Genomic DNA, 113,655 nt, shown 5'->3' on the forward strand with positions numbered 1-113,655 from the left:
GGGGGAGTCAGAACACCCGAAACCACTGGGGCATAAACGGGGGCATTTCTCGGAGGGTTTAGCCCCAAGTGCCTAGTCTCGTTCCATGTTCCGATGAACTGGCTGGGGTGGTAGGATTCGAACCTACGATACACGGTACCAAAAACCGCTGCCTTACCACTTGGCTACACCCCAACGGTGAGCGGCTGTCTACGATTGTTGGTGGCGGTGTTCAAGGGCTTTCCTGCAAAAATCTCGGTTGCCCCAGAAATTTTTTCAAGCCGTCATTTTGTTTCAATCAAGACCGCCCCGGTACGATGTCCGGTCGCGACCAATTCGTGCGCCGCCGGGCACTCGTCCATAGAAAATACCTGTTGGATTGGGCAATTTAAGGCACCTGCCTCAAGTGCGGTATGGAGTTTTTCGACTGCAGCAGAACGGGAGGCCATGGGTAATAGATAAACCAGGATGGTCTCCAGCGTAACCGCTTTGAACATCAGGGGGTAGAAGGGCAGAACGGGAAGCATTTCCTTGGCGGACCCAAAAGTGTTGATCCGTCCGTTTTCAGCGATGACTGCCGTGTTCGTCTCGACGTTCCGGCCAAACTCGACATCGACGATTCGGGCGATCGGGCGCCCGTTGTTGGCTTGCAGAATTTGATCCGCGAGGTCCGGGGCATTGTAGTCCAGAACCGCATCTGCTCCGGCCTGCAAAACCCTTTCGAAACTGCCCGGACCGGACGTGGCGATGACATGGGCGCCGCCCCACTTTGCCAGTTGAACGGCCAGATAGCCGACCGTGCCAGCGCCGCCGTGAATCAGCAGGCTTTGCCCTGCGATGTCACCGCCAGAGAATACGGCGTGGCATGCTGTCAGGCCCGGAATGCCCAGTACGGCTCCGGTTTCGAAAGACACGGAATCGGGCAGAGGCACGGCTTGCTCGGCCGGCAGCGTGATCTCAGTGGCGGCTGTGCCGAACGGCCGCTGCCACTGGCCGTTCCAGAGCCAGACGCGTTGACCAATCCTTGAGGTTGGGACTCCTTCGCCAACCGCTGCGATAACACCGGACCCGTCGCTGTGCGGGATGATCACCGGGAACGGCGGCTTGGTCACGCCGGGTCTGCTTCCGTCGCGTGCTTTGACATCCGAAGGATTGACGGCTGAAAAAGCCAGATCGACTGTGACTTCTCCGACCCCCGGAGCGGTTGAGGGCACATCATGTACTTTCAGAACGTCGCCTGCGGAACCAAAGGCGCTATAAGTCACGGCTTTCATGGTCTTCCCTTCTTGTTTTGCCGCAACAGTAGCCGGGACGGCGTGAATTGCCAGCCCCAGTAAAGGATTGGGAGCGACAGCTACGGTGGATTCCTTGTTTTGCCGCAGGCCAGTTGCAATTGAATTTCAGTTGCACGAATTGTCAATTAAGGTAATGAAATATCTAATAAAAAATGGGAATCGCATTGAAATTGGGGATTTCAGAGATTAGCTGTCGGACATCCGCAAGACACGTGCCAAGGAGGCTCAGAAATGCAATTGAATTCCAAAGTTTCAGACGCCCTGAACCGTCAGATCAACAATGAGCTTCACGCCTCGTATTCCTATCTTGCGATGGCCGCTTATTTCGAATCCCAGGATCTGCCGGGCTTTGCACAGTGGTTCAAAAGCCAGTCGGCAGAGGAAAACGCACACGCTATGCGTATCTTCGAGTTTCTGGCCAAGCGCGGGGGGCGGATAGAGATTGACGGGATTGCCAAACCCAAGGTGGATTTTGGCTCGCCGGTTGATGTGTTGGAAGCGGCGCTGGCGCAGGAGAAGACTGTAACAGGTCAGATCAATGCGTTGTTCGAACTGGCGCAGGAAGTCAGGGAATTCAGCACCCAGAACATGTTGAACTGGTTTCTGGACGAACAGATCGAGGAAGAGGATCTGATAGGTCAGGTGCTGGACAAGGCAAAGGCAGCCAACGGTGATCGCTGGCACCTTTTGATGCTGGATCAGGAGCTTGGCGCTCGCGGCGTTGGCGACTCGGAATAGAAATCGGAGAAAGGGCTATTCCCGGATTTCTGCAGGATCGACGCCCCACAGGTTGCCTTTCAGCGTCCAGCCGCGATAGCCACCGGCTGAGACGCGGCACCAGTCAACCGTGCAGGTTCCAAGACGGGCCACGACGCCCGCTTCGAAATGAGCGCTGACCTGTGAGGCTGGGTCGGGACTGGAATAGACCGGCAGCATTTCGCTTTCGATCAGAACGGTCCGTACGCCTGACAACAGGGCGTAGTGGACCCAACCTCCGGCGCCGTCGCGATCCTGAACCTTGCGCCAGTTTCCGTATTCGGCAGTGATCTGCAACGGCATCCCGCGCCGTTTGAACACCCAATCGATTCGATGGGTCAGCGATGGCCCGCGGCGCACATTCCCTTCAGCGGCTTTCATCGACACATAACGTGGCAACGGCAGGTTGGTGACGGGGCCGCGTTTGTCCTGCGCGCTGGCCGCCAATGTGCCGAACACGATCAGAAATACAAACAGGATCGCCAGAACCGGGCGTTTTACCGATAGAAAACCACTCACCGAATGCCTGCTCTTATACCTGTTCAACGGGTTTCGAAAAAAGGTCGACTCAATGGCCGTGGGGTTCTTGTGCCCCGCCTTATCCTGCGCCACGATGACATGGCGCGCGCACGTTTGCAAAGCAGTGGGAGGGCGAAAGTGCCAAGAGAACGTCTGAGTGTTGTCGTTACGCGACGGTTGCCAGAGGCAGTGGAAACCCGATTGAGCGAGCTGTTCGATGTGCGCCTGCGGGACGATGATACACCAATGACCCGCGACGAGCTTGTCGCGGCCGTGAAAGAGGCGGATGTCCTTGTCCCGACGGTCACGGATACCATTGACGGCGGACTGCTGGGGCAGGCGGGTGAAAACCTGCGGCTGATCGCAAATTATGGCGCCGGCGTCGATAATATCGATGTCGCGACGGCGCGGCAGCGTGGGATACTGGTCTCGAACACCCCCGGTGTTCTGACCGATGATACCGCGGACATGACAATGGCGCTGATATTGGCCGTCACACGCCGTATCCCCGAGGGGCTGGCGATCATGCAAAAGGGCGATTGGACGGGATGGGCGCCCACGGCATTCCTTGGAGGGCGGATCGGCGGTCGCCGGCTTGGCATCCTCGGCATGGGCCGGATCGGTCAGGCTGTCGCGCGCCGTGCCGCCGCGTTCGGAATGCAGGTGCATTACCACAACCGCCGCAGGCTGCGCCCCGAGATCGAAGAAGAACTTGAAGCGACCTATTGGGAGAGCCTGGACCAGATGGTGTCGCGGATGGATGTCATCTCGGTCAACTGCCCGTCGACCCCGTCAAGTTTTCATCTGATGAACGCACGTCGTCTGAAACTGATGAAACCGTCGGCCGTTCTTGTGAACACGTCGCGGGGTGAAGTGGTCGATGAAAATGCGCTGACCCGCATGATCCGGTCAGGCGAAATCGCGGGGGCAGGGTTGGATGTCTATGAACACGGTACCGACGTCAACCCGCGCCTGAGGCAGCTGCCCAACGTTGTCCTGTTGCCGCACATGGGGTCCGCCACGCTGGAGGGGCGGATTGAGATGGGCGAGAAGGTTATCATCAATATCAAAACCTTCGAGGACGGGCATCGCCCACCGGATCAGGTGGTGCCATCAATGCTTTGACAAAATGACGCCCCGGTCGGAAATGCCGGGGCGATCGTGTATTTCATCATTATTAGGTTGAGAGGACACTATGAAACGTGGAATGATTTCAGGACTGCTTCTGTCTGTGGCTGTCTCGACCACTTCGGTATTCGCTCAGGAAACTGCGGACGCGGTGTCGCCCGAGGCGGCGACCGAAGGTGAGGCGCAGGCGCTGACCGCTGAGGTGATCGCAGCGCTTGAAGCGAAGATGGCCGGGGCCCCGGTTGAAGCGCAAGACTGGATGGTGGCCGCCGCCAACCCGCTTGCGGTCGAGGCGGGCGCGCGGGTGCTGCGCGACGGGGGCACGGCGGCGGACGCGATGGTTGCCGTTCAGGTTGTTCTGGGATTGGTCGAGCCGCAATCGTCAGGTCTGGGCGGTGGCGCGTTTCTGGTCTGGTACGATGCGGCCAGCGGTCAGCTGACCACTCTGGACGGGCGTGAAACTGCACCGCTCGCGGCAAGACCCACGCTGTTTCAGGACGAAAACGGAGAGCCGCTGAAGTTCTTCGATGCCGTTGTCAGCGGCCTTTCTGTGGGAACGCCCGGTACGCCTGCCTTGCTCGAAGAAGCGCATCGGCGCTGGGGGCGCAGCTCATGGCCCTCGTTGTTCAAGGACGGCATCGCGCTGGCCGATGACGGATTTCTGGTGTCGCCTCGACTGGCGGCTTTGGTCGCGAACGACGCCGAGCGTCTGGCGCGTTTTCCTGCTACGGCCGAATATTTCCTGCCCGGTGGGGCACCTTTGGAACAGGGGCAGCGGCTGACAAACCCGGAATATGCCGAAACGCTTCGCACCTTGGCAGGTGAAGGCTCAGCCGGGTTCTACGGTGGCGATATTGCTGCGGGCATCGTGAACACAGTTCGCTCGGCGCCGGGCAATCCGGGTGTGTTGTCCGGGATCGACCTCGCGCTCTATCAGGTGGTAGAGCGCGCGCCGGTTTGCGCGGCCTACCGGGCCTATGAGGTCTGCGGCATGGGCCCGCCATCATCAGGTGCCCTGACGGTCGGGCAAATTCTGGGAATGCTGGACGGCTACGATCTGGCTGGCCTCGGGCCGGAAAATCCCGAAGCGTGGCGATTGATCGGTGACGCCTCAAGACTGGCATTTGCCGATCGCGGTCGCTACATGGCTGACAGCGATTTCGTCCCGGTGCCGACCGCCGGTCTGGTGGACCCGGACTATCTTTCCCAGCGCGGTTCGCTGCTGAACCAGGAAGGTACCCTGACCGAGGCAACACCCGGCAAGCCCGAGTTCGACCACGCCCTGAACCTGGCGGATGATGTTTCTCTGGAGCTGCCGTCGACGTCGCATATCTCGATCGTTGACCGGTATGGGAATGTGCTGTCGATGACGACGACAATCGAAAACGGCTTTGGCTCGCGGCTGATGACAAGCGGCTTCCTGCTGAACAATGAACTGACGGATTTCTCGTTCCGAACGCACAAGGACGGCGTCCCGATTGCCAACCGGCTTGAACCCGGCAAACGCCCCCGCTCGTCGATGAGCCCGACCATCGTCATGCAGGACGGCGCTCCGGTGCTGGCCATAGGTTCACCCGGCGGCAGCCGCATCATCGGGTATGTCGCCAAATCGATCATCGCCTGGGCCGATTGGGGCATGGATGTGCAGCAGGCCGTTTCCCTGCCGCATCTGGTCAACCGCTTTGGGACATATGATGTCGAGTTGGGCACCGGTGCAGAAGGTTTCCTGGATGCCCTGACCGAGCTGGGTTTCGAAGTGAATGCCCGGGATCTGACCTCGGGCCTGCATGCTATCGAAATCGGAGAGGTTCTGAGCGGTGGCGCAGACCCGCGTCGTGAAGGTATCGCGCTGGGTGAATAACCGGGCGACAGAAAGGAAAGACCATGGTGCAGGCAAACGCTTTGCCCCGGAATGAGGACGGGATTGCAACCGCAATCGGTATCCTGAAACAGACATTCGGGGACCGGCTGCAAACGGGTGATGCCATCCGCGAGCAGCATGGGCATACAACGACCTGGATAGAAAACCAGCCGCCGGACGCGGTGGTCTTTCCACACTCAACCGCAGAAGTCTCGGATATCGTCAGCACCTGTGCCCTTCACAAAGTGCCGGTGATTGCATTTGGAACCGGCACTTCGCTGGAAGGGCACGTGAACGCGCCCGCAGGTGGGGTTTGCGTTGATCTGAGCCAGATGAACAAGATACTGGCCGTCAATGCCGGTGATCTGGACTGTCTTGTGCAACCCGGTGTCACGCGTGAGGATCTGAATACGTATCTGCGGGATCAGGGCCTGTTTTTTCCCATCGACCCGGGGGCGAATGCCTCGCTGGGCGGGATGGCTGCGACCCGCGCGTCAGGCACAAATGCCGTCCGCTACGGCACGATGAAGGACAATATACTCAGCCTCGAGGCCGTGATGCCGGATGGGCGGATCATTCGCACTGGTCACAGGGCCAAAAAATCCTCGGCCGGATATGACCTGACCCGACTGCTGATCGGGGCCGAGGGCACCTTGGGCATCATCACCGAACTGACGCTGCGCCTTCAGGGCATCCCCGAGGCGATCAGTTCAGCCCGGTGTTCCTTTCCCTCCGTCGATGCGGCCTGTCAGGCCGTCATGATGACCATCCAATACGGCATCCCCGTGGCCAGGATCGAATTGCTGGATGAGTTGTCGGTCAAGGCGGCCAATGCCTATTCCGGCCTGGCTCTCCCTGAAACACCGCTCTTGCTGCTCGAGTTTCACGGGTCCGAATCCGGTGCCATCGAACAGGCCGAAACCTTCGGACACATCGCGGATGAGTTTGGCGGTACCGATTTCGCCGCAACCTCGACCACGGAAGAACGTAACAGGCTTTGGCAGGCCCGCCACGACATGTACTGGGCGTGTCTGCAGTTACGACCCGGCACAAGTGGTATTTCGACCGATGTCTGCGTCCCGATCTCGCGTCTCTCCGAATGTGTGACTGCCACGCAGGCCAAAGCGGCCGAGCTGGGCCTGGTCGCGCCGATGGTAGGGCATGTCGGGGACGGCAACTTCCACACTCTGTTGTTGATCGACATGGACAATGCAGCCGAGGTGTCCAATGCTGAACAATTCGTCGGCTGGCTGAATGATCTGGCCATCTCTATGGACGGAACTTGCACGGGTGAACATGGCATCGGGCAAGGCAAGCGACCCTACCTTCATCGAGAGCTCGGGCCTGCGTTGGATTACATGGCCGCAATCAAATCTGCTTTGGATCCGGACAATATCATGAACCCGGGCAAGATATTGTGAGCGGCCCTGCCGCTTCATCTTTTCCCAAATACTCAAATTCAACGATCTTCAGCTGACCGAACTTCTGTTGTTCGTGCACTAAGGTCGGTTTTGTCCGTTTTTGCGTCGGATGGACTTTGCGGTCAGATGCGCCATTCGTCATAAACCATGCCAAACAGATTCATTCCGGAGAGCGGGCACATGAAAACCCAAGTCAAAGCACTGGTCGTTGGCGGCGGCGCCGTCGGCACCTCGATTGCGTATCATCTGGCCAAGGCGGGCTGGGACGATGTGATGCTGATCGAGCGGGACGAATTGACGTCCGGATCGACCTGGCACGCCGCCGGTCTGCTGCCGCTGTTCAACATGTCCTATGCGACAACTCACATCCACAAATACTCGGTCGATTTCTACAAGACGCTCGAGGAGGAAACCGGCCTGAACGCAGGTTTCGCCGTGGTCGGCAACCTGCGCATGGCGCAAACGCAAGAGCGTATGGACGAATACATGCTCTATGCGTCCACAGCCGAAACCTGCGACGTCGCCTACGAGTGGCTGACACCCGAGCAGATCAAGGAACGCTGGCCGCTGATCGAGACCTCGGACCTGAAGGGTGCGATCTACCACACCGAAGACGGCTACATAAACCCTGCGGACGTAACACAGGCGATGGCCAAGGGGGCCCGTCAGCGTGGCGTAGACATCGTGCGCAAGATGCAGGCCGACGCGTTCCACTGGAACGGCACCCATTGGGAAGTCACCTGCACCAAAATGGTGGAAAAGGGTGGCAACCTTGTCGAAAGCGACGAGAAGGTCGTGATCACAGCCGAGCATGTCGTGACCGCATCGGGCAACCACGCACAGCGCACTGCCAAGATGCTGGGCATCAAGATGCCTGCCATCCCGGTTGAGCACACCTTCATCGTCATGGACAAGGACCCCGAACTGGTCAAGTGGCGTGAAGCGGGCAACCCCGAGCATCCCGTTGTGCGTGACGCCGACAACGAATCTTATGCGCGTGAAGAGCGTGGCGGCTGGATTCTGGGGATCTATGAACATGGTGCCCCTGCGCGCTTTGAACATGGCGTGCCGGACAGCTTCCGTGCCGACCTTTTCCCGCTGGATCTGGACCGGATCGCGGATCAGTACATGGCGATGGCCGAGCGTGTGCCGTCCTGCGCCGAGTCCGGCCTGAAAGACGATTTCAACGGCCCAATCTGCTATACGCCTGACGGCAACCCGCTGGTTGGTCCGGCACCAGGCCTGCGCAACATGTGGCTGGCCGAAGGGTTCTCGTTCGGTATCACCGCCGCGGGCGGCACCGGCTATTATCTGGCTCAGATGATGGTCGATGGCGAAGCTGAGATCGACATGGCCTCGCTGGACCCGAAACGCTATTCGTCGAACTGGATGACCACAGAGTTCGCGGCGCGCAAGAACGAAGAGTGTTATGAGCACGTCTACATCCTGCACCACCCGGATGAAGAGCGTGAAGCCTGCCGTCCGCTGCGTACCGTTCCGGCCTATGATCGGCAGAAAGCACGTGGCGCACAGTTCGGATGGGTCAACGGGTGGGAACGTCCGAACTATTTTGGCCCCATCGATGCACCTGACAACTTCGACAAAGAAAGCCGCAGCTTCCGCCGCGGTGGCTGGTGGCAGTATGCTGTCGAAGAAGCCAAAGCGATCCGCGAAGGCGTTGGCCTGATCGACGCGTCGGCCTTCACCAAACATGTCGTCAAAGGCCCCGGTGCGACTCAGTTCCTGGACTGGTTCACCTGCAACAAGCTGCCCAAGGTCGGTCGTATCAACCTGACCTACGCGCTGACCTCGCACGGGACCACCCGCACCGAATACACCATCGTCCGCAACGGCGAGAACAACTACTACATCGTCTCGGCCGGTGCCTGGACCGAGTACGATGCCGACTATCTGCGCAAGGCGGCTGAGGACAAGATGGAGGAGTTCGGTTACATCGAGATACAGGACGTGACCACCCAGTGGGGCGTCTTCGCCATCGCCGGACCCAAGTCGCGTGACGTTCTGAAAGAGGTCATCAAGGACGCCGATCCGGAAACTGCGCTGTCCAACAAGCGCTTCCCGTGGCTGTCGGCGCGTCAGATCGAACTAGGCATGTGCCCGGTCAACGCAATCCGTGTGGCCTATACCGGTGAGCTGGGTTGGGAATTGCACCATCCGATCGAGATGCAGAACTACCTGTTCGACCTGCTGGAAAAAGCCGGTGAGAAACATGGTATGAAGCTGGTCGGAGCCCGCGCTCAGAACTGGCTGCGTCAGGAGAAATCCTATCGCGCCTTCGGCACTGAGCTGGGCCGCGACGCGACCCCGCTGGAAGCTGACCTGCCGCGCTTTGTCGACCTGTCGAAAGACTTTTACGGCAAGGCCAAGCTGGAAGAGACCGGCGTGCGCGTGAAGTGCTGCACGCTGCTGATCGACGGACCGGACGATGCCGATCCATGGGGTCGCGAGGCGCTCTATACTCCGGAAGGTGAGCGCGTGGGTCGTCTGACCTCGGGCGGGTATTCGGTGGCCTTCGAGAAATCCATCGGCATGGGCTATGTGAAGCCCGAGCTGGCGGTCGAAGGCACCAAGCTGCAGGTCAAGATGCAGGACAAGCTGTGGGATGCGGTCGTGACCTGCGACAGCCCCTACGATCCGAAAAACGAAACCATCCGCAAGGACGGCTAAGTAAGAACCACGGGCGGTGCACCTGAAGTGCGCCGCCTTTTGCGCTGGGCTTATAGGGTAACTTATTGTTACTTATTGGAAAGTTCGTCGAAACATTCCAATGCCTTGGCCGCGTACATCATGGATGGTCCGCCGCCCATCTGGATGGCCATTGAAAGCACGTCCGAGACTTCGTCGCGTGAAGCCCCGGCTTTCACAAGGGCTTCTGTGTGCAATGAGATGCAGGGTTCACAGCGCACGGCGATCGACATCCCAAGCGCGATGAATTCCTTGATCTTGTAGTCCAACGCACCGCCTTCTTTGACGGACTTTCCCAACGCGCCGAAGGCGCGCGCCGTGTCGGGAATCGCCCCATTCAGGTTGCGCAAACCGCTTCGGGTTTCAGACATTTTTGTCGTCCAGGTCATTGACGTTCTCCGTTATATACAAAAAACGGAATATATCGAAGGTCACCATCAGACTTTGATCTTGATCAGTTGCCGCGTTTATCCGCTATGAAGGCAAGATTATTTGCAGGCAACTCCACTCTTTCGACAACACTCAATCCTTGCCCTTCCATGAATTCGGCGATGTCATCATCGTTTTTGTACCCGATTTCAGGGTCTTGCTGGAAAAGGGCGTCATGAAAGCGTTGGTCACCGTCGCTGGTCAGGGTACCGGAACGCTTGAACGGGCCATAAAGGACAAAACGCCCATTTACGCACAGCGCCCGGGCGACTTCCGTCAGAAGCGTCATTGTTTCGTCCCAACTGATAAGGTGAAGCAGGTTGATCAGGACCACAAGGTCGAACTCTGCAAACTGCTTGTGCCAGCCCTCGGTTGTGGCATCCAGATGCGCGGCCTTCGATACGTTGGCCAGGGCCGTTGTATAGGCGTCGATGCTGGCGCGGCGAACAGGATCAATTTCGGTCGGTTGCCAATTGACTTCGGGCAGGACGGTCGCAATGGCACTGACATGCTGGCCTGTGCCGCTGGCAATCTCAAGCGCGGAACCTGAACGCGGTGCCCATTGCAGCAACAGGTCGCAAAGAACACTGCTGTTCCGGCTCGCGGCCGGAGCAACCAATTTGCCGCCGGCCTCCGGCGTCGCAACGCTCGCGTTCGAGGGCAACTTTCGGCGGGTCATGCGTTAAACCTCGCCGGGCTCAAAGCGGCGACTGTTTCCTGGTCCAGTTCGGGGGCGGCGCCTGTTGTCAGATCCGCGACAAGCTGTGATGCAGCGGGTGCGGTCTGAAACCCGTAACCGCCCTGACCGACGGACCAGACGAACGAGTGGTCGCCGGGATCAGGCCCCAGAACCAGAGTTCCGTCCGGGGCAAAGCTGCGCAATCCCGCCCAGTTCGCCAAAACCCGGTTGACAGGTTCCGTGACCATCGCTTCATACCGGGCCAACCCTTCAGCCAAAACCATGTCGTCGGCATAGGCATCGTGGGGGGCGACGGGATCAGCCTCGCTCGGGGACACGATAAGGTTTCCCGCGTCCGGCTTGGCATACCAGCTGTCGCCGGCACCCAGCATCATGGGCCAGCCGCGCACGTCATATCCGCCCGGCGCAGGAATGCGGGCCATCGATCTGCGATACGGCGTGATGCCGAGCGGTGCGATCCCGGCCAGTTCCGCGATTTCATCAGCCCAAGCGCCAGCGGCATTGACCAGCATCCGGGCTTGATAAACCTGATCTGCCTTTATTTCCCAGTGCCGGGGTTTGCTGATTGCATTGACCTTGTGCCTGGTCAGAATTTGGCCGCCGTTCTTTCGTATGGTTCGGGCAAAATCCTGCAACAACCGGTCCGTGTCGATGTCAAACGCGGCATGACCAACTGCCGCGAATGCCAGCGTGTCCGGGTCCAGGATCGGGACACGGGCCAAGGCGTCTTCCGTGGAAATTGGCGCCACGCTAAGGTTTTCGGCATCTTTCCTGAATTCTTCGGCCTGATGGGGTGCCGCAACCAGCATGATCCCCCGAGGTGTCAGATAACCGCCGTTGTCAGATTGCAGGAACTGCGCACCGGCCCTGTTCAACGCGACCACCGACGGTGGCCCATAGCTTTCTTCGAACAGGGCAGCCGACCGACCCGAAGCGTGATACCCCAGCGCGTCTTCTGCTTCCAGCACGGTGACAGAGCCAAATTGCGACAGGCGTGCGCCCGCGCTCAGACCGGCGATGCCGCCGCCAATGATCAGAAAATCAATCAACTCGTTTTACCCGTCTGAATCGATGTTTATGGAACACAACCCGTGAAGCGGGGTCAGGTCATTCAAGCAGGCTTGAATTTGCGCTTCAACCCATTCAAACAGTGGGCAATCAGATAAAGGGAGGGCAGGGTGAACGCCGCAGATTTACACCCGATGGCCACGGGACATATTCCGTCCTACGTGACACAGGCAGACGGAAGCGATTTTCTTTTCACTTTCATGCTGGTTTTTACTGTTGTCGTGATTGTTTTGCTTGGGGTTGCATATTTCACCCTGCATTCGATCCCCGAGAAAATTGCACACCAGTCCAACCATCCGCAATTTCAGCTGGTGGGTATTCTGGCGCTGCTGGCGTTGTTCACTCATAACGGTCTGTTCTGGGTCGCGGCGATCCTTGTGGCCGGGTTTCAGTTCCCGGATTTTGCTGCACCCCTGCGTGGAATTGCCGATGCCATCCGGTCCCTGGCGCCGCAGCGCGCGCCGGAACCACCCGCGCCACAACCGGCACAAGAACCGCAGCAGGAGCACTAATTCATGCTTGAGACATTGATGTGTGCGCTGGTCACGGTACTGCCGGATTATCTGTTTCGACGCTATGTTCAGGGCAAGCGGATCGGACATGAGATCACACTGTTCACCATGTGGTACGAACTGCGCTGGGGTCTGACCACCTGTGCCATTCTGGCGCTGACCGTGATCACCACCCTGTTTTATTTTCATCCCGCCAGCAGCACGGCGGCGTCCTATTTCCGCACTGTCACCATCCTGCCGCAACTGGGCGGGCGTGTGTCCGAGGTTTACGTTCGTAACAACGAACAGGTCACGGCCGGGCAACCGATCTTCCGGATCGAGGATCTGACCCAGACCGCGCAGGTCGAGGCGGCGCATGCTGAAATCGCGCAGGTTCAGGCCTCGCTGAAAGTCGCACAAACCGATCTGGCCGAGGCGGAAGCCGGGATTGCCGGCGCAAAGGCCGCACTTGATCAGGCGCTGGAGGATCTTGAGCGCAACACGACCTTGCGCGACGAAGGATCAAGCGCTGTGCGTCTGGCCGAAATCGACCGCCTGGAAAACCTGGTGGCCGAGCGTGAAGCCCAAGTGACAGCAGCCCAATCCCGGCGCGCTGCGGTCGTGCAACAGATCGAAGAGTTGATTCCCGCGCAACTGGCCAGCGCCAATGCACAATTGGACGCGGCACTGACCGAGCTGGACAAAACCGTCATCAATGCCGGGGTCACGGGCCGGGTCGAACAGTTTGGATTGCAGGTCGGCGACTATGTCAGTCCGCTGCTGCGCCCGGCTGGTATTCTGGTTCCGTCCTCGTCCGGTCATGATCGGTTCCAGGCGGCCTTCAATCAGCTGTCCGCACAGGTCATCAAGCCCGGCATGATCGGAGAGCTTGGCTGCATGACCAAGCCATTTACGGTGATCCCGATGGTCGTGGTCGAGGTGCAGGACGTGATCCCCTCGGGTCAGATCCGCCCCTCGGACGAATTGCGTGATGTGCAGACCAATACGGTGCCGGGGTCGATCCTTGTCTATCTCGAACCGCTGTACAAAGGCATGGCGGACGACATTCCGGCGGGCAGCAACTGTCTGGCAAATGTGTACACGGACAACCACGAGCGGCTCGAGCATGAAGACCTGGGTTTCTGGCAGGCTGCGTTCCTGCATGTCGTCGACACGATCGGTGTCGTCCACGCGGCTGGCCTGCGCCTGCGCCTGATCCTGATGCCGGTCAACACGCTGGTTCTGAGCGGGCATTGATCAATCTGCTTGCCGGTTAACACGCAACGGCCGGTCTTGCGGCAGCGGTTCGCAAGCACGCTGGCGAACGACAGCCAGTATGGATAGGGCTTTGCTTGGGGCGATGGGGAACAGTCGCCAACTGAAATCAGGTCCTGCTGTATTCTGGCGATCTGCCGTGCCGTAGCTGCCACGGAAACAAAAAAGGGTTGGCCCGAGGGCCAACCCTAATGTTTCAATCTTACAGTGTTTACTGCGGAATCTCGCCTTCCAGACCTTCGACATAGAAGTTCATACCGGCCAGAGTACCGTCATCGGCAACTTCACCTTCGGCCAGCCAGTCGCTGCCGTCCTGCTTTTTCAGCGGGCCGGTGAACGGGTGGTAGCTGCCGTCAGCAATGGCTGCCTTCATGGCCAGCGCTTCCTCTTTCACGTCGGCAGGCACTGCGTCCGAGATTTCGCCAATCTCAACCATACCTTCTTTGATGCCATCCCAGGTGTTCACGGTTTCCCACGATCCATCCATAACGGCCTGGGTGCGCGCGATGTAGTAAGGCGCCCAGTTGTCGATGATCGAGGATACGCGCGGCTTCGGGGCGTATTCGCTCATGTCCGAGGCCTGACCGAACGTGATGACATTGCCTGCCTCTTGCGCGGCCGCCTGTGGCGCGGTCGAGTCGGTATGCTGCAGGATCACGTCCGCACCCTGTTCGATCAGAACAGTGGCCGCGTCGGCCTCTTTCGCCGGGTCGAACCAAGTGTAGGCCCAGACGATTTTGAAATCGACATCCGGGTTCACCTTCTTGGCGTGGATGTAGGCTGAGTTGATGCCGCGGATCACTTCGGGGATTGGGTACGAGCCGATGTAACCGACGATGTTCGACTGGGTCATTTTCCCTGCGATGTGGCCCTGAACGGCGCGGCCTTCATAAAAGCGTGCCGAATAGACCGAGACGTTGTCGGCAGTCTTGTAGCCGGTTGCGTGCTCGAACTTCACGTTCGGGAATTTCTTGGCCACGTTGATGGTCGGGTCCATGTAGCCGAACGAGGTGGTAAAGATCAGGTCAGCACCTTCCAGCGCCATCTGAGTCATCACACGCTCGGCGTCCGGTCCTTCGGGCACCGATTCAACAAACACGGTTTCGACCTTGTCACCGAAATGTTCTTCAACGGCCAGACGGCCCTTGTTGTGTTCATAGGTCCAGCCGCCGTCGCCCACGGGGCCGACATAAACAAACCCGACCTTGGTTTTGTCTTCGGCCATGGCGCTTGTCGCCAGACCCAGCGCCATGGCGGCGCTTGTCAGAAGTGTTGTGAATTTCATTTAGTTACTCCCCAAGTTGGTTCAGTTGGCCCCGTCTAGTGCGAGGCATGGAAGGTCCGGCCCAGTGAGGCAGGTGCGCTGCTCTTGTCGGCCGAAAGGATCACAAGCACAAGGATCGTGATGATGTATGGCGACATTGCCAGATACTCGACTGGAATGGCAACGCCCGCTGCCTGCAGATTAAGCTGCAACACTGTGATTCCGCCAAACAAATAAGCACCCAACAATGCACGCCACGGCTTCCAGCTTGCGAACACGACCAGAGCCAGAGCAATCCAGCCAACACCGGCGGTCATGCCCTCGGTCCACTGCGGAACACGGATCAGGCTGATGTACGCGCCGCCAAGTCCGGCGCAGGCTCCGCCGAACAGGATCGCCATGATGCGGATCTTGATGACCTTGTAGCCCAGGGCGTGCGCCGCATCGTGGTTTTCACCCACCGCGCGCAGGATCAGACCAACACGGGTGTATTTCAGCGTGGCCCAGACGGCGGCCGTCAGAGCGATCCCGACATATAGAATCGGATCGTGCTGGAACAGGATCGGGCCAATGACCGGGATATCGCTCAGCACAGGGATATGGATGTCGCCCATGCTGGGCGGTTTGATCCCTACATAGCTCTGCCCCATCAATGCACTGAACCCAAGACCGAACAGCGTCAGCGCGAGGCCACTGGCGACCTGATTGGCCAGCGCCACTTGCGTCAGCAGGACGAACAGAAGGGACAGAACGGCGCCACCGATGGCAGCCGCGATGAACCCCAGCCAAGGCGAGCCGGTTTCGACCGAGATTGCAAAACCGCTGATCGCGCCCACAATCATCATGCCTTCGACGCCAAGGTTCAGAACGCCAGCCTTTTCGACGACAAGCTCTCCGATCGCGGCCAGAAGCAGGGGGGTTGCGGCCACCATCAGCGAGGCGACCAGAAGTACGGGATTGATTTCACCAAGGTCCATGGGTCACGCCACCTCGCTACGGGCCGCACGGATGCGGTAGTTTGTCAGAAGATCGAAAGCCAGCAGGAAGAACAGAAGCATCCCCTGGAACACCTGAATGGCTGCGGCCGGCAGGCCCATCTGAGACTGGGCGATTTCGCCGCCAATATAGGTCAGCGCCATCAGGCCACCGGCCAGCAGGATACCCACCGGGTGCAGGCGGCCCAGAAAGGCCACGATGATCGCAGTAAAGCCGTAGCCCACGTTGAAATCGATGCTGACGACACCGGCCGGTCCCGAGACCTCGAACATGCCTGCCAACCCGGCCAGCATACCGGACAGGCCCAGGCAGAACAGGATCAGACGAGCAGGGTTTACACCGGCGAATTTCGCCGCCCGCGGTGCCTCACCTGTCAGGCGGATGTGAAAACCCAGCATGTGACGGTTCAGCAGCACATAGGCAAAGATCACCGCGATCAAGGCGGTCACGACACCCCAGTGCATCCCCGATCCCGCAATCAGTTCGGCATTATGCGCGCTTTCATAGGATTGCAGGTTGCGCGAGCCGGGAAAGCCGAACCCTTCGGGATTCTTCAGCAGGCCAAGAGAAACCGAGGCCAGCATCTGCTCGGCCACATAGACCAGCATCAGCGAAACAAGGATTTCGTTGGTTCCAAAGCGCACTTTCAAAAAGGCCGGGATCATCGCCCACAGCCAGCCACCAAACGCACCGGCGATCACCATTATCGGGAAGATGTACCAGCCCTCCAATGGGTAGAACGCAAGTCCCGCAGCAGCGCCGAATATGGCGCCCATGATATACTGACCCTCGGCACCGATATTCCAGATGCCGGCCCGGAAACCCAGCGAAAGGCCAATCGCGATCAGCACCAGCGGCGCGCCTTTCACCAGCAGTTGCGGCCGGTAGTAAAAGGAAAACTCACCGAACAATGGCTCCCAAAAGATGGTGCCGATTGCCTGCAGCGGGTTCTTGCCCAGAATAGCGAACAAAAGCCCGCCAAACACCATCGTTGCCAGCACGGCCACCAGAGGGGTCGCATAAGACCACGCCTTGGACGGCTGCGGCCGTTTCTCCAACACAATCACCTGCTCATCCCTCCAAGTTCTTCATCTTTTTGAAAATACTCCCGCCGGAGGCGGTCAATCTGTCTACACATGAGCCACCTCCATGCCATGCGCGCCGCCCATCATCAGGCCGATCTCATCCACGGTCAGACCTGTGGTCGTGCGTGGCGCGCTCAGGCGTCCTTCATTCAACGCGGCAAAACTGTCCGAGATCTCCATCAGCTCATCCAGATCCTGGCTGATGCAAATGACGGCAGTACCCTTGGCTGCAAGATCCAGAATGGCCTGTCGGATTGAGGCCGCTGCGGCCGCATCCACACCCCAAGTGGGCTGATTCACCACCAGAACGTCGGGGTTTTGCAACACTTCGCGTCCGATAACGAATTTCTGCAGGTTGCCGCCGGACAGAGACCGGGCCGCATTTTCCGGCCCGGGCGTGCGGACATCAAAGGCCTTGATGATCTTTTCGGCGAAACTCTTGGTCTCGGCCCATTTCAGAAACCCGTTGTTCTCCAACCCTTCACGGACCGATCCAGTCAGCAGGGCATTTTCGGTAAGGCTCATATCCGGAGCGGCCGCATGACCCAACCGCTCTTCGGGAGCGGTCAGAACACCCAGCTTTCGCCGTTCGGTCGGACCCAATTTGCCAATCGGTTGTCCATTGAACTTGATCGCGTCGGCTGTTGTCTGAATTTCTCCGGACAGCACGCCAAGCAATTCGTCCTGCCCATTGCCCGCAACACCCCCGATGCCCAGAACCTCGCCCTTTCGGACGGTCATATGCACATTCTTCAGCGCGGTCCCGAACTCAGAAGGCGAGGGCACCGACAATCCGCTGACATCCAGCGCAACGTCCCCGAACTCTCGCCCCGATCGTTCCGGCGTTTGCAGGGTCGAACCGACCATCATCTCGGCCATGTCCCGCGCCGAGGTCTCGGACGGAACGCATTCGCCCACATTCTTGCCCAGACGCAGGATCGTGGCGTGATCACACAGCGTGCGAATTTCTTCCAGCTTGTGCGAGATATAAAGGATCGAGGTTCCTTCGGACCGCAATTTGTTCAGCGTCTCGAACAGGATATCGACCTCCTGCGGCGTCAGAACCGAGGTCGGCTCATCCATGATCAAGAGCTTGGGCTCCTGCAACAGACAGCGGATGATCTCGACCCTCTGACGTTCGCCCGCAGACAGATCACCAACCGTGCGATACGGGTCCAGCGGCAGACCGTAGGTTTCGGACACTTGCCGGATACGCGAGGCCAGATCGCCCATGGGTGGCGGGTTCTCCATCCCCAATGCGATGTTCTCGGCCACATTCAGTGCGTCGAACAGCGAGAAATGCTGGAACACCATCGCGATCCCGTCGGCCCGTGCGGCACGGGGCTCCGGCGGCGCAAAGGATTGGCCGCGCAACAACATCGTGCCGCTGTCGGGCTTCACCAGCCCGTAGATCATCTTTACCAGCGTGGATTTACCGGCGCCGTTTTCACCCAGCAGGGCGTGAACTTCGCCTTCGCCGATGTCAAAGGACACCTGATCATTGGCCACGACGCCAGGATAGGCTTTGGTCAGCCCCTGCAAGCTTAACAATGGAGTGGTCACGCGCTCAGGTCCTTTTTCAACTCGTTCTGCCGGGCAGGGCGCAAGAGCTGCGCCGCGACGCCAACGGCAATCATCTGCGGGTGTTTGCCCAGTGACGGATTACCGATTGGACAGGTTATCCGGCTTATCCGCTCGGGCGAGTGCCCAAGTGCCGCCAGCCGTGATCGGAATCGCGCCCATTTCGTAGCCGAGCCGATCAACCCGGCAAAGCGGAAATCGTGCAAAAGCAGCCTGTTGCAAAGCTCCAGGTCCAGATTGTGCGAGTAGGTCAGGACCAAATGCTCTGCGTCTCGCGGTGCATGGCGAACCAGTTCTGCTGGCTTGGCGGCGGGAACAGCAGTTACATCCGGCGGCACCGTTTCCGGGAACCGCTCAGGCCCGGTATCGACCCAGGTGATTGCCAGATCGGGCAGAGGGGACAGGACATCGACCAGGGCACGTCCCACATGGCCGGCGCCCCAGATCCACAGATTGCGGGCCGGTGTGTGAATCGGCTCGACCATCCAGCCGTCTAACAACTGAGGCTCGGGTTCGACACCCTGACACCGGGCTTGCGCCAGCATCCGTTTGACCGACAGCGGCATCGCGCCTGTCGAAACCGGGCGAGCGATGATATTGTCATCCAGCCCTTCCACCGCATCAAAATCATAGATCTCGCTGAGCAGCGTCACAGCACCACCGCAGCACTGGCCCAGATCGGGGCCAAGCGCATGTTGCGTCAGGCGGGACGAAACGGCTTGTGTTCTTGCAGCTTCCGCCGCCTGAAATTCCAAAGTGCCGCCTCCGATCGTGCCGGACTGCCCGTCTTTCCAGACCAGCATCGCGGCCCCGACCTCGCGCGGGGACGACCCCTTGATCCCGGCGATAACCACCCGGACAACTTTTCCGTGGGTATTGACCGCCTCCCTCAAAGCCTCCCGATCAAATCCCATCAGATGCCTCCCTTCATCCTTTGGACGCCGCGCCAGACCTCTTCGGCCGTGGCGGGCGCATCCAATGCCGGATAGCTGTCCCCGCAAGCCGCGACCGCGTTCGACAGCGCCAGCCAGGCGGAAATACCCAGCATGAACGGCGGCTCACCTACCGCTTTCGACCGATAGATCGTGTCCTCGCGGTTTTCGCCATCCCAGAGCGCGACATTGAATATGTCGGGCCGGTCGGAACAGGCCGGAATCTTGTACGTCGACGGCGCATGGGTGCGCAGATTGCCCTTGCCGTCCCAAACCAGTTCCTCGGTCGTCAGCCAGCCTGCGCCCTGAACATACCCACCTTCGACCTGCCCGATGTCCAACGCCGGGTTCAGCGACGCACCAGCGTCGTGCAGGATATCCGTGCGCAGGATGCGGTTCTCACCGGTAAGCGTGTCTACTGCGACCTCGGTGATCGAGGCACCGTAGGCGAAGTAGAAAAACGGGCGACCCCGGCCCTTGATCCGGTCCCATTCGATCTTGGGTGTTTTGTAGAACCCGGTCGCCGACAGGCTGATGCGGCCCTGATAAGCCAGCGCGGCAGCTTCGGCGAAGGTATAGCGTTCCTCTCCGACCGAGACATGGCCGTCCGAGAACGTCACCGCCGACGGATCGGCCTGATGCCGTTCGGCCAGATAATCGGCCATCCGGTCGCGGATCGTGTCGCAGGCGGCTTTCACCGCCATACCGTTCAGATCGCTGCCCGACGAGGCTGCCGTCGCCGAGGTGTTGGGTACCTTCGCGGTATCGGTGGCGGTGATCTTCACCATCTCGAGCGGAATGCCAAAGCGCGAGGCCGCAACTTGCGCAACCTTCTGAAACAGGCCCTGGCCCATTTCGGTGCCACCATGGTTCAGGTGGACAGAGCCGTCCTGATACACATGCACCAGCGCACCCGCCTGGTTCAGGTGGGTCAGCGTGAAGGAAATACCGAACTTGACCGGGGCAAAAGCGATGCCCTTCTTGATCACTCTGTTCTCGGCGTTCCACTTCTCGATGGCCGCCTTGCGTGACGCGTAATCGCTGGTTTTCAGCAGCTTTTCGGTCATTCCGTGCAGTTCGCAATCGCTGACTTCCATCCCGTAGGGCGTGGTGTTGCCGCCTGCGGGCAAGGGGCGCACTGGGGCGTCCCCCATCTCAACAGCGCCGCGGCTGGTCAGGTCTTCGTGCGGATCGGGATGGCCCAGAGGTTTTTCCGCAGGCTCAGCGTCCGCGACAGCATGAGCCGGTTCGTAATAATTCCGGCGGCGCAGTTCGACCGGGTCCAAGCCCAATTCATAGGCTGCATGGTCCATGACGCGTTCGATACCAACCATACCCTGCGGCCCGCCAAAGCCGCGATAAGCGGTGGCGGATTGGGTGTTGGTTTTCAGCCGGTGGCTTTCGATCCGCGCATTGGGCAAAAGATAGGCGTTGTCGGAATGCAGCATCGCACGGTCGGCGACAGGCAGGGACAGGTCCTGCGCCCAGCCGCAAATGGCATATTGCAGGACGGAAACACCCTGAATGTGCCCGTTTTCATCGAAACCGGCCTTGTATGCGATACGGAAGGCGTGGCGTTTGCCGGTGATGATCATGTCATCGTCGCGGTCATAGCGCATCTTGCAGGCCTTGCCGGTGGCGCGGGCGGCCACGGCACAGGATACGGCCAAAGCGTTGCCCTGACTTTCCTTGCCGCCAAAGCCGCCGCCCATTCGGCGGGTCTCAACACGAACGGCATGCATGGGAACACCCAAGGCATCCGCCACTTTGTGCTGAATCTCGGTCGGGTGTTGGGTCGAGCTGTGCACCAGCATATCCGCGCCCTCATTCGGCACGGCCAGCGCGGCCTGGCCTTCCAGATAGAAATGCTCCTGCCCGCCGATCTCGAACGTGCCTTCGATGACATGCGCGGCCCCGGCGATGGCGGCATCAGCGTCACCTTTGGCATAAATACGGGGACCATCTTCGAACCGGCTGTCCGCGGCCAAAGCCTCTTCGACCGTCAGGATCGGGGTTTCTTCGGCGTAGTCGATTTTGCCCAGCCGGGCTGCCTTGCGCGCGGCCAGATGGCTGGTGGCGATCACAAGGAAAACGGGCTGTCCGATGTAGTGAATCGAACCATCCGACAGCAGCGGTTCATCATGGATCGACGGAGAGACATCGTTTACAAACGGCAGATCGTCGGCGGTCATGACCATGACGACCCCATCGGCAGCTTTCACCGCTGACAGATCCATCGATGTGATCGTGCCCTTGGCAATCGGGCTAAGGCCAAAGGCCAGATGCAGCGATCCCTTGGGTGTCGGAATATCATCCACATAACGCGCGGTTCCAGAGACATGCAGCGGCGCCGCGTCATGGGGGAGGGGTTTGGTCACGCTCATGCCGACACCTCCAATACGTTTGTGATTTCGCCCTGATCTTCGAGGAAGTACCTCTCAAGCATCGCTTTTGCGGTCTCCAATCGGTAGGTGGCCGAGGCGCGCATATCCGTCATCGGCGTGAAGTCGTTGGCAAAGGCTGGGATAGCGGCTTGAACAGTCTCATGTGTCCAGGTTTTGCCCGTCAGCGCTGCTTCGACATTCGAAGCGCGCTTGGGAATGCCAGCCATGCCGCCGAACGCGATACGCGCATCAGCGACGACACCGTCTGCCACAATGATCTTGAAACACCCGCAAACGGCCGAGATATCTTGGTCAAACCGCTTGCTTAGTTTGTAAGTCTTCAAGCGATCCTCCTGACGTGGGAAACTGACTGCCTCGACGAATTCTCCGGGTGCTCGATCTTGCTTTCCGTAGTCGATAAAGAACTCTTCCAGCGGGATCGACCGGCGTGTATTACCCTTGCGCAGATGCAGTGTTGCACCCAAGGCAATCAGGGCAGGCGGGTTGTCCCCGATGGGCGAGCCGTTGGCGATGTTGCCACCGACGGTGGCCGCGTGGCGCACCTGAACACTGGCGTAACGGCGGATCATCTCGGCGTAGGAGGGATGCAGGTCGGCCAATGCCTCACCCATGCGGTTCATGTCGACCATGGCACCGAAGCGGATTTCGTCATCCGTGATGGTGATTTCCTTCAGGTCATCGCAACGGTTCAGGAATATCACCGGATCGAGATCCCGCAGTTGTTTCGTGACCCAAAGCCCAACATCGGTCGCGCCGGCAACCAGGGTGGCGTCAGGATGCTGAGCATAAACTGCCGCCAGCTCATCCGTTGACCCCGGCAGCATGGGCGAAGTCACCAGCGTCGCCACCGGCTTGTCCTTGACCCAAACGGGAACCGGTTGCGTTTCGGTCGCTGCAGCCGCGCGTATGATCGGTGCGTATCCCGTGCACCGGCACAGGTTTCCGGCAAGCTGTGTGTCGTGATCCGTGGCACCATTGGCGTGACTTGCCACCATCGACATGACGAAACCGGGGGTGCAAAAGCCGCACTGAGACCCGTGCAGATCAACCATCGCCTGCTGAACAGGATGGGACTCGCCATTTGGGCCGCTGGCACCTTCGACGGTGCGCACCGCTTTGCCGTGTAGTTGAGGCAGGAACAGAATGCAGGAGTTCAGCGCCTTGTGGCCACCCTCATCCGTCACCATGACGGTGCAGGCCCCGCAATCGCCTTCGTTGCAGCCCTCCTTGGTGCCGGTCAGGCCACGATCTTCGCGCAGCCAGTCCAGCAGGGTCGCTGTCGGATTGACATCCGCCAGCTCCACTGTCTCTCCGTTCAGAAGAAACGTGATATTCATACGAGAAACCCGTCGCGTTACCCAGTTGCGCCCGTTAGGCCCTCCTTCGATGCGACGTAGAAAGAGTGGCGGGCGGATAGCTTGCCGTCAGATGTTAGAAACAGCGCGCCTTGTCTGGCAAGAAAAACTGCCTGTACGATACACCATTAGGCACCCGCGACTTGTGAATGTCGCTTTTTCATAACGGTCAGTCGGTTGTTATTAAAGCGCTTTTTGGTAGAAGGGGCCTGCCATCCCCGAAGCACCTTCTGAAAAAGCCGAATAATCGCCGCCGATTTTTCCGGCATTTCAAAGCTGCGGTTCCTGCTTTTGCAACTCCGCAGGGTGGGATAGCGTAGGCAGCATGAGCAGTTCCCCTCGATTCATTCACCTCCGCGTTCACACAGAATATTCTCTTCTCGAAGGCGCCGTGCGGCTGAAAAAGCTGCCCGCCCTGTGCGAGAAGATGGAGATGCCTGCCGTTGCCGTGACGGACACCAATTCCATGTTCTCCGCGCTCGAGTTTTCGGTAACGGCCAGCGGTGCCGGTGTGCAGCCGATCATGGGCTGTCAGGTCGATCTTACCTATGTGCAGTCGCAACCCGGCGAAAAACCCAAGGCGCCCGCGCCGCTGGTGCTGCTGGCGCAGTCCGAGGTTGGATATGAGAACCTGATGAAGCTCAGTTCCTGCCTTTATGTGGACAAGGGCGGGCAGCTTCCGCAGGTGACCTTGAATGAACTGGCCGACCGCTCAGACGGTCTGATCTGCCTGTCCGGCGGTCCCGACGGGCCGGTGGGGCGGTTGCTGCAACAGGGGCAGCGCCCGGCGGCAGAGGCTTTGGTTGACCGATTGGCCGCGATGTTTCCGGACCGGCTTTATATTGAACTGCAACGCCACCCGGGCGAGGATGGCCAGCCCGAAGCGGAACGTCTGACCGAGCGTGGCCATGTCGAGATGGCCTATTCCAAGAACCTGCCGCTGGTCGCCACAAATGACGTCTATTTCCCCACCTCGGATATGTATGAGGCGCATGATGCGCTGATCTGCATCTCGGAAGGGGCTTATGTCGACCAGCAGGAAGGCCGCCGCCGTCTGACCGCGCAGCATTATTTCAAGTCGCAGCAGGAAATGGTGACCCTTTTCGCCGATCTGCCCGAGGCGATCGAGAACACGGTCGAGATCGCGCGACGCTGTGCCTTCATGGCCTATCGCCGCGATCCGATCCTGCCGAAATTCGCAGATGACGAGGTTGCCGAACTGCGTCGCATAGCAAATGAGGGCTTGCAGAAACGTCTGGCCGTGATCCCTCATGCCGTGACGCCTGAGGAGTATCAGGAGCGGCTGGATTTCGAACTGGGCATCATCGAAGGGATGGGTTTCCCAGGTTACTTCCTGATCGTTGCAGACTTTATCCAATGGGCCAAGGACCATGACATTCCGGTTGGGCCGGGGCGGGGATCCGGTGCGGGTTCGCTGGTGGCTTACGCGCTGACGATCACAGACCTTGACCCGCTGCGCTATTCGCTGCTGTTCGAGCGCTTTCTGAACCCGGAACGGGTCTCGATGCCTGACTTCGATATCGACTTCTGCATGGACCGCCGTGAAGAGGTGATCCGCTACGTGCAGCAGAAATACGGGCGCGACAAGGTGGGGCAGATCATCACCTTCGGCGCGCTTTTGTCGAAGGCGGCAGTGCGCGATATCGGGCGGGTTTTGCAGATGCCCTACGGCCAGGTTGACCGCCTGTCCAAGATGATCCCGGTCGAGGGCGTGAAACCCGTTTCCATCGAAAAGGCGTTGAAAGACGAACCGCGCCTGCGCGAAGAAGCGCGCAACGAAGAGGTCGTGGACCGTCTTCTGACTTACGGCCAGCAGGTCGAAGGGCTGCTGCGGAACGCCTCGACCCACGCGGCGGGTGTCGTGATCGGGGACCGTCCACTTGACGCTCTGGTGCCGATTTATCAGGATCCGCGGTCCGACATGCCTGCGACCCAGTTCAACATGAAATGGGTCGAACAGGCCGGGCTGGTGAAGTTCGACTTTCTGGGTCTGAAGACGCTGACCGTGATCCAGAACGCGATAGATCTGATCTTCAAATCCGGGCGGCCCCTGCATGTGGCGGCAGATGGTACGGAACTCTATGAACCCGCCGAGGGGGCGGAAAACCAGATCAACGCCATCCCACTGGATGACGAGGCCACGTATAAACTCTATTCGGCGGCTAAGACGGTGGCGGTGTTCCAGGTGGAATCTTCGGGCATGATGGATGCGCTCAAGCGCATGAAACCGACCTGCATCGAGGATATCGTGGCCCTTGTGGCGCTGTACCGTCCGGGCCCGATGGAAAACATCCCGACCTATTGCGAGGTCAAGAACGGTCTGCGCGAGATCACCTCGGTTCATCCTCTGATCGACCATATCCTTGAGGAAACACAGGGCATCATCGTTTATCAGGAACAGGTGATGCAGATCGCGCAGGTGATGGCGGGGTACAGCCTTGGTGGCGCGGACCTGCTGCGCCGCGCGATGGGTAAGAAGATCAAAGAGGCGATGGACGCCGAGCGCCCCAAATTCGAAAAGGGCGCGGGCGAGAATGGCGTGGATGCCAAGAAAGCCTCCGAAGTCTTCGACCTGCTCGAGAAATTTGCGAACTACGGCTTCAACAAATCCCACGCCGCCGCCTATGCGGTAGTCAGCTATCAGACTGGCTGGCTGAAGGCGAACCACCCGGTCGAGTTCATGGCGGGCGTCATGAACTGCGATATTCACCTGACCGACAAGCTGGCCGTCTATTTCGAAGAAGTCCGCAAGGGGCTTGAGCTTCCTTATGTGCCTCCCTGTGTAAACCGCTCGCTGGCGACTTTTGACGTTGTGAACGGAGAGCTGGTTTACGCGCTGGGCGCGCTCAAGAACGTAGGCGTCGAGGCGATGAACCTTGTTGTCGAAGGGCGTGGGGACAAGCCGTTTGTAAACCTCTTTGACTTTGCCCGCCGGGTCGATCTGAAGAAGGTCGGTAAACGTCCGCTGGAAATGATGGCGCGGGCCGGGGCCTTTGATCAGCTCGACAAGAACCGCCGCCGTTTCTTCGAAAGTCTTGAACAACTGGTGCAGTATTCGGCGGCGATCCACCACCAGAAGAACTCGAACCAGGTGTCGCTGTTCGGTGAGGCAGGGGATGATCTGCCCGAACCGCGGCTTTCCGCGACCCCCGACTGGTTGCCAGCAGAACGCTTGAGCGAAGAGTTCAAGGCAATCGGCTTCTATCTTTCAGGCCACCCACTGGACGATTACATGCCTGCGCTGAAGCGCAAGCAGGTTTTGACCCTGGACGAAGTGACCGAAAAGGCGCGTTCCGGCCCTTTGATCGCCAAGATGGCCGGTGTCGTTGCCGGACGACAGGAGCGCAAGTCAGCGCGCGGCAACCGCTTTGCCTTTGCACAGCTTTCTGATCCGACCGGAGCTTATGAGGTCACGCTGTTCTCGGATACGTTGGAGAAATGCCGGGAATTTCTCGAAACCGGCGCGCAGGTTGTTCTGACCGCCGAGGCGACGATGGAGTCGGATCAGTTGAAACTGCTCGGGCGATCTGTTGGGCCAGTGGGCTCGGTGGTGGCCGAGGCCGGCGCAACCGGGCTGCGCATCTTCGTGGATCAGCCGCAGGTTCTGCCCACCGTCGCCAGGGTTTTGGAAGACGCTGCCGGTGCAGCCAAGGGCGCGGCGAAGGGGCCGATCCATCTGTGTCTGCTTGACCCGGGCTTGCCTGGGGATGTGGAAATGGATCTGGGGCAGGATTTTCCGATCAACCCGCAGATCAAAGGCGCGATCAAATCGCTGGATGGCGTGATGTCGGTCGAGGAAATCTGACATCTAACGGCTTGTTGCCAGAAGATTGCCGCCAAGCTAGGCTGGAATTCTACCTATATTCATTTGGGTTAAGTCATGGGAGGACGCCAAATGGGGATTTCAGGAAGACGTCTGGGAATACTGGTCGCTGCTGCTGTGGCGTCACTGGCATTGTTGCCCGCAACACAAGCTTTGGCGGATAAGGACAAGCAGGAAGACGCGCTCAAAGGCGCTTTGATTGGCGCGGGCGTTGGTGCTTTGGTCGGCGATGGCAAGGGGGCCGCTGCCGGGGCCGTTGTCGGGGCCATCATCGGCGCCAACAAAAAGTAACCACCGATCCCAAAAAAGGATCGATGCCCAATTTGAGAGGACTTGCCATGCGTTTTCACGGGTTCAAACTGATTTCGATGGTCGCTTTTATCGCCGCGCCGGGATTTGCGCTGGCCGATGACGAAGCGGACCAGATGATGCAGGAAGCGCTGCCGCTGATGTACCATACCTGCGCATCAGTCATCGAAGAGGCAGACGGGAATGACGAGTACGTCCTGGACGTGGTCGGAAAGATGACGGCCCTGTCTCTGTACAATCGCCAGATCGACATCGAACAATACGCCGCGTCCGAGGACGACAAAGCCAAGCTGCGCGAAACCTTCCTGGCCGCGCTGACCGAAGGATGCACCGGGGACGAGGATGCGCTGCTGGGCGGTGTTGTGGACAGTGCGGTGAAATCGACGCTGGGACTGTAACCCTTTAGTAATGCGGCGGGCGCTCGTCGCCGAATACGACACCGCCGGACCCTTCCTGCGCGCGCTCAGCCTCACGTTGCAACAGCATCTCAACTCGGCGGGTCAGGCGTTCAATCTCGGTTTGTTGCCGCGTGACAACCGCGTTCAGGTCTTCGACTGTACGGGTCAGGTGGGCGATCTGTTCTTCCAGATGCTGCATGGGTGGCTCCTGTCTCTGGGGCAGGTCATAGCGACCCTGTGACGCCGTGGCCAGAGAAAGCGCGCCTTGCCCCGAAACAGACCATGGGATAGACCGCGCGCGGAACAAGAAAACTCCCAAGGACGCCCCACATGGCCAAGCCCAAGAAACAGCCCCGCCCCAAGGCCGAGACGCCGAAAGGGTTCCGCGACTATTTCGGCCAGGAAGTCACGCAGCGCACCGAGATGCTGCGGGCTATTGCGGACGTCTATCATCGGTACGGGTTTGACGCCCTGGAAAGCAGCGCAGTGGAAACTGTCGAGGCGCTGGGCAAATTCCTGCCCGACGTGGACCGCCCGAACGAAGGCGTGTTTGCGTGGCAGGAAGTGGACGAGAACGACAAGGGCGACTGGATGGCCCTGCGTTACGACCTGACCGCACCACTGGCGCGGGTCTACGCACAGCACCGCAATGATCTGCCGACGCCCTATCGCCGTTATGCAATGGGGCCGGTCTGGCGGAACGAAAAGCCGGGTCCGGGGCGGTATCGCCAGTTTTATCAGTGTGATGCGGATACGGTCGGTACGGCCTCCATGGCCGCCGATGCCGAGATCTGCGCCATGCTGTCGGATACGTTGGAAACCGTCGGCATCCCGCGCGGCGACTATCTGGTGCGGGTGAATAACCGCAAGGTTCTGAATGGTGTGTTGGAGACCATCGGTTTAGGAGACGTAAAAGCGGGGCAAACAGCAAGTCCTCAAGAAGCGTTTAATAAACAAGTTCAGAAATACAATCACATCGTTGTGGACAACGTACTTCGTACTATCGACAAGTTTGACAAGGTCGGTGAACAGGGCGTTCGCGAGTTGCTAACGCGCGGACGCAAGGACGCTTCGGGAGCGTTTATCGCAGGTGCCGGTCTTAACGAAGAACAAGTTAAACCAGTGATCGATTTCCTTACGGCACGCGGCTCAACTAATGCCGACACTTTGCTAAAACTGATGGTTGCGGTTGGAGATAGCGCGACAGGTGCTGAAGGAATCGCTGAGCTTCAGGGAATTGTGCAACTACTTGCATCACAAGGTTACGATGAGGACCGTATCGTCATTGACCCGTCAGTGGTGCGCGGATTGGGCTACTATACAGGCCCTGTCTTTGAGGCCGAATTGACCTTTGAGATTTTCGACGAGAAGGGACGTAAACGGCAATTTGGTTCCGTTGCAGGGGGAGGGCGCTACGACGATCTGGTTGCCCGTTTCACGGGGCAGAAAGTGCCTGCTGTTGGCATCTCCATCGGTGTTGATCGCCTGCTGGCCGCGTTGCGGGAAAAGGGCCGCATCGCAGCGCGGGCCACCGGCCCTGTGGTTGTCACCGTCATGGATCGTGACCGGATGGCAGACTACCAGGCGATGGTGGCCGAGCTTCGCAACGCAGGCATCCGGGCTGAGGTCTATTTGGGCAACCCCAAAAACTTTGGCAATCAGCTGAAATATGCGGACAAACGGAACTCTCCGATTGCAGTGATCGAAGGCGGTGACGAAAAGGCCAATGGCATCGTGCAGATCAAGGACCTGATCCTGGGCGCGAAGATTGCCGAAAGCGCCACGCTCGAGGAATGGAAAGAACGCCCCAGCCAGTTCGAAGTGCCGCGCGGCGATCTGGTCGCCAAGGTGCGTGAAATTCTGAACAGTCAGGACTGACGCATGGCCAACCGCTCTCAGATTCAGGCCCGCGCCGCGATGATGCGCGTCCGGTTCGAGGCCGCCGGGGCGCAGGTGGTCGATCCGCCTTTGCTGCAATCGGCAGACTTGCTGCTGGATCTCTACGGCGAGGACATCCGGGCCCGGGCCTATGTGACCTCGGACGCGCTGCGCGGCGAACAGATGCTGCGCCCGGATTTCACCCTGCCCGTGGTGCAGATGCACATGAGCGAAGGTGCCGAACCCGCGCGCTACACCTATTCGGGCGAGGTTTTCCGGCGTCAGGAACACGATCTGGACCGCGCAAACGAATACATTCAGGTCGGGTACGAGATTTTTGATCGCGACGATCCCGCCGGAGCGGACGCCGAGGTGTTCTCGCTTTTTGCGCTGCAGCTTCGTGGTCTGCCCCTGCGCGCAGCCACTGGCGATATCGGTATCCTGACCGCAGCCGTTCTGGGCCTGAGCACGACTGAACGGCGTAAGGCCGCGTTGATGCGGCACCTGTGGCGACCCCGCCGGTTCCGTGTTCTTCTGGACCGGTTTGCCGGACGTAAACCCGCTCCGGCGGGCCGGGACGCTTTGTTGGACGCGTCCGATCCGATGACATTTGATTCCCCCATGATCGGCAAGCGGCGCGCATCGGAAATCGAAGCCCGCATCGCGGCACTTCGCGAAGACCGCGAGACGCCTCCGATCTCGGACAGCGAACTGGCCGGTCTGGAGACACTGCTGAATGTCCGCGAAACGATGCCTTTCGCGCTTGAGCGCTTGCGCGATGTGGCCGTTGATCTGCCGCAGATCGCCCCTGCGCTGGATCGGCTCGAGGCGCGGATTGCCTCGCTTCAGGCGCGTGGGGTCGACGTGGAACGGCTGGATTTCGAAGCCGCCTATGGCCGGACATCCATGGAGTATTACGACGGGTTCGTATTTGGCTTCTACGCCGAAGGCCGTCCCGATCTGCCGCCCATCGCAACCGGCGGACGCTACGACGCGCTGACCCGGCAACTGGGCAACGGCGCGGAAATTCCCGCAGTGGGTGGTGTCCTGCGCCCCGACCTGATGCTCGAGATCGAGGAGGGCGCAAGATGAGCCTGAAACTGGGCGTTCCTTCGAAGGGCCGGCTGATGGAAAAGACCTTCGCTTGGTTTGAAAAGCGTGGCATCACCCTGTCGCGCAGTGGATCAGACCGCGAGTATTCCGGTAAGGTCGAGGGGATCGACAACGTATCGCTGATCCTGCTGTCGGCGGGGGAGATTCCGCGGGAACTTGCAGCAGGGCGGATCCATCTGGGCGTGACGGGAACGGACCTTGTCCACGAAAAACTGCCCCGCTGGGAACAACAGGTCGAAGAGATCGCGCCATTGGGGTTCGGAAATGCCGATCTGATCATTGCGACACCTGCCTGTTGGGTCGATGTGGACACGTTGGACGATCTGGATGCCGCTGCGGCGGCGTTCCGCAAGGTGCACGGCCACCGGCTGCGCATTGCCACCAAATATCATCGGCTGGTGCGTGAATTCCTGACCGAGGCGGGCGTGGCCGACTACACTCTGGTCGACAGCCAGGGCGCGACCGAAGGCACGGTGGTGAATGAAACCGCCGAGGCAATCGCGGACATCACGTCAACCGGGGAAACCCTGAGGGCCAACCATCTGAAAATCCTGTCGGATGGACTTATACTGCAGTCGCAGGCGACACTTTGGTGCAGCCGCGTCGCGAACTATGACGCTGACGACAAGGCCGTTCTGTCCGATCTGCTGGATCGGCTGGGCTAATTACAGCACACCAATCTCTGCCAGCGCGCGGTTCAGATCATCGGGCAGGGCATCGTCCTGCTCGCGTCCCTGTGGCAGATCGGCCGGAGTATCCTCGGGTTTCAGATAGCGCCAGCCCTGAAACGGGCGTTTCAGCGCGGTCTGCGTACGGTGTATCTCGGGGTCCAGCACGATGGCACAGCGGCGGATGCCGTCTTCGCCGCGTACCTCGTCCAGCCGCAGGATGCGTTGGCGGCACTGGATGACGCCCTTGATCACCCAATAGATTGATCCGCCGTTCAGAATTTCGGCCTCACGCTTGGGCCACATACGGGTGACGTGGCGCGGGCAGCCGTCCTCATAAAGCGCTATGCGGCCATCCTGCCACGCCATCAGCGTGTCTACGCTTTCCGAGCCAACGGATAGTTTTATGAGGTTTACGTACTTATCCACAGCTTTCCCACAGAGTCGTCCCGAAGTGCATCTTTATATTGTAGCTCGTAAGGCGCAGTCATCAAGGTGTTGTGGCAGGGGCAGGGTTTGGGGTAGTCTGGATACCTCTTTCAGTACAGGGAATCAACAATGAGCCGCTTTGCCGCCCCCATCGCCGAGCAGATCTGGGATATGAAATACCGCTTTAAAAAGGCGGATGGTACGCCCATCGACCAGACGGTCGAGGATTCCTGGCGGCGCATTGCCCGCGATCTGGCGCAGGTCGAGAACGACCCGGCGCATTGGGAGCAGAAGTTTTTCGAGGCGCTGGAAGACTTCAAATACCTGCCAGCGGGCCGTATCACCGCAGGCGCAGGGACAGCGCGGCGTGTGACCCTTTTTAACTGCTTTGTCATGGGAACAGTGCCTGACAGCATGGGCGGCATTTTCGATATGCTGAAAGAGGCCGCCCTGACGATGCAGCAGGGTGGGGGGATTGGCTATGATTTCTCGACCATCCGTCCGCGGGGCGCGGATGTGCACGGGGTCGCGGCGGACGCATCCGGTCCGCTGTCGTTCATGGATGTGTGGGACGCGATGTGCCGAACCATCATGTCCGCCGGATCGCGCCGAGGGGCGATGATGGCAACCATGCGGTGTGACCATCCGGATATCGAGCAGTTCATCACCGCCAAATCCGACCCGGCCCGTCTGCGCATGTTCAACATGTCGGTGCTGGTGACGGATGCCTTCATGGAAGCGGTCAAGGCGGACGGCCCGTGGGAGCTGGTGTTCGGCGACAAGATTTATCACACCGTTCAGGCGCGCGATCTGTGGAACAAGATCATGCAGGCGACCTATGACTATGCCGAACCGGGTGTGATCTTTATCGACCGGATCAACCAGGCCAACAACCTTAGCTACGTGGAAACCATCGCGGCCACGAACCCTTGTGGAGAACAACCGCTGCCGCCCTACGGCGCTTGCCTGCTGGGGTCGATCAACCTGGCGCGACTGGTGGCAGAACCGTTCGAACAAGGTGCCCATCTGGACGAGGCGGCGATGCAGGAACTGGTCGCCACGGCGGTTCGGATGATGGACAATGTGGTCGATGCGTCAAAATTCCCGTTGCCTGAACAAGCCGCCGAAGCACAGGCCAAGCGCCGTATCGGCCTGGGTGTGACCGGGCTGGCGGATGCTTTGCTGATGCTGGGCCTGCGTTATGGCTCGGACGAGGCGGCGCGTCAGACCGAGCGCTGGTTGCACGCAATCGCCCGCGCCGCGTATCTGGCGTCAGTGGACCTGGCAAAGGAAAAAGGCGCATTCCCCCTGTTCGATGCCGAGAAATACCTGGCCAGCGGCACGATGCAGAAGATGGATGACGATGTGCGCGATGCAATCCGCGAACACGGTATCCGCAACGCTTTGCTTACGTCGATTGCACCGACCGGAACGATTTCCCTGTACGCCGGGAACGTGTCGTCCGGGATCGAGCCGGTCTTTGCCTATGCCTACACGCGCAAGGTGTTGCAGAAAGACGGATCGCGAACCGAGGAAGAGGTCGTGGATTACGCCGTGCAGATGTGGCGCGACAAGTTCGGTGACGAGGCGTTGCCAGACTATTTCGTGAACGCACAAACTCTGACACCGCTGGATCATGTGAAGATGCAGGCTGCCGCGCAGAAGTGGATCGACAGCTCGATCTCCAAGACGATCAACTGCCCCGAAGACATCAGCTTTGATGCCTTCAAGGACGTGTACATCCAGGCCTGGGATCAGGGCTGCAAGGGCTGTACCACCTATCGCCCGAACGATGTGACCGGATCGGTTCTGACCGTCTCGGAAAGCTCGGACAAGGCACCTGGCGAAAGCGCCGACGCCCCACACGAAGCCGATGGCGGCGATGTCATCTACATGTCCGAACCGCTGGACCGACCCCAATCGCTGGAAGGTTCAACCTACAAGCTGAAATGGCCGGACAGCGAGCACGCGATCTATCTGACGATCAATGACATCGTGATCGCGGGCCGTCGTCGACCATTCGAGGTATTCATCAACTCGAAGAACATGGAGCATTACGCCTGGACGCTGGCCCTGACCCGCATGATCTCGGCCGTGTTCCGGCGCGGTGGCGACGTGTCCTTCGTGGTCGAGGAGCTGAAAGCGGTGTTCGATCCGCGCGGCGGCGCCTGGGTCAAGGGAAAATACATCCCCTCGATTCTGGCGGCGATCGGCGGAGTCATCGAGCAGCACTTGATCAACATCGGCTTTCTTGAGGGCGAAGGCATGGGCTTGAAGTCCGACCCGCAGGCACAGGTGGTGAACATGGACGCACCACGCGGAAAGGCCTGCCCTTCATGTGGCCAATTCGACATGGTGATGATCGAAGGTTGCATGACATGCCGGAGCTGCGGGCACTCCAAATGTGACGGATGATGCTTGAGCTGCGCTGTTGAACCGTTAAGCAATACGAACCCATTTCGGCGGTTTTGGCACCCATTAACAAGGTCAGTAGCGCCTATTATTCGTAAATCTGAGGCCAAAAAGGGAAATAAGACGCCGGGTCATTAATCGCCGGCGCCTTGGTTTTGTTGGTTCGAGTTTGCTAGTGCGCGCCGAAGCCGGACGATAATTGAAGGCAACAGGCGTTAGAAAGCGAAATCTACTGCGCCTGCCGTCAATGTTTGAGTTGCGCAGAAACGAACTTTTTAACGTGCAGACGAACCCAAAACCCAATTTCGGAGGCAGCAGCGGTTGTCCGGGGCAGTTTCACGCAACATGGGTAATAAAAATTCTCGCTGATGTTGCAACAGGCAATACGGCGGAGCTTGGAGCCGCCTCAGCAGGTGTCACGAACTGGTTTTGCGCGCCGTCGGTTGTTTCTGAACAAATGGCGTTCTGATGAAAAAGAGGGTTCTACACATCTCGTGTGTTCGCCTGTGTGGCGGGTTTGCAAGGAAGCATTTGCCGTGTTTCGAAAGTTTGTCACACGACCGCACGCAAGAGACTGTTGTTCATGATGGCCAGCACCTGGTACATCTCTTCCCGAAGCTGCTCATTGCGCCGCTTGTCTTGGAAGCGTTCGACAGAAAGAAACCCTTCTATATCGAATTCCGGATCAATCGTGGCCAATCGTCGAATGGCGCGATTCAACCGCTCTGGGTCGCCTAAATGCAGGGCAGCTGCGGCTCGATATGCGGCTGCGCGCCGGGTCCTTCGTGGGAATGCTGTTGCTGCCTGAAAACAGGCTTCCCAGTCCCCCAAAACATAATGCGCAATGACGCCCACTTCCCGGCAATACTCTGGAAGGAACGGGTCAAGAGCTTCGGCGCGCCTTTGGAAGACCAACCCCTTTTCTCCGTCGCCCAGATAATTGTGAACATTGCCCGCGTGCGCCACTATGTACGCGTGGTTTGGCGTAATCTCGAGCGCGCGCGTGTAATGATAAAGCGCATTGTCAAAGTCCTCTTTGTAAAGGGACAGTGACCCCATGATCCGATGCACTTCAGCATCATTACAGTCCAGTTCCAAAGCGCGCCGCCCCATTTCCCAGTAGCGGTCTTCGTCCTTTATCCCAAGCCATTCGTCCCGCGTTGCTACAGCACAGGCCAGCCATGCCTGAGCGCGACCGAACGCCGGATCTTTTTCCAAGGCTCTATTAAACCACTTAATGGCGGATTCGGCATTCTCGCGTGTGACCCCGCCAATGCGGTGATGGTGAAGCCCTCGCTTCAAGCAATCATAAGCCGCCATGTCTTCCGTAGGTTTTTCCCGGGCAGATTTTTCCGCTTGCCGCTCGACGCGACCCGCGACGGCGGCCGAGATTTTGGCAACCATATCGTCCTGAACATCGAACAATTCGTGCACGTCGCAGTCGTAGTTTTCGGACCAAACCGGCGCACCACGAGCCGCATCAAAAAGATGCGCGGAAATCCTCACGCGGTTTCCCAAAACCCTTACGCCCCCCTCAACCGCATACCGAACACCCGTTTCGTTACATATCGTTTCTGGCGCGCAATCGCGTCCTTCCAACGAGAAGCTGGCATTTCGTGAAATCACGAACAACTCGGTGAAGCGGGAAAGCTCTGTGATAACGTCTTCTGTAAAACCTTCCGCAAAGTACTGCTGCTCTGGATCGATATTGCGGTTCTGGAAGGGAAGAACAATAACACCGTTATCACGTTGCTGAGGCTTGGCAGCCTGTGATTGAGGCAAGCCTTTCGTAAGCATGCAACTGTGCAGTCCGAGGTCTCCCTCAATCGCATAAAGTTCGATTGCATCTTCAATATTTTTGAAACGCCGGTGACCCATGGGCATGAACCGCACCTGCGCCCCACGTTTGGCTTGTTCGAATACTGCGCTTGAAACCAGAACTCCGCCCGGCTCAGCCTCTGCCTGAATGCGCGCGGCGATATTCACACCGTCTCCCAGAAGATCTTTCCCATCAACAATCACATCGGCAAGATGTATGCCGATCCGCAACTGGAGGCCGATTTCCTGTGCGTTATGAGGGGCCGATAGTTCACGCTGCAATTCAAAGGCCCCTCGGACCGCTGAAACCGGACTGGTGAACTCCGCCAACGCTCCATCACCAGCCCAGCTTATGACCCGAGCACCATGACGCTCCGCCAAATCGCTGACGATATCCCGCAATCGCTTAAGGCGCTTAACTGTGTCCGCTTCAGAGCGTTGCATCAACGCGGAGTATCCGACAACGTCCGTCGCAAGCACTGTGGCAAGACGCCGTTCCATTCTGATCTCCCGGCTAACAAGCTTTAGCAGTATATCATTTTGAAAGACTTAAATCGATTGTTCCCAGTGGGGACCGGAGGAAAATCAGAAAGAATGCTGAATGCCAAAGCGACAGCAAGCGGATTGAAGGCCAATGGCAAAACTTGTTGCTTCCAGCTTATAGGCAAGCTTTGAAAAAGCCTCCGCAAGGGATCTGGCTGTTCGACTTCGTTGAGCCTCGCCTTGCATACCAATCACGCTGCGTCGGTGGCCTCCAAAGCGATTGGCAAACGTCTGTGTCCTAGTTCACAGACCTCTCCTGTGATGGCGGTTAACGTAAGGTCAGACACAGGAGATCGATATGCTTCGTCAGACCTCAAACGCCACGTTTGCACAGACCGCACACACAGCAGGTTTCGTTCGCCCATTGGTTCGTATCCTGCGTTTTTGTACCCAGATGCAGCAGCAAGTGAACCGCTACCATTAACATTCCAGTGAACTCGGAATTGGAACGAAGGTTCTTTGGCAAGTATTCGGGCTGGGGTGGACCCGTACTGATCCCAACACTTCGCTGAATGCGAACTATTTGCCGAAGTCGTGAGTTTTTATCAGCTTGCCTAGATAATCGCGTGTCTCAGCATCCCAAGTGCTCGGATCTTCTCCGTGCGCGATCACCGCGTGAAGTTCCATCAATTTCCATACTTCATCTTCTGTAGAAGCCACGACCTTGCCGGGGCAGGTTTCCATGCCGTCGCAGTCTTTGCAGGCGTACGAAAACGCAGTACTCATTGTGTTTTCCTCCAGTGTAACTCCGCGGTTCGTCTAAAACTCCTCAAACGTAGGAAGGCCGTCATTGAGCTTGATCCACGGTTGTTTGTGAGAAACGAAAATATGGGCCTTGGGCTCTGCAGCGGATGGATCGTCCAAGGTGGAAGCGGCAAACCAAGCGTCCTTACTCCAGTCCTGACCTTCGATCTCCCCCTCGGCTGCATAGGTCAGAGTGGTGCCGCACTGCGGGCAAAAGCCGCGCGTGACACCTGGTGTTTTTTGAACTGTTCGGATTTCGCCCTTTGTTACAGCAAAATCCTCGGACGCCACTTTTGCCCAAGTGACAAAAGCCCCGCCAAGTGCCATTTGACATGATCTGCAATGGCAATGGCCAGACCAGACTGGGGCCGTGTTAATCCGGTAACGAACTGCACCGCAGTAGCAACCACCTTCAAAACCGTGCATTTGGATAGCTCCTTTTGTTCGAGAGTTGGCGCGACACGGACGATAGTTTTTTCGCTAAGTCGGCGTGATAGAGTTCGACTGTCTTCACCCAAGCATTGCCAATTCGTCGCCGTTATGCGAGTCAATTGTTCTACCCATATATTAGAAAAACTATCATATGAATTGGTTGAACCTGCCGTCTTTGAACGCCCTCCGCGCCTTTTCTGCCGTGGCAGAAGTGGGCAGCTACACCTTGGCCGCAGAATGCTTGAACGTAACGCAAGCTGCAGTCAGTCAGCAGGTAAAGTCCCTGGAAAAGCACCTGGGCATACCTTTGGTTGAAAAACGTGGCCGAGGTATTTCGTTGACCTCTCAGGGGGAACGTTTGGCTCGTGAGCTCAGTACAGGCTTTGAAATTGTTGGCCGAGGCGTGGAGCGCGTAACAGAGGCAGCAACAAACCGGCCAGTACAGGTCACGATGTCACCAGCCTTCGCCGTGGAGTGGTTACTTCCGCGTATGGCTGAATTTCAACGCGCACACCCGGAACTTACACTTATGCTTAATCCAACGTCACAGTTGGTTGAACCTCGTCCGGGTGGGATCGACATAGCAATTCGATATCATGACAAACGTAGGCCAAGGCCGGATGAAGACCCGGTTCTGATTTCTGACATGATTGTCGTCGCTACGCCGGAATTGGTTGAAGGTAAGGACCTGAACAGTCCGGAATCATTAACGCAGTTTCTGTGGTTGCAAGAATTGGGAACAAACGAAGCGAGCGACTGGTTTACCTTCCACGGCGTCGTTCCAGAGCAGCCTCTCTCAGTCAATCACATGCCGGGTAACCTGATCATGGCTGCCGTTCGTAGGGGCGACGGCATTGCCTACACAGCGCGTGCTTTTTTTCAGGATGATCTTCAGGCAGGCAGAATGGTGGAGTTGTTTTCTGAGCCATTATTTGGCGTCTACTACATCCACACTCTGCCGGATCATCATCGACCGGAGGTAATGCTGTTTCTCAAGTGGCTCCGATCGAAGTCAGAAGTTGTGTCAACAGAGGCGGGTGTTTAGCGGGAAGTGCCAAAAAAACCAAATGCTCGCTGAAGCTGGTCGTTTGAGCCCTTTTGGAGAATTCCGCGCCCGCCGCGTATATCCGACTAAGACCAAGAATATTGGGAACAGGTCCGTATTCCTGCATTGTGATTGAGACAGCATCCGGGAGTGGGCTGTCGCAGCTTCATGTGCGCGGCATGAAAGAATTTGTCGTGTCCAGCGCAATTGGGATTCTCATTCCAAGCCACGATCACACTGTTGAAGCGGGAATTCGCAAAGGCAAGCCGAATAGATTGCGGCCACCCTAAAATGCGGTGTCAGACACCTGGATGCTTTTTTGTGACCGGGCGCAGAAGGTTTTGATGGCTTCGGTAAATAACCTCATGCGGCGGTTCATACGTCTGTTTTCAGCATGCACCAGAAAAATGCCCCAGTTTTCGATTTTCACTTCAGGTAGCACCTGAACAATGTCGTCTGAGTGTTGCAGATCTCCAAGGATGAAATTGGGAAGGCGGGCTATTCCTAATCCTTGCTTCATGGCGTTCAGCAAGAACGTCCCGCTGTTGGAGTTGAGGTATGGTTGGAACTCAAAGATTTCCGTCTTTCCGGGTGTTGAAAGAAACTCCCATGTTGCGCGGTGGGCTGATCCAAAGTACAACAACTGATGGTCATGGAGATTTCGCAGTTCTTTTGGGGCAGGATGAGTCTCCAGATACCCTCGGCTGCAAAACAGTCCATGCCAAACAGAGCCGACACGCGTTGCGAGTAGCTTGGCCTCAGGTTCGTTCGTTATCCGGATAGCCAGATCGAAATTCTCTCGGGACAGATCCACCTGGCGTTCGTCGAAGTTTACGGTGAGCCGGATTTGCGGGTATTTCCGCTTAAAGTCAAAAAGTGCGGGCTGAAGGAATGAAACACCAAACTCCAGCGGAACACTCACACTTAACGGTCCTTCGACCACGGCGGAAGTGCTTGTGAAATCATCCGTGATTTCATCCATATCCTGTAGCAGTCGGGTTGCTCTCTGAAACAGTTCGCGGCCGGTCTCGGTTATTTCCCAGTTTCCACGCTGCCGGTCGATCAGAACAGTTTCATAGCGACCCTCCAGCAGAGAAACCCTTCGGCTGACAGCGGATTTTGCAATTCCAAGGCTCTGGGCAGCCCGCGTTATGCTGCCCGCTTCTATGACTGCAACGAACAGTCGCATGTCTTCCATCTGGCCCACGGCATCGTTCTCCAAATTAGAACAAAGTGGGCTAATATTAGTCTCTGGGTTGAAGAAAATGAACCAGTTAGTCTGAAGCGAAACGATGCGGCACGTCTTAACACGTGGCACGGTTTGCGGCTTGGAAAGGACAGCTCATGGGACTTCTGCAGGAAGGACGCTGGGTAAATCAATGGTACAACACCTCGGATACCGCAGGTCGGTTCGTGCGGCGGGCACCACAGTTCAGGAATTGGGTCACAGCAGACGGCGCGCCCGGACCAAGCGGCGAAGGCGGGTTCAAGGCCGAAGCCGGGCGTTACCATCTCTATGTTTCTCTGGCGTGTCCTTGGGCGCACAGAACGCTGATCTTTCGCACACTCAAGGGACTGGAGAAAATGATCTCGATCTCGGTCGTGCATTGGTACATGGCAGAGAACGGTTGGACATTTCGACCAGGTCCAGGTGCCGTGCCGGATACAATCAACGGCGCAGATTATCTGCACCAGGTCTATACCGCTGCAAAACCGGACTATTCCGGGCGGGTGACAGTACCGGTTCTCTGGGACAAAAAGACCAAGACCATTGTTTCGAACGAGTCCCCCGAAATAATCCGGATGTTCAACACGGCGTTCGACGGGATCGGAGCAAAGCCGGGGGACTACTATCCAAAGGAGCTGCGCCCCGAGATTGATGCCCTGAATGACCGGATTTACGACACCGTGAACAACGGAGTCTACAAGGCGGGATTTGCCACCACGCAAGATGCCTATGAAGAGGCGGTCGTCCCATTGTTCGAAACCCTGGACTGGCTGGACGAGCGTTTGGGCAAACAGCGTTACCTGACCGGAAACAAGACTACCGAGGCAGACTGGCGCCTGTTCACGACGCTTGTGCGTTTTGACCCGGTTTATGTGGGTCATTTCAAATGCAACATCCGCCGGATCGCGGATTATCCTAGTCTGTCGGAATATGTACGGGATCTGTACCAACAGCCCGGCGTCGCAGCGACCGTCAACATGGCGCATATCAAGGACCACTATTATGCCAGTCATGAAACGGTGAACCCGTCGCAGGTCATCCCGATAGGTCCCTGTATTGATTACTCCTTACCCCATGATCGCGACAGATTGGATTAAGACATGACAACCACACCACCCATCATCGCCGCTAAGACCCCGGAACGTGTCGAGCTTGAGAAAGGTAAAACCTATTTCTGGTGCCGGTGCGGGCGCTCACAAAAACAGCCCTTCTGCGACGGCAGCCACACCGGAACCGGGATTGCCCCGCTGAAGTTCATGGCAGAAAAGGACGGCCCGGCTGATTTGTGCCGCTGTAAAGCCAGCGCCAATGCTCCGTTCTGCGACGGCAGCCACACCAGACTGGGTGGCCTGTCCGAGGGCGACCCGGCACCCGAACCGGTGAGCAATGTGCCCAAGGCGACGCCGACCCCCGAAGAGCCAACGGTTGCCCGCATTCATGAACTGGCAAGGGACGGCCTTTCCAAGTTGGGTCACCACGGGGAAATGGGCGCCATGGGCGTGCCGCGCAAAGATTTGCCGCATTGGGACGACATCCAGATTCTGCCCGCGCAGATGGCGCGAAAGCCACTGCTGGATGGTGCCTTGGTATCGACCTCGGTCACAATCGGCCCACGGGCCACCAAGCCGCTGAAACTGGATATCCCGCTATTTGTCTCCGACATGAGCTTTGGGGCCCTGTCTGAGGAGGCAAAGACCGCATTGGCACGTGGCGCCGAACTGGCCGGGACCGGCATCTGTTCCGGAGAGGGAGGCATGTTGCCGGAAGAGCAGGCGGAAAACTCTCGCTACTTCTACGAACTCGCCTCGGCCCGGTTTGGCTGGCGGCCGGAGTTGGTGGAACGCGTACAAGCCTTCCATTTCAAAGGGGGACAGGGCGCGAAAACCGGGACCGGTGGCCACCTGCCTGGCGAAAAGGTGCAGGGAAAAATTGCCGAGGTGCGCGGGCTGGAGCCGGGCCAAAACGCGATTTCGCCTGCGACCTTCCCAGATCTGGAAAGCCCGGAAGACTTCCGCAAACTGGCGGATGAGGTGCGGGAACGCTCTGGCGGTATTCCGATTGGCTTCAAATTGTCCGCAAATCACATCGAGGACGACATCGACTTTGCGCTGGCGGCCAGCGCCGATTACATCATTCTGGATGGTCGGGGCGGTGGCACTGGCGCCGCTCCGCTGATTTTCCGTGATCATATTTCGGTACCCACGATCCCGGCGCTTGCACGTGCCCGGGCGCATCTGGATCAAAAAACAGGCCACGAAGTTACACTGGTTGTCACCGGCGGGCTGCGCGTGGCCGAGGATTTCACCAAGGCAATGGCTTTGGGCGCTGACGCAATTGCGGTCAGCAATTCGGCCATGCAGGCCGTTGGCTGTATTGCGGCTCGCATGTGTAATTCCAACAATTGCCCGGTTGGCGTAGCGACGCAGAAACCCGAGCTGCGGAAAAGGTTGGATGTACAAGTCAGCGCGGAGAGGCTTGCGCGCTACTTCGGTGCGAGTGTCGAACTGATGCAAGTATTGGCAAGAGCCTGCGGTCACCCATCGCTGAGCGATTTCAGTCTGCGCGATATCACGACATGGAAACGCAGTGTCTCGGGCTTGAGCGGAATTCGCTTTGCCGGTGTGCGGACATAGACAGCGGTTGTGCAGCCGTGGGTCTAACGGTCGGAACATTTGGGCCACACATCCTTGCGGAAAGGAGTAAGCTCATGCTTGATAACCACAATATCCGCACCGAAAACATGCCGGGCGAGATGCAGGTCTTGCTCGACAAATATCCGCGCGACAGCTGGGACTCCCATCCCGGCTTCAAAGAGAAAACGCGGCACTGGCTGGGCGCCCATCAGATGTTTCGCCGTCTTGCCGAATTGGTTCGGACCGATGCCGAGCATTTTCTGGACCGAACGGTGTCACCCGACGCGTACGCCGCCCGTTTGTCCTATTATGGCAACGCGCTTGTCGGCAATCTGCACGGCCATCACGGCTGGGAAGATCGCAGTTATTTTCCCGAACTCTCTGCGGCGGACCCACGTTTTGATGCGGGCCTGGAGGTATTGGAAAAGGATCATGCTGATCTTGATCTGGTCCTTGATCAATACACCCGAACAGCCAATCGGGCGATCAAGCTGATCCATCTGGATGAGGCCCAGGCACGTTCAGAGGTCGGAGCGCTGCGCGATACGTCGGAAGTGATCGAGGCCTTTCTGAAACGCCATCTAAGTGATGAAGAAGAGCTTGCGGTGCCTATCATTCTGCACCACCGTCTGAGAGGGTGAAGCTTGAACAATGACGGACCATTCTAAACAGGAAGACCAGTCAAATGCCGAACTGCGCCGCGCCCGAGGGGAATTCGTGCGCGGCGTCAGCGGTTTCCGGCATGCCATCGGCGATACTGATTTTCCCGCAGAACCGGGCAGGTATCACCTGTTTGTCGCGCTCAACTGCCCGTGGTGCCATCGGGTTACACTGGCCCGCAACGTGTTGGGCCTGCAGGGCAGTATTTCGATGGATGTGGTGTTTCCCAACCGAACAGACGAAGAAGACCCTGAAGGCCCGAACCACTGGCAATTCGCACCTGACCTCGTGGCTTCGCTGACTGGAACAACACTTCCGGAATGCACCGCCGAAACCGGCACTGGCCAGGGTTTCAGGCTGGTGCGCGACATATATCTGGCGGAAAGTTCTGAAGAAAAATCGGTTCCAATCCTGTACGACAAAAAGTCAAAGCGCATCGTCAATAACGAAAGCGCCGAGATCATTCGCATGCTGGATCGCAATGCGGTCGAACTGGGCAGTTCGCGTGGCAATGATGAACGGCCAGTTCTTTACCCGGATGATCCGGCCATTCGGACAGAAATCGACGAGCTGAACGAGCTGATTTACGTCAATATCAACAACGGTGCCTACAAAGCCGGATTTTCGTCTGATCAAAGCGTATATGCGGCGGCTTTCACCGCCTATTTTGACACTCTGTCACAGCTTGACACCCGCCTTGCCAGCGACGGTCGCATGTTTCTGACCGGCAATCATTTCACCGAAGCAGACCTTCGCCTGTTTCCGACGCTGTATCGACACGACCCGGTCTATTACCTGCGTATGAAGCTCAACGGTGCCCAGATCCTTGACTACCGGAACCTATGGCGCTGGCTTTGCCGCGCGCATTCCGTGCCGGGCGTGGAAAACAGCGGTTCAATTGAACACTGCCGCCAAGGGTATTTTGGTCGAAGCTGGAATGGTGTTGTACCCCTTGGCCCCTCGAAACCAATGACATACCCCGAGGCCTACAAACATCCGGAACTGGCGGACCATCGCCAAGCGAAGTGATCTTCATTTTGGGCGCGCATGTAACGTTTCAACATCGACGGACCCAGAGTTGCCGCCCCATATGCGATACTAACTGCAGCAGTCATCCCCCAACTGGATTGGCGGACATGGGACCGTCGCGTAAGAGCAGAATACACAGCAATCGCCCTCCAGCGGCTTCAAAACGGCCTTGCATGACTTGCATTCATAGAACCACTGGCAGGAGTCTGTTGGCATTTTCTCGGTTTCGACGTGCCCACATTCAGGGCAAGTCAGAGTACTGTCGAGCTCCACGATTTGTTTCGTCACTGTCTCACATCTTCATGATTATATAGTCGTTGATCTGAGCCTCTTTGAACACGATGACCCATGCTAGTGCGGTGATCAACGAACTTCCTGCTAGCCACCATTTCAACTGCCCCAAAGCCCTGTTTCGATGAGATAGAAACCACGCAATCGCGACCAGTGCTGTGGAGATGGCGAGAACGTAATAACTTCCCGCAGCAATTTTTCCGAATACCGCCAACCAGCTGCCTCCAAAGCCCAGCAACATCACGGCCATTGGAAGAACACAGCATGTTGCGACGCCCAGAGCGGAAACCGATCCAAGGTAGCTTAGGATCACGTATTTCTTCATCTTTCACTCCGTGGGTATCAAATTTGATCAAGTTGAGGCACCAACTGTCAGATTGTATAACTCCTGTAGCGACTACAGGATCAAGAGGGGTCACTTCACATGATTGCGATAGGAGAGGCTTCCCGGCAAAGCGGTGTCGGAATAGAAACCATCCGCTATTACGAACGCGAAGGTATCGTACCAAGACCCGCGCGAGCTCTGAACAATCGTCGCCTCTATTCACCGAACGATGTCGGAAGACTTCACTTTCTGAAGAAGTGCCGTGACCTGGGGTTTCCGCTTTCAGACGCCAAGGCGCTTTTGGAACTGTCAGAGGGAAGTACCGATGACTGCCAATCAGTCAAAGAATTAGCCGAGGCTCACATTGTCAGTGTTCGTAGCAAGATTGATGAACTCAATCGCCTGGAGCGCGCCTTGAGCGAGCTTACAGCCAATTGTGATAGTGGCAACGTTCACTGCCCGATGCTGCAAAGACTGAGAAAGATGGAAGACACCTGACTTGGCTTCTGGGTCAGAACCTGGGTTTCGAGTAGCCGACAGTTCACGTCAGACCAAGGTCTGTGGTGCGTTAAGAGATTGTAGTTCATAGTCGATTTCACAATGAGAGGAAAAATAGCTGACCTGACAATTGGCAATTGGTCGCTGTCGCGAGTTTTTCTTGCGGCCAGTATTGCCGTGATGGGCACTGCTACCGCGATAGTCGGGGTCTGGGTGTCAAATCGAATTCAGAATGCTGTCGTCCAGAACTCCGCCAACTCTGCCGCGCTTTATATGGAAAGCATCGTTTCCCCCCTCAGTCAGGAATTGGCGCACGGCGACCGAATTTCAGAGCAGGCAAGCCGGGCACTGGACGAGATATTCATGACCCAGCCAATGCGCGACCGCGTTGTCTCCTACAAATTCTGGAAACAAGGAGGTGTCATCGCCCACGCCTCGGATACTGCGATAATTGGCAGCCGATTCAGTCCAACCGACGATCTGAAGCAAGCTTGGGGCGGAAAAATCTCCGGCTCTTTTGAAGAGCTTGATCATGCCGAAAGCGCCGCCGAAGCGGCCCTTGGGATACCTTTGCTTGAAGTGTACAGCCCCATTCGCGAGCTTTGGTCCGGTGAAATCATTGCGGTTGCCGAGTTCTACGAAAGGGCTGATCAACTGGAACTGGACCTTGCCAAGGCAAGAAGAACAAGCTGGTTGGTTGTCGGCTCGGCATTTGTGGCCAGCACGATCGTGTTGTTTTCGATTGTTGCAATTGGCGACAACACAATTCAGCGACAGGGGCGTCTTCTGGAAAAGCGCCTTGCAGAAAGCGAACAGATGGCCGAGCAGAACGCCCAGTTGCGGTCGCGTGTCGTCGAAGCGTCGGAAAGATACGCCACGCAAACGGATCGGTTTCTCAAGAAGCTTGGTGCCGAACTGCATGATGGTCCCGCTCAGTACCTGTCCTTGGCCGCCCTTCGATTGGAGGCAGCGTTTCCGGAAGGGTCTGCAAGGCCCAAAGAGGCTGAAGAAATTCATCAGTCTTTGCAGAAGTCCCTTACAGAAATTCGTGCATTGTCGCGGGGGTTGTCGGCTCCGGACATCGACAACCTTACGCTCATTGATGTCGTGAAGAGGGCTGTAGAAGATCACTCGGAACACAGCCCGTTGCGGCCGGAGATTTCGTTTCAAGGGCGCCAGTCGCCGGAATTGTCACTGTCCGACAAGTTGTGTGTTTTTCGGTTTTTGCAGGAAACACTCTCCAATGCAGCAAGATATGCCCCGGATTCCCGATGCACGGTCACCAGTGAAGTGCAAAGTGACCGCATCGTCATTCAGGTCAGCGACGACGGACCCGGGTTTGACACTTCGGACGAAACCGTTTTGCGCGACGATGGTGGGCAGGGATTATTGGGCTTGCGAGATCGGGTCGAGAGCATTGGTGGCAGGTTCAGTGTTTCGTCGCGCCCCGGCAACGGCACCATAATAGCAATGACATTATTTCCCAGAAAGATGAGTGCATTATGACCACATCTGTCGTTATAGCGGATGATCATCCGATTTTCAGGGACGGCCTGCAGCGTACTTTGGATGAGGCCGACGGGTTCGAGGTTCTCGCCGCCGGTTCAAGTGCGGAAGAGGCGATAGCGCTCGTCGGAACGCATCAGCCAGACATCGCCATTCTTGACCTCTCGATGCCGGGAGGCGGGATAAGCGCGACACGCAAGATTGCGGCAATGACAAACCCACCCTTCATTGCGATCCTGACGGTCTCGGAAAACAGCAGTGACGTTGCGGATGCACTGGAAGCCGGCGCCATAGGGTACATTGTCAAGGGCGTGACAGCGAGCGAACTGACAGCTTCTCTGCGCAGCATTGCTGCGGGCGAAGGGTTTGTCTCGCCGGGTCTTGCTTCACGCGTGCTGCTTAAGATCAACAGCGAAAACGGTGCCCGCAAAAACAGAGACATCCTGAATGATCTCACGCATCGCGAGGAGGAAATCCTGCGCCATGTGGCCAAGGGGTTGAGCAACAGGGAAATCGCCGTAGCGCTGGGTCTTCAGGAGAAAACCGTGAAGCACTACATGACGGCGATCCTGTCCAAACTTCATGCGAGAAATCGGGTGGAGGCCGCTTTGATAGCGCACGATGCTTGGAACAAATGAGACTAGTCGCGGTGTCTTCGATGATAAAGGCGGTCTCTGCTTATGAGAGACCGCCTGGGGTACTTCTGCCAGGAGCGCCGTTTAATTTGCGATTGCCTGCAATCTGCGTCGATCCGAGGCGGTTGCGTTTCTTTCAACAACAGTCCGGTTGAACGGATCTTTCAGTTCATAGCGCCCAAACTCGATCTCTTCTTTCCACCCATTGGCGTAGTTCACTTCGATGTTGTCGCCTTGGCGTTCAATTTTCGTGGGGCGGCTGCCAGATGCGCCGCCTTGGCCACTTGAGCGTACGTTGTTGATAGAGATGCCGTTCGCCAAAGACCGCAGCCGTGAAACGTCAGCACCAGTCGCGGGACGTTCCTCGACGGTTCGGTTCTGCGCATTCTTTCTTTCATAGCGGCCGTTTTCGATCTCTTCCTTGGTTCCGTCGGCGTAACGAACTTCGATGCCGCTCGCATTTGTCTCAACCTTCGTTATCCCGGCCGAACCAGTTGGTCTGCCACCGGTCTGAGACCGATCCTTTTTACCGCTGCCCCTGTTGGAGCGCTTTGAGTCATCATCGTCGTCGTCAACATCACGACCGCCTTTGCCCGATCCTGAATTGTCGTCACGATCATCATCCCGGTCGTCGTCTCGATCGTCATCCCTGTCATTGTCGCGATCATCATCCCGGTCGTCGTCACGACCATCGTCGCGGTCACCACCACGGCCGCTATTTCCCGATCCCGAGTTGTCGTCCCGGTCATCGTCGCGATCATCCCCGTCTTTGCCCTTGCCGCTTTTGGCGAACGCGTAGACCGGTTCAAACTGAAGGCGACCGTCTGCGTCAAACTTTGGCACGTAGGGCGTCGCAGCAATCAACGAAGCCAATGCCACTGTGCTTAGAAGTTGACCTAACTTTTTCCGGGCTTTCATTTCCGCCTCCATTGCCGTTTGACGCGATTTTTGATACTGAAGACAGGCTACCCTTGGTCGGGCCTTCCCACATCGGGCTTAGGTCTGACGAATTTCAAGCCGAACGTCTTAGCTAAGATCCTGTGGCCTTTTGAACCACCGTCAGTTTCGGGGCGCATCACAGGGGCGGTTTCCCGATACCAAAGACCCATTTCCTCGAACGGCAGTTACTCCGGCGCAGGCGCAACGGACGGCAGGGAAACGGCTTTGAGATAGGCGGCAATCGCCAAACGGTCGTCATCTGTAAGCTGTGATGTGTTCTCGATGACTTCCGCCATTTCACCACCAGCGCTGTCATAGTCCGGTGTGAAACCGGATCTCAGGTATTCCGCTATATCAGCTTCAGACCAATCAAGCTGGTCGGCGGTCAGACCGGGGATGCGACCCTTGCCGCTTGGATTTGGCGCGCCTGCCAGCCACAGATCACGTTGCAGACCACCGAAGGAATTTCGCGGTGTGTGGCATTCAGCACAGTGTCCTAACGCCTCGACCAGATATCGGCCTCGGGCTTGTTGGTCCGTCAGTTCGCCTTCAACCACCCAGCCTGGCTGCAGGTACAATAGCTTCCATCCCCCCAGCCCGCGTCGAATGTTGAAAGGAAAGCCGACCTCATGCGCGTCACTTTCCGTGGCCACCGCTGGCAGGGTGCCGAGGAATGCGTGGAGAGACGCAACATCCTCCAAGGTCATGTTGGCATAAGACGTATAAGGAAAAGCCGGGTAATAATGTTGCCCCTCGGGACCCGTGCCATGAAGCAGGGCGTTGGCCAGATCCAGCGCAGACCATGAGCCAATTCCGGATTCCGGATCACTGGAAATGTTGGGGGCTATGAATGTGCCAAAACCCGTTTCAAACCGACGCCCTCCGGCGAGTTTAAGCTTCTCCTCTCCGGTGGCATCTGGTGGTGAGTGGCAGGACGCACACCCGCCTGCATAGAAAACAGCCTCACCTCTGACGAGATCGGCGGTGACATCATTCAGTTGCGCCGGATTCACTCTTTGCGGTCGGGTCAGCAGAACACCGGCCAACCCGACCAAAACTACGACACCAGCGGCCAATCGAAAGAAACGCCGCACCTTCAGTGCCTCATCAGTTTTCTGGCGCTCTGTATGCCTTGTGACATGCCGTACAGGCTCCGCCCAATTGTCCCATCGCCGCTTTCACGGCTTCCACATCTTGTCCTGCCGCAGCCTGCATCGCAACGGCGGCTTCAGCCATCGCTTGCCCTTTGGCTCCGACGTCGGGAAAGTTTTCCCAGATGGCGGGCAGGGCACGGGTGGCGGGGTCGGACGCATTGTCGGAACCAGCCGGCCACATTGCGGATTGATCGATCTGCGTCAGAACGACAATATTGTTGGCAGCCCGAGTTGCCGCCTCGGCATCGTATTCCACCTCTCCCTTTATCATTCCGCCGAGTGTTTCCAGATTAAAGGCATAAAGCTTCATGATTGAGGTCCGAGCTTTTACAGCCGGGTTCTGACTTTCCTGGGCGATGGCTGTTCCTATTGCGGCTACCGACAAAAGACCTGCCGCGAAAATCGTAATTTTCTTCTTCATGGTATTTCTCCCTGTTCAATACACCGAATGTTAGCTTGAACGAATTTTCTTGTAATTGTTTGTTATTCGTCGTCCCCTGTTAATTTATGAACAACGACAATTGGGATGATATCCGATACGCGCTTGCCGTCTCCAAATACGGATCGTTGAATGCAGCGGCGTCTGCCTTGGGTGTCACACATGCAACGGTCCTGCGCAGAGTGGCCGCGTTCGAACAGCGAAATGGCTGCACTATCTTTCAGAAAAGCCCGTCGGGATATTGCGCGCTCCCCGAGGCCCGAGCAGTTCTTTCTGCCATGGAAGGCGTTGAAGACGCGGTCCTTTCGGTGGAGCGGGCAATTGTGGGTGCAAACCGGTCCCCTGTCGGTCGCGTGCGCATTGCATCCACTGACAGCCTCTGCCAGCTTGTGCTGCCACAAATATTGACCGAGATTTCAATGCTGTATCCCGGCTTGGAACTGACTTTGTTGAGTGGAAACAGCCACCATGATCTGCCCCGGTTGACTGCAGACATTGCCGTGCGGCCGTCGGTTCAGCTTGGGGAAGGTCTGGTTGGAGAACGCTCGGGTACATTGTCGTTCGGAGTTTATGATGATGGTTCCCCAGATCAAAAATGGATGAGGCTTGATGGCGCATTAAGCCGCTCTCTCCCGGCTAAATGGATGACGGAACACGTGAATGCTGACGAAATGACCAACGGAGCAGACAGTTTTCTGGTCCTCCAGCAGATGGCGGCTTCGGGCGTAGGCAAGACCTTTCTGCCCACATTCATTGGCGACGCGGACGCCCGGCTTCGCAGGTCGGACGACGCGGCTCCGGATTTTGAGGTTCCGCTCTGGGTCGCGACACTTGAGGAAATCGCGCACACCCCGAGGTTTGCCGTTGTTCAGCGGGCGTTGGCTGGACGGTTACCCAAAGCTCTGGCAAGTTGACATCATGCCGAAAAGAAGTACTGCGGCCATCTATTCGGCAGAACGGCCATACAAAGAACCACCTCGGTTACGCGGGGCCAACGCGCGCCTGTGTGTGAAACTATCATCTCGATAGAACCATGTCCGGTGATGAAATGGACCAGTTAGATGGGCAGGGTGGGCAACGTTGAAACCCGGTCAGAGTTTACGGAACACAAGGAAGCTCGAGCGTAAGGCTTGCGCCACGCGCGGCTTTGTTGATTGAAACCTGCCCACCGTGACGCTGTGCGACGGCGGCAACGATGGACAGGCCCAGCCCGCTGCCTTCGGAGTGCTCCAGTTGTGAAAATCGCCCAAAAGCTGCTTCGCTCTGGTCGGGGTCTAGGCCTTTTCCGTCATCGGCCACAGTCAGCTTCACGACCTTGTCATCGCGGTGCAGTGTAACCGAAATCCGGGTGAGAAGACCGCCGCCGTGCTTCAGCGCGTTGTCCAGAAGGTTTTTGACAGCCTCGTTCAGAAAAACCTGATCGCCCGAAACCATTACGGCTGTATCCGGCATGGCAACTTCGAATTCGATCCCCTTCGCCAGGATGTGGACACCCATTTCTGCGCAGGCCTCCTCGACAACCGAACGAAAGTCGAATTCTGCTACCTGTTCCAGATGTGCCGGATATCGGAGCCTTTCGAGGGACAGCAACTGTTCGGCCACAGTGGCCGAGTTTTTGGCAGCGGTCATGAGTTCCTGAATGCGCTGTTCCTTGTCGTCCTCCGTTTTTGCATCCCGCAGGGCCTCGGCCATGGACTGGACCGCAGCTGCTGGGTTCCTTAGCTGATGCGCGGCTTCGGAAATGAATGTCTGATGGGCGTTGATGCTGCGTTCAACCTGACCAAAAAGCCGGTTCAGCGTTTTGACGACACCCAGCACTTCGACCGGAACGGGGCGTTTGATTTCACTTAGGTCATCCGGCGATCGCAGGTCGATTGCGTCCTGCAAATCCAGCAAGGGCCGCAGACCGCGCGCCACACCGAACCAGACGACGATTGCCAGAGTGGTGAGCAGGATACCCATTAGGATCCCGGCCCGGATCGACAGCTGATTGGCAAAGGCGTTGCGGTCGGCCATGAGCTGCCAGACCGTAACAGTTGCGTCACCAGCGAGGTTCTCCAAAGTGACGCGTTCCGTCATCCGCAGGACGCGGACCGGTTCATCGCGATAAACAGCTTCGAAGAAAAATGGTTCATAAGGATCCTGATCGCCTGCGTCGGTTGAGGTCGGCGGATAGGCATAACCCGTAACGTAAATGCCGCCGGGCCCTGTCACGTGATAGAAAACCTCTCCGCCCGACGAGTCGCGGATCATGCTGCGCGTTGAGGGAAGCAAAGCGTCCCCCCCTGAAATGGCGACATCGCGCGAGATTGCGAGACCGGCAGACAGCAGACTGTCATCAAACAATTCCTGGGCCGTTTTCTGGGCGACCGTAAAGCGCCAGAACCCAAGCAGAACGGCAAGCAAGACCAGAGGTGTCAGGATCAGAAGAAACAATCGCAGCCTGAGCGATCCGTGCCCAATCACTGTTGCACCTCAAGCAGATACCCAAGGCCACGGGCAGTCTTGATCCTTATCCCCAATGGCTGAAGCCGCTTGCGCAGGCGCGACACGTGGGGTTCAACCGCCGAATCCTCGACATCTGCACCGACACCATAAACGTAGTCGTTCAGCTGGCTTTTGGGGACAATTCTGCCGCGTCGTTCCAGCAGGCATTCCAGAACCGCCAATTCCCTGCGCGGAATGTCCAATACCTCTCCCCGCGCACTGGCTTGTCTTGCGGCACGATCGAATTCCAGGCCTCCGATGGTCTCTTTCGCGCCATAGTCAAGCTGCTTGCGGCGTGACAATGCCCGGATTCGGGCCTCCAGTTCGTCCATTTCAAACGGCTTCACCAGATAATCGTCAGCCCCCATGTCCAGGCCAGACACGCGGTCGCTGGTTTCGGAACGCGCCGTCAGCAGTATGACCGGCACGCCATCGCCTCGGTTGCGAAGGGTTCGCAGGATTTCCAGCCCGGACTGCCCCGGCAGATTGATGTCCAGTACCACCAAATCTGCGCCCTCCTGCTCAAGGAAATGGTCGGCTGCGTCGCCGTCGGTCAGAATATCTGCCGCGTGACCACGATCGCGCAGCCGGTAGGCAATGGCGTTGGCCAGCGTTTCGTTGTCCTCGACAATGACGATCCGCATCGGGTCTCCTGCAAGTTTCGCGCAAGGTTGGCCCCTCATGATTGCCAGATGGGAGGGGGAATCAACCCCGCAGTTCTATTTGCAATCACGGTGGCGCGAGAGCCGTTGGCGTGGTTGTCTGGTCAACAGGGAGGAACCAATGACCATTTCCAGCTTTACCCGTCGCGCCGTCGTGGGGCTGATCGCCGCTGCCGGTATCGCGGCACCCGCCACTGCCGAGGTCGATTTCTCGGGCAAGACCATTGAATGGGTTATACCGTTTTCGGAAACGGGCGGTTCGGCTAAATGGGCCAACTTTTTCGCTCCGCTTCTGTCCGAGGCACTGCCGGGTCAGCCGACTGTGGTTGTGAAATTCATGCCGGGCGCAGGGTCGACCAAGGGCGCGAATTGGTTTCAGGAGCAAAAGCATGATGACGGCACGCTGCTGTTCGGTACGTCGGGATCGACGCAGTTTCCTTATCTGCTGAGCGATCCGCGCGTGCGCTATGAATACAATGATTGGATTCCGGTCATGGCGTCGGGAACCGGTGGTGTTGCCTATCTGAACGCTGAAGATGGCGCCAAGTTTGACGGTTCCGCCAATGCGCTGAAAGATATCAACTTCATCTACGGATCGCAGGGCGCCACCCGGCTGGACCTGGTGCCGCTGCTGGCATGGCAGATGCTGGGCATGAATGTTGAGCCTGTCTTTGGCATCAAGGGTCGCGGTGACGGTCGCCTGATGTTTGAACGTGGCGAGGCCAATATCGACTACCAGACATCGTCCGGCTATCTGGGTGGCTCGGCCCCGTTGGTCGAATCCGGTCAGGCCGTGCCGATGATGACATGGGGTGCCCTGGATGCGGATGGCAACATCGTGCGTGACCCGACTTTCCCGGACATGCCGACCTTCAAGGAGGTCTGCGAAGCAACCGAAGGATGCGAAACCAGCGGCGAGGCATGGGATGCCTGGAAAGCCTTCTTTGTAGCCGGTTTTCCGGTTCAGAAGCTTGCGTTTTTGCCCGGTGATACACCTCAGGACGTTGTCGACGCATATACTGCGGCCTTTAAGGCTGTGACCGAGCGCGGCGACTTCGCGGAAATCTCCTCGAAACGCGTTGGCAAATATCCGGTGTTTGTTGGTGACGGCTCAAAAGCGGCCCTGCAAACCGCGACAAGCGTTGACGACAACGCCAAGCAATATGTCCTGAACTGGCTCAAGGAAGCCTACGGCGTCGAGCTCAACTAAGCCGGCCCAATTCAGCGCGCGCCCTCACTACGAGGCGCGCGCTTTCTGAGTTCCATCAAATCATATGAAAGGCGGCCGCTATGGAGGTTTTCGCCACCGCTCTTCCTGCGCTTGGTGACGCGTGGGGTCTGATCCTGCAACCCATCGTTCTGGGCTACCTGGTGCTTGGTGTCGTCATGGGATTGGCCGTTGGGGTGTTCCCGGGACTTGGCGGAATCGCCGGGCTGTCGCTGCTGTTGCCTTTCATGTTCGGAATGGACCCGATCCTGGGTTTGGCGCTGATGATAGGGATGGTCGCCGTTGTCCCGACATCTGACACTTTTGCGTCGGTTCTGATGGGAATACCCGGCAGTTCCGCATCTCAGGCGACGGTGCTCGATGGTTTTCCGATGGCCAAGAAGGGCGAAGCGGCGCGGGCGCTTTCCGCCGCCTTTGCCTCGTCCCTGTTTGGTGGTCTGGTCGGGGCGACCTTCCTGACCATGTTCATTCTGGTTGCACGACCGATCGTTCTGGCTTTTGGCCTGCCCGAAATGTTGATGATTACCATCCTCGGCCTGTCTATGGTTGCCATTCTGGCCGGTCGCATACCGCTAAAGGGCGTTGCTGCGGCCGGACTTGGCCTGATGGTCGGAACTATTGGTGAGGCCGACGCGGGCGGGTCTCTGCGCATGGCGACTTATGACATCCCGTATCTGACCGACGGTCTGAAACTGGTCATCGTCGGCTTGGGTATCTTTGCGGTACCCGAGATTGTCTCGCTCTTGCGGCAGGACCGGTCGATTGCCGAAGGGGCTTCGCTGGGTGCCGGATGGCTGGACGGTGTCAAGGATTGGTTCGCCAATATCTGGCTGTCGATCCGCTGTTCGATCATCGGTGTGGTTGTCGGCATCATCCCCGGTTTGGGAGGGTCGGTCGTTGACTGGATCGCCTATGGTCATTCGGTGCAATCGACGCCGGACAAAAGCAACTTCGGCAAGGGCGAAGTGCGCGGGGTCATAGGCCCGGAAAGCTCGAACAATGCAAAAGAGGGCGGCGGTCTGGTTCCGACCTTATTGTTCGGTATTCCGGGTTCCGGCTCCATGGCGATCTTCATCGGCGCGGTCGCTCTGCTGGGGTCCGGCGATATCGAAGTCGGTCCGAGCATGCTCAAAGACAATCTCGACATCACCTATTCGATCGTCTGGCTGCTGGCGTTGGCCAATGTTGTGGGGACGATCCTCTGCATCGCGGCCTCGGGCGGGATCGCAAAGCTGACCACGATCCGCTTTACCTATCTTGCACCGTTCCTGTTCATGCTGATCAGCTTTGCGGCCTTTCAGTCCGGTCAGAATTTCGAAGACCTGCTGGCCCTGTTCGTGATAGGTCTGATCGGCATTTTCCTGCGCCGCTTCGACTGGTCGCGCCCGGCCTTCCTGATCGGTTTCGTGCTTTCGAACCCGGTTGAGAAATTCACCAATCAGGCTTTCCAGATCGCCTCGTTCCGCTTCCGCAAGAGCTTAGGTGAGGGCATGGAGTATGTTTTCAGCCCCATCGTGATCGTCCTGATCGTGGTCACAGTCGTTTCGGTCATTCTGGGCATCCGACAGGCCAAGATGATCATGGCCGAGGGCGATGTTCAGGCGGGCACCAAGCGCGCGCCGCTGGTCTTCCTGCTGGTGATCATGGCCTATCTGATCTTTGCACTGGTCAATGCCAACATGATCCCCGACTACAACATGACCGACAAGATCATCCCGCTGGTGATCGGCAGCGTTTCACTGTTCTGCTGCGTGATCCTTTTGCTCCAGATGATGCGTCGGCCCGAGGGGGATGCGATTTTCGCGGACAAAGAAGTAGCGGGTGAGGACGCCAGCGCCCCACACGGTCTGTGGTCCACACTGACCTGGTTTGCCAGCCTGATCGCGGCAACATGGGTTGTGGGCTTTATCCTTGCACTGATCGGCTTTCTGATCGCGTTCCTACGTGTGCGCGCCGGGTCAAGCTGGCCGATGACTTTGATCCTGACCGCCTGCGGTGTCGGCTTCATGTGCTTTATGGCGGGCGCTCTGAACCGCGACTTTCCGCCTGGTCTGCTGCAGGACATGCTTGATCTGCCATGGCCGCTGAAATGAGCCGCGCGATGCCCCAGACAGCGATCCCATTTGTCTTCATGCGCGGCGGCACCTCGCGCGGCCCGTATTTCCGGCGTTCTGACCTGCCCGAGAATCTGGATTTGCTGGCCGAGGTTCTGATTGCCGCCCTCGGTGCCGGGCACCCGCTGAATATCGACGGCATAGGCGGCGGCGCGGCAGTTACGACCAAGGTCGCTATGCTGTCGGCCAGCGACGATGACTGGGCGGATGTCGACTATTTCTTTGCCCAGGTGTCGGTTGAAGAAAGGCTGATCGATTTCAAACCTACCTGCGGGAATATCCTGTCAGGGGTCGGCCCGGCGGCGATTGAGATGGGATTGATCACGCCGAAAGGTGGTGCAACCGAAATCCGCATCCGCGCCGTCAATACCGGGGCGCGGGTGGTGGCAAAGGTGCAAACGCCGGCGGGCCATCTGACCTATGATGGCGCCGTTGAAATAGCCGGTGTCCCGGGATCCGCAGCGCCGATACAGCTTGGTTTCATGGGGGTCGTCGGATCATCCACCGGCGCGTTCCTGCCCACCGGTAACCTGCGTGATACGGTCCAGGGGATCGAACTGACCTGCATGGATGTCGCGATGCCGATGGCCATCGCCCGGGCTGCCGATTTTGGTTTGACCGGATATGAAAACGCAGAAGAACTGGACGCAAACCGCGCGTTCTTTGAACGGATGGAGGCCATTCGGATCGAAGCGGGTCAGAGGATGGGAATGGGCGATGTGTCGAAATCCGTGACGCCCAAGTTTGGTATTTTGGCCCCTGCGAAAGATGGGGGTACGATCGCGGTCAGGTACTTCATGCCCTGGAAGACTCATCCAACAATGGCCGTTACGGGCGCGCAATGCATGGCCTCCTGTGCATTGACGCCGGAAACGGTTGCAGCCGGGTTAGTCGAACAAATGGAAACCAGTCCGGCCGAGGTGGTATTGGAGCACGCTTCGGGCAAGATCGACGTCCTTGTGGATTTCTCCAACGAGGGCGGATTTGCCCTGAACTCAGCTGGATTGGTGCGCACCGCACGCAAACTGGCGGATGGTCATGTCTATGTTCCTAGCAGTGTGTGGGATGGGAGTTGATCGGGTAAATCTAAATTGGTATACTTTGGTATACAATTAGGAGGTGTCACGATGGACCACTATTCCGAATGCCTCGACATTGCTCGACAGGAACTCAAACTGGCGCAAGCCGCGCTGCGACGGGACATGACCGAGTATCCGACACCGATTGCGGGCTGCGATGAACAGTTCAATCACCTGCTTGATCAGAGCGAGCGCGTTCGCAACGCATTGGCAGCGCTTGAGGCAGCGCATTTTGTCCCAACTCCAAGAAAGCTCGAAGCCGCGCAGGGTATTGAAAGCCGATGAAAGTCCATGTTCTCGATGATTGGTTCGACACATTGCGCGGCTTGCCCTGCTTTTCAAAGCTGGCCGACCATGAGGTCACGGTCTGGACAGATCACGTCGAAGATACGGATACCCTGGCCGCGCGCCTGCAGGACGCCGAAGCGCTGGTCCTGTTCCGGGAGCGCACCAGGGTAACCCGTGAGTTGCTTGAGAAACTTCCCAACTTGCGCCTGATCAGCCAGCGTAGCGTCTATCCGCATGTGGACGTTCAGGCATGTACTGACAACATAGTGCTGTTCTGTTCGAACATGCACGCGGGCACGCCGTCTTACGCTGCTGCTGAACTGACCTGGGCGCTGACCATGGCCGGAATGCGGAACCTGCCGGCGCAAATGGAATCGGTCAAGGCGGGGCGCTGGCAAGCCGGGGTCGGCAAGACACTGCGCGGGCGACAACTGGGCCTTTATGGCTATGGGCGTATTGCCCGGGCCGTGGCGGGCTATGCCGAGGCGTTTGGCATGAGCGTTGTTTGGTGGTCGTCTGAAGATGGCCGCGCCCGCGCAGCCGCCGATGGTGCGGCGGTCGCATCCAGCCGACAGGAGTTTTTTTCCGGCAGCGATGTCGTTTCGATCCATGTGCGCCTGAAACCGGAAACCCGCGGTATCATCACGGCAGCCGACTTGCGGGCGATGCAGCCCGGTTCGCTGTTTGTGAACACGTCGCGGGCCGGTCTGATCGAACCCGGCGCGCTGTTGAAGGCGCTCAATAACGGCCGCCCCGGAAATGCGGCAATTGACGTGTTTGACACCGAACCGCTGACCGATCCTGACGACCCGTTGCTGTCGCATCCCAACCTGATCGCAACGCCGCATATCGGTTTTGTGACCGAAGATGAGTTTGACCTGCAATTTGCGGATATCTTTGATCAGGTGAACGCCTTTGCCGAAGGCGCTCCGATCCATATGATCAATCCCGAGGTCTGGACCAGCGCAAAATAAGATTGGCCGCGATGGGCGCCCCAATGATCACCAGCACAATCCGCGTCAGGTGATGAGTGATCACGAATCCCAAATCCGCGCCTGAAACAATGGCCAGCACAGTCATCTCGGCCTGACCTCCGGGCGCAAAAGCAAGGAACGCCTCGACAGGGCGACCCAGCCCGAGTGTGGTGACAACAGCCGTAAAACCCGCAGCCAAGATGGCAAGAACAACGACATAGGCAACACCGGCGGCAACGACACGGCGCAATTCGCCCCATGTGACGCCAACGAATTTCACTCCGATCCCGCACCCGATGAAGAACTGCGCAGCCAGAATAGCTTCACGCGGAGGACGGGAGTGGATGAAATCCCCCAAGGACAGAGCAGCGGTCAGGATCATCGGCCCGAGGATGGATGCGCCGAACAGGCCAATTCTCTCTCCGCCTTTCCAGCCGACCAAAGCGGCCAGAACCATGAGCAGAATTTCGTGCACCGGCAGATTGCTTGCGGGCTGCCCGATGGGGTTGGTCAGTTCAGCATCGTAGAACACTGTCAGAAACAGCGGTGCCAAAGTGACAATAATTAGAACGCGCGTGCCGTGAATCAGCGACAGGGTGCGTGGATCGGCGCCGGCTTCGGTCCCGAAGATGATCATGTCCTGCAATCCGCCCGGCATTGCGGCGTAGAATGCGGTTTTCTCATCGAACCCCCACACCTTGCGAAAGAACGGAACGCCGACCAGCGCGATCAGAATGATGAAGAAGGGGATTAACATGATCGATGCTGCCATCTTGGGCAGATCGGCGAACAGGGCAGCCGTGATCGAGGCACCAACAGCGACACCCAGAATGGTCCGGGCTGCGACAGAAACCTGACCAAAGCCTTCCATTGGTGCGTGAGCCAGTGCCGCAATCAGGCAAGCGGTCATTGGACCGAACAAAAACGGCAGCGGCAGGTCCAGCGCCCAGAAGATCGCAGTGCCGAACACCGCGAGGCCAAGGGTCATCGACCGCTTCACGAAGAGCGAAGTCTGGTTTCCTGGGGTGGACAAAGGTTGGTTTCCGACGCTGTTGACTCACTATGTATCCAAATGTATACAAGTGGACGCAATATGCAAGTGTGAGTGTTATGACTATTCAGGACGACCCATTACAGCCCGGCCCGCAAGGCAGCTCTGCCTATCAGAGATTGCTGGACGAGATCCGCGAAGGGTCGTTGTTGCCTGGTGAACGACTGCGGGAGATTGAGCTGTCCGATCGGCTGGGCGTCAGCCGAACGCCGGTCCGCGAAGCCATCCGTCAACTTGAGGCCGACGGGTTGGTCACGCATGTCCCACGATTGGGCGCGACGGTCCGCAGCCTGGATTACGCCGAGGTCATGGAACTGTACGAGATGCGCGCCGTGCTTGAAGGCACTGCAGCGCGCCTTGCTGCGCGGGCCGCGTCGGACGTGGAACTGGACGAGCTTGAGGTTTTGAATGAGCGTCTGGCCGAGGCGGGAACAGGTCCGGATGCGGCGCGGATCAACCGGATTTTTCACGCAACGCTACTGGATGCGGCCAAGAACCGGTTTCTGGCAAAATCCATGCTGTCCTTGCAAAAGGCTTTGTTGATCCTTGGCCCATCGCAACTGCTGGACAGCGATCGGGCTGAGGCTGCCGTGGCCGAACATCGCCGTATCATGGCCGCCCTCAAAACACGTGACGGGGCGGCAGCCGAGACGGAAATGCGAGCGCATATCCAGGCTGCGCAACGCATGCGCATTCGCGCATTGCAGGAACGAGATCGCACCAGCGATCAAGGCCAATAGGACAACCGGAAATGGCACCTCAAACCGAAGCTTATGATATTGCAGTGATCGGCGGGGGAAATGCCGCCCTCTGCGCCGCGATGACGGCAGCCGAGGCGGGCGCCCGTGTCCTGATCCTGGAGGCAGCACCGAAACCCTATCGCGGTGGAAACTCGCGCCACACCCGCAACTTTCGCTGCATGCACTCGGGCCCACTGGGCCCGCTTGTCGAAGCGTATGGCGAGGACGAATACCTGTCCGATCTTTTGAAGGTGACCGACGGACAAACTGACGAGCGTCTCGCACGGCTGGCGATCCGCACTTCCGAGGAATGCCTGCCTTGGATGGAAGAACACGGGGTCCGGTTCCAGCCGTCGCTTTCGGGGACCCTGTCGCTGGCGCGAACAAATGCGTTTTTCATGGGTGGTGGCAAGTCTCTGGTTAATGCGTATTACAGAACAGCGGCAGGGCTGGGCGTTGAAGTGCTGTACGAGGCTGCCGTCACCCATCTGGAACTGAATGGCGACAGGGTCGAATGGGTCGACTATACCCACGAGGGGCAGTCCCACCGCATCGCACCGAAGGCCGTCATTGTCGCCTCGGGCGGGTTTCAGGCCGACACCGATTGGCTGACCCGTGCCTGGGGACCGGCGGCGCAAAACTTCCTGGTCCGTGGAACGCCCTATAATCGCGGTGTGGTGCTGGCCGATCTGCTGGATCAGGGTGTCGAGAGTGTCGGCGACCCGACCCAATGCCATGCCGTTGCGATCGACGGACGCGCGCCCAAGTTTGACGGCGGCATTGTCACCCGTCTTGACTGCGTGCCGTTCTCCATCGTCGTGAACAAGAACGCCGAGCGGTTCTATGACGAGGGCGAGGATGTCTGGCCCAAGCGTTACGCGATCTGGGGTCGTCTGGTGGCAGCTCAGCCGGAACAGGTGGGCTACGTGATCATCGACGCCAAATCGCTGAACCTGTTCATGCCGTCTGTTTTCCCGCCGCTTCAGGCTGATACTCTGGATGAACTGGCCGACACAATGGACTTGCCTGCCGGAAAGCTGAAGGCAACGGTCGCCGAATTCAATGCCGCCTGTGGCGACGTCAGCGGCTTCCATCCAACCGAGCTGGACGGAGTTTCCACATCCGGCCTGACACCACCAAAGACAAACTGGGCCCGCCCAATCTCGGAACCGCCGTTCTATGGCTACTCGCTGCGCACCGGTGTGACCTTCACCTATCTGGGGCTCAAGGTCGACGAGACGGCACAGTGTTCGACCCCTAACGGCAAGATCAGGAACCTTTGGGCGGCCGGGGAAACCATGGCCGGCTCGATCCTGGGGCAGGGGTATCTGGCCGGGTTCGGCATGACCATTGGAACGGTTTTCGGACGTATCGCAGGACGTGAGGCCGCCGCTTATGCAAACTGAACTGATACAGGAAGCCCGCCGTCAGGCCGAGATTTGCAATGCCTGCCGGTATTGCGAGGGTTACTGCTCGGTTTTCCCGTCATTGCACGCCGAGCACGCGTTCTCGGATGGCGACATCACACAACTTGCCAACCTCTGTCACAATTGCAGGGGTTGCTATTATGCCTGCCAGTACACCGCCCCGCACGAGTTTGATCTGAACCTGCCTGCTGCTTTGGCCGAAGTGCGCCGGGACAGTTGGGAAAGCTTCGCCTGGCCCCAGCCTTTGGCGCGTCGCTTCCACACCCAAGGAGGGGCAATTGCGCTTGCGCTGGTCCTCGGTTTTGCCGCGCTGTTTTGGGCGATCCGGGCAATCGGGTCTTCTGGCGGCGAAGGTTTCTATGCGGCTCTTTCCCACAATGCGATGGTGGCGATCTTTATGCCCGCCTTCCTGCTGCCGCTGTTCAGCATCGCCATCAGCTTGCGCCGCTATTGGCGTGCGGTTGACGGAAAACCGGTCCAATGGGCCGATCTGAAAGCGGCGTTCAAACGCGCCGGGACGATGCAGGATCTTGCCGCCGGCCACGGCGAAGGCTGCAATTTCGAAGATGAAGACCGGTTCAGCCACGCCCGCCGACACGTGCATCAGGCGATCATGTATGGGTTCCTGCTTTGCTTTGCCTCAACCTCGGTTGCGACAGCGATGCATTATGGCTTTGGCCTGCATGCACCCTACGGATTCTGGTCATTACCCAAGCTGCTTGGCGTCTCAGGCGGTATCCTGTTGACCATCGGCTGTGGCGGCATGGTCATGTTGAAGCAGAAATCGGATCGTGACCTTGGCGACACCTCCGCGTGGGGCGGAGAAATGGGCTTTATCCTGTTGCTGGGGTTTGTTGGCCTCAGCGGCCTTGTCCTCTACGTGCTCGGCTCGACCACAGTGATGCCCGCACTTCTGGTCATCCATCTGGGGTCGGTTCTGACCTTCTTCCTGTTGACGCCCTATACCAAGATGGCACATGGGTTCTATCGCCTCGCCGCACTTGTCAGAGATGCACAGAGGAAGCGCGGCACATAAATGGTTCGCACCAGCCGCTGCTTGCGTCCTGGGTGGAAGGTGGAAAGGGTCCGGTCAGCGGGCTCTGTTCCTGAACAGGAGCAGGAACACGAACGCCGATCCGATTGAGGTTGTCACGATCCCGACAGGCAATTCCTGTGGGGCCAGCAACAAACGGCTGATAATATCCGAGCCCGTCAGCAATGCCGCGCCGACGAGAGCTGCGGTCGGCAGCAGATGGCCATGCAGCGGCCCCGCGATTCCGCGGGCGATGTGAGGGACCATCAGACCGACGAAACCGATGACACCGGCGACCGAGACGAACACCGCCGTTGCCAGCGCCGCAACAAAGAACATGCTGAACCGCAGTCCGCGCACGGGTACGCCGAGGGTTGAGGCAGTAAGATCGCCGGTCAGCAGCGCGTCGAGCCAGCGGCTGCGGTAGAGAGAAAAGCTCAGGATCAGAAGCAGGCCTGCGCAGACCAGCGGAAATGTCTCCCAGCGGGCCAGGCCCAGACCGCCCAGCATCCAGAAAATCACGGAATGTGCGGCGCGGCTGTCGCCTGCAAAAATCAGGTAGTTGGTGATGGCCGAGAACAGGAACGAAACCGCAAGGCCTGCCAGGATCAGTTTTTCGGGCGCGCTTGTGCGTAAACCGTGAACCAGCGCCAGCACGATGCCCGAAGCCACAAGCCCGCCGCAGAACGCGGCCAACGGCAGGGTCCAGAAGCCCAGCACGTCGCCTGTCACGGTGATCACGAACACGGCGCCGGCCGCCGCACCCGAGGACAGGCCGAACAGGAACGGATCAGCAAGATCGTTGCGCGTTGTGGTTTGCAGGACCACGCCGACGATGCCCAACCCGGCGCCGATTACGGCCGCGAACAGGGCGCGCGGCAGGCGCAAATCAAACACGATCCGGTGCAACGGCGACATGTCCCCGTCACTCAGACCTGTTCCCAGCAAGACAGCGGTGAACGTGTCGGAAACCGGAATGGATGTGGTGCCGTAGATGGTTGAGATCAGCAAAAGGGCGGCCAGAACGACCGCCCCCAGCAGAAGTGTCAGGCCAAGTCGGCCCATATCAGTTGAGATCCGGACGCATGGCCTGCGCCATTTTCAGGATCGCCTCGATATTTGCCGGTCCCGGGGTCAGTTCCTCGTACCGCAGGCCAATCCAGGCTTCATTCTTGACGGCATCGGTCTGGGACATCACCGGATGCTCCTGCAGAAATTTGAAGGTATCCTCGGCGCCGTTGCCGGTCTGGTAATCCAGCAGCACCAGAAATTCGGGGTTGGCGGCCGCCACCGTTTCCCACGAGGTGCGGCCCCAGCTTGTATCCATGTCATGGGTCACGTTTTCACCGCCCGCTGCGGAAATCATCGCATCGGGAATGGCAAACTTGCCCGCGGTGAAGGGCGCATCAGCGGGACCATCTAGAAGGAAAACGCGCGGTTTGGGCAGATCGGCGGTCCGGGTTTCGATCTCGGTCAGTTCTTCTTTCCAACCATCAACCAGTTCCTTCGCCTTGTCTTCGACCTGCATGACCTGGCCCAGGCGCAGAACGTCATCAAACAGCAGGTTCATGCTGGCTTCGGGGCGGTCCTTGTCCAGATGCACGCAGCTTTCGGACAGGATCAAGGTCTTGATGCCAAAGGGTTCCAGCGTGTCAGGAGTCACGTCTCCGCCCGGCTTCATCCCGTAATACCAGCCCGCGAAGAACATGTCGGGTTCGACGGCCACAAGGTTCTCGACCGTTGGGTATTTGGGCGCAAGCTCGGGAATGTCGCCGCGCAGCGTATCGAATTCCGGGCTGGTCTTGTACCATCCGGTGATGCCGGTCAGCCCGACGATCTTGTCCTGCAGACCCAGCGCAAAGGCCATGTCGGTCATGTTCATATCGTGCACGACAATCCGCTCGGGTGCAGTTTCAAAAACCAGCGGCTTGCCGCAATTGTCGACGGCAATTTCTTGTGCCGACGCACCGCCTGCCAGGGCTGTGGCCAGGACCACCGACCAGATCTGTTTCATTCAAAGATGCTCCTAGGGTTAGTTTGAGACCGAGGTTTTTCGGATGTCCAGCGCCGGAATCACGCGGCCCTCATGGTGAAAGTACAGGTAGTCGACGCCAAAGGTTTCCCGAACCTGGTCCGAGGTCAGCACATCGGCCACGGGACCAAAGCCCGTGAGCCGCGCGGATTTCATCATGGCCACATGGGTGGCGAATTCGGGGATCATGACGAGGTCGTGGACGATCATGACCACCGTTATGCCCAACTCGGCAACCAGCGACAGCATCCGCCCCTTGGCGTCGGGGTCCAGATGGTTTGTCGGTTCGTCCAGAAACAAAAGCGAAGGGTTCTGTGCCAGAGCGCGCGCAATATGCGCACGTTGACGTTCACCCCCGGAAAGTACGCCCATTTGTTTGTCCGCCAGATCACTCAGACCTGTCAGGTTCAAAACCCTGTCCAGTTCGGCGGCGTGGCCCTCTTTCGACCGATCAGCCCGGATCGGGATTTGCCCCAAGGCCACATATTCCCGTAAAGACAGTCTGCTATCCGGCAGTTCGTGCTGGCTGACAACAGCGATCATTCGGGCGCGCTCGTTGGCGGGCATGTGCTTCAGGCTGCGCCCATTGATCAAAACGTCGCCCAGCACCAGTTCGGCCGTGCCGCACAACAGGTTCAGAAGCGTCGTCTTCCCGGCCCCGTTCGGCCCGGCAATTGCAAGGATGGCACCTTCTTCCAGTTCGAAAGACGCCGCTTGCAGCAGTACATCACCATTCAGTGCATAGTACTCGACGTCACGCACGGCAAGAAATGCAGAGGTCGTCATGAAGGCTCCTCCAAAATCATTCGGGGCAAACGGGAAAGGGTTTTGTCAAAAAGCGCGCTCGGCCTGTCGGACGCGCAGGTCCATCCATCGGCACTGTTCTGATATTGCAACGCGAATTCGGCCAAGGCCGCGATGTCATGCGGGGTCCGGATGTCACCGAACAGGTATTGGGCTTTGCCGGCGGCCTGAAACCCAACAGTTGTCGGCTGCGCACACCCGGCCATGCAATCGACCGTGCGAATGGCAAACCCGGAAGGTAGCGCATCTGACAAAGAAGAGCGTATTTTGTCCGCAGACAAATCACCGTTGCATGTCGAACAGATCAGAAGAATATGATCAGTGGCGTCTGACATGGTCCGCTCCACTTGTTGCCAAGCGCGGACAGAAGGTGCTGATCATGTAAACACGTGACTGACGTGCCATCTAAGCCTCCTTCCAGGGCGCCCCGCCCCGGGTTGGTTGAACACTGATGGCAGGTCTCCTGACTCGCGGGTCCTTGCTTGGCCTTCCTTCCCGGCCCATTCGGCCAGTGGGTGTTTGGCGTTGCTCACCGCTTACAGTTGCGGGGGCAGTTACGGACTTGGCCTTCAGGGCCGCACCGTATTCCCTTTTCATCCCTCGGGTCTTCCTTCGGGAACCATCTACTAGCTAAGTGCCTCAGACCCGGGCATGCGTCAATACAGAATTATTGGCAGGACAATCGGATCGGCTGGGCAGGGCGGTGCTCGAATTTCACCGCCCGAGGTCCTCGGATTCAGCGTAGGGGTTCAGTTTTCCAGCAGTTTTAAGACTTGCTCGCGCTCGGACAGGACCAGCAACAGGGCAAGATCGCCCGGTTCGATCTGATCCAGTATTGTCCTGCTCGCCTCGACCGGGGAAGGCGCGCTCAGGATCTGCTCATCCCGAAGACCGTTGTTCATTGCCGCCTGCTTAATCAGCTTTGGAATCTCACCAAGGTTGCGTCCCCGCAGATAGCCCTCAAGCTCGGCAGCGACGATCACATCCGGCTGGAACCGCAAGGCCGTTTGCGTAACATCGATGATGTCCTGATCGGACCGGTCCCCGGCATGGCTTAGCAGTATGAAGCGGCGCTTTGCCGGAACTCCGGACAATGCCTCGCACACTGCCGCAACAGAATGTGGGTTATGCGCAAAATCGACAAAGACGCGGGCGCCGTTATGGGAAAACTCGTTGCACCGCCCCGGATTGTCTTTGGCGTCTGGTTTGAACCCGGACAATCCGGCGCGAATGGCCTGCATCGGGATATCGAGTGCGCGGGCCAGACACAGCGCAGTCATTGCGTTGAGAATATTGTAACTGGCGGCCCCACCCATGGCGAGCGGTACATCGTGAACCGAAATCACCGGTTGTTCCGAGAAGCCATCGAAGAACACAATCATCTCGTTGCGCAGGAAGGCACAACAATGTCCTTGCTCGCGGGCTTGGTGGATCAGTGCGTTTTCCGGGTCCAGCGAGAACCACCAGATCCTGCAGGACGTGTTCAGTGCCTCATCCCGGACATACGCGTCATCCGCGTTCAGGGCCAGAACGCCATCTTTCTTAAGGGTGCGGTGCACGGCGAACTTGGCCTGCGCCAACTCCGGAACCGTGTTGACGCCGTACTGACCCAGATGATCATTGGCGACATTTGTGACAGCCGCAGCCGAGGCCGCATGGGTTGGAAGACCCCGGCGCAGGATTCCGCCACGGGCAACCTCCAAACAGGCGACTTCAAGCCGCCGGTCGCGCAGCAGCATGCGCGCTCCGCCGGGGCCGGAATAATCACCACGGTCGAGGATGTCGTCGCCGACGCGGACAAACTCGGTCGAGGTCAGCCCGGCAACCTTGCCCGCCGCCCGGGCGATCGCCTCAAGCAGCCGGGTCGTTGTGGTCTTGCCATTGGTTCCGGTGATGAAGGCGACGGGGATGTTGTGCAAGGCGTCCCACTCGACTTCATCAGGCGCAGGCAGAGCGTTCCAGGCCCAGGTCCGGCTTCCGACCCCGTGGCCGATCGAAATCTCGTCGTCGTCACACAGGATATCGACGCCCCGCGCCGAGGCCGCCTGGATCAGGGCGATCAGGGCCGGATTTGCCTCTTTGGCCATGACGTCGCGGACGTTGGCGATCATCTTGTCGAAATCGCCGGGTGTTTCCCCGACCAGCGCCGCGGCACAGAAATGCCATGCGGTCTGGACCGCAAAGATCGCTGAATATAGCTGATCCATCGGCGCTGAAATCGCAAGGTTCACGCCGCCGGTGAATACCCGATATGTCAGCTTTTCCTGGTGCCAGCCGAGAGCATCCAGCACACGACGTGCATGATGCTGCCACAGCTCAATGACACGCGAAGACTGCTCCTGGTCAAAAAAGACGTCCATGATTGCGCCCGGGTGATCCCAGAGCAACCCGGGCCCGGTCAGCCGGCGCGCATCGTCTACCCGAAACGCGTCACTGGTCGCGCTGGGGATGGTCAGCGCGGTCTCAAGCTCTTCAATTCTGTCCATTCCGGTGCCCTCGGCTCAATCCGCGTCTTCGCTGATTTCGCGGGCCAGACGCACGCCGCGCTCGTCCCGGATCAGGGCCTGATCGCTGTCGAATATGTCCTCGAAAGAGGTCTCAACAGGGGCAGGCTTTCCGATTGCTTCAGCTTCAGGTGCGTCGCCATCCGAATTGAAGTAGATGATCTGTTTCCAGCAGCGGGTGGTGTCGTCGCCGAATATCACCAGCAGATCGCCGGGAGCTGCCATTTCAAGACCCGCCGTCACCGCTTCGACCTCATCAGGGATGATTGTGATCGCCTCATCCGGCGTGCCGCCTGCAATCAACGCCTGCCGCAGCATCTGAGGAATTTCGTCATGCCCGCGTCCGCGGCGGCGGTCGTCAGCCTTGCAGATGAAGTGGTCAAAATGACCGGCCAGCGCCGCGCCCGCATCCTCGACGTCCTCGTCACGACGGTCACCGGGCATCGATACGACGCACAGCCTGCGGCCCTTGATCTCTAGCTGGTCGGCCAGCGCCGCCATTGCCTTCAGGGCGGCGGGGTTGTGGCCATAATCCAGGATTACCTTGAACGGATGTTCGTCATAAACGTTCATCCGCCCCGGTGCCTGGAAATAGCTGGTGTCAAAGGTCCGCAGCCCGTGGCGGATGTTGTCCAGATCAACGCCAAAACTATAGGCCATGGCGGCAGCAAACATGGCGTTCTGCACGTTGAAGATCGCCTTGCCTTCCAGTGTCGCCGGGATCAGGTGCGACCAGAGCACGGGGATATGCAGGCCATTGTCGTATATGGTCAGCATGTCGCCGTTCATGCCTTTTTCCAGCACGATGGCCTTGCCGCCTTCCTTGATATGTTCTTTCACAAGACTGTGGCCGGGATTGGTCGTGACATAGAAGATCTGACTTGCCCCGGCATAATCCGCCATCTTCAGGCAGTTGATGTCGTCGGCGTTCAGAACGGCCGTATCCGTGGCGCTTTCCACCACGACGCGTTTGACCACGGCAAGCTCTTCGACCGTGTTGATGCCACCCAGCCCCAGATGGTCGGCGGATACGTTCAGACAGGCGGCCACGTTCGAGCGTTGATAGCCCAGGCCCGAACGCACCAGCCCGCCACGCGCGGTCTCCATCACGGCGAAATCGACCATCGGATCGCGCAGCACGATCTGGGCCGACTTGGGCCCGGTCATGTCGCCCTTGACGCTCAGCTTGCCATCCACATAGACCCCGTCGGTCGAGGTCATGCCAACGGTCTTGCCGCTGGTTTTCATGATATGGTTCAGCATCCGCGATGTTGTGGTTTTCCCGTTGGTTCCCGTGATTGCCGCAATGGGGATGCGTGTCTTGTCCCCGACCGGGAACAGCATGTCGATCACCCGACCGGCAACATCGCGCGGTTGGCCTTCGGACGGAGCCACGTGCATCCGGAATCCGGGGGCTGCGTTCACCTCGACAATCGCGCCGCCGATATCCTTGTAGGACTTGGTGATGTCGTCGATCAGAAAATCGACACCGCCCACATCCAACCCAACCGCCATGATGGCGCGTTCAGCCATGTCGCGGTTGTCGGGATGAACCACATCGGTCAGGTCGATGGCCGTGCCGCCTGTGGACAGATTCGCGGTAGAGCGCAAATAGAAAACCTCGCCCTCCGGCAAAACGGTTTCTTCAGTCACACCGGCGTTTTCCATCAGGCGTTTGGCCTGATTGTCGATCTCCAGCATGGTCAGCACTTTTTCGTGCCCGATGCCCCGGCGCGGATCCTGGTTCACGATAGCGACCAGTTCCGCAATCGTATGCTTGCCATCCCCCATCACATGACCCGGAACCCGTTTGGCGACGGCGACCAGCTTGTTGTTCACCACCAGCATCCGGTGATCAAATCCTGTAATGAAGCTTTCAACCAGAATGGCGCGGCTTCGCGAGTGTTCCTTGGCCTCGGCAAAACCGGCCTCGACCTCGGATTCCGAGTTCAGATTGATCGATACTCCGCGGCCGTGATTGGCATTCAGCGGTTTGACCACCACCGGAAATCCGATCCGGCCAGCTGCTTTTGCGGCTTCGCGGGCCGAATAGACCATGCGCTGTTGTGGCACCGGCAGGCCCAGATCGTTCAGCAGATTGTGGGTATCTTCCTTGTCGCAGGAAATCTCGACCGAGATATGTTTGGTCTCGGACGTGATGGTCGCCTGAATGCGTCGCTGATACTTGCCATGCCCGAACTGAACCAGCGATCCTTCATTCAGGCGGATCCATGGAATGTCACGTTCTTCGGCGGCCTTGACCAACGACCCGGTCGAGGGGCCGAATTCCTTGCGCTGGGCGCGCAGAACAAAGCTGCGCAACTCGTCGTCCCAATCGAAATCGGGATCGAAATCATAGTCCAGGGCTTCTTTGAGGTTTTGCGGCAGCAGGTGCATTAGCAGGCGCATGGCCAGTTTCCCGGCATCAAGTCCCACGTCGCGCTGGCGATATTCGTAGACCATATTGTACTGGCCGGGTTCGCCAGTGCCCCGCGTCCGGCCAAATGTCACATCCGTGCCGGCCACGTTCTGAACCTCGATGGCGCAATGTTCCAGCACGTGACCCAGCCAGGTGCCTTCATCCTCGCGCAGACGGCGGATAAAGCCGCCCGGCTCGCGGTAGGAACAGCCATGCTCGGCAAGGCCGGGGAGGGCCGCGACCAATGCGTCGATGAATTCGGGGCCTATTCGGGCCGAGGGCCAATCTTCCAACAATCCCAGATCAATGACGTGTCGAATAACCGGAAAACTTGCCCAGACGTTGGGACCGACGAAGACATTGGTAGAGATTATTTTCATAAGGCTCCTCGTTTATTAATTGTTCATTTCCCCCCCGAAAGTGTCCTCATCGCCGGACAAATCGGGCAAGGTGCAGAACGCCATATGCTCATCTGGCGGAAAAGCCTGGCGAGCCATCAGGTCATAACGGCACCCTTCGCCCAGAACGTCAAGCCGAAGACCCAAAAGGCTCAGTGCTTCGCCCCGGCGTGCGTCCCACATCGACGAATGCGTCAGATGGCTGGCATCCACGACCGTGACCGTGCCGCTGCCAACAACCTCCAGGACGTTGTCGGGGCCGATAAAGGCGGCGGTGTCCTCGTCAATTCCAAGGCCGATCAGAAAAGGGTTGAAAGATGAGGCGGTTAGAAGGCGCCCCAGCCGGTTGCGCTGGGTAAAATGCTGGTCGATGATCACCGCGTTGGTCAGGCCCATGCCCGGTGCAAGCGTGATGTTGCCTTCGGCGGGGGCCGAGTTGCTGCTGCCTCCGGCGACCATATGTTCGGACATGATCGACGCCCCGGCAGAGGTTCCGGCAACCGGCACGCCCGCCGCATTCCGGCGGCGGATTTTCTGCGCTACCAGCGTTCCGCCGAGAATCGCGGACAGGCGCAACTGGTTGCCACCAGTCATGAAAATGCCGGTCGCCCGGTCCAGCATTCCGGCGTAATCGGGGTTGTCACAGTCGGCGCGGCGCGAGATGGGCAGGAATTCGACCTGACCCGCGCCAAGCTCGGAAAAGATGCGGTTATAGTCCGGCCCCGTTTCTTCCAGCATCGAGGCGGTCGGGATCACAACGATGTCGGCATCCGCGCCGCCTGACAGCTCCACGAACTTGCGGTGGATCTGCATTTCCTTCACGCGGTCTTCGCCGCCACCAATCGGAATGATGAACCCGCGAGGGGTGTCTGCATCAACGGGTGCAGGGCACATGTCAAGATTACCTTCTTCGTCCTGAAGCGGGGCAGCCGCCGGGGCCGCACAGGCGCTTATATCTGTTCATACATGCCGCGCCGGGCTATCTGGGCGCTGCGGACATGCCATTCCCCCCGCGCCATCACATGCCGTATGCCAAGGTTTTCGTCAAGAACCACCAGATCGGCGTCTTTTCCGTTGCTCAACCGGCCTTTTCCATGCAATTTCAGCAGGTCGGCGACATTTGATGTCAACGGGCGCAGAGCCTCATCCAGAGGTACGCCCATGCCCACCATCTCGGCCAGCGTTTCGGGCAATGTGTCAGACAGGCCAACGCCAAAACGGGTCAGATTGCCCTCATGGTCGAATGCGGGCAGGCAGCCGCCACCATCGGAGCTGATGGTGAAGCGGTCTGTCCGCCCGCCGGCATCACGAAACTGAACATAGGCTTCGGCAGCGGAAATGCCTGGATCGACATGCGCGCAGGGAAAGGCCGTGGCATCAATGAAACAGCCATGACGGGCAAGGGCGACGGCCTGTTCGAACAGCGGCTTGTTGCGGTTGACATGGGTCGGATTGAAGACCCGGGCCGGAATTTCGCTGGTCTCGATCGCCTGTTCCAGCATCGAAAGCCCGCGCACGCCATCCCCCATATGGCAATGAACGATCCCGGCCTTGCCTGTCATCAACCCTGCAACATGCGCCTCGCTGGCAATGCGCAGGAACTCGTCCAGTGTCGGCTGGCTGGAGCGATGATCGCTGATCGCCAGTTCACCGACACCGATGACCGGGTCAAGGAACACGATGTCGCCACGGGCGGACCCGGTCAGCGTGGTCAGCGGGACGTGATAGCCGCCCGTGTGGCACCAGGCCGAAAGTCCTTCTGCGCGAAGACCGTAGGCTTGCTGCACCAGTGTCTGCGTATTGCGGGTCAGATCGTCGGTCCCCAAAACCCCAACGACCGAGGTGACGCCCGCCCGCGTGAACGAGGACAATACCATCGGCGGCACTCGGCTGGCAGGTCCGGTTTCGCCGCCCCCACCCGTGATGTGGGCATGGCCGTCGATCAGACCGGGCACAACCGGCGCGCCTTCGGCATCCAACACGTCAACCTGCAAGGGCCTGCCCAGATCAGGCAGGTCCCGGCCCAGATAAACGATCTGTCCGGCAGCGACCAAAAGATGACCTATCCCAAAGGGCTTGGGTGTAAAAAGATTGGCATTCCTGATCAGGATCAGCATATCGGCGGTCCGTCATATACAAAACGAACGTTCTTTATTTGACCCTTTCGCAAAGCTCAAACATTTCCGTGCGATTGCCTTCGGATCATGTTCCGCCAGATTCAGTTCAGGAAGGTTTCGATTTTGTCCAGTGTGGCAACATTGACTGCAACCCCATCGGCCTGTGACGCAGCGCGCTTCGCGCCGCGACCGTCCCCCGGAAGATGGGCGCCCGACTGCGCCCTGATTGCATCTACCAGCGCGCCTATCCCGGTGGCGAAACTGTCGCCGGATGTGGCGGCGGGATCGATTGCAATAAAGAACTGGCCGGTCTTGGGTGGGCCACCGGCGGTACCCGAAAACAGCGATGCATGGATGCCCAGTGTGGCTCCGGTCAGCGCGGCGGCCATGACCTCGGTCAGCAATGCAACGCCCACGCCCTTGTAGCCGCCGGACGGCGCCATCGAGCCTTTGAGGCCGACATTGGGATCGGTTGTCGGGTTGCCATCGGGGTCCAGCGCCCAGCCGACAGGAATGGCCTTGCCTTCGCGCGCGTGTTTCATCACTTCGCTTTTGGCGATGGTGCTGGCGCTCTGATCAATCAGCAGCGATGGCTGCCCGTCCGGGCCGGGAACCGCAACCGAGAACGGGTTGGTGCCAACCACAGGTTTCGATCCTCCGGATGGTGCGATCGAAGCGGGGGCGTTGGTAAAGCCCAGACCCACCAGACCGGCCTGCGCCAGCCGGTAGGTATGATACCCCAGAACACCACAGTTATAGCTGTTGCGGATTGCAAGCACTGCCACGCCTTGATCGCGCGCAGCCTTTGTCAGCGCCTCGAACCCGAGATCGATGGCGGAATGTGCAAAACCCGTCGCCGCGTCGACGTTGATGACACCGGGGCGCGGGCGGGTCAGAACGGGCTCGGCCCGACCATCCACCTTGCCGCACTGCACATGCTCACAATAAATTGGGATATAGGCGAGGCCGTGGCTTGCAACACCATCCGCTTCGGTTGCAGCGGTGGCCACTGCCAGCGGGCGGGCGTTGGCCTCGGTGGTGCCCGCAGCGACAAGCGCGCGAAAGGCCAGATCTTCGATTTCTGCGAGGGTCAGGGTGCGGGTCTCGATCATGGGTTTCTCTTCAGTCATTGTCGGAAAGCCCGGCACCAGCACCCAGAAGGCGGGAGGCATCGGTGGCGGGGGCGTAGGTGCGGTGGGCAAACCTGTTCAGGGTCTCCCAATCCCCTGGGTTGGGGGTGGCGCGGGATCGATGTGGCGCGATGCTGGTCAAATCGCCGCTTGGACGGATTTCAACGCGATCGGCACGATTGGGCAGCGCATCGTAGGTTGAAACAACGGCTCCGTCAGTAACAATCTCAGCGCCATCGCAGGTGATTGCAACACAAGACTCCAGTCGACGTGCGGCATAGGCCGCAAACGGCACCAGAAGCAGTGGGCATTCGACTTGCCGCAACACTATAGGGTCTGACTTCAGAATATGCGCGCTGTCGGACAGATATGCGCCGTTTGACAGAGGGCACGGACCGCGTTCGCCTGACCGGATCGTTTCTTTTTCCAGCAGCCGCGCCAACGCTCCGGTACCGTCCAACCCCTGCGCGCATAGCCAGCGTGTTGCCTTGCCGGCTTCCTCGGCCAGTCCCCAACTGTAGCCCGCGCCGCGTGCGGCCCGTTTGGCCGTGGCTTCAACCTCGTTCAGGGAATAGCTCATTCCACAGCCTCCGGGTAAACCCACAGATCCGCCGTTTGAGGCGTCAATTCCTCGGGGTAGGGCGCGCCTGAATACATGCAGATGCGAACCCATCGGTCTGACCGCGGATCGAAATGGGTTGCTCCGAAAAACGAGAGTTTGGCACGTAACATGTCGATGGGCAGAACATCTGCACTGATCGTATTGTCACGGATTTCGCCGTAGGGTGCGACGCATGACATCTGAGCCCGTCGAACCGTATGCCGGTGTTCCGGGTGTTGCAGCAGAAACTCAGCGATGGGTGCGTTGTCCTGCCAACTGGCAAGCTGCTGGCAGGCAAGTGCCGCATCACGTGCTGGTGCCAGCGGTTGTTCATAGTCCGAGATCGGCTCCTCGAACCGCTCACCCAATCTGGGTTCCAGCTTTTCTTCCGAAACATACCAGGCCCGGGCGCAATTCTGCGGGTTGGTCCAATCAACATCCAATGCCCAGTCGAAGCTTTCGCGGATCAGCGAACGGACCTGATTCACCGTCATCGCGCCGTCGATCAGATGTGCCTGCGTGTTGCTGTCGGCCATGCAGCTTGCCAATCCATCCACAAGCTCGGGGTAGGGTTCCATGATCAGCGAGACGACCAGTTCCTGACCTTCTTCGCTGAGCGTGTTCTCTGACCAGCGCACAAGCCGGTCCCAGGGTTGGTTCTGCGTCAGGTCATCCTGTTCCAGATAGTCCGAGATGGCCTTCAGATCAGCGTTCAGAGTCGCCAGTTTTTCAATCTGTATCGGGTGATCCGACCGCCACCATGAGGTCGACAACATGCTGCGGTCAAAGATGTTCAGGAATTTTTGAACTTCGTCGCTGGATGCAGTTTCGATGCCGCGCACGCGGGCGATGGCCTCTTCCCGTGCCATGATCCAGTTGTTGAACAGGATCGGATGGTTGACGATAAACGGCGCCATTCCCAACCCTGTGGAATTGCCGATGCCCAGCCAGCGTGCGATTTGCGGGTCAAGCACCGCAGCCTGTCCATTGCCTTTGACATTCGCCATATGCTGTACCAGATCGCGCACAAAAACCCGGGTCAGGTAGACTGACAGCATCTCGATCTGGAACGGACCGCTGACCTCGGAACGATCTGCCGTTATCTCGCGATCCGCCGCGCCGAACTTGCCGGAACCGTAAACCGCCGTGGTCCGCATCAGATAGCCGACCTTGTAAATCTGCTCCAGCTCGGGCTGTTGTCCGGCGGCAAGACTGTCGACAACATGGGCCCACAAGCGAACGGACCGGTTGGCCCGGGACAAGGACAGTTCGCTTTCGCTGACGCGCCCCGCCTCTTGCAGCGGGACATTCCTTGACAGTCGCGCGATATCCTCGGACGTCGGAACCCCGTCAAACAGTGTGAAAGTGGCATCCCACGCCTCGGCAATCACCCGGTCCGAGCGTTGTTCGGGCGGCAGGTCATGGGCAAACGCGACCAGAGAATACGCGCGCTCGGGACCGCAAGCGGTATAAACCGCATGGCCGACACCGTTGTCATCAATCTCAAAGACCGGGCGAGAGAAAACCCAGGCCTCCTCCGCCATGCGCCGCGTCAGTTGCCGCATGAAGCTGAGGCGACATTGATGCAGCGAGCCCAGGCGGGAAAGGCGCATCACCTTCGCAGGATCACGTCGCGCGATATGAGGGGCGGGGGGTGTCATGCGTGTTGAGGTCCGAAGCTTTCATTAAAGAACCGATACCAGTTACCGCCCATGATACCGGCAATTTCGTCTTCGCTCATGCCGACGGTACGCAATCCGGCCTCGATGTTGCCGAAATCGCGATTGTCGCGGAACCAGTCCGGCATCGGCGGAAAGCCGGGATTGCTGGCCGAGCCTTCGCCGTAATCGATCTCTTTCGTCCAGCGCCCTACACGCATCCATTCGACCACACTGTCGGGCTGGTCCTGGCACAGATCGGTGCCGATCCCCAGATGCTGAACGCCGTATGTGTCGGCGGTACGCGCGATCATCTCACAGAAACTTTCAATCGTGCATGCGGATTTGTCTTTCAGGTGATGAGGGTAGACCGAAAAGCCGAGCATCCCACCATTTTCCGTCACCGCACGAATAACCTGCGCGCGCTTGTTGCGCAGGGCCGGAGACCATTCGTGCGGATTGGCGTGAGTGATGGCAATGGGACGCTCGGACAGTTCGGCGGTCTCGATAGTCGACCGGTCTGCCGAATGGCTCATGTCGACCACAAGGCCAACGCGGTTCATCTCTTTGATGACCTGTTTGCCCATGCGGGTAATACCGGTGTCTTCGGCCTCGTAACAGCCGGTCGCCAGAAGGGACTGGTTGTTGTACGTCAGTTGCATGAACCGCGCACCAAGGTCATGCAGGATTTCCACCAGCCCGATATCGTCCTCGATGGGGCTGGGGTTCTGAAATCCGAAGAACACTGCCGTCCGGCCGGTATCGCGGGCTGTGTCGATGTCGCTGGCCCAACGGCCTTTCATGATCAGGTCCGGATACTGCTCGAACCAGCGGTTCCACTTTTCAAAGTTCAGAACCGTTTCGCGAAAGTTCTCGTGATACGAAATGGTGACGTGGATCGCGTCCACACCACCTTCGCGCAGTTGGCGAAAAATCTTTTCCGACCAGTTGGCGTATTGCAGCCCGTCAATCCGCATCAGACGGGACCCGCGCTGATATAGGCTGTTTTGACGGTGGTGTAGAATTCGGCCGCCGCCTTGCCCTGTTCACGCGGGCCATACGAGCTGTCGCCGCGCCCGCCAAAAGGCACGTGATAGTCGGTTCCGGCGGTGGGCAGGTTGACCGTGACAACACCGGTACGTGCATTGCGGCGGAAGTGTGTGGCGCGGGCCAGCGACTTGGTCACAATACCCGAGGTCAGGCCAAAATTGGTGTCGTTCACCACGCTCAACGCTTCGTCATAGCTGCCGACTTTGATGACGCTGGTCAGGGGCGCGAACATTTCCTCACGGTTGATGCGCAAATCGTTGGTCGTGTTCAGGAACACGCCGGGGGACATGTAGAACCCGTCATGCGGCATGTCGAGCAACTGGCCACCACAGGCAAGCTCAGCGCCTTCGGATTTGCCAAGCTCCACATAGCTCAGGTTTTCCTTGAGCTGCTGCTGACTGACAACCGGCCCCATCTGCACCCCATCCTGCAGGGCATGGCCGACCTTCATGGCCTTCGCACCGGCCACGAGCTTTTCGGAAAACGCATCATGCACACCGGCATGAACGACCAGACGCGAAGACGCAGTGCATTTCTGGCCAGTGCCGCCAAAAGCGCCGCCAAGCGCCAGTGTGACGGCCAGATCCAGATCAGCGTCATCCATCACCGCCAGAGCGTTCTTGGACCCCATCTCCATCTGCACCTTGGTCAGGTTCTGGATGGCGGCGGCAGCGATGCCCTTTCCGACCGGAACCGAACCGGTGAACGAGATAGCGTTGACCTTTGGGCTTTCCACCAGTCGTTGGCCAATGGACCGGCCTGAGCCCATGACAAGGCTGAACAGACCCTTGGGGATGTCCTGTCGTTCGATGATTTCGGTCAGGGCCACAGCCGACGCCGGGGTGATGTTCGCGGGTTTCCAGACAACCGCGTTGCCATAACACAGCGCCGGGGCAATCTTCCACGAAGCGGTCGCGGTTGGGAAATTCCACGGGCTGATGATGGCCACGACGCCAACCGCTTCGCGGCGTACGTCAATCTCGACACCCGGCCGGACACTGTCTGCATTTTCACCGATCTGACGCAGGCATTCTGCGGCGTAATAGGTAAAGAACTGGCCTGCGCGATAGACCTCGCCCTTGCCCTCGGCAAGCGGTTTGCCTTCCTCTCGTGACAGCAGCGTGCCTAACTCTTCGGCGCGTGACATCAGCTCATTCCCGATATTCATCAGAACGGCTTGCTTGCGTTCGGGCAGATAGGCCTCCCATTCGGTCTGCGCAACGCGCGCCTGATCCAGTGTCGCGTCCAGCTGGTCCGGGCTGGCCTGCGCGAACATGCCGACCAGATCGCTCAGGTCCGAAGGGTTGCGGTTTTCAATTTCGCTTTCGCCCGGCAGCCATTCGCCGGCGATCAGGTTCAGTTTGGTCACAATGCGCCCCAGAGTCGAAAAACAGGATTTCTGTCAGGATGGCTTTTTGCAGCAATATCAGTCAAACTCAAATAAGTGAAGAAAACTTCAGGAATATTGAACTATGGCAATCAAGATCGAAACTTTGCGATGTTTTTGCACCGTTGCCCAAACCGGTCAGCTGAATGAAGCCGCCGACAGGCTTGGGCGGACGCAATCCGCCGTGTCGATGACATTGAAGCAATTTGAGGAACACCTCGGCAAAAAACTGTTCGAGGGCGAGCGCAAGAACCGTCTTTCACCTTTGGGGCAGCAGGTGTTCGAGCTTGCACTGAAACAGGTTCGTCAATTCGATCAGACCGTGCAGAACATTGAGGCGGCAGCGGATGCCGAACACGGCCTGTTGCGGATCGTTTCGGTCCCGTCGGTTGCGGCGCTGGTTTTTCCGGCGGCGCTGGCGCATATGACGCTGCGGTTTCCGGGCCTCAAGATCGAACTGCGCGATACGGATACGCAGCAGGTGCTTGATGCGCTGGTCGAGGGCAAGGCTGATATCGGAATTGCCTCAGGCCACCACGCACTGAACGGGTTCCGGGCGATTGCCCTGTTTGAAGACCTGTTCGGATTGGTTTGCGCGTCGGATCATCCGTTGATCAAAGCTGAAGCCGCACCGACAATTGATGATGTCGCATCGGCTCCGTTCATCCGGAACGCATTGTGCGGCCTGATCCGCTCGCCGCGATTTGTGCAGGCCATCGAAAGTGCGGATGTCACCATCCACAACACACACTCGCTTGTAACGATGGTGCGAACAGGCAGATGGGTGACGGTTCTTCCGCAAACCGTTGCCCGGTTCATCCCCGAGGCGACGGCCTTCCGACCCATTTCGGACCTTGCAGACAAAAGGCAGGTCTATCTTTATGTCAGCGAACGGTCACGGTTTCAGGACATGACCGATGAGATCAGTGCCTTCATTCAGGGCCTTGATCTGGGAGGCGGGCAATGATGACGCGGTAGGCATGATGACTACAAACCCACCACAGTCTTGCAAGGGAGACCCCCGCCGATGCCTGCCTGCAGGACTGGCGGAAGTCTCCAATAAAACTCAGGACTTATAGGGGTCAGACAGCGCCGGCAGAACGGTTCCGACGCAATCACCGAACCCGATGACATACCCATCCCCTTTGGCCGCACCTTTCAGGGTCAGTGTGTCACCGTCCTCGATGAAACTGCGTGTCTCTCCGCCGTCCAGCGCAAGTGGTTCCTTCCCACCCCAGCTGAGTTCCAGCAAGGATCCACGTTCGGGTTTTGTCGCGCCCGAAATGGTCCCCGACCCAAGCAGATCACCTGCATTCATCGGACAACCCGATGTGGAGTGATGGGCCAACTGCTGCGCAGCGGAATAGTACATCTCGTTGTAGTTCGTTCGCGCGATGGTATTGGCTGCCTTGCCTTCGGGCGCCATCGTGACCTCCAGCTCAATGTCATAGAGCATCGGGCCGCAATCCTTGAGGTGATCCAACAATTCGAACTCACGCTCCGGTGTGTCACACCGGAAGGGTTCAAGCGCTGCCTTGGTGACGATCCACGGGCTGATCGAAGTCGCGGTGGCCTTGGCCTGAAACGGGCCCAGCGGCTGGTATTCCCATGCCTGAATATCGCGCGCGGACCAGTCATTCAGCAGGACATAGCCGAAAATGTGGTCATCTGCCGTCTGAACCGAGATCGGACCATCGGACGGAGTGCCGACAATTGCCCCCATTTCAAGCTCGATATCGAATCGGCGGCTGGGCAAAAATGCCGGCAGATCCTGATCGGGCGATTTGAGCTGCCCCCAAGGACGGCGAATATCGGTGCCCGAAACCACCACGGAGGAGGCGCGCCCGTTATAACCGATCGGGATATGCAGCCAGTTCGGCGGCAACGCATTTTCAGGGCCACGGAACATTGTCCCAACGTTGAAAGCGTGATTCCGGCCCGCGTAGAAATCGGTGTATTCGCTGACCGCAAAGGGCATGTGCAACTCGGCTTCATCCTGTCGCACCAGCAGTGGCTCGACCTTTGCCTGTTCGTCCGACCCGTCGGCCAGCAGGGCAGTCAGCCGATCGCGCAATGCGCCCCAGACGGCCGGGCCTTCCTCCATCACCGGGTTCCAAAAGGGCAAATCGAAAAGCGGCTCGTCACCCAAGTTGATCAGGCCTTCGGCCTCGGCAGTGGTGACGTCCAGGATCATGTCTCCGATGGCGACGCCGCAACGGGGTTCTTCACCCTCGGTCGAAAAGACCCCATAGGGCAGGTTGTTCAGCGGAAACGGGTGCGTCGCGTCATTGGCCGAAGCCACCCAGGATTTTTTCAAAGGCATGGTCTGTCCTTTTTCGTGTCTTGTGGCGTGATGCCGCCGTTATGCTGTCGGGCGGAGGGACTTCAACCCAAGCAGGATTGCCGCCAGTATCATGAAAATGCCGCCCGCCCGGTCAAGCCAAAGCCGCGCCTGTCCACTGAGCCGTCTGGCCAGCCAGCTTGCGCTGCCGCCATAGGCCGAAAGGAACAGGCCGTCCATGACCAGATAGGTCGCCGACAAAACGGCAAACTGCGGCCAGAACGGGTAGGCGCCGTCGATGAACAACGGGAAAAGGGCGGCAAAGAACACCACGGCCTTCGGGTTTGCCGCAGACGTGATAAACCCTTGCGCCCAAAGTGATTTCCGGCTTGTTCTGACGGCTTTCTGAAGCGTCTTTCGTTCAGCCCGCAGGATGGACCGTGCGCCAAGAAAAACCAGATACGCCACGCCGAGCCATTTGATCACGGTCAGTGCAATGCCCGATGTGGCAATCAGCGTCGCCAGCCCAAGACCCGCCGCCAGCATTTGCAGCAGATTTGCCGTCAGATCCCCCGCTGCCGTGAACAGACCCCGGGAAAAGCCGTTGGCCGCCGAGTTTGACAGCATCAGCAACTGGCTCGGCCCCGGAGTGCTCATCAACAGCAGGACGGTTCCGACATAGGTGATCCAGATGTCCAGGCTCATGGCTGACTACTTCTTTCCAGGCGTTCCATCGAACTTTTTCTCAAGCGAAGTCCAGCAATCGATGTAGTCATCCTGCAAGGGCGCCTTGTTGGCTGCGAAGGGTGTCAGATGCTGCGGGAACCGCGTTTCGAACATGAAGGACATGGTGTTGTCCAGCTTGTCCGGACCCAGGTTGGAATTCGATGCTTTTTCAAAGGCATCCTTGTCGGGTCCATGTGGCAGCATCATGTTGTGCAAGCTCATGCCGCCCGGAACAAAGCCCTGCGGTTTGGCGTCGTACTGACCGTAGATATTGCCCATCAGTTCGGACATGATGTTCTTGTGATACCAGGGCGGGCGGAACGTATCCTCCATCACCATCCAGCGTTCGCGGAACAGAACAAAGTCGATATTGGCCGTGCCGGGTTGCCCGGACGGGGCGGTCAGGACGGTAAAGATCGACGGATCGGGATGGTCGAACAGGATTGCGCCGACAGGGCAGTAATTGCGCAGATCGTATTTGTAGGGCGCGTAGTTTCCATGCCAGGCCACGACGTCCAGCGGGCTGTGCCCGATCTTTGTCGTGTGGAACTGTCCGCACCATTTGATGGTCACCGTCGATGCCGTCTCGCGATCTTCAAAAGCCGCAACAGGTACCTTGAAATCGCGGGGATTGGCCATGCAGTTCGCGCCGATGGGGCCGCGGCCGGGAAGTTCGAACTTCTGCCCGTAATTTTCGCAGACAAAGCCGCGCGCCGGGCCTTCCAGCACTTCGACCCGATAAACCAGACCGCGCGGCAGGATGGCGATCTCTTTCGGCTCCAGGTCGATGATGCCCAACTCGGTCGCAAAGCGCAGGCGGCCTTCCTGCGGCACGACCAGCAATTCGGAATCGGCAGAATAGAAATAGTCATCCACCATGGACTCGGTGACCAGATAGATATGGCTCGCCATTCCGACTTGCGTGTTTACGTCGCCTGCTGTCGTCATGGTGCGCATTCCGGTCAGCCAGGTCAGCTTTTCCTGAGAATGCGGGACCGCGTCCCAGCGATACTGGCCCAGGCTGATCACATTTGGATCAACACAGGGCGCAGATTTCCAGTGCGGCAGGTCGATCTTTTCATAACGGTGTGAATGCTTGACCGAAGGGCGGATGCGATAACACCAGGTCCGCTCGGGCGGGTTGGCGGTAAAAGCTGTGCCGCTTAACTGTTCGCCATAAAGGCCATAGTTGCATTTCTGTGGGCTGTTCATGCCCTGCGGCAGCGCACCCGGCAAAGCCTCGGTTTCGAAGTCGTTGCCAAAGCCGGGCATGTAGCCCGCGTGGGTCCCGACCGGAGTGCTGGCCTGGGTCAGTTTGTGTGGATCAGTCGGACGGTTCATCCTGTGTTCCTCCATTTGCTGCTTGTCGGGTAATAGTTGATTTTGTAACTAACAAGTATGGCAAAGCCCGATTCACACAAAAAAGATGACTTTGATCTGCAGGAATTCCTGCCGTTTCTTCTGAACATGGCTGCGGAAGAGGTTTCGCTTGAGTTCCAGCGCATTTACAAAGGGCGGCACGGCATGCTGCGCACCGAATGGCGCGTGCTGTTCCATCTTGGCAACTTCGGGGAAATGACCGCTAAGGAGATCGGCCAAAGGGCCAAGGTGCACAAGACCAAGATCAGTCGGGCGGTTCAGCGGCTGGAACAGCGCCGTTACCTGGCGCGCACCCAAAGCAACACGGACCGCCGGGTCGAGCATCTCAGGCTGACGGACGCCGGCACGCGCGTATATCGCGAACTGCGCGACATTGCCGAGCAATATGACGCAAAGCTTGCCAATGCGTTTTCCGATGACGAGGTTATCCTGTTGCGGCAAATGCTTCGGAAGCTGGCGGGAATGGTTTGAGCACTGGTAATTTGCCGTCCCTTACCCCAGATGATCAAGAGACTTGATACAGGACTTGAATATGACGGCCCCCGACACCGAAACGGCAAAAGCGGACTCTCTGATCGAATGGCTGGTCGACCGGGGGCTGGAAGGGGCCGGAAAAGAAGAGTTGCTGGACGGGTACTGCGCGCGACTGGTTGATCTGGGTGTGCCCCTCATGCGATTTCACGCGGCGCAATCCGCCCTGCACCCCGTGTATGGCGGCACAGGATACAGCTGGTATCACGGGCATGGCGGAGACTATCAGAAGTTCGAGTATTCCGAAGAACCCAGTCCGCAATGGCAGCAAAGCCCGCTTTATGCGTTGATGACAGAGGACATGCAGAACCTGCGTGAACGGCTGGTCGATCAGAACACGCCCAGCCGTTTTCCGTTGCTCAATGAACTGCGCGAGCAGGGCGCCACGGATTATTACGCGACAGGCGTATCCTTCGAGCGTCCCATGCGCGAGGCCCTGAAAGAACCGGACACTTCGGTTGACGGAGTGCTGATGTCCTGGACCAGCGACGCGCCCGAGGGGTTCCGCGATCATGATCTGAACCTGATTAATTCCGTCTTGCCCCATCTGGGACTTGCGCTCAAATCGGCGTCCAACAGCCGGATGGCCAGGGATCTGATGCGCGTCTATCTGGGCCGGGACGCGGGGCGCCGGGTGCTGTCAGGGGAAATTCGCCGCGGCTCGCTACAGCAGATCGACGCCGTGATCTGGAACTTCGATCTTGAAGATTTCACCAGCCTGTCCGAGCAATTGCCCGGCCCGGAAATCATCGAAATGCTGAATGACTATCTGGCAGTTGTGGTGGCGGTCGTGCACGAATGCGGTGGCAACATCCTGAAATTCATGGGCGACGGGCTGATGGCCATGTTCGATGTCGGGGAAATCGACGAAGACGCCCGCGCCGCGCTTGCTGCCGTGGCGCTGTTGCAGGATCGAATGGCCGCAAGGAACGCGCAGCGGCAGGCAGAGGGTCTGCGCGTTGTTGGTTACACCCTGGCGCTGCACGCAGGTGAGATCCTCTATGGCAATATCGGAGCGGAAAACCGGCTGGATTTCACCGTGATCGGACCTGCTGTCAATCAGGCCGCCCGTATCTCCGGCATGCACCGGTCTCTGGGGCAGCGAATCCTGATATCAGACGACGTCGCCCGGGCCGCCGAGCCTTGCAGTCACGAGCTTGTATCGTTGGGCCGCTACATGTTGCGCGGTGTGACCGAGCCGAAAGAGCTGTTTACTGTCTACAGGGCCGCCGAATAACGGCGGCCCGTGGGATTGCACCGGTCGTAAGATGTCATCCTTGTCCGGTCAGGTCCTGCGCCAACATCATGGCGTTGCCGTCCAAGTCGTAGAATGTGGCGGTGCTGACCATCCCCTCGATGGTTTCTGTGTCGCCGTCGAATTTGACCCCGGCCGTTTCCAGCGCGCCCCTTGCCGTGTCTATGTCGCTTACTCCAAATACAGGGACGGTGTTGCCGGGCGCGGGTTCGGTTTGCTCGCCCAGTCCCAAGGTTACGCCGTTGGTCTTTGTCTGCATTTCGCTCCAGCCGGCCTCGTCAATGTGATGGATCAGTTCAAACCCAAGCATGTCGCTGTACCATTTGGCGCTGGCGTGACGGTCGCGGACTGAGATCGCAAGCGTGATCGTGTTTTCCAAAGAAACTGGCAGCATCGGTCTTTCCTACTATCTAATAATAAAGTAACTATACTTTATGGACACAAAGTCACTTGTCAAGCTTACGTCGCGGGCATGGTCGCTGAGCATTCTGGCAAAGCTGCACGCAGGCGTTCCGGGGCGGCAGGCACCGCTGATTGCGGCGACGGGGGCAGGCCGCAGTTCGTTTACCCAAAGCCTTGGGCACCTGATCGAGTTAGGGCTTCTTGAGAAAAACCCTGGCCACGGTCATCCACTGCGCCCCGAATTCCGGCTAACACAGAGCGGTAAAGAAATGGCCGAGGTTGCAAGCAGAATTGTTAAAGCTGTGCCCGACGAAGACGACTTTGCCCTTCTGAGGCGAAGCTGGACCGTGCCGATTCTGGCCGTGACGCAAAAACCCCAGCGCTTTTCTGTCATAAAATCAGATCTGTCCACGATCACCGACCGCGCGCTGTCGAAGTCGCTCTATCTTTTGGAAACGCATGACTGGCTTAGGCGCGAAATCGATGTCTCAGGCCGGTCGCCCTTTCCGACCTACCTTGCCATCAATCGTGGCATCGAAGTCAACAAGGCGATCGCCCTGGCAAAATGATCAGGATGTTCAAGGCAGCGGTGAAGATGTGCCCCGTCAGAAGTCGATCTCGACCCCCGGCAGGTTCAGTTCTTTCATCATGTCGCGCAGCTCTTGTCGCGCGGCTATGTTCGAGATGTTCAGCTGTTTGACCCCGATATCCTTGAGGTCCAGCAGGGTCAGGCCGCGCGGAAACAGCTCGCGGAAAATCACCCGTTCGGAAAAGCCGGATGCAACCCTGAAACCGATCCTCTGAGACAGCATCTCGATCGCGCGCTGCATCTTTTCTTTGTTTACCATGCGCTGTGTGCCGACCCGGTTGCGGACCACAACCCAGTCGATGGGTTTCAGCCCTGCCTGCGCCCGCAGCTGACGCGCATTCCACACCATTTCCGAATAGACCGACGGCCCGAGGATCTTTTCACCCTTCGAGTCGATCCGTGCCAACAAGTCGAAGTCGATGAAGCTGTCGTTCAGCGGTGTGATCAACGTGTCGGCCAACGAATGCGCCACCTGGCTGAGGCGCGTGTGCGAGCCGGGGCAGTCGATCAGGATGAAATCGCTGTCGCTTTCCAGTTCAGCAACGGCGGCGGACAGGCGGTGGTCATAGATATTCTCGCCCGGCTTCAGCGTGGCCGCATCGATTTCGGGCAGGTCGTGATGACGCGGGCTGGGCAGGCTCAGGTCCGAACTTCTGAGAAAGTTCAGGCGGTTTTCGAAGTAACGCCCAAGGCTGCGCTGCCGCAGGTCCAGATCCAGTGTGCTGACCTTGTGCCCCAGCCGCGCCAGCGCCGTCGCCACATGCATCGAAACGGTCGATTTGCCTGCGCCGCCCTTTTCGTTCCCGACCACAATGATATGTGCCATGCTTGTATTCCCAAGTCCCGCCGTGTTTACCCACACGTTGTTTGTCGCCACTATATGTTGTGTTTGGTGGGAAGGAAAGAACCTCAAGCGGTGTATTGGCCTATTATTGGCGAGGAAACCGGAAAACAGCGCGGCCCGGGCGGGTTACGCCATGTAACAAGACGGGCGGCTTGCACCGTTTCTCAGATTTGCCAAAGAAACGATGGGCCAGACAGGCAAAAACAGCGCGTGGTTGCGAAGGCCGTGACCTGCACTTTCCCAGTGGCTTTCAAGGTCAGTCGATGCCGGTTTCGTGACTTGTATACCTGTGGCACCTGACGGACAGTGCGTCGCAAATAGCTAAGCAATCAACAAAGGACATCCTGAATGATCGGATATGTTACCATTGGTGTTTCCAACATGGACAAGGCCAAGGAGTTCTATACTGCGCTTTTCGCGGACAAAGGCGCGCAGGTTCTGATCGATGCCGGTCGGATTGCGTTCATCGGCAACGATCCGACTGCACCCATGCTGGCGGTTTGCGAACCCTATGACGGCGAAACCTGCGCGTCAGGAAATGGCAACATGCTGGCCTTTGTCGCCGAATCCAAAGATGCGGTCACCACCATGTATGACAGGGCCATCAGCCTTGGCGCGACGGACGAGGGCGAGCCGGGCCAGCGTGTGCCTGACCGTTTCTACGGCGCATATGTGCGGGACCCGGACGGCAACAAGCTGTGCTTTTACGTGTTCGGATAATCCCAACACGCTCCAAAAAAAGGCCGCCCAATGGGCGGCCTTCTGCATTCGGAACCGGTCAGGCTTAGAAGCCCAGACCTTCGTATTTTTTCTTGAACTTCGACACGCGGCCGCCGGCGTCCATCAGACGCGACGAGCCACCGGTCCACGCGGGGTGCGAGGAGGGGTCGATTTCCAGCGCCAGCTGGTCGCCTTCGGCGCCCCAGGTGGATTTCATCTGAACCACGGTGCCATCGGTCATTTTGACGTTGATGACGTGATAATCGGGATGGATGTCTTTTTTCATCTTTCCGCTCCTTACGCCTCGGCGCCAGCCTTGGGCTTGTAGTTGGTGACTTCTGCGATACGCGCGGACTTACCACGGCGCGAGCGCAGATAGTACAGTTTGGCGCGACGGACGCGGCCACGGCGGACAACGGTGATGCTGTCGATGTTGGTCGAATGCAGCGGGAAAACACGCTCCACGCCTTCGCCAAACGAGATTTTGCGAACGGTGAACGAACCGGCGATGCCGCTGCCACCTTTGCGCGCGATGCAGACGCCTTCGTAGTTCTGCACACGGGTACGCGACCCTTCGGTCACTTTAAAGCCGACACGGATGGTGTCTCCGGCTTTGAAATCGGGGATGTCTTTCCCCAGGGCGGCAATCTGTTCCGCCTCAAGCTGTGCGATCAGGTCCATCGCAGGTACTCCTATCTGCTCGTGGTTGGTCCACGAAGTTTGGGCACGGCCTGAGAGCTCTTGGTCTTCACCGGGTCCTGCGCACAGCCCGCCAGAGGTCAGATCGAATGTTCCTTTGGTCTGGCTTGCCGCATCGCGTCCGGGCCGAAGAAAGCGGGACGTCACGCTTTGAAACAAACCAAAACACCGGAGTCGCATGACGCGGCACCGGATTGCGCTGCTTTAGGCGTTTTGGTGCCCGGGATCAAGCATGAATTGTCAATTTCTGAAGGTGCCCGGTGTGCAAGCGGTAAGTTTCCGCCGTCACGCAATTGTAGCGTTGTCTTATCACCCAGATTTGTCATTCTGAACCCAACAATACGAGCAGATATTTCAGGCAGGTTAGAATAATGCGCTTAGTGGTCTTACTGGCACTCATCGGGCTGACACTTGTATCATGCGGGCGGCGTCCTCCGCCACCACAGGTGGTCGAGCACTTCGAGGTAACGGACCCGAAACCGCCATTGGTTATTCACCCTCGCTTTGGCGATGCGGACCCTCATGAGTGGGAGGGGCGGCAACCCGGAAGCTACCCGGTCCATGGGCTGGACGTGTCGCGCTGGCAGGACTCGATCGATTGGCGCACTGCCCGCTCTGCCGGGGTCAGCTTTGTGTTCATCAAGGCCACTGAAGGGGGCGATTTCGCAGACCCGCGCTTCAACGAACACAGGCAGGGCGCGCAGGCAGCGGGTGTGCCGTGGGGCGCCTATCACTATTATTACTTTTGCCGTCCTGCTGCCGAACAGGCCCGCTGGTTTATCCGCAACGTGCCCAAGGGTGCCGATCTGCCCCATGTTCTCGACATGGAATGGACGCCACATTCCAAGACCTGCACTTTGCGGCCCGATGGCAAAACAGTGCGGGCCGAGGCCGAGAAATTCCTGAATATTCTCGAGCGTCACTACGGGCGCAGACCGATCGTCTACACCACCGTGGATTTTTATCAGGACACCAATATCAGTCGCCTGCCCAAAACCGAGTTCTGGTTGCGTTCGGTTGCCGGGCACCCTCGCGACGTTTATCCGAATACGATCTGGCGTTTCTGGCAATACACTGGCACCGGGCTGGTCCCGGGGGTCCAGGGCAAGGTTGATATCAACACATTCAACGGAGAGCCGGAAATCTGGGCCCGCTGGAAGGCTGGAGGCAACTGAGTTTTCTTGGGGGGTGAGATCCGGACGTTTGCTTTTGCGAATTCCGGGTAACAGCAAAAGCACGGATGATCCGGTCAGGCTTGCCCATTTGGGCATGCCTGTTTTGGTAGGTGTCTCAGCTATTTTCAGGCGAACTGCTTTCGCCTTCTGAAAGCACCAGAAAAGCGCCGAGCCCAAGAAGGACGGCGGGAACGATTGACAAAAAGCTCAGGCCGAAGGCCCATAAAATTCCGACGGCGGACAGGCCCATCAGGCCAGCTCCAACCTGCGCGTTCCTGCCGGCGATGCCTCCGCCCAGAAGGCCGGCGACCGGCAACACCAGCGACATGATGCTGTAGAACTGCGCGGATGATGCGCCCTGCTCGTACCCGATGCCGCTGGACAACGAGCCTAGGGCGGATGAGGCGCTGTAGCCCACCGCACCGACCAATAAGGCGATAACACCGCCGATAATTCCAAGTATCATTCCAGTTTTCATTGTAATCTCCTGCTTGAAATTGTTGGGTCTGCGACCCTGTTCAAACGCTAAGAGACCACCCGTCTCGCGGGCAATGGTTTCGCAATGACAACTTTTGTAATCCGGTCAGATATCCTGTACCGATCGGGCAGGATATCCGTACTTGCAATGACTTGCCACGCGCATGCCGAGGCGCAGACGTTCCCCGCCACGGATGCCGTCAGGCAAGTGCACCCATCAATTCAAAGTCGGTTTGTAGCTTTCAACGGTGCCGCCGCCGATGAGGTGACTTAACCGGTTCTCGCGTTCCGTGCCGTAACTGTCGCCCAGCCAGAAGACTTCACCATCCGTCAGGTCACGGCGCTCAAAGCCGTGCTTGGCCAGGCAGCGGTCGACGCCGTCGATCTTGCCGTTTTCATAAATGGTATCCTGATTCAGCCCGACAATCGCCGGGCCCAGGATGACGCCCACCAGAATGACACCGGTTGCATAGCCACCGACAACGGCGCTGGTGCCGCCGGCCTCGGCATTGGCCGAACAGCTCTGAACTGCCCTGCGGGCAAAGGCAAGATCGTGGCCGGGCTTTACGGGGATGGATGGTCCGGGATTGGCGGCACAAGCACTCACAACAAGTAATGCACCAAACAATAACTTTTTCATTTTACAAACTTATTCACTCTTGGGAGGTCGATTCCGACCAGTATTCTCCAGGCTGAGTACCTGCATTTTCGAGCAACCTCAAAGTGAATTGCTTCATTGCTGCTTTCTGCGACTTTCTGGTCACAATCGCCCGGATGAGGCGGCCAAAGAGGGGGGTGATCGTGTCCCTGAATGTCAGTGGGCTGTGTGCTGAAACTCTTTGAAAAGCCCGGAAGTATCGTTTTGAAATGGCAAAAGCACAACATTCCTGTGAATGCTGCAATTCGGTCTTTTTTCCGACCAATTCTTAATAGATAAATACGCATCGGTAACGTGTAGTTTGTTGAAAGGTCGGGCGGGCAAATGAGAACCGGACAAAACGGTCGCAAAGCTATCTTGTGGACACAAACTGAAATCGACGGGCTTGAGGCTGCGCCTCTGGAATCGTTGACGGTAGGTGCGGCATGGTCCTGGCGCGGCGTGGCACGTCGACTGGGCGTGGCTGCCGAGATGATGCTGGGCAAGGCAGAAAGCGTCGGCAGCAGGGTTGTTGCTGAAAGTGTATATTCCTCTTCGGAGATACCCGGTGATGTGTTTGGCACTGTTGTTCTGACCAACGGTGCACGGCAATATCGAGGGGAGTTGATTGTCCCCGAAGGTGAAGACGCGCCGACGCTGGTTTTTGAACAGGATTTCCCCGAGCGGGATCAGGATTACTGGGTCAGCGAAATCTGGGAAATCAGCCTGCCATTTGACGCCATCGATCACAGCAACAGCACAGTGATCGCATTTCCGGCACGGAACGGCCTTCGGTAACTTCCCCATTATTGGTGCAACAGGCCGGCTGTTTCCCTGCGGGTTAAAAAATCAAAGCCCCGAGACCTGTTGACTCTCCGAAATTCACGGATATAAGCGCTGCTTCATTGGTGTTGGTGGCCCCCGCAAGGGGATGCCTGTCATGGGGGAAACCTCAAGAGGACAACGCCCTTCATAGTGGCCTGAATGGGCCTCGACCTGAACGAAGGAGATCAGCCGTGACCAAACGCACGTCTGCCAAGTACAAAATCGACCGCCGGATGGGCGAAAACATCTGGGGTCGTCCGAAATCCCCGGTCAACCGTCGTGAATACGGCCCCGGCCAGCACGGCCAGCGCCGCAAGGGCAAACTGTCGGACTTCGGTCTGCAGCTGCGCGCCAAGCAGAAGCTGAAAGGCTATTATGGCGACCTGACCGAGAAGCAGTTCCGCCGCATCTACGCCGAAGCCGAGCGTGTCAAAGGCGATACCGGTGAAAACCTGATCGGCCTGCTGGAGCGTCGCCTCGACGCTGTAGTCTATCGCGCCAAGTTCGTGGCGACCGTGTTTGCTGCACGTCAGTTCGTGAACCACGGCCACGTCAAGGTAAACGGCCAGCGCGTCAACATCCCGTCCTACCGTGTCAAGGAAGGCGACGTGATCGAAGTGCGTGACAAGTCCAAGCAACTGGCCGTTGTTCTGGAAGCCGCTGCTCTGGCCGAGCGTGACGTGCCTGACTACATCGACGCCGACCATTCGAAAATGACCGCGACCTTCGTGCGCGCGCCGGGCCTGAGCGATGTGCCTTACCCGGTCGTCATGGAGCCGAACCTGGTCGTCGAATTCTACGCGAAGAACTGATCTTCGCCGATCCCAAGTTTCAAAGGCCGCGCTGTTCTGCGCGGCCCTTTTTTGTTGGGGGCTCTGCCCCCATCGCGGCAGGCCGCGCTTCCCCCGGGATATTTTTGGCCAGATGAAGTGCGGATCAGAGCGGTAGCGGACGCCCCTCGGCAATCGCTTCCATGGCGAAATACGAAGTCACGCTGTCCAGTTCCACCTTTTCGATCAGGCGCTGATAGACCTTGTCGTAAGATGCCATGTCCTGGGTCACCACCTTGAGTTGATAGTCATAGTCGCCGCCGATCCGGTGGAAATCCACCACTTCAGGGATGGTCAGGACGTGGCTGCGAAAAGCCTGCAGCCATTCCGTTGAATGGTGCCGAGTGCGCAGCATGACAAAGACAACTAGGCTGAGCCCCAGCTTTTCACGCGCGATCCGGGCACTGGAGCCTTGCAGCACGCCATCGTCGGTCAACGCCTTGAGGCGGCGCCAGCACGCATTCTGCGACAGGCCGACCCGGTCGGCCAACTCGCGTTGCGACAACGAAGCATCCCGTTGCAGCTCTTTCAGAATGCGTATGTCCAATTGATCTAATTTTGAGGTCATTCCTGATCATATGACACAAAAAAGGAGAAAATAAAGCAAAAATAGGTGAAGTTTTTAGAACATAGTTCAATCACATTGGTTCCAAAGGAATGGAGCAGATGCAATGACCTTGTCCGAATTTCGAGCAAACCTTCAGACCGCCGCTCAAGATTCATCCCTGCGTGAAGGGCTGATCGGAGAGAACGTGCTGATCCCTGGTCTGCTTCGGGGCGTACCGCTTGTCTATGCGGATTACGTGGCCTCCGGCCGTGCGTTGCGGCAGGTCGAAAACTTTGTGGCCGGGCATGTGTTGCCGTTCTATGCCAACAGCCATACTGAGGCCTCTTTTTGCGGATCCTATATGACACGTTTGCGCCGCGAAGCACGCGCAGAGATCGCCCGCATTGTTGGCGCAAGGGGAGAAGACGCGGTGATTTTTGCCGGGTCGGGCGCCACTGCGGGTCTCAACCGGCTGGTCAGTTTGCTGGGGATAGAGCAAGCTGACCAGCCAGTTGTCCTGATCGGGCCGTATGAACATCATTCGAATATTCTGCCATGGCGGGAAAGCAAGGCGCGTGTGATCGAAATTCCCGAAGCCCCAGAGAGTGGCCTTGATCTGGATGCACTGAAAGAGGCGCTGGTTGCAAACCAGGATGCGGATCTGCTGATTGGTTCGTTTTCGGCGGCATCAAACGTGACGGGCATCATCACCGATCCCGATCCGGTCACACGGTTGCTGAAGGCGCATGGTGCTGTGTCGGTCTGGGACTATGCCGGTGGCGGACCTTATCTGCCGATGGATATGGGGCCGGCGGACGCGCGCAAGGATGCGATAGTCGTGTCACCACACAAATTTCCGGGCGGGCCGGGGGCGTCGGGCGTTCTGATCGTGAACAGTCATGCGGTTCAGCGCACCTGCCCCAGCTGGCCCGGTGGCGGAACGGTCAGTTTCGTGTCGCCTTGGCGCCATGATTACAGCGAAGATCTTGCCACCCGGGAAGAGGCCGGAACGCCAAACGTCATCGGAGATATCCGCGCCGCGCTGGCCTTCATCGTCAAGGATGTCGTTGGCGCCGAGGAGATCGCAAAGCGCGAGGCGCTTTACAATCAAATGGCGCTGGACGGCTGGCGTGGCAATCCAAACCTGACATTGCTGGGCGTGGACAACTCGCACCGCCTGCCCATCTTTTCGTTTCTCGTACGCGACAATTCCGGCCAGCCCGTGCACCAGCAGTTGTTCACCCGCATGCTGAGCGATGTGTTTGGCATTCAGGCCCGGGGCGGATGTGCCTGCGCCGGGCCTTATGCGCACCGACTGCTGGGCATAGACCGCGCGACATCCGAGGTTTTGCATGCCGAATTGTCCGCAGGGAAAGAGATGAAGAAACCCGGCTGGGTGCGGTTGAACTTCTCGTACCTGATGACCGAAGAGACGGTTCAGTTCATCATCGACAGTGTTAATGACCTGTCGCACCGGACCGAAGAATTCGTGCCATTCTACGACGCTGATCCGGCAACGGCCCGCTTCCGGGCGGCCTAAGGGAATTGCCGCTTTTCTCAACCCGTTGAGACGGGTATGAGGGGCTCGGATAACGGAGCCCCTCATGACCAAGATTACCCCGCAACCCGGCATCATGGACATCGCGCTGTATCAGGGCGGCCAGTCGCATATCAAAGGCGTGGCGGATGTCATCAAGCTGAGTTCCAACGAAAACCCCTTTGGTCCGGGCCCAAAGGCGATTGAGGCCGTTCGGGAAACTGCTGCCATGCTGCATCGCTATCCTAGCACGGATCATGCCAGTCTGCGCAGTGCAATCGGCGAGCGGAACGGGCTGGATGCGGCGCGGATCATCTGTGGCGTCGGCAGCGACGAAGTTCTTCAGTTCGTGGCGCAGGCCTATGCGGGACCGGGCGATGAGGTGATCCATACCGAGCATGGGTTTTCCATGTACCCGATCATCGCCCGTATGGTCGGCGCGGACCCGGTCATGGTGGCTGAAACGGATCGCACGGTCGATGTGGACGCCATTCTGGCGGCGGTCACCGAACGCACACGGATCGTTTTTGTCACCAATCCAGGCAATCCGACTTCGACCATGATTTCCGAGGCCGAACTGACGAGATTGGCGGAAAACCTGCCCGAAAGCTGCCTGATGGTGGTTGATGGCGCCTACGCCGAGTTTGTCGATGGGTTTGATGGCGGCGCGGCATTGGTGGACCGTTTTGAAAATGTGATCATGACGCGGACCTTTTCCAAGATCTACGGTCTGGGCGGGCTGCGTGTCGGCTGGGGGTACGCGCAGCAGCCGATCATCGATGTGCTCAACCGAGTACGCCAGCCCTTCAACCTGTCGCAGACTGCGCTGGCCGCGGCAGAAGCGGCGGTGCGGGACACCGATTACATGACGTTTTGCCAGACCGAGAACGCCCGCTTTCGCGTTTGGCTGTCGGATGAACTGGCGAAGATCGGCGTTCCGTCAGACCGGTCTTGCACCAATTTCATCCTGGCGCGCTTTGCTGATCAGGCCGAAGCCGAGGCCTGCGACGACTACCTGAAAACCCAGGGTTTGATTGTTCGGCGGGTTGCAGGCTACAACCTGCCGAACGCGCTGCGGATCACCGTTGGCGATGAAGAGGCCTGCCGCCGTGTCGTGGCAGCAATCACCGCGTTCAAAGGGGGCGCAGCATGAGCCAGATATATGACCGTGTGGCGCTGATCGGGCTGGGTCTGATCGCTTCCTCGATGTTCTGGGCCATCAAGCGCGCCGGTCTGGCCGGCGAAGTGACGGGCTATGCAAGGTCCGAAGCCACACGCGATACGGCGCGGCGCATCGGATTGTGCGACCGCGTGTGCGACACGGCGCGCGAGGCCGTTGAAGGGGCCGATCTGGTGGTGCTGTGCGTTCCCGTTGGTGCGATGGAAGCTGTTGCGCAGGATATCGCGCCGGTTCTGAAACCGGGTGCCACCGTGACGGATGTCGGTTCGGTCAAGCGCCACGTTATTCAGGCCGTGTCACCGCACGTTCCCGATGGCGTGCATTTCATTCCCGCCCACCCATTGGCCGGAACCGAGCATTCCGGCCCCGAAGCCGGGTTTGCGGAACTGTTCGACAATCGCTGGTGCCTATTGGTGCCGGTGGAAGACGCTGACCCTGAAGCCGTTACCCGGCTGCGTGCCCTGTGGGAGGGGATGGGCTCGAACGTTGATGAAATGGATGCCGACCATCACGATCTGGTTCTGGCCGTGACCTCTCATGCGCCGCACCTGATTGCCTATACGATGGTGGGCGTCGCGGACGATCTGCGGCGGGTCACAGATAGCGAGGTGATCAAGTACTCGGCAGCCGGTTTCCGGGATTTCACCCGGATTGCAGCGTCTGATCCGACTATGTGGCGCGATGTGTTTCTGACCAACAAGGATGCGACGCTGGAAATTCTCGGGCGCTTTACCGAAGAACTTTTTGCCCTGCAACGTGCGATCCGCACCGGGGATGGCGAGCATCTGTTCGATTACTTCACCCGCACCCGCGCGATCCGACGCGGCATCATCGACGCGGGTCAGGATACGGACGCGCCCGACTTTGGACGTGGCAAGGCCCATTCATGACAAAGATCTGGGGGCGCATACTGGTCGGAACTGCGGTGTTGATCGCCACCGCAACCACGGCTGCGCCACCAGAACAATCGCTGTTTCCATTGACACGCCCGGCGGCTTTTTCAGGGGGCGCAGTGATTTCCAAAGCGGCAGCAACCGTTGCGGCGCTGTCAGAGATGCGGCCCCAAACACGTCCGGAATCGCCTCAGGTTTTGGCCGCTGCTGCGCGACCTTCGGATCTGCCGCTGCTGGGACCGGACACGTCACTGATGCCGTACCTGCGCCCCAAAGAGTTGGAGCAACAGGCTTTTCTGAAGAAACGCAAACTGCGCAAGGGGTCAGTTTGCGGTGACATCGCCATTCAGGGCAAAGCGGTGGGCAGGGTGTCGGGTAAGATCAAGGCCTGCGGGATCAAGGATGCGGTCCAGATCACATCAGTTTCGGGTGTCGCGCTCAGCCGCCCGTCGACGATGGATTGCGGCACGGCGATCGCGCTCAACAAATGGGTCGACAAAGCCGTCATTCCCACCTTCAAAAGACGTGGTCCGGTAGTCGAGTTGCAGGTGGCGGCCCATTACGCCTGCCGCACGCGCAACAGCCAAAAAGGTGCCCGGATTTCGGAACACGGCAAGGGGCGTGCCATCGACATCTCGGGTTTCACAATGGCCGATGGTGAGGTTGTGACGGTTTTGAACGGTTGGCGCAAAAACCCCTCGCAAAAGCAGCTGATCAAGGTTTGGCGCGGTGCCTGTGGCCCGTTCGGAACCGTGCTGGGACCAAACTCGGACAGGTATCACCGCGATCATTTCCACCTGGACACGGCGCGGTACCGCAGCGGTACGTTCTGCCGCTAGTTCCGGCGCGCTTGCGATTTCAGGTTCATTGCCAGCAGATCGGTCTGTGCGTGGATGTGATTGAAACTCTCACGGGTCAGAACCTTTTGACCGTTCGCAAAATCAACGACGTGATCATAGGCCTCAAACAGAATATCCCGCAGCTTTTCGTTTTCGGAGGCATCCTTTTTGGGGGTGTATTCCAAATAGACCGGGGGTTTGACTTCGCCCAGGGTTCGCAGTGCGCCTTGCAGGACCTGCAATTCATGCCCTTCGACGTCGATCCAGATTAAACGAAGATCCTGAAGCGATTGGGCTTGGGTCTCGAGAAGTGAATCAACGGTGGTCACATCCACCATGATCGCATTATCCTGCGCCTCTCCGATTTTCGAACCGCCCCGGTTCAGTTCACTTGTGACGAAGGGCAACTGCCCGCTTTTGTCAGATGCGCCAACGCGCAGAATGGTCACTTTATCGTTCAGGTCGTTGATCTGAACGTTCCGGCACAGCAATTCGTGGTTTTCGGGGTCGGGTTCGATTGCAACGACCGAGTTGCAGTGCAGATCCCTGAAGAAATAAACTGTGTGTGTACCGATATTTGCACCGACCTCCAGCACGGAACCGCCTTCCGGGGGCTGGCCCGAACGGGTCAGATATTCGGCCAGTTCACGCACCGGTTCGCGACTGAACTCACCGAATTTCGTCAGGTGTTCTCCAATGACATCATGAGGGTAATAGACCAGGCTGTGATCGTCGAAATTGCGAAAGAACAGAACGTCATCTGTCCACAACTGCCGCAGCAGTTCGCGCCTGATCTTCTTGTGTCCCAGCGCCCAGTTCGAAATCCGATTGGAAATGAGTGTTCTTAGTCCCATTGACCGTTCCCGTAAGCGCTGAATTCTGTTTCGTGTCTGCCCAAGGTATCGCCGGGCATCACCGCAATATCAATCGGGGTGCAGGTCCCAGGGGCAAGGGGCCCAGTGCCACGAAACCGTCGCGGAAATTGAGCTGTAGGTCCAGCGCATTCGGATTTCCGCCCAAACCGGCCATAAAGTTCAGCGCCCGCGTGACCGGATCAACCGCCTGATCCGGCAAGGCACCGGCGGCGTTGGCCATGGCGATCATGTCGCGCCAGTTTTCCGCCTTGATGGCGATTTCGCCGGTTGGAATGCCCTGCGCGTCAACATCCAGCTCGCCAGCAGCAAACAGGCGCAACTCACCCCATCTGATTTCCGCCAGCCTCAGATCGATGGCTACCGGCTGCGGCCTGCTTTCCTCAAGCGCAGAACGGTCCCAGGGCTTGTCAAAGGTGACGGTCATGTCAATCGCCAGCGTTTCAAATGCCTGCGGCAGCGATGTGGCCGACCGCATGAGGTCGCGCAGATCCATGCCGGGACGAAAGCCGTCGATCCGGGCGCTGACCTTGTATGCTTCGGGCTGGCCGGACTGTTCCATAAGCAGATCAAGGGTTTCACCACCGGCCACCGCAGCAGCTTCGCCAGCGACAATCCACTTGTCCGCAGTCAGGGCCATCTTTTCCAGAACAAGTGCGACACCCGGCTGCAATTGCAGTTCTGCCTGCAAATCCGTTGCCTGAACGGTCGCCGTCTGGTCGAAATAGGACAGCCGTTGGGGCGTATCCGCAAACCGCAGCACCTGCCGACCGGGCCAGATCGCAGGGCTTTCGAACTCGATCCAGTCGGCGCTCCAGGCGGTGCCGTTGACCGGATCGGCCAGCCCCGGGTTGTTCAGCCGGGTCACGTGATGCGTCGGGTAACCCGCTGTTGCGACTTCGGAAAAATCGGCCTGCCAACCCAGTTTCTGTTGCTTGTCGAACCAGGCGGTTATCGCGCTGCGCAGCCCGTAACCGGCGATGAACCAATAGGCACTCCAGGCAACGGCAACAAATATGAGTACTCGTATCAGACGGCGCATGACAAATGGCCCTTTTTCCTGCGTCGGATTTGATGTTTATAGGCGCAAACGGGCAAGGACCAGTGTAATGACGATGTGGGTTTTCGGATATGGATCGCTGCTGTGGAATCCGGGGTTCCCGGTGGCACGCAGCGAACGCGCAACCTTGCATGGATATGCACGCTCTTTCTGCATGAGCTCCATCCACCACCGCGGAACCGAGGACAACCCGGGTCTGGTGCTGGCGCTGGACGAGCAGACCGACGCCCATTGCAAGGGTCTGGCACTGGCGGTCGAAACGGGGCACGAAGAACGCACCCTGCACGAACTGCGCGAGCGCGAACTGATTTCCTCGGCCTATGTCGAGAAGATGCTGGATGTGCATCTGGACTGCGGTACGGTGGTGAATGCCGTGACCTATGTGATCGACGAAGCCCATGTGCAGTATTGCGGTGGCATGCCCTTGGAAGAACAAGCTCAGATTATCGCCCATGCCGTCGGCGGGCGCGGTCCGAACACCGAGTATCTGTACAATACGACTGAACATCTGGCCGAGATCGGTCTGCGCGATCCCGATCTTGAGTGGTTGTCGCAACGGGTGCGCAGCATTACCGCATAAACCCTTGGCGTCACCGGCGGAAGTTCGCTAGATTCAGCGCAGAGCAGGCAAAAACCGGGAATGACGCGCATGGCGCAGGCACATCAGGGCGCGAGACCCCATTTCTCGCATCCCATCCGACAGATCGTGATGATGTTGATCGCGATTGGCCTGTCAGGGCTGGGTGTGTTCATGGCGCTGCCATACGTGCTGCCGGTGTTTCAGGCGAACCCCTATCTGAACGGGTTCATTCTGCTTGTTTTCGTCATCGGCGTTCTGGCCTGTTTCTATCAGGTGGGGCAGCTGATCGGCTCCGTCCGCTGGATCGAGGCATTTGTCGGCGGTGTTGTGCGCGAGGATGCCCGGACACCGCAGCTTTTGGCACCGCTGGCCTCGCTGCTGCGCGAACGCGGTGCGCGGTCGCAGATCAGTTCCAGTTCAACCCGGTCAATTCTGGATTCCGTCGCCGAACGGGTCGAGGAAGAGCGTGAGATCACACGCTATATCACCAACGTCCTAATTTACCTTGGCCTTCTGGGTACATTCTTTGGCCTTGCCACCACCGTTCCGGCCATAGTCGACACCATCCGCAGCCTGAACCCGCAGGAAGGCGAAGAAGGGTTGGCGGTGTTCAACCGGCTGATGACCGGGCTCGAGGCGCAGTTGCAGGGTATGGGCGTCGCATTTGGATCCTCGCTGCTTGGGTTGGCTGGCTCCTTGATCGTTGGCCTGCTGGAACTCTTTGCCGGGCACGGCCAAAACCGGTTCTATCGCGAGCTTGAGGAATGGCTGTCATCGATCACCCGCGTCGGGTTCGCGGCAAGTGAAGAAGGCGGCGCAGAAATCGCGGTTCTGACGCCGGTTCTGGATGCAATGTCCGAACAGATGAATGCGCTGCAGGATCTGTTTTCCGCGCAGGAAGCTGACCGCGCCGACCTTTCGGCCAAGATGGGTCAGCTGGTTCGAACCATCGGGGACATGAACCAGCGGCAGTCTGAAACCGAAGGTGTGACATCTGCTTTGGAACGCGTGGCCCTTGGTCAGGACGCGCTGCTGGATCACATGCGCGAACATGGCGCCGGCGACGGGATCGACGCCGAAAGCCGGATGCGCCTGCGGTCGATGGACGTGCAGCTGCTGCGTATCCTCGAGGAAATTTCGGCTGGCCGTCAGGAAAGCATGAACGAGATGCGCAAGGATATCGAATTGCTGGTCAGGGCGCTGACCCTGCCCAAGGGCGCCGTGCGCAGCACACCGGAAGGCGAGTAAGCCATGGCTCTGTCCCGCCGCACAGGTCAACGTTTCCAGGGTTCGGTCTGGCCGGGCTTTGTGGATGCGATGACCGGGCTGCTGATGGTTCTGACCTTCGTTCTGACCATCTTCATGGTGGTGCAATTCGTCCTGCGCGAAACGATTTCGGGGCAGGAGGATGAGCTGACGGCCCTGTCCGACGAAGTCGCCGCTTTGGCGGGCGCACTGGGACTGGAAGAGCGTGAAAACAGTCGTTTGCAGGCCCGTCTGGGTGCGCTGAACGCGACCTTGACGCAGGCCGAAGATGACCTGTCACAGGCACAGACCCGGATCACGGATTTTGAGGCTCAGGTCGCGGCTCTGCTGGTGGATCAGGAACAGGCGCGCGGGGCGATTGCTGATCTTCAATCCCAGCGCGAGGAATTGCTGAGCGAACAGGAGGCCCTGAACCTTGCGCTCGCCCAACGCCGGGCCGAAATCGACGCGCAGGCCGAAGCTGCCCGTTTGGCTGCCGCCCGCCGGGAAGCGCTGGAAGCACTCGTTGCCGATCTTGAGGCGAGCGATGCAACTCAAAGCAGCCGGATCGCTGAACTTGAAGAAACGCTGAGTGCGGAAGAGGCCGCGAAACTGGCCGAATCCGCCGCCGCCGAAAACCTGCGCAACCGTCTTCAGGACGCCGATGCCGAGCTGACGGCGATGACCCTGGCACTTGAGGCGCAGCGCAAGGACGCCGAGGATACTCTGACCCTGCTCGCCGCGGCGCAGGCGGCCAAGGCCGAGCTGGAGCGTCGCTTTGGCAATCTGGATCCGGAAGAATTGAAGGCGCAACTCAAGGCCGCACTGGCCGCGCAGACCCAGGCGCAAGAGGATGCCGAGGCGCAGAAGACACTGGCAGAAGAGCGGGCAACATTGCTGGCAGTGGCACGCAACACGATTGCGGATGAAAAAGAAATCTCTGCAGAAGCGCAGCGGCAAACGGCGCTTTTGAATCAACAGATGGCTGCACTGCGCGGGCAGCTTGGATCGTTGCAGGCCCTGCTGGATGACTACGAAGAGCGTAACGCATCGGCCAACATTCGCATCCAGACACTGGGGCAGGACCTGAACGCCGCTCTGGCGCGGGCGGCCTCGGAAGAACGCCGTCGCCGCTTGCTGGAAGAGGCCGAGCGGATACGGCTTGAGGCCGAAGCCGAAGCGCTGTCGGGTCAGAACCAGCAACTGGCGGCGCAGGCGGAAGATCTGCAACGGTACCGGTCCGAGTTCTTCGGTCGCCTGCGCGAGGTTCTTGGGGATCAGGAAGGCGTACGGATCGAAGGCGACCGGTTCGTGTTTTCATCCGAGGTTCTGTTCGACACCGGCTCGGCCGTCCTTTCCTCGGAAGGGCAATTGGAGGTCGCCAAGGTGGCCAATATCCTGCGCAGCGTGGCGGCGGAAATCCCTGAAGGTTTGAACTGGGTCATTCGGGTGGACGGGCACACCGACAACGTGCCGCTGGCCGGGACAGGGCGGTATCAGGACAACTGGGAACTCAGCCAGGGGCGCGCCTTGTCCGTTGTTCGCTACATGGTCGACGCGCTGGGCATCCCGCCAGACCGGCTTGCCGCAAACGGCTTTGGTGAATTCCAGCCCGTCAATCCGTCAGATACGCCCGAAGCCCGCGCCCAGAACCGGCGGATCGAGCTGAAACTGACCGAGCGCTGATCCCTTTACATCACGTCAGCCCATGCACGCGGGCAAACGGATCGCGGGTCTTGTCCTTGTGCCAGGTATACTCACACCACACCGACACCTTTTCGGCTACATCCATTCCTTGCATCCGGGCAATGGCACCCAGGGCCATATCCATTCCGGCGGAAACGCCGGATGAGGTCAGGAATGGCCCGTCTTCAACCCATCTGGCCCGGGGAACCCACTCCACGTCGGGCCCTTGGGCGCTGACCCACGAAAAGGCCGCCTTGTTGGTCGTGGCGCGCCGGTTGTCCAATACCCCGGCCCTAGCAAGAAGGGCGCTGCCAGTGCATACGCTCAAGGTGAATTCCGCCTTATCCGAACTGTCCGCAATCCAATCCAACAAGCGTGAGTTGTTGACTTCCTTGCGGGTGCCGGCTCCGCCCGGCACAAAAAGAATGTCATAGCCCTGCGCCGCGTCGATCGTCGTGTCGGCAAAGGCCTTCAGCTTTTGATTGCTTTCAACCGGCCCACTGGTTTCCGCGACAAGCTCCAGGGTGAAGTCATCGGTGAGCAGGCCGAACATCTCCATCGGGCCGAACACATCCAGCAACTCAAACCCGGGAAAAATCAAAGCGCCGATTTTGCGCATCCCTGTCTCCTGTCCTTTGAACGAAAATCGCCTGCCAATTTGGGTTGGCAGGCGATGGCTGTCGTTTCATTCTTAGGGTCAATCGGCCGTCAGCAGCGGAGGTTTGTCGCCCGGAATACGCGGCTGATCGGGGCCGAGGATTTCCAGATCAAGTTCGCCGTCCTTGACGGATACGCGGACCACACCGCCCTTGGCGAGTTTTCCGAACAGCAGTTCCTCGGCCAGCGGTTTCTTGATGTGCTCCTGAATAACCCGTCCCAACGGGCGGGCCCCCATCTTGTCGTCATAACCCTTGTCGGCCAGCCATTCGGCTGCGTTGGGGGTCAGATCGATCGAGACGCCGCGATCCAAAAGCTGCGCCTCAAGCTGCAGGACGAACTTCTCGACCACCTGCAGGATGACCTCTTTCGGCAGCGGCGCGAACGAGATCACCGCATCCAGACGGTTGCGGAATTCCGGCGTGAACATGCGCTCGATTGCGGCGGTGTCCTCGCCCTCGCGGCGATCACGGGCAAAGCCAATGGCGGCTTTGGCCTGTTCCTGCGCGCCCGCGTTCGAGGTCATGATCAAGACCACGTTGCGGAAATTCACCGTGCGGCCGTTGTGATCGGTCAACTCACCGTGGTCCATCACCTGCAACAGGATGTTGAACACGTCCGGGTGCGCTTTCTCGATCTCATCCAGCAGCAGGACGCAATGCGGATGCTGGTCGACGCCGTCGGTCAACAGACCGCCCTGGTCGAACCCGACATAGCCCGGAGGCGCACCGATCAGACGGGAAACCGCATGTTTCTCCATGTATTCGGACATGTCGAACCGCAGCAGTTCCACACCCAGCGTATCGGCCAGCTGTTTCGCAACCTCGGTTTTACCCACACCGGTCGGGCCGGCGAACAGGTAATTGCCGATTGGCTTTTCAGGCTCACGCAAACCCGCGCGTGCCAGTTTGATCGCGCTGGACAGCGCCTCGATGGCTTCGTCCTGACCAAACACCACTCGTTTCAGCGAAGCTTCGAGGTCTTTGAGAACCTCGGCATCATCCTTGGTGACGTTCTTGGGCGGAATGCGGGCGATCTTGGCGACCACCGCTTCGATCTCTTTCACACCGATGGTCTTGCGGCGTTTGCTTTCCGCGACCAGATGCTGGGCCGCGCCGGCCTCGTCGATCACGTCGATCGCCTTGTCGGGCAGTTTGCGGTCATTGATATAGCGCGCCGACAGTTCCACAGCGGTTTTGATCGCATCAGCGGTATATTTGATCTCGTGATGCTTTTCGAAATAGGGTTTCAGACCGCGCAGAATCTTCACGCTGTCCTCGACCGAAGGCTCATTCACGTCGATTTTCTGGAAACGGCGGCTCAGCGCGCGGTCCTTCTCGAAATGCTGGCGGAACTCCTTATACGTGGTCGAGCCCATGGTACGCAGCTTGCCGCCCTGCAGTGCAGGTTTCAGCAGGTTCGACGCGTCCATCGCGCCGCCCGACGTGGCGCCGGCACCGATCACGGTGTGAATCTCGTCGATGAACAAGACCGCGTCAGGATGGTCTTCCAACTCGGTCACGACAGCCTTGAGACGCTCCTCGAAATCACCGCGGTATCGGGTTCCGGCCAGCAACGCACCCATGTCGAGCGAGTAGATCGTGGTGTTGGCCAGAACATCCGGCGCTTCACCCGCGACGATCTTATGCGCCAGACCCTCGGCGATGGCTGTTTTGCCTACACCCGGATCACCCACCAGCAGCGGGTTGTTCTTGCGACGGCGGCACAGCACCTGGATGCAGCGTTCGACCTCATCTGCGCGCCCGATCAGCGGATCGACATCTCCAGCCCGCGATTTGGCGTTCAGATCGATGCAATACTTGCCCAGCGCGCTTTCCTTTTGTTCGCCTTCACCCGCGCTAGACTGAACCTCTTCCTCAACCTGATCCGCGCCGGAAACGGGACGGTTTTCACCATAGGCAGGATCCTTGGCCACGCCATGTGCGATGAAGTTCACCGCGTCATAGCGGGTCATGTCCTGCTCCTGCAGGAAATAGGCCGCGTTGCTTTCGCGTTCGGCGAAGATGGCGACCAGAACGTTGGCCCCGGTGACTTCGGTCCGGCCAGAGCTTTGAACGTGAATCGCCGCGCGCTGGATGACACGCTGGAAGGCTGCGGTCGGCACCGCCTCGGATCCGTCAATATCCGTCACCAGATTTGACAGATCCTCGTCGATGAACTCGACAAGGGTGCTGCGCAACTCATCCAGATCGACGCTGCACGCCTTCATCACGCGCACTGCATCAGGTTCTTCCAGCAGCGCCAGCAGCAGATGCTCCAGCGTTGCAAATTCATGTCGCCGTTCGTTCGCCGCAGCCAGGGCCGCGTGAATGGCTTGTTCTAATGTGCTCGAGAATGAAGGCACGCGGGTGCTCCTCTGTCTTGGGTCAGAAGGGGGCGCGTTAAAGGTCGGATCCCCATCCCAACCATGTCCTCATACTATTAGAGTTTGGTTGATCGTGGCGCGGCTTCAAGGGTTTTCTTACTCTTGACAGTCACATTTCGTGTGACCGTGACCGTGACGTGGGGCAAATAGGTCCTAAAACCGGTCTTTTCTAGCCCGAATTTCGGCAAATACCGATACAGGATCGGCATTTTCCATCCCCAGTTGAGTCTTGATCCCCGGATCCGTGGCCCGCAGAAACGGATTTGTGGCCTTCTCAAGCGCCAGAGTCGACGGAACAGTTGGCTCGCCGGCAGCCCTTGCGCGGTCGATATCCTGTGTGCGCTGCTGCAGCGCCGCGTTGTCCGGGTCGACTGTGATCGCGAACTTTGCATTGGATTGTGTGTATTCGTGACCGGAACAGACGATCGTCTCGTCGGGCAGGGCGGCCAGTTTGCCAAGCGAAGCCCACATTTGCGCAGGTGTGCCTTCGAACAGACGGCCGCAGCCCAAGGCCATCAGGCTGTCTGCTGTGAACACAGCCGTGCTCTCCGGCATGTAAAACGCGATATGTCCGATCGTATGGCCCGAGACGTCCAGCACATGAACCGGTTCGCCGCCGATTTCGAAAGTATCGCCTTCGCGCACCTGCAAATCCAGAGGCGGCAGACGATGGGCGTCAGCGGCGGCTCCGATCAATTTGGCCGGGTGATGTTCGAGGATTCCGGCCAGACCATCCACATGATCCCAGTGGTGATGGGTCAGCAGGACATGAGACAATTTCCAGTTGCGGGCGTCAAGCGCGGTCAGGATCGGTCCAGGTTCAGGCGCGTCGATCAATGCGGTCTGGCCACTGGCCGCATCATGCGCCAGAAAGGCGTAATTGTCGCTGAGGCATGGGATGGTGACGATCTCAAGAGGCATGGCCTTTTGCCCTTTCGTTGCTAGACTGCCGACAGCTAAGCCGATTGACCGGGTGTCCGCAATGCATCTTGATGTGCAGGATCTGAGGAATTTCTACTACCGCAGCACTTTGGGACGTGCCGCGCAGGCGGCGATCCGTGGTCGAATGGTCGAGCTGTGGCCCGAGGCCAAGGGGCAGACTGTTGTCGGGTTTGGATTCGCCGTGCCCTTGCTGCGCCCCTATCTGAAGGATGCGCGGCGCGTGATCGGGCTGATGCCCGGCCCACAGGGTGTGATGCCCTGGCCTGCAGGAATGCCCAACGTCTCTGTCCTAACCGGAGAGACGCTTTGGCCCATCGAAACCGGTCACGTGGACAAGCTGGTGGTTATGCACGGTCTGGAAACCTCTGAGCGTCCGACCCAGTTGCTGGAGGAATGCTGGCGCGTGTTGGGGCCGGGGGGGCGTATCCTGTTTGTCGTGCCCAACAGGGCGGGTCTGTGGTCGCGGTCCGACCGGACACCGTTCGGGTTTGGTCGCCCGTATTCCGCATCGCAGCTGGAATCCCAGCTCAAGGCCCATCATTTCGTCCCGGAAACGCATTGCTCGGCTCTTTACATGCCGCCATCCTATCGACGGTTCTGGTTGAAATCCGGCAATCTGATCGAAAAGACAGGGCAACGTCTGCCGACAATTATGGCGGGTGGCGTTCTCATGGTCGAGGCGACCAAGCTTATCCGGCCGCCAAGTGGCACCGTGACCAAAGATGCGGTCAAACGCCCGATCAAAGCGCTGGACGGCCTGCTCAAGCCGGCCTGACAGAACGGGTGATGGACACCCATGTCTGGTGCCTAAATCTGAGGGAAATAGGCCACAGGAATCGCCAAAAGCTGCAATTTGGTAACATTTTTCACCCATTCAGACGTGTCCAAAGGGTCGCACTTTGCGTAAGTGTATGAAATCAAACAATTTGTGGATAACATCGTAATCACTATACTATATTGCGAGGTTGGAACACCTCTGCTACATCCCCGGTGATTTTGATCCCCGCCCTACAAGGACGGGGTTTCTTCACGCCCCCGGGGTAGCTGCCGCACGCGAATTCGGGGCCCAAAATATCGGAAGGGTGGACGTGTCCGAACCAGCTTCGATTTCCACAGGCATCGCCGAGCGCTATGCCACCGCAATCTTCGAGATTGCCAAAGAGAATAATGACCTCGCAGGTCTGGAAACCGGCATCAATGATCTGGCAGCAGCTTTGGGCGAAAGCGCAGATTTGCGCGACCTGATCGCCTCGCCTCTGGTTTCCCGCGCCGAACAGGAAGGCGCAATCACCGCAATTGCCGCCAAGATGGGGCTGAACTCCATCCTGCAGAACACGCTGGGCCTGATGGCGCAAAAGCGTCGCCTGTTCGTTGTGCCGCAGCTGGTGCAGGTTCTGCGCGATATGCTGGCGGACGAGCGCGGCGAAGTGACCGCCGATGTCGCCTCGGCCAAGGCGCTGACCAAGACGCAAATGGAAAAACTGTCCAAAACGCTGTCCGAGCGTGTGGGCAAGACCGTGACAATCAATGCGACCGTTGATGAAAGCCTCATCGGCGGTCTTGTCGTTAAAGTGGGCTCGAAAATGATCGACAGTTCGATCCGTTCGAAGCTGAACTCCCTACAGAATGCAATGAAAGAGGTCGGATAAATGGGAATCCAAGCTGCAGAGATTTCTGCAATCCTGAAGGACCAGATCAAGAATTTTGGTCAGGAAGCCGAAGTGGCCGAGATCGGCCGCGTGCTGAGCGTCGGTGACGGGATTGCCCGTGTATACGGCCTGGACAATGTGCAAGCCGGTGAGATGGTCGAATTCCCCGGTGGCATCATGGGCATGGCGCTGAACCTGGAAAGCGACAACGTCGGTGTCGTTATCTTCGGTTCCGACCGTGACATCAAAGAAGGTGACACCGTCAAGCGCACCAACTCGATCGTTGACGTTCCGATCGGTGACGAACTGCTGGGTCGCGTTGTTGACGGTCTGGGCAACCCGCTGGACGGCAAAGGCCCGATCAACGCTTCCAAGCGCGGCATTGCAGACGTGAAAGCCCCGGGCATCATCCCGCGTAAATCGGTGCACGAGCCGATGGCAACCGGTCTGAAATCGGTTGACGCGATGATCCCGATCGGCCGCGGCCAGCGGGAACTGATCATTGGTGACCGTCAGACCGGCAAAACCGCCGTTGCTCTGGACACCATCCTGAACCAGAAAGTCTACAACGACGCAGCAGGCGACGACGAGTCGAAGAAGCTGTATTGCGTTTACGTTGCGATCGGCCAAAAGCGTTCGACCGTTGCGCAGCTGGTGAAGAAACTGGAAGAATCCGGCGCCATCGAATACTCGATCGTTGTGGCCGCAACCGCGTCCGACCCGGCACCGATGCAGTTCCTGGCGCCTTACGCCGCGACCGCGATGGCCGAGTACTTCCGTGACAACGGCCGCCACGCGCTGATCATCTATGATGACCTGTCGAAACAGGCCGTGTCCTATCGTCAGATGTCGCTGCTGCTGCGCCGTCCGCCCGGACGTGAAGCCTATCCTGGTGACGTTTTCTACCTCCACTCCCGCCTGCTGGAACGTTCGGCGAAGCTGAACGAGGACTTCGGTGCAGGCTCGCTGACCGCTCTGCCGGTTATCGAAACTCAGGGTGGTGACGTTTCGGCGTTTATTCCGACCAACGTGATCTCGATCACCGACGGTCAGATCTTCCTTGAAACCGAATTGTTCTACCAAGGCATCCGTCCTGCCGTGAACACCGGTCTGTCGGTTTCGCGTGTGGGCTCGTCGGCCCAGACCAACGCGATGAAGTCGGTCGCCGGTCCGGTTAAACTGGAACTGGCCCAGTACCGCGAAATGGCTGCGTTCGCGCAGTTCGGTTCCGACCTTGACGCCGCGACCCAACAGCTGCTGAACCGTGGTGCGCGTCTGACCGAGCTGATGAAGCAGCCGCAGTACTCGCCGTTGACCAACGCGGAAATCGTCTGCGTCATCTTCGCAGGCACCAACGGCTACCTCGACAAGATCGACGTATCGGATGTTGGCCGCTACGAGGCCGGTCTGCTGGCGCACCTGCGCGGCAAGCACGCCGACCTGCTGAAGTGGATCACCGACGAAGATCCGAAGGTCAAAGGCGACGCGTCCGACAAGATCAAGGCAGCGATCGACGAATACGCCGCAACCTTCGCTTGATAGGGGGTTCCGATGCCTAGTCTGAAGGACCTAAAAAACAGGATCGAGTCGGTCAAATCGACCCGCAAGATCACCAAGGCCATGCAGATGGTCGCGGCAGCAAAACTGCGCCGCGCCCAGGAATCTGCCGAAGCCTCGCGCCCCTATGCCGAGCGGTTCAATGCCGTGATGGCGGGGCTGGCGGCTTCGGTCGGGGGCAGCGACAGCGCCCCCAAGCTGCTCCGGGGTACGGGCAGTGATGATGTCCATCTGCTGGTTGTGATGACAGCTGAACGCGGCCTGTGTGGCGGCTTCAACTCGAACATCGCCAAGCTGGCCCGCCAAAAGGCGGAAGAGCTGCGCCTGAATGGCAAGACGGTCAAAGTTTTGACCGTCGGCAAGAAAGGCCGCGACGCGCTCAAGCGTGATTTTGGCGATCTGTTCGTTGGACATATCGACCTGAGCGAGGTCAAGCGTCTGGGGTATTCCAACGCGCAAGACATCGCCAAGGACGTCCTGTCTCGTTTCGACGGGGGAGAGTTCGACGTTGCCACGATCTTCTACTCGAAGTTCGTCAACGTTGTTACCCAGATCCCGACGGCACAGCAGGTCATCCCCGCCTCGTTCGAGGACGAAGCGGCAGGTGACGACAGCGGTGCCATTTTCGACTACGAGCCCAGCGAAGAGGCCATCCTGGCCGACTTGCTGCCCAAGGGGGTTGCGACCGCGATCTTCTCGGCTCTGCTCGAAAACGGAGCGTCCGAACAGGGTGCACGGATGTCCGCGATGGACAACGCGACACGCAACGCGGGTGAAATGATCGACAAGCTGACGATCCAGTTTAACCGCTCGCGCCAGGCCGTGATCACCAACGAGCTGATTGAAATTATTTCCGGCGCCGAAGCGCTGTAAGAAAACCGGAGACGAAACATGGCGAATGCAAAAGGCAAAGTCACACAGATCATCGGGGCCGTCGTCGACGTGCACTTCGACGATCAGCTGCCTGAAATTCTGAACGCGCTGGAAACCACCAACAACGGCAAGCGCCTGGTGTTGGAAGTTGCTCAGCACCTGGGTGAAAACACTGTCCGCACCATCGCGATGGACGCGACCGAAGGTCTGGTCCGTGGTGAAGAAGTGACCGACACCGGCGCACCGATCTCGGTTCCCGTCGGCAACGCTACTCTGGGCCGCATCCTGAACGTGGTCGGCGAGCCGATCGACGAAAAAGGCCCGGTTGAGGCGACAGAAGCGCGCGCGATCCACCAGCCCGCACCGACCTTCGCGGAACAGTCGACCGAGTCGGAAGTTCTGGTCACCGGCATCAAGGTTGTTGACCTGCTGGCTCCCTACGCAAAGGGCGGTAAAATCGGCCTGTTCGGCGGCGCCGGCGTTGGTAAAACCGTTCTGATCATGGAACTGATCAACAACATCGCAAAAGTGCACTCGGGCTTCTCGGTGTTCGCGGGTGTTGGTGAACGGACCCGTGAAGGGAACGACCTGTACCACGAGATGATCGAATCGAACGTTATCAAGCCGGACAACCTGTCGGAATCGCAGGTGGCCCTGGTTTACGGTCAGATGAACGAACCTCCGGGAGCGCGTGCGCGTGTTGCTCTGACCGGTTTGACCCTGGCCGAGCAGTTCCGCGACCAGTCCGGTACCGACGTTCTGTTCTTCGTCGACAACATCTTCCGCTTCACGCAGGCGGGTTCCGAGGTTTCGGCTCTGCTGGGTCGTATTCCTTCGGCCGTGGGCTATCAGCCGACCCTGGCGACCGACATGGGTGCCCTGCAGGAACGCATCACCTCGACCAAAGCTGGTTCGATCACCTCGGTTCAGGCGATCTACGTGCCCGCGGACGACCTTACCGACCCCGCGCCGGCAACTTCGTTTGCGCACCTCGACGCGACTACCGTTCTTAACCGTGCGATCTCGGAAAAGGGTATCTACCCTGCGGTTGACCCGCTCGACTCGACCTCGCGTCTGCTCGATCCGGCCATCGTCGGCGAAGAGCACTACAAGGTTGCGACCGACGTTCAGCAGATCCTCCAGCGCTACAAGTCGCTGCAGGACATCATCGCCATTCTCGGCATGGACGAACTGTCGGAAGAGGACAAGCTGACCGTGGCCCGTGCCCGTAAGATCGAACGCTTCCTGTCGCAGCCGTTCGACGTGGCCGAAGTCTTCACCGGTTCTCCGGGTGTTCAGGTTCCTCTGGATGTCACCATCTCGTCGTTCAAGGCCGTTGTGGCCGGCGAATACGATCACCTGCCCGAAGCGGCCTTCCTGATGGTCGGCGGCATCGAAGACGTGATCGCCAAGGCCGAGAAGATGGCTGCAGCGGCTGCCTAAGGAGAAACCCTGATGGCAAACACGATGCAATTCGACCTCGTCAGCCCGGAGCGGAGCCTTGCTTCGCTCGCGGTGACGGCGGTCCAGATTCCCGGCGCGGACGGGGACATGACGGCAATGCCCGATCATGCCCCCACCATCACCACACTGCGCCCCGGTCTGCTGAAGGTTGAGGCGCCCGAAGGGTCCAGCGAATATCTGGTCACCGGCGGGTTTGCCCAGATCAACGGTGACAGCTTGTCGGTTCTGGCCGAAAAGGCCATTCCGGTTTCAGAAGTGACCCGTGCGCATATCGACGATCTGATCGCCGAGGCCCGCGAGTCGCACGAAGCGGCAAAAGGTGGCGACGATCAGACCATCGTCGACGACGCGGCCAAACTGCTGGCCGACATGGAAGCGCTTGGAACGCATATGAGCCTGTAACGCGGGCTTGATCGCTTATGAATTAGAACGGCCTCGCGTTTGCGGGGCCGTTTTTTTGTCGTGCTTTTGCCCGAATGCCGGAATAAGTTGCGGGAATTCAAGAACAACGACGACAGAATGAAAACTTTTCAAACCCATCCGATTGGCATTGATCAAGGCGAGGCCCTGTTGTTTTCCGATTTTGCCAATGGCGGTGAAATGTGGACAGGCGAGGGGGCGCGGGAACGCCGGACAACAGTTGCATTCAGCCAACCGTTTCGCTCGGCACCGATGGTACAGATCGGCATTTCGCTGTGGGATGTGGACACGTCCTCGGCGCTGCGCGCCGAAATCAAGGCCGAGAACATTACGCCCGAAGGGTTCTGCGCCGTCTTCCGCACCTGGTCGGATACGCGCGTTGCCCGCATCCGCGCCTCGTGGACCGCGATTGGCGAGGTGCCGCACGAGGATGACTGGCATATATCCTGAGCGCTCCTTCAGAACGGAAGCCGCGCTCTTGTCGTCAACTGCTCACCT

At 58.6% G+C, this 113,655-nt stretch carries 108 protein-coding genes, 1 tRNA gene and 1 riboswitch; of the genes, 54 read left to right on the forward strand and 55 right to left on the reverse strand.

The window, feature by feature from the left end; genetic code table 11:
* Positions 1–99: 99 nt before the first annotated feature.
* Positions 100–174 (reverse strand) — tRNA-Gln (locus ACR0FE_RS13620).
* 89 nt (positions 175–263) lie between these two features.
* Positions 264–1,253 carry an NADPH:quinone reductase gene (locus ACR0FE_RS13625; protein WP_480913302.1) on the reverse strand — a complete coding sequence of 330 codons (990 nt, stop codon included), beginning with the start codon at positions 1,251–1,253 and terminating at the stop codon, positions 264–266.
* A 252-nt stretch (positions 1,254–1,505) separates the two neighbouring features.
* Between ACR0FE_RS13625 and ACR0FE_RS13630 the strand changes: the two genes are divergently transcribed.
* Positions 1,506–2,012, forward strand: coding sequence for a ferritin (locus ACR0FE_RS13630; protein ID WP_480913304.1), 507 nt, complete (start codon positions 1,506–1,508; stop codon positions 2,010–2,012).
* A 15-nt stretch (positions 2,013–2,027) separates the two neighbouring features.
* On the opposite strand, the gene ACR0FE_RS13635 is transcribed toward ACR0FE_RS13630, so the two are convergent.
* Positions 2,028–2,549 carry an SH3 domain-containing protein gene (locus tag ACR0FE_RS13635; protein ID WP_480913306.1) on the reverse strand — a complete coding sequence of 174 codons (522 nt, stop codon included), beginning with the start codon at positions 2,547–2,549 and terminating at the stop codon, positions 2,028–2,030.
* A 138-nt stretch (positions 2,550–2,687) separates the two neighbouring features.
* Here ACR0FE_RS13635 and ACR0FE_RS13640 point away from each other — a divergent pair, with 138 nt between their 5' ends.
* The 4 genes from ACR0FE_RS13640 (at position 2,688) to ACR0FE_RS13655 (ending at position 9,647) form a co-directional block, all read left to right on the forward strand.
* On the forward strand, positions 2,688–3,674 hold the full coding sequence (locus ACR0FE_RS13640) for a 2-hydroxyacid dehydrogenase (protein ID WP_170614862.1): 987 nt from the start codon (positions 2,688–2,690) through the stop codon (positions 3,672–3,674).
* A gap of 70 nt (positions 3,675–3,744) precedes the next feature.
* Positions 3,745–5,538 carry a gamma-glutamyltransferase gene (gene ggt / locus ACR0FE_RS13645; RefSeq protein ID WP_480913309.1) on the forward strand — a complete coding sequence of 598 codons (1,794 nt, stop codon included), beginning with the start codon at positions 3,745–3,747 and terminating at the stop codon, positions 5,536–5,538.
* A 23-nt stretch (positions 5,539–5,561) separates the two neighbouring features.
* The gene (locus ACR0FE_RS13650; RefSeq protein ID WP_480913311.1) at positions 5,562–6,959 is read left to right on the forward strand and encodes an FAD-binding oxidoreductase; all 1,398 of its coding nucleotides are present in this window, start codon (positions 5,562–5,564) and stop codon (positions 6,957–6,959) included.
* A 180-nt stretch (positions 6,960–7,139) separates the two neighbouring features.
* The gene (locus ACR0FE_RS13655) at positions 7,140–9,647 is read left to right on the forward strand and encodes a GcvT family protein (protein ID WP_480913312.1); all 2,508 of its coding nucleotides are present in this window, start codon (positions 7,140–7,142) and stop codon (positions 9,645–9,647) included.
* A 68-nt stretch (positions 9,648–9,715) separates the two neighbouring features.
* Here the strand turns inward: ACR0FE_RS13655 and ACR0FE_RS13660 are convergent, their stop codons facing one another.
* From ACR0FE_RS13660 to ACR0FE_RS13670, 3 genes are all read right to left on the reverse strand, one after another.
* Complete coding sequence (locus ACR0FE_RS13660) at positions 9,716–10,054, reverse strand: carboxymuconolactone decarboxylase family protein (RefSeq protein ID WP_480913314.1); 339 nt, start codon at positions 10,052–10,054, stop codon at positions 9,716–9,718.
* A gap of 65 nt (positions 10,055–10,119) precedes the next feature.
* Positions 10,120–10,773, reverse strand: coding sequence for a DUF938 domain-containing protein (locus ACR0FE_RS13665; RefSeq protein ID WP_480913315.1), 654 nt, complete (start codon positions 10,771–10,773; stop codon positions 10,120–10,122).
* A complete protein-coding gene (locus ACR0FE_RS13670; RefSeq protein ID WP_480913317.1) occupies positions 10,770–11,843 on the reverse strand; it encodes an NAD(P)/FAD-dependent oxidoreductase in 1,074 nt (357 codons plus the stop codon). Before ACR0FE_RS13670 ends, ACR0FE_RS13665 begins: the two co-directional genes overlap by 4 nt.
* A gap of 129 nt (positions 11,844–11,972) precedes the next feature.
* Here ACR0FE_RS13670 and ACR0FE_RS13675 point away from each other — a divergent pair, with 129 nt between their 5' ends.
* Both ACR0FE_RS13675 and ACR0FE_RS13680 read left to right on the forward strand, forming a co-directional pair.
* Positions 11,973–12,374: a hypothetical protein gene (locus ACR0FE_RS13675; RefSeq protein ID WP_480442174.1), complete on the forward strand. Its 402-nt coding sequence runs from the start codon at positions 11,973–11,975 to the stop codon at positions 12,372–12,374.
* Positions 12,375–12,377: 3 nt separating this feature from the next.
* A complete protein-coding gene (locus tag ACR0FE_RS13680) occupies positions 12,378–13,610 on the forward strand; it encodes an HlyD family secretion protein (RefSeq protein ID WP_480913319.1) in 1,233 nt (410 codons plus the stop codon).
* A gap of 229 nt (positions 13,611–13,839) precedes the next feature.
* Here the strand turns inward: ACR0FE_RS13680 and ACR0FE_RS13685 are convergent, their stop codons facing one another.
* The 7 genes from ACR0FE_RS13685 to xdhA all read right to left on the reverse strand — a co-directional run bounded on the left by ACR0FE_RS13685 (position 13,840) and on the right by xdhA (position 23,228).
* Complete coding sequence (locus tag ACR0FE_RS13685) at positions 13,840–14,913, reverse strand: BMP family ABC transporter substrate-binding protein (protein WP_170681068.1); 1,074 nt, start codon at positions 14,911–14,913, stop codon at positions 13,840–13,842.
* Positions 14,914–14,948: 35 nt separating this feature from the next.
* Complete coding sequence (locus ACR0FE_RS13690; protein ID WP_170614853.1) at positions 14,949–15,869, reverse strand: ABC transporter permease; 921 nt, start codon at positions 15,867–15,869, stop codon at positions 14,949–14,951.
* Between the two features lie 3 nt (positions 15,870–15,872).
* The gene (locus ACR0FE_RS13695) at positions 15,873–16,955 is read right to left on the reverse strand and encodes an ABC transporter permease (protein ID WP_170614852.1); all 1,083 of its coding nucleotides are present in this window, start codon (positions 16,953–16,955) and stop codon (positions 15,873–15,875) included.
* A 63-nt stretch (positions 16,956–17,018) separates the two neighbouring features.
* Positions 17,019–18,536, reverse strand: a complete 1,518-nt coding sequence (locus ACR0FE_RS13700; protein WP_480913322.1) for an ABC transporter ATP-binding protein — start codon at positions 18,534–18,536, stop codon at positions 17,019–17,021.
* Positions 18,533–19,468, reverse strand: coding sequence for a xanthine dehydrogenase accessory protein XdhC (gene xdhC / locus ACR0FE_RS13705; RefSeq protein ID WP_480913324.1), 936 nt, complete (start codon positions 19,466–19,468; stop codon positions 18,533–18,535). The genes ACR0FE_RS13700 and xdhC overlap by 4 nt, the downstream gene beginning before the upstream one ends.
* Positions 19,468–21,870 carry a xanthine dehydrogenase molybdopterin binding subunit gene (gene xdhB, locus ACR0FE_RS13710; protein ID WP_480913326.1) on the reverse strand — a complete coding sequence of 801 codons (2,403 nt, stop codon included), beginning with the start codon at positions 21,868–21,870 and terminating at the stop codon, positions 19,468–19,470. Before xdhB ends, xdhC begins: the two co-directional genes overlap by 1 nt.
* Positions 21,867–23,228 carry a xanthine dehydrogenase small subunit gene (gene xdhA, locus ACR0FE_RS13715; protein ID WP_480913328.1) on the reverse strand — a complete coding sequence of 454 codons (1,362 nt, stop codon included), beginning with the start codon at positions 23,226–23,228 and terminating at the stop codon, positions 21,867–21,869. The genes xdhB and xdhA overlap by 4 nt, the downstream gene beginning before the upstream one ends.
* A 343-nt stretch (positions 23,229–23,571) precedes the next feature.
* Between xdhA and dnaE the strand changes: the two genes are divergently transcribed.
* From dnaE to ACR0FE_RS13730, 3 genes are all read left to right on the forward strand, one after another.
* Positions 23,572–27,072, forward strand: coding sequence for a DNA polymerase III subunit alpha (gene dnaE / locus ACR0FE_RS13720; protein ID WP_480913330.1), 3,501 nt, complete (start codon positions 23,572–23,574; stop codon positions 27,070–27,072).
* A gap of 90 nt (positions 27,073–27,162) precedes the next feature.
* Positions 27,163–27,381: a YMGG-like glycine zipper-containing protein gene (locus tag ACR0FE_RS13725; protein ID WP_170614846.1), complete on the forward strand. Its 219-nt coding sequence runs from the start codon at positions 27,163–27,165 to the stop codon at positions 27,379–27,381.
* Positions 27,382–27,428: 47 nt separating this feature from the next.
* Positions 27,429–27,797: a hypothetical protein gene (locus ACR0FE_RS13730; RefSeq protein ID WP_170614845.1), complete on the forward strand. Its 369-nt coding sequence runs from the start codon at positions 27,429–27,431 to the stop codon at positions 27,795–27,797.
* Positions 27,798–27,801: 4 nt separating this feature from the next.
* On the opposite strand, the gene ACR0FE_RS13735 is transcribed toward ACR0FE_RS13730, so the two are convergent.
* Positions 27,802–27,996 carry a SlyX family protein gene (locus ACR0FE_RS13735; RefSeq protein ID WP_170614844.1) on the reverse strand — a complete coding sequence of 65 codons (195 nt, stop codon included), beginning with the start codon at positions 27,994–27,996 and terminating at the stop codon, positions 27,802–27,804.
* A 131-nt stretch (positions 27,997–28,127) separates the two neighbouring features.
* Here ACR0FE_RS13735 and hisS point away from each other — a divergent pair, with 131 nt between their 5' ends.
* Genes hisS through hisG form a run of 3 tightly spaced genes read left to right on the forward strand, consistent with a single transcriptional unit; the run spans position 28,128 to position 31,453 of the window.
* Complete coding sequence (hisS, locus tag ACR0FE_RS13740; RefSeq protein ID WP_480913333.1) at positions 28,128–29,675, forward strand: histidine--tRNA ligase; 1,548 nt, start codon at positions 28,128–28,130, stop codon at positions 29,673–29,675.
* Between the two features lie 3 nt (positions 29,676–29,678).
* Positions 29,679–30,767 carry an ATP phosphoribosyltransferase regulatory subunit gene (locus ACR0FE_RS13745; RefSeq protein ID WP_480913335.1) on the forward strand — a complete coding sequence of 363 codons (1,089 nt, stop codon included), beginning with the start codon at positions 29,679–29,681 and terminating at the stop codon, positions 30,765–30,767.
* Positions 30,764–31,453 carry an ATP phosphoribosyltransferase gene (gene hisG, locus ACR0FE_RS13750; RefSeq protein WP_480524182.1) on the forward strand — a complete coding sequence of 230 codons (690 nt, stop codon included), beginning with the start codon at positions 30,764–30,766 and terminating at the stop codon, positions 31,451–31,453. The genes ACR0FE_RS13745 and hisG overlap by 4 nt, the downstream gene beginning before the upstream one ends.
* Here the strand turns inward: hisG and ACR0FE_RS13755 are convergent, their stop codons facing one another.
* Positions 31,454–31,885 (reverse strand): DUF1489 domain-containing protein, encoded by a 432-nt coding sequence (locus tag ACR0FE_RS13755; RefSeq protein WP_170614840.1) that lies wholly within the window; start codon positions 31,883–31,885, stop codon positions 31,454–31,456.
* Between the two features lie 129 nt (positions 31,886–32,014).
* Here ACR0FE_RS13755 and ACR0FE_RS13760 point away from each other — a divergent pair, with 129 nt between their 5' ends.
* Both ACR0FE_RS13760 and ACR0FE_RS13765 read left to right on the forward strand, forming a co-directional pair.
* Positions 32,015–34,300, forward strand: a complete 2,286-nt coding sequence (locus tag ACR0FE_RS13760; protein ID WP_480913336.1) for an adenosylcobalamin-dependent ribonucleoside-diphosphate reductase — start codon at positions 32,015–32,017, stop codon at positions 34,298–34,300.
* 244 nt (positions 34,301–34,544) lie between these two features.
* Positions 34,545–34,766: a hypothetical protein gene (locus ACR0FE_RS13765; RefSeq protein WP_480913338.1), complete on the forward strand. Its 222-nt coding sequence runs from the start codon at positions 34,545–34,547 to the stop codon at positions 34,764–34,766.
* An 83-nt stretch (positions 34,767–34,849) separates the two neighbouring features.
* On the opposite strand, the gene ACR0FE_RS13770 is transcribed toward ACR0FE_RS13765, so the two are convergent.
* The 3 genes from ACR0FE_RS13770 to ACR0FE_RS13780 all read right to left on the reverse strand — a co-directional run bounded on the left by ACR0FE_RS13770 (position 34,850) and on the right by ACR0FE_RS13780 (position 37,828).
* Complete coding sequence (locus ACR0FE_RS13770; protein WP_480913340.1) at positions 34,850–36,616, reverse strand: adenylate/guanylate cyclase domain-containing protein; 1,767 nt, start codon at positions 36,614–36,616, stop codon at positions 34,850–34,852.
* Between the two features lie 561 nt (positions 36,617–37,177).
* Positions 37,178–37,384, reverse strand: coding sequence for a DUF1059 domain-containing protein (locus ACR0FE_RS13775; RefSeq protein WP_170614837.1), 207 nt, complete (start codon positions 37,382–37,384; stop codon positions 37,178–37,180).
* A 33-nt stretch (positions 37,385–37,417) separates the two neighbouring features.
* On the reverse strand, positions 37,418–37,828 hold the full coding sequence (locus ACR0FE_RS13780) for a GFA family protein (protein WP_480913342.1): 411 nt from the start codon (positions 37,826–37,828) through the stop codon (positions 37,418–37,420).
* A gap of 157 nt (positions 37,829–37,985) precedes the next feature.
* On the opposite strand from ACR0FE_RS13780, the gene ACR0FE_RS13785 reads away from it, so the two are divergent.
* Positions 37,986–38,879, forward strand: coding sequence for a LysR family transcriptional regulator (locus ACR0FE_RS13785; RefSeq protein ID WP_480913344.1), 894 nt, complete (start codon positions 37,986–37,988; stop codon positions 38,877–38,879).
* Between the two features lie 286 nt (positions 38,880–39,165).
* Here the strand turns inward: ACR0FE_RS13785 and ACR0FE_RS13790 are convergent, their stop codons facing one another.
* Positions 39,166–40,077: a LysR family transcriptional regulator gene (locus ACR0FE_RS13790; RefSeq protein WP_480913529.1), complete on the reverse strand. Its 912-nt coding sequence runs from the start codon at positions 40,075–40,077 to the stop codon at positions 39,166–39,168.
* Positions 40,078–40,223: 146 nt separating this feature from the next.
* Here ACR0FE_RS13790 and ACR0FE_RS13795 point away from each other — a divergent pair, with 146 nt between their 5' ends.
* The 4 genes from ACR0FE_RS13795 (at position 40,224) to ACR0FE_RS13810 (ending at position 44,429) form a co-directional block, all read left to right on the forward strand.
* Complete coding sequence (locus ACR0FE_RS13795) at positions 40,224–41,204, forward strand: glutathione S-transferase family protein (protein WP_480913346.1); 981 nt, start codon at positions 40,224–40,226, stop codon at positions 41,202–41,204.
* A gap of 3 nt (positions 41,205–41,207) precedes the next feature.
* On the forward strand, positions 41,208–42,740 hold the full coding sequence (locus ACR0FE_RS13800; protein ID WP_480913348.1) for a glutamate synthase-related protein: 1,533 nt from the start codon (positions 41,208–41,210) through the stop codon (positions 42,738–42,740).
* A 74-nt stretch (positions 42,741–42,814) separates the two neighbouring features.
* Positions 42,815–43,381 (forward strand): hemerythrin domain-containing protein, encoded by a 567-nt coding sequence (locus ACR0FE_RS13805; RefSeq protein WP_480913350.1) that lies wholly within the window; start codon positions 42,815–42,817, stop codon positions 43,379–43,381.
* Positions 43,382–43,391: 10 nt separating this feature from the next.
* Positions 43,392–44,429 (forward strand): glutathione S-transferase C-terminal domain-containing protein, encoded by a 1,038-nt coding sequence (locus tag ACR0FE_RS13810; RefSeq protein ID WP_480907052.1) that lies wholly within the window; start codon positions 43,392–43,394, stop codon positions 44,427–44,429.
* Between the two features lie 69 nt (positions 44,430–44,498).
* Here ACR0FE_RS13810 and ACR0FE_RS13815 read toward each other — a convergent pair whose 3' ends face one another.
* Positions 44,499–44,717 carry a GDCCVxC domain-containing (seleno)protein gene (locus ACR0FE_RS13815; RefSeq protein ID WP_480913352.1) on the reverse strand — a complete coding sequence of 73 codons (219 nt, stop codon included), beginning with the start codon at positions 44,715–44,717 and terminating at the stop codon, positions 44,499–44,501.
* A gap of 4 nt (positions 44,718–44,721) precedes the next feature.
* Positions 44,722–45,045 (reverse strand): hypothetical protein, encoded by a 324-nt coding sequence (locus ACR0FE_RS13820; RefSeq protein ID WP_480913354.1) that lies wholly within the window; start codon positions 45,043–45,045, stop codon positions 44,722–44,724.
* A gap of 99 nt (positions 45,046–45,144) precedes the next feature.
* Between ACR0FE_RS13820 and ACR0FE_RS13825 the strand changes: the two genes are divergently transcribed.
* The 3 genes from ACR0FE_RS13825 (at position 45,145) to ACR0FE_RS13835 (ending at position 47,687) form a co-directional block, all read left to right on the forward strand.
* Positions 45,145–45,543, forward strand: coding sequence for a MerR family transcriptional regulator (locus ACR0FE_RS13825; protein ID WP_170614828.1), 399 nt, complete (start codon positions 45,145–45,147; stop codon positions 45,541–45,543).
* 180 nt (positions 45,544–45,723) lie between these two features.
* Positions 45,724–47,049: a sensor histidine kinase gene (locus ACR0FE_RS13830; protein ID WP_170817167.1), complete on the forward strand. Its 1,326-nt coding sequence runs from the start codon at positions 45,724–45,726 to the stop codon at positions 47,047–47,049.
* Positions 47,046–47,687 (forward strand): response regulator, encoded by a 642-nt coding sequence (locus tag ACR0FE_RS13835; protein ID WP_480913356.1) that lies wholly within the window; start codon positions 47,046–47,048, stop codon positions 47,685–47,687. The genes ACR0FE_RS13830 and ACR0FE_RS13835 overlap by 4 nt, the downstream gene beginning before the upstream one ends.
* Positions 47,688–47,768: 81 nt before the next feature.
* Here ACR0FE_RS13835 and ACR0FE_RS13840 read toward each other — a convergent pair whose 3' ends face one another.
* The 3 genes from ACR0FE_RS13840 to ACR0FE_RS13850 all read right to left on the reverse strand — a co-directional run bounded on the left by ACR0FE_RS13840 (position 47,769) and on the right by ACR0FE_RS13850 (position 50,198).
* Complete coding sequence (locus ACR0FE_RS13840) at positions 47,769–48,602, reverse strand: hypothetical protein (protein WP_480491570.1); 834 nt, start codon at positions 48,600–48,602, stop codon at positions 47,769–47,771.
* A 206-nt stretch (positions 48,603–48,808) separates the two neighbouring features.
* Positions 48,809–49,717: a c-type cytochrome gene (locus ACR0FE_RS13845; protein WP_480913358.1), complete on the reverse strand. Its 909-nt coding sequence runs from the start codon at positions 49,715–49,717 to the stop codon at positions 48,809–48,811.
* Between the two features lie 13 nt (positions 49,718–49,730).
* Positions 49,731–50,198 carry a cytochrome c gene (locus tag ACR0FE_RS13850; protein ID WP_170614824.1) on the reverse strand — a complete coding sequence of 156 codons (468 nt, stop codon included), beginning with the start codon at positions 50,196–50,198 and terminating at the stop codon, positions 49,731–49,733.
* A gap of 86 nt (positions 50,199–50,284) precedes the next feature.
* Here ACR0FE_RS13850 and ACR0FE_RS13855 point away from each other — a divergent pair, with 86 nt between their 5' ends.
* Complete coding sequence (locus tag ACR0FE_RS13855) at positions 50,285–51,130, forward strand: LysR family transcriptional regulator (protein ID WP_480913360.1); 846 nt, start codon at positions 50,285–50,287, stop codon at positions 51,128–51,130.
* Between the two features lie 184 nt (positions 51,131–51,314).
* Here ACR0FE_RS13855 and ACR0FE_RS13860 read toward each other — a convergent pair whose 3' ends face one another.
* Together ACR0FE_RS13860 and ACR0FE_RS13865 are read right to left on the reverse strand one after the other, a co-directional pair.
* Complete coding sequence (locus tag ACR0FE_RS13860) at positions 51,315–52,682, reverse strand: sensor histidine kinase (protein ID WP_480913362.1); 1,368 nt, start codon at positions 52,680–52,682, stop codon at positions 51,315–51,317.
* Positions 52,679–53,347, reverse strand: a complete 669-nt coding sequence (locus tag ACR0FE_RS13865; protein WP_480913365.1) for a response regulator transcription factor — start codon at positions 53,345–53,347, stop codon at positions 52,679–52,681. Before ACR0FE_RS13865 ends, ACR0FE_RS13860 begins: the two co-directional genes overlap by 4 nt.
* A gap of 139 nt (positions 53,348–53,486) precedes the next feature.
* Here ACR0FE_RS13865 and ACR0FE_RS13870 point away from each other — a divergent pair, with 139 nt between their 5' ends.
* From ACR0FE_RS13870 to ACR0FE_RS13890, 5 genes are all read left to right on the forward strand, one after another.
* Complete coding sequence (locus ACR0FE_RS13870) at positions 53,487–54,575, forward strand: tricarboxylate transporter (RefSeq protein WP_321254578.1); 1,089 nt, start codon at positions 53,487–53,489, stop codon at positions 54,573–54,575.
* An 80-nt stretch (positions 54,576–54,655) separates the two neighbouring features.
* Positions 54,656–56,686, forward strand: a complete 2,031-nt coding sequence (locus tag ACR0FE_RS13875; protein WP_480913367.1) for a tripartite tricarboxylate transporter permease — start codon at positions 54,656–54,658, stop codon at positions 56,684–56,686.
* An 8-nt stretch (positions 56,687–56,694) separates the two neighbouring features.
* The gene (locus ACR0FE_RS13880; protein WP_480913531.1) at positions 56,695–57,783 is read left to right on the forward strand and encodes a 4-oxalomesaconate tautomerase; all 1,089 of its coding nucleotides are present in this window, start codon (positions 56,695–56,697) and stop codon (positions 57,781–57,783) included.
* A gap of 51 nt (positions 57,784–57,834) precedes the next feature.
* The gene (locus ACR0FE_RS13885; RefSeq protein ID WP_170807864.1) at positions 57,835–58,071 is read left to right on the forward strand and encodes a hypothetical protein; all 237 of its coding nucleotides are present in this window, start codon (positions 57,835–57,837) and stop codon (positions 58,069–58,071) included.
* A complete protein-coding gene (locus ACR0FE_RS13890) occupies positions 58,068–59,048 on the forward strand; it encodes a D-2-hydroxyacid dehydrogenase family protein (protein WP_170614817.1) in 981 nt (326 codons plus the stop codon). The genes ACR0FE_RS13885 and ACR0FE_RS13890 overlap by 4 nt, the downstream gene beginning before the upstream one ends.
* Here the strand turns inward: ACR0FE_RS13890 and ACR0FE_RS13895 are convergent.
* Positions 59,017–60,036 (reverse strand): AbrB family transcriptional regulator, encoded by a 1,020-nt coding sequence (locus tag ACR0FE_RS13895; RefSeq protein WP_480913369.1) that lies wholly within the window; start codon positions 60,034–60,036, stop codon positions 59,017–59,019. The two genes, ACR0FE_RS13890 and ACR0FE_RS13895, sit on opposite strands and share 32 nt — an antisense overlap.
* 122 nt (positions 60,037–60,158) lie before the next feature.
* Here ACR0FE_RS13895 and ACR0FE_RS13900 point away from each other — a divergent pair, with 122 nt between their 5' ends.
* Genes ACR0FE_RS13900 through tcuB form a run of 3 tightly spaced genes read left to right on the forward strand, consistent with a single transcriptional unit; the run spans position 60,159 to position 63,302 of the window.
* Positions 60,159–60,839 (forward strand): GntR family transcriptional regulator, encoded by a 681-nt coding sequence (locus ACR0FE_RS13900; RefSeq protein ID WP_170614815.1) that lies wholly within the window; start codon positions 60,159–60,161, stop codon positions 60,837–60,839.
* A gap of 11 nt (positions 60,840–60,850) precedes the next feature.
* A complete protein-coding gene (gene tcuA, locus ACR0FE_RS13905) occupies positions 60,851–62,245 on the forward strand; it encodes an FAD-dependent tricarballylate dehydrogenase TcuA (protein WP_170614814.1) in 1,395 nt (464 codons plus the stop codon).
* Positions 62,235–63,302, forward strand: a complete 1,068-nt coding sequence (gene tcuB / locus ACR0FE_RS13910) for a tricarballylate utilization 4Fe-4S protein TcuB (RefSeq protein WP_480913371.1) — start codon at positions 62,235–62,237, stop codon at positions 63,300–63,302. Before tcuA ends, tcuB begins: the two co-directional genes overlap by 11 nt.
* Positions 63,303–63,356: 54 nt before the next feature.
* On the opposite strand, the gene ACR0FE_RS13915 is transcribed toward tcuB, so the two are convergent.
* The 13 genes from ACR0FE_RS13915 to ACR0FE_RS13975 form a co-directional block, all read right to left on the reverse strand.
* Positions 63,357–64,364 carry a FecCD family ABC transporter permease gene (locus ACR0FE_RS13915; protein ID WP_480913372.1) on the reverse strand — a complete coding sequence of 336 codons (1,008 nt, stop codon included), beginning with the start codon at positions 64,362–64,364 and terminating at the stop codon, positions 63,357–63,359.
* Between the two features lies 1 nt (position 64,365).
* Positions 64,366–65,313, reverse strand: coding sequence for an ABC transporter substrate-binding protein (locus ACR0FE_RS13920; protein ID WP_480913374.1), 948 nt, complete (start codon positions 65,311–65,313; stop codon positions 64,366–64,368).
* 18 nt (positions 65,314–65,331) lie between these two features.
* Complete coding sequence (locus ACR0FE_RS13925) at positions 65,332–66,117, reverse strand: ABC transporter ATP-binding protein (RefSeq protein ID WP_480913376.1); 786 nt, start codon at positions 66,115–66,117, stop codon at positions 65,332–65,334.
* Entirely contained in the window at positions 66,114–66,470 is a 357-nt protein-coding gene (locus tag ACR0FE_RS13930) for a DUF1636 domain-containing protein (protein WP_170614809.1), read from the reverse strand. Before ACR0FE_RS13930 ends, ACR0FE_RS13925 begins: the two co-directional genes overlap by 4 nt.
* A gap of 101 nt (positions 66,471–66,571) precedes the next feature.
* A riboswitch (cobalamin riboswitch) is annotated at positions 66,572–66,774 on the reverse strand.
* 110 nt (positions 66,775–66,884) lie between these two features.
* Entirely contained in the window at positions 66,885–68,621 is a 1,737-nt protein-coding gene (locus ACR0FE_RS13935) for a Mur ligase family protein (protein ID WP_480913378.1), read from the reverse strand.
* Between the two features lie 15 nt (positions 68,622–68,636).
* Positions 68,637–71,438, reverse strand: a complete 2,802-nt coding sequence (cphA, locus tag ACR0FE_RS13940; RefSeq protein ID WP_170614807.1) for a cyanophycin synthetase — start codon at positions 71,436–71,438, stop codon at positions 68,637–68,639.
* A 15-nt stretch (positions 71,439–71,453) separates the two neighbouring features.
* On the reverse strand, positions 71,454–72,350 hold the full coding sequence (locus tag ACR0FE_RS13945; protein WP_480913380.1) for a cyanophycinase: 897 nt from the start codon (positions 72,348–72,350) through the stop codon (positions 71,454–71,456).
* 56 nt (positions 72,351–72,406) lie between these two features.
* The gene (iadA, locus tag ACR0FE_RS13950; RefSeq protein ID WP_480913382.1) at positions 72,407–73,573 is read right to left on the reverse strand and encodes a beta-aspartyl-peptidase; all 1,167 of its coding nucleotides are present in this window, start codon (positions 73,571–73,573) and stop codon (positions 72,407–72,409) included.
* 101 nt (positions 73,574–73,674) lie between these two features.
* The gene (locus tag ACR0FE_RS13955; RefSeq protein ID WP_480913384.1) at positions 73,675–74,685 is read right to left on the reverse strand and encodes an Ldh family oxidoreductase; all 1,011 of its coding nucleotides are present in this window, start codon (positions 74,683–74,685) and stop codon (positions 73,675–73,677) included.
* A 10-nt stretch (positions 74,686–74,695) separates the two neighbouring features.
* Positions 74,696–75,283: a DUF3726 domain-containing protein gene (locus ACR0FE_RS13960; RefSeq protein WP_480913386.1), complete on the reverse strand. Its 588-nt coding sequence runs from the start codon at positions 75,281–75,283 to the stop codon at positions 74,696–74,698.
* Positions 75,280–76,965 carry a hypothetical protein gene (locus ACR0FE_RS13965; protein ID WP_480913388.1) on the reverse strand — a complete coding sequence of 562 codons (1,686 nt, stop codon included), beginning with the start codon at positions 76,963–76,965 and terminating at the stop codon, positions 75,280–75,282. The genes ACR0FE_RS13960 and ACR0FE_RS13965 overlap by 4 nt, the downstream gene beginning before the upstream one ends.
* Positions 76,962–77,939 carry a membrane dipeptidase gene (locus ACR0FE_RS13970; RefSeq protein WP_480913390.1) on the reverse strand — a complete coding sequence of 326 codons (978 nt, stop codon included), beginning with the start codon at positions 77,937–77,939 and terminating at the stop codon, positions 76,962–76,964. The genes ACR0FE_RS13965 and ACR0FE_RS13970 overlap by 4 nt, the downstream gene beginning before the upstream one ends.
* Entirely contained in the window at positions 77,939–79,381 is a 1,443-nt protein-coding gene (locus ACR0FE_RS13975) for an aldehyde dehydrogenase family protein (protein ID WP_480913392.1), read from the reverse strand. Before ACR0FE_RS13975 ends, ACR0FE_RS13970 begins: the two co-directional genes overlap by 1 nt.
* 103 nt (positions 79,382–79,484) lie before the next feature.
* Between ACR0FE_RS13975 and ACR0FE_RS13980 the strand changes: the two genes are divergently transcribed.
* Positions 79,485–80,366: a LysR family transcriptional regulator gene (locus ACR0FE_RS13980; RefSeq protein ID WP_480913393.1), complete on the forward strand. Its 882-nt coding sequence runs from the start codon at positions 79,485–79,487 to the stop codon at positions 80,364–80,366.
* 99 nt (positions 80,367–80,465) lie between these two features.
* On the opposite strand, the gene fahA is transcribed toward ACR0FE_RS13980, so the two are convergent.
* The 3 genes from fahA to hmgA are packed head-to-tail and all read right to left on the reverse strand — an operon-like array spanning position 80,466 to position 83,747.
* Positions 80,466–81,722, reverse strand: a complete 1,257-nt coding sequence (fahA, locus tag ACR0FE_RS13985) for a fumarylacetoacetase (protein ID WP_480913394.1) — start codon at positions 81,720–81,722, stop codon at positions 80,466–80,468.
* Between the two features lie 39 nt (positions 81,723–81,761).
* Entirely contained in the window at positions 81,762–82,385 is a 624-nt protein-coding gene (locus ACR0FE_RS13990) for a LysE family translocator (protein WP_170614797.1), read from the reverse strand.
* A gap of 6 nt (positions 82,386–82,391) precedes the next feature.
* Positions 82,392–83,747, reverse strand: coding sequence for a homogentisate 1,2-dioxygenase (hmgA, locus tag ACR0FE_RS13995; RefSeq protein ID WP_480913395.1), 1,356 nt, complete (start codon positions 83,745–83,747; stop codon positions 82,392–82,394).
* Positions 83,748–83,804: 57 nt separating this feature from the next.
* On the opposite strand from hmgA, the gene ACR0FE_RS14000 reads away from it, so the two are divergent.
* The gene (locus ACR0FE_RS14000) at positions 83,805–84,257 is read left to right on the forward strand and encodes a MarR family winged helix-turn-helix transcriptional regulator (RefSeq protein WP_480913397.1); all 453 of its coding nucleotides are present in this window, start codon (positions 83,805–83,807) and stop codon (positions 84,255–84,257) included.
* 61 nt (positions 84,258–84,318) lie between these two features.
* Positions 84,319–85,554 carry an adenylate/guanylate cyclase domain-containing protein gene (locus ACR0FE_RS14005; RefSeq protein ID WP_170807880.1) on the forward strand — a complete coding sequence of 412 codons (1,236 nt, stop codon included), beginning with the start codon at positions 84,319–84,321 and terminating at the stop codon, positions 85,552–85,554.
* Positions 85,555–85,588: 34 nt separating this feature from the next.
* Here the strand turns inward: ACR0FE_RS14005 and ACR0FE_RS14010 are convergent, their stop codons facing one another.
* Entirely contained in the window at positions 85,589–85,966 is a 378-nt protein-coding gene (locus tag ACR0FE_RS14010; RefSeq protein WP_480913398.1) for a VOC family protein, read from the reverse strand.
* A gap of 40 nt (positions 85,967–86,006) precedes the next feature.
* Between ACR0FE_RS14010 and ACR0FE_RS14015 the strand changes: the two genes are divergently transcribed.
* Entirely contained in the window at positions 86,007–86,543 is a 537-nt protein-coding gene (locus ACR0FE_RS14015) for a winged helix-turn-helix transcriptional regulator (RefSeq protein ID WP_480913400.1), read from the forward strand.
* Between the two features lie 36 nt (positions 86,544–86,579).
* On the opposite strand, the gene ACR0FE_RS14020 is transcribed toward ACR0FE_RS14015, so the two are convergent.
* Positions 86,580–87,389 carry a division plane positioning ATPase MipZ gene (locus tag ACR0FE_RS14020; RefSeq protein WP_170614791.1) on the reverse strand — a complete coding sequence of 270 codons (810 nt, stop codon included), beginning with the start codon at positions 87,387–87,389 and terminating at the stop codon, positions 86,580–86,582.
* A 366-nt stretch (positions 87,390–87,755) separates the two neighbouring features.
* Here ACR0FE_RS14020 and ACR0FE_RS14025 point away from each other — a divergent pair, with 366 nt between their 5' ends.
* Complete coding sequence (locus ACR0FE_RS14025) at positions 87,756–88,127, forward strand: VOC family protein (protein WP_480913402.1); 372 nt, start codon at positions 87,756–87,758, stop codon at positions 88,125–88,127.
* Positions 88,128–88,191: 64 nt separating this feature from the next.
* On the opposite strand, the gene rpmE is transcribed toward ACR0FE_RS14025, so the two are convergent.
* Entirely contained in the window at positions 88,192–88,413 is a 222-nt protein-coding gene (gene rpmE, locus ACR0FE_RS14030) for a 50S ribosomal protein L31 (protein ID WP_170428949.1), read from the reverse strand.
* Positions 88,414–88,424: 11 nt separating this feature from the next.
* On the reverse strand, positions 88,425–88,808 hold the full coding sequence (gene rplS / locus ACR0FE_RS14035; RefSeq protein WP_170328369.1) for a 50S ribosomal protein L19: 384 nt from the start codon (positions 88,806–88,808) through the stop codon (positions 88,425–88,427).
* Between the two features lie 389 nt (positions 88,809–89,197).
* Here rplS and ACR0FE_RS14040 point away from each other — a divergent pair, with 389 nt between their 5' ends.
* Positions 89,198–90,001, forward strand: coding sequence for a glycoside hydrolase family 25 protein (locus ACR0FE_RS14040; protein ID WP_480812328.1), 804 nt, complete (start codon positions 89,198–89,200; stop codon positions 89,999–90,001).
* A 115-nt stretch (positions 90,002–90,116) separates the two neighbouring features.
* On the opposite strand, the gene ACR0FE_RS14045 is transcribed toward ACR0FE_RS14040, so the two are convergent.
* Positions 90,117–90,479: a hypothetical protein gene (locus ACR0FE_RS14045; RefSeq protein WP_170614788.1), complete on the reverse strand. Its 363-nt coding sequence runs from the start codon at positions 90,477–90,479 to the stop codon at positions 90,117–90,119.
* Positions 90,480–90,695: 216 nt separating this feature from the next.
* Positions 90,696–91,118, reverse strand: coding sequence for a hypothetical protein (locus tag ACR0FE_RS14050; RefSeq protein WP_170614787.1), 423 nt, complete (start codon positions 91,116–91,118; stop codon positions 90,696–90,698).
* Between the two features lie 375 nt (positions 91,119–91,493).
* On the opposite strand from ACR0FE_RS14050, the gene ACR0FE_RS14055 reads away from it, so the two are divergent.
* Together ACR0FE_RS14055 and rpsD are read left to right on the forward strand one after the other, a co-directional pair.
* Positions 91,494–91,913, forward strand: a complete 420-nt coding sequence (locus ACR0FE_RS14055; RefSeq protein WP_480913405.1) for a hypothetical protein — start codon at positions 91,494–91,496, stop codon at positions 91,911–91,913.
* Between the two features lie 218 nt (positions 91,914–92,131).
* Entirely contained in the window at positions 92,132–92,752 is a 621-nt protein-coding gene (gene rpsD, locus ACR0FE_RS14060) for a 30S ribosomal protein S4 (RefSeq protein WP_170614785.1), read from the forward strand.
* Positions 92,753–92,876: 124 nt separating this feature from the next.
* On the opposite strand, the gene ACR0FE_RS14065 is transcribed toward rpsD, so the two are convergent.
* Positions 92,877–93,338, reverse strand: coding sequence for an Lrp/AsnC family transcriptional regulator (locus tag ACR0FE_RS14065; protein WP_170614784.1), 462 nt, complete (start codon positions 93,336–93,338; stop codon positions 92,877–92,879).
* A gap of 103 nt (positions 93,339–93,441) precedes the next feature.
* On the opposite strand from ACR0FE_RS14065, the gene ACR0FE_RS14070 reads away from it, so the two are divergent.
* The 4 genes from ACR0FE_RS14070 to ACR0FE_RS14085 all read left to right on the forward strand — a co-directional run bounded on the left by ACR0FE_RS14070 (position 93,442) and on the right by ACR0FE_RS14085 (position 97,766).
* Positions 93,442–94,857, forward strand: coding sequence for an aminotransferase class V-fold PLP-dependent enzyme (locus tag ACR0FE_RS14070; RefSeq protein ID WP_480913407.1), 1,416 nt, complete (start codon positions 93,442–93,444; stop codon positions 94,855–94,857).
* Between the two features lie 64 nt (positions 94,858–94,921).
* On the forward strand, positions 94,922–96,007 hold the full coding sequence (hisC, locus tag ACR0FE_RS14075; RefSeq protein ID WP_480913409.1) for a histidinol-phosphate transaminase: 1,086 nt from the start codon (positions 94,922–94,924) through the stop codon (positions 96,005–96,007).
* Positions 96,004–96,924: a prephenate/arogenate dehydrogenase family protein gene (locus ACR0FE_RS14080; RefSeq protein WP_170680954.1), complete on the forward strand. Its 921-nt coding sequence runs from the start codon at positions 96,004–96,006 to the stop codon at positions 96,922–96,924. The genes hisC and ACR0FE_RS14080 overlap by 4 nt, the downstream gene beginning before the upstream one ends.
* Positions 96,921–97,766: an extensin-like domain-containing protein gene (locus tag ACR0FE_RS14085; protein WP_170680952.1), complete on the forward strand. Its 846-nt coding sequence runs from the start codon at positions 96,921–96,923 to the stop codon at positions 97,764–97,766. Before ACR0FE_RS14080 ends, ACR0FE_RS14085 begins: the two co-directional genes overlap by 4 nt.
* Here the strand turns inward: ACR0FE_RS14085 and ACR0FE_RS14090 are convergent.
* Both ACR0FE_RS14090 and ACR0FE_RS14095 read right to left on the reverse strand, forming a co-directional pair.
* A complete protein-coding gene (locus ACR0FE_RS14090; RefSeq protein WP_480812323.1) occupies positions 97,763–98,620 on the reverse strand; it encodes an FkbM family methyltransferase in 858 nt (285 codons plus the stop codon). The two genes, ACR0FE_RS14085 and ACR0FE_RS14090, sit on opposite strands and share 4 nt — an antisense overlap.
* A gap of 58 nt (positions 98,621–98,678) precedes the next feature.
* Positions 98,679–99,680: a DUF2125 domain-containing protein gene (locus ACR0FE_RS14095; RefSeq protein WP_480913411.1), complete on the reverse strand. Its 1,002-nt coding sequence runs from the start codon at positions 99,678–99,680 to the stop codon at positions 98,679–98,681.
* Between the two features lie 67 nt (positions 99,681–99,747).
* Here ACR0FE_RS14095 and ACR0FE_RS14100 point away from each other — a divergent pair, with 67 nt between their 5' ends.
* The 3 genes from ACR0FE_RS14100 (at position 99,748) to ACR0FE_RS14110 (ending at position 103,209) form a co-directional block, all read left to right on the forward strand.
* Positions 99,748–100,278, forward strand: coding sequence for a gamma-glutamylcyclotransferase (locus ACR0FE_RS14100; protein WP_170680946.1), 531 nt, complete (start codon positions 99,748–99,750; stop codon positions 100,276–100,278).
* Between the two features lie 69 nt (positions 100,279–100,347).
* Positions 100,348–101,526: a biopolymer transporter ExbB gene (locus ACR0FE_RS14105; RefSeq protein ID WP_170619555.1), complete on the forward strand. Its 1,179-nt coding sequence runs from the start codon at positions 100,348–100,350 to the stop codon at positions 101,524–101,526.
* A 3-nt stretch (positions 101,527–101,529) separates the two neighbouring features.
* A complete protein-coding gene (locus ACR0FE_RS14110) occupies positions 101,530–103,209 on the forward strand; it encodes a peptidoglycan -binding protein (RefSeq protein WP_480913413.1) in 1,680 nt (559 codons plus the stop codon).
* A 10-nt stretch (positions 103,210–103,219) separates the two neighbouring features.
* Here the strand turns inward: ACR0FE_RS14110 and ACR0FE_RS14115 are convergent, their stop codons facing one another.
* From ACR0FE_RS14115 to gloB, 3 genes are all read right to left on the reverse strand, one after another.
* The gene (locus ACR0FE_RS14115; RefSeq protein WP_480913415.1) at positions 103,220–103,828 is read right to left on the reverse strand and encodes a DJ-1/PfpI family protein; all 609 of its coding nucleotides are present in this window, start codon (positions 103,826–103,828) and stop codon (positions 103,220–103,222) included.
* A gap of 78 nt (positions 103,829–103,906) precedes the next feature.
* The gene (clpA, locus tag ACR0FE_RS14120) at positions 103,907–106,231 is read right to left on the reverse strand and encodes an ATP-dependent Clp protease ATP-binding subunit ClpA (RefSeq protein ID WP_170680940.1); all 2,325 of its coding nucleotides are present in this window, start codon (positions 106,229–106,231) and stop codon (positions 103,907–103,909) included.
* 174 nt (positions 106,232–106,405) lie between these two features.
* Positions 106,406–107,173, reverse strand: coding sequence for a hydroxyacylglutathione hydrolase (gene gloB, locus ACR0FE_RS14125; RefSeq protein WP_480913417.1), 768 nt, complete (start codon positions 107,171–107,173; stop codon positions 106,406–106,408).
* 61 nt (positions 107,174–107,234) lie between these two features.
* Between gloB and ACR0FE_RS14130 the strand changes: the two genes are divergently transcribed.
* The 7 genes from ACR0FE_RS14130 to ACR0FE_RS14160 all read left to right on the forward strand — a co-directional run bounded on the left by ACR0FE_RS14130 (position 107,235) and on the right by ACR0FE_RS14160 (position 113,607).
* Positions 107,235–107,969 carry a methyltransferase domain-containing protein gene (locus ACR0FE_RS14130; RefSeq protein WP_170614771.1) on the forward strand — a complete coding sequence of 245 codons (735 nt, stop codon included), beginning with the start codon at positions 107,235–107,237 and terminating at the stop codon, positions 107,967–107,969.
* A gap of 313 nt (positions 107,970–108,282) precedes the next feature.
* Complete coding sequence (locus ACR0FE_RS14135; RefSeq protein ID WP_170614770.1) at positions 108,283–108,843, forward strand: F0F1 ATP synthase subunit delta; 561 nt, start codon at positions 108,283–108,285, stop codon at positions 108,841–108,843.
* Positions 108,844–110,382: a F0F1 ATP synthase subunit alpha gene (gene atpA / locus ACR0FE_RS14140; RefSeq protein ID WP_480913420.1), complete on the forward strand. Its 1,539-nt coding sequence runs from the start codon at positions 108,844–108,846 to the stop codon at positions 110,380–110,382.
* A 12-nt stretch (positions 110,383–110,394) separates the two neighbouring features.
* Positions 110,395–111,273, forward strand: coding sequence for a F0F1 ATP synthase subunit gamma (locus ACR0FE_RS14145; RefSeq protein ID WP_170614768.1), 879 nt, complete (start codon positions 110,395–110,397; stop codon positions 111,271–111,273).
* Between the two features lie 18 nt (positions 111,274–111,291).
* Positions 111,292–112,716 (forward strand): F0F1 ATP synthase subunit beta, encoded by a 1,425-nt coding sequence (gene atpD, locus ACR0FE_RS14150; RefSeq protein WP_170614767.1) that lies wholly within the window; start codon positions 111,292–111,294, stop codon positions 112,714–112,716.
* 12 nt (positions 112,717–112,728) lie between these two features.
* Positions 112,729–113,139, forward strand: a complete 411-nt coding sequence (locus ACR0FE_RS14155) for a F0F1 ATP synthase subunit epsilon (RefSeq protein WP_170817178.1) — start codon at positions 112,729–112,731, stop codon at positions 113,137–113,139.
* Positions 113,140–113,256: 117 nt separating this feature from the next.
* Positions 113,257–113,607, forward strand: coding sequence for an H-type lectin domain-containing protein (locus ACR0FE_RS14160; protein WP_170614765.1), 351 nt, complete (start codon positions 113,257–113,259; stop codon positions 113,605–113,607).
* Positions 113,608–113,655 lie beyond the last annotated feature (48 nt).

This window comes from Ruegeria sp. K7 (assembly GCF_056531785.1).

Coding starts and splice junctions, on each gene's coding strand:
- ACR0FE_RS13625 (WP_480913302.1), bottom strand. CDS start 1,253: ATGAAAGCCGTGACTTATAGCGCCTTTGGTTCCGCAGGCGACGTTCTG.
- ACR0FE_RS13630 (WP_480913304.1), top strand. CDS start 1,506: ATGCAATTGAATTCCAAAGTTTCAGACGCCCTGAACCGTCAGATCAAC.
- ggt (WP_480913309.1), top strand. CDS start 3,745: ATGAAACGTGGAATGATTTCAGGACTGCTTCTGTCTGTGGCTGTCTCG.
- ACR0FE_RS13650 (WP_480913311.1), top strand. CDS start 5,562: ATGGTGCAGGCAAACGCTTTGCCCCGGAATGAGGACGGGATTGCAACC.
- ACR0FE_RS13655 (WP_480913312.1), top strand. CDS start 7,140: ATGAAAACCCAAGTCAAAGCACTGGTCGTTGGCGGCGGCGCCGTCGGC.
- ACR0FE_RS13660 (WP_480913314.1), bottom strand. CDS start 10,054: ATGACCTGGACGACAAAAATGTCTGAAACCCGAAGCGGTTTGCGCAAC.
- ACR0FE_RS13665 (WP_480913315.1), bottom strand. CDS start 10,773: ATGACCCGCCGAAAGTTGCCCTCGAACGCGAGCGTTGCGACGCCGGAG.
- ACR0FE_RS13680 (WP_480913319.1), top strand. CDS start 12,378: ATGCTTGAGACATTGATGTGTGCGCTGGTCACGGTACTGCCGGATTAT.
- ACR0FE_RS13685 (WP_170681068.1), bottom strand. CDS start 14,913: ATGAAATTCACAACACTTCTGACAAGCGCCGCCATGGCGCTGGGTCTG.
- ACR0FE_RS13690 (WP_170614853.1), bottom strand. CDS start 15,869: ATGGACCTTGGTGAAATCAATCCCGTACTTCTGGTCGCCTCGCTGATG.
- xdhC (WP_480913324.1), bottom strand. CDS start 19,468: ATGGGATTTGATCGGGAGGCTTTGAGGGAGGCGGTCAATACCCACGGA.
- xdhB (WP_480913326.1), bottom strand. CDS start 21,870: ATGAGCGTGACCAAACCCCTCCCCCATGACGCGGCGCCGCTGCATGTC.
- xdhA (WP_480913328.1), bottom strand. CDS start 23,228: ATGAATATCACGTTTCTTCTGAACGGAGAGACAGTGGAGCTGGCGGAT.
- dnaE (WP_480913330.1), top strand. CDS start 23,572: ATGAGCAGTTCCCCTCGATTCATTCACCTCCGCGTTCACACAGAATAT.
- ACR0FE_RS13725 (WP_170614846.1), top strand. CDS start 27,163: ATGGGGATTTCAGGAAGACGTCTGGGAATACTGGTCGCTGCTGCTGTG.
- ACR0FE_RS13730 (WP_170614845.1), top strand. CDS start 27,429: ATGCGTTTTCACGGGTTCAAACTGATTTCGATGGTCGCTTTTATCGCC.
- ACR0FE_RS13735 (WP_170614844.1), bottom strand. CDS start 27,996: ATGCAGCATCTGGAAGAACAGATCGCCCACCTGACCCGTACAGTCGAA.
- hisS (WP_480913333.1), top strand. CDS start 28,128: ATGGCCAAGCCCAAGAAACAGCCCCGCCCCAAGGCCGAGACGCCGAAA.
- ACR0FE_RS13745 (WP_480913335.1), top strand. CDS start 29,679: ATGGCCAACCGCTCTCAGATTCAGGCCCGCGCCGCGATGATGCGCGTC.
- hisG (WP_480524182.1), top strand. CDS start 30,764: ATGAGCCTGAAACTGGGCGTTCCTTCGAAGGGCCGGCTGATGGAAAAG.
- ACR0FE_RS13760 (WP_480913336.1), top strand. CDS start 32,015: ATGAGCCGCTTTGCCGCCCCCATCGCCGAGCAGATCTGGGATATGAAA.
- ACR0FE_RS13765 (WP_480913338.1), top strand. CDS start 34,545: ATGTTTGAGTTGCGCAGAAACGAACTTTTTAACGTGCAGACGAACCCA.
- ACR0FE_RS13770 (WP_480913340.1), bottom strand. CDS start 36,616: ATGGAACGGCGTCTTGCCACAGTGCTTGCGACGGACGTTGTCGGATAC.
- ACR0FE_RS13775 (WP_170614837.1), bottom strand. CDS start 37,384: ATGAGTACTGCGTTTTCGTACGCCTGCAAAGACTGCGACGGCATGGAA.
- ACR0FE_RS13780 (WP_480913342.1), bottom strand. CDS start 37,828: ATGCACGGTTTTGAAGGTGGTTGCTACTGCGGTGCAGTTCGTTACCGG.
- ACR0FE_RS13785 (WP_480913344.1), top strand. CDS start 37,986: ATGAATTGGTTGAACCTGCCGTCTTTGAACGCCCTCCGCGCCTTTTCT.
- ACR0FE_RS13790 (WP_480913529.1), bottom strand. CDS start 40,077: ATGGAAGACATGCGACTGTTCGTTGCAGTCATAGAAGCGGGCAGCATA.
- ACR0FE_RS13795 (WP_480913346.1), top strand. CDS start 40,224: ATGGGACTTCTGCAGGAAGGACGCTGGGTAAATCAATGGTACAACACC.
- ACR0FE_RS13800 (WP_480913348.1), top strand. CDS start 41,208: ATGACAACCACACCACCCATCATCGCCGCTAAGACCCCGGAACGTGTC.
- ACR0FE_RS13805 (WP_480913350.1), top strand. CDS start 42,815: ATGCTTGATAACCACAATATCCGCACCGAAAACATGCCGGGCGAGATG.
- ACR0FE_RS13810 (WP_480907052.1), top strand. CDS start 43,392: ATGACGGACCATTCTAAACAGGAAGACCAGTCAAATGCCGAACTGCGC.
- ACR0FE_RS13820 (WP_480913354.1), bottom strand. CDS start 45,045: ATGAAGAAATACGTGATCCTAAGCTACCTTGGATCGGTTTCCGCTCTG.
- ACR0FE_RS13825 (WP_170614828.1), top strand. CDS start 45,145: ATGATTGCGATAGGAGAGGCTTCCCGGCAAAGCGGTGTCGGAATAGAA.
- ACR0FE_RS13830 (WP_170817167.1), top strand. CDS start 45,724: ATGGGCACTGCTACCGCGATAGTCGGGGTCTGGGTGTCAAATCGAATT.
- ACR0FE_RS13835 (WP_480913356.1), top strand. CDS start 47,046: ATGACCACATCTGTCGTTATAGCGGATGATCATCCGATTTTCAGGGAC.
- ACR0FE_RS13840 (WP_480491570.1), bottom strand. CDS start 48,602: ATGAAAGCCCGGAAAAAGTTAGGTCAACTTCTAAGCACAGTGGCATTG.
- ACR0FE_RS13850 (WP_170614824.1), bottom strand. CDS start 50,198: ATGAAGAAGAAAATTACGATTTTCGCGGCAGGTCTTTTGTCGGTAGCC.
- ACR0FE_RS13855 (WP_480913360.1), top strand. CDS start 50,285: ATGAACAACGACAATTGGGATGATATCCGATACGCGCTTGCCGTCTCC.
- ACR0FE_RS13865 (WP_480913365.1), bottom strand. CDS start 53,347: ATGCGGATCGTCATTGTCGAGGACAACGAAACGCTGGCCAACGCCATT.
- ACR0FE_RS13870 (WP_321254578.1), top strand. CDS start 53,487: ATGACCATTTCCAGCTTTACCCGTCGCGCCGTCGTGGGGCTGATCGCC.
- ACR0FE_RS13875 (WP_480913367.1), top strand. CDS start 54,656: ATGGAGGTTTTCGCCACCGCTCTTCCTGCGCTTGGTGACGCGTGGGGT.
- ACR0FE_RS13880 (WP_480913531.1), top strand. CDS start 56,695: ATGCCCCAGACAGCGATCCCATTTGTCTTCATGCGCGGCGGCACCTCG.
- ACR0FE_RS13885 (WP_170807864.1), top strand. CDS start 57,835: ATGGACCACTATTCCGAATGCCTCGACATTGCTCGACAGGAACTCAAA.
- ACR0FE_RS13890 (WP_170614817.1), top strand. CDS start 58,068: ATGAAAGTCCATGTTCTCGATGATTGGTTCGACACATTGCGCGGCTTG.
- ACR0FE_RS13895 (WP_480913369.1), bottom strand. CDS start 60,036: ATGACCCTTGGCCTCGCGGTGTTCGGCACTGCGATCTTCTGGGCGCTG.
- ACR0FE_RS13900 (WP_170614815.1), top strand. CDS start 60,159: ATGACTATTCAGGACGACCCATTACAGCCCGGCCCGCAAGGCAGCTCT.
- tcuA (WP_170614814.1), top strand. CDS start 60,851: ATGGCACCTCAAACCGAAGCTTATGATATTGCAGTGATCGGCGGGGGA.
- tcuB (WP_480913371.1), top strand. CDS start 62,235: ATGCAAACTGAACTGATACAGGAAGCCCGCCGTCAGGCCGAGATTTGC.
- ACR0FE_RS13915 (WP_480913372.1), bottom strand. CDS start 64,364: ATGGGCCGACTTGGCCTGACACTTCTGCTGGGGGCGGTCGTTCTGGCC.
- ACR0FE_RS13920 (WP_480913374.1), bottom strand. CDS start 65,313: ATGAAACAGATCTGGTCGGTGGTCCTGGCCACAGCCCTGGCAGGCGGT.
- ACR0FE_RS13925 (WP_480913376.1), bottom strand. CDS start 66,117: ATGACGACCTCTGCATTTCTTGCCGTGCGTGACGTCGAGTACTATGCA.
- ACR0FE_RS13930 (WP_170614809.1), bottom strand. CDS start 66,470: ATGTCAGACGCCACTGATCATATTCTTCTGATCTGTTCGACATGCAAC.
- ACR0FE_RS13935 (WP_480913378.1), bottom strand. CDS start 68,621: ATGGACAGAATTGAAGAGCTTGAGACCGCGCTGACCATCCCCAGCGCG.
- cphA (WP_170614807.1), bottom strand. CDS start 71,438: ATGAAAATAATCTCTACCAATGTCTTCGTCGGTCCCAACGTCTGGGCA.
- ACR0FE_RS13945 (WP_480913380.1), bottom strand. CDS start 72,350: ATGTGCCCTGCACCCGTTGATGCAGACACCCCTCGCGGGTTCATCATT.
- iadA (WP_480913382.1), bottom strand. CDS start 73,573: ATGCTGATCCTGATCAGGAATGCCAATCTTTTTACACCCAAGCCCTTT.
- ACR0FE_RS13955 (WP_480913384.1), bottom strand. CDS start 74,685: ATGATCGAGACCCGCACCCTGACCCTCGCAGAAATCGAAGATCTGGCC.
- ACR0FE_RS13960 (WP_480913386.1), bottom strand. CDS start 75,283: ATGAGCTATTCCCTGAACGAGGTTGAAGCCACGGCCAAACGGGCCGCA.
- ACR0FE_RS13965 (WP_480913388.1), bottom strand. CDS start 76,965: ATGACACCCCCCGCCCCTCATATCGCGCGACGTGATCCTGCGAAGGTG.
- ACR0FE_RS13970 (WP_480913390.1), bottom strand. CDS start 77,939: ATGCGGATTGACGGGCTGCAATACGCCAACTGGTCGGAAAAGATTTTT.
- ACR0FE_RS13980 (WP_480913393.1), top strand. CDS start 79,485: ATGGCAATCAAGATCGAAACTTTGCGATGTTTTTGCACCGTTGCCCAA.
- fahA (WP_480913394.1), bottom strand. CDS start 81,722: ATGCCTTTGAAAAAATCCTGGGTGGCTTCGGCCAATGACGCGACGCAC.
- ACR0FE_RS13990 (WP_170614797.1), bottom strand. CDS start 82,385: ATGAGCCTGGACATCTGGATCACCTATGTCGGAACCGTCCTGCTGTTG.
- hmgA (WP_480913395.1), bottom strand. CDS start 83,747: ATGAACCGTCCGACTGATCCACACAAACTGACCCAGGCCAGCACTCCG.
- ACR0FE_RS14000 (WP_480913397.1), top strand. CDS start 83,805: ATGGCAAAGCCCGATTCACACAAAAAAGATGACTTTGATCTGCAGGAA.
- ACR0FE_RS14005 (WP_170807880.1), top strand. CDS start 84,319: ATGACGGCCCCCGACACCGAAACGGCAAAAGCGGACTCTCTGATCGAA.
- ACR0FE_RS14010 (WP_480913398.1), bottom strand. CDS start 85,966: ATGCTGCCAGTTTCTTTGGAAAACACGATCACGCTTGCGATCTCAGTC.
- ACR0FE_RS14015 (WP_480913400.1), top strand. CDS start 86,007: ATGGACACAAAGTCACTTGTCAAGCTTACGTCGCGGGCATGGTCGCTG.
- ACR0FE_RS14020 (WP_170614791.1), bottom strand. CDS start 87,389: ATGGCACATATCATTGTGGTCGGGAACGAAAAGGGCGGCGCAGGCAAA.
- ACR0FE_RS14025 (WP_480913402.1), top strand. CDS start 87,756: ATGATCGGATATGTTACCATTGGTGTTTCCAACATGGACAAGGCCAAG.
- rpmE (WP_170428949.1), bottom strand. CDS start 88,413: ATGAAAAAAGACATCCATCCCGATTATCACGTCATCAACGTCAAAATG.
- rplS (WP_170328369.1), bottom strand. CDS start 88,808: ATGGACCTGATCGCACAGCTTGAGGCGGAACAGATTGCCGCCCTGGGG.
- ACR0FE_RS14040 (WP_480812328.1), top strand. CDS start 89,198: ATGCGCTTAGTGGTCTTACTGGCACTCATCGGGCTGACACTTGTATCA.
- ACR0FE_RS14045 (WP_170614788.1), bottom strand. CDS start 90,479: ATGAAAACTGGAATGATACTTGGAATTATCGGCGGTGTTATCGCCTTA.
- ACR0FE_RS14050 (WP_170614787.1), bottom strand. CDS start 91,118: ATGAAAAAGTTATTGTTTGGTGCATTACTTGTTGTGAGTGCTTGTGCC.
- ACR0FE_RS14065 (WP_170614784.1), bottom strand. CDS start 93,338: ATGACCTCAAAATTAGATCAATTGGACATACGCATTCTGAAAGAGCTG.
- ACR0FE_RS14070 (WP_480913407.1), top strand. CDS start 93,442: ATGACCTTGTCCGAATTTCGAGCAAACCTTCAGACCGCCGCTCAAGAT.
- hisC (WP_480913409.1), top strand. CDS start 94,922: ATGACCAAGATTACCCCGCAACCCGGCATCATGGACATCGCGCTGTAT.
- ACR0FE_RS14080 (WP_170680954.1), top strand. CDS start 96,004: ATGAGCCAGATATATGACCGTGTGGCGCTGATCGGGCTGGGTCTGATC.
- ACR0FE_RS14085 (WP_170680952.1), top strand. CDS start 96,921: ATGACAAAGATCTGGGGGCGCATACTGGTCGGAACTGCGGTGTTGATC.
- ACR0FE_RS14090 (WP_480812323.1), bottom strand. CDS start 98,620: ATGGGACTAAGAACACTCATTTCCAATCGGATTTCGAACTGGGCGCTG.
- ACR0FE_RS14095 (WP_480913411.1), bottom strand. CDS start 99,680: ATGCGCCGTCTGATACGAGTACTCATATTTGTTGCCGTTGCCTGGAGT.
- ACR0FE_RS14100 (WP_170680946.1), top strand. CDS start 99,748: ATGACGATGTGGGTTTTCGGATATGGATCGCTGCTGTGGAATCCGGGG.
- ACR0FE_RS14105 (WP_170619555.1), top strand. CDS start 100,348: ATGGCGCAGGCACATCAGGGCGCGAGACCCCATTTCTCGCATCCCATC.
- ACR0FE_RS14110 (WP_480913413.1), top strand. CDS start 101,530: ATGGCTCTGTCCCGCCGCACAGGTCAACGTTTCCAGGGTTCGGTCTGG.
- ACR0FE_RS14115 (WP_480913415.1), bottom strand. CDS start 103,828: ATGCGCAAAATCGGCGCTTTGATTTTTCCCGGGTTTGAGTTGCTGGAT.
- gloB (WP_480913417.1), bottom strand. CDS start 107,173: ATGCCTCTTGAGATCGTCACCATCCCATGCCTCAGCGACAATTACGCC.
- ACR0FE_RS14130 (WP_170614771.1), top strand. CDS start 107,235: ATGCATCTTGATGTGCAGGATCTGAGGAATTTCTACTACCGCAGCACT.
- atpA (WP_480913420.1), top strand. CDS start 108,844: ATGGGAATCCAAGCTGCAGAGATTTCTGCAATCCTGAAGGACCAGATC.
- ACR0FE_RS14145 (WP_170614768.1), top strand. CDS start 110,395: ATGCCTAGTCTGAAGGACCTAAAAAACAGGATCGAGTCGGTCAAATCG.
- atpD (WP_170614767.1), top strand. CDS start 111,292: ATGGCGAATGCAAAAGGCAAAGTCACACAGATCATCGGGGCCGTCGTC.
- ACR0FE_RS14155 (WP_170817178.1), top strand. CDS start 112,729: ATGGCAAACACGATGCAATTCGACCTCGTCAGCCCGGAGCGGAGCCTT.
- ACR0FE_RS14160 (WP_170614765.1), top strand. CDS start 113,257: ATGAAAACTTTTCAAACCCATCCGATTGGCATTGATCAAGGCGAGGCC.